This window comes from Acidovorax sp. GW821-FHT10A04, from assembly GCF_059415825.1.
In genome coordinates this window covers 1-112,226 of record NZ_JBWKNZ010000009.1, presented here as the reverse complement: position 1 = coordinate 112,226, position 112,226 = coordinate 1, and the positions used below count along the sequence as shown (strand labels likewise).

Annotated in this window: 102 protein-coding genes, 1 tRNA gene and 1 riboswitch (1 of these 104 running past the window's edge); of the genes, 44 read left to right on the top strand and 59 right to left on the bottom strand. The window is 69.5% G+C overall.

Annotation, left to right across the window (positions count from 1 at the left end; translation table 11 throughout):
• The 4 genes from AC07PF_RS19525 to AC07PF_RS19510 form a co-directional block, all read right to left on the bottom strand.
• A protein-coding gene (locus tag AC07PF_RS19525; RefSeq protein WP_494612934.1) for a sensor domain-containing diguanylate cyclase crosses the window boundary here: on the bottom strand, window positions 1-493 show its 5' portion. It extends 2,411 nt beyond the left edge of the window; only the first 493 of its 2,904 coding nucleotides appear in the window; it begins with the start codon at window positions 491-493; its stop codon lies off the left edge, out of view.
• 141 nt (window positions 494-634) lie between these two features.
• Complete coding sequence (lolD, locus tag AC07PF_RS19520) at window positions 635-1,363, bottom strand: lipoprotein-releasing ABC transporter ATP-binding protein LolD (protein WP_494612933.1); 729 nt, start codon at window positions 1,361-1,363, stop codon at window positions 635-637.
• Complete coding sequence (locus AC07PF_RS19515; protein ID WP_007852819.1) at window positions 1,356-2,609, bottom strand: lipoprotein-releasing ABC transporter permease subunit; 1,254 nt, start codon at window positions 2,607-2,609, stop codon at window positions 1,356-1,358. Before AC07PF_RS19515 ends, lolD begins: the two co-directional genes overlap by 8 nt.
• Before the next feature lie 18 nt (window positions 2,610-2,627).
• Window positions 2,628-3,878, bottom strand: coding sequence for a lipoprotein-releasing ABC transporter permease subunit (locus AC07PF_RS19510; RefSeq protein WP_007852817.1), 1,251 nt, complete (start codon window positions 3,876-3,878; stop codon window positions 2,628-2,630).
• A 76-nt stretch (window positions 3,879-3,954) separates the two neighbouring features.
• Here AC07PF_RS19510 and AC07PF_RS19505 point away from each other — a divergent pair, with 76 nt between their 5' ends.
• Both AC07PF_RS19505 and recJ read left to right on the top strand, forming a co-directional pair.
• The gene (locus AC07PF_RS19505) at window positions 3,955-4,905 is read left to right on the top strand and encodes a phosphoglycerate mutase (RefSeq protein ID WP_494612932.1); all 951 of its coding nucleotides are present in this window, start codon (window positions 3,955-3,957) and stop codon (window positions 4,903-4,905) included.
• Window positions 4,902-6,617, top strand: coding sequence for a single-stranded-DNA-specific exonuclease RecJ (gene recJ, locus AC07PF_RS19500; RefSeq protein ID WP_494612931.1), 1,716 nt, complete (start codon window positions 4,902-4,904; stop codon window positions 6,615-6,617). Before AC07PF_RS19505 ends, recJ begins: the two co-directional genes overlap by 4 nt.
• Before the next feature lie 29 nt (window positions 6,618-6,646).
• Here recJ and AC07PF_RS19495 read toward each other — a convergent pair whose 3' ends face one another.
• From AC07PF_RS19495 to AC07PF_RS19475, 5 genes are all read right to left on the bottom strand, one after another.
• Window positions 6,647-7,147, bottom strand: coding sequence for a chemotaxis protein CheW (locus AC07PF_RS19495; RefSeq protein WP_494612930.1), 501 nt, complete (start codon window positions 7,145-7,147; stop codon window positions 6,647-6,649).
• The gene (locus tag AC07PF_RS19490; protein WP_494612929.1) at window positions 7,147-8,874 is read right to left on the bottom strand and encodes a methyl-accepting chemotaxis protein; all 1,728 of its coding nucleotides are present in this window, start codon (window positions 8,872-8,874) and stop codon (window positions 7,147-7,149) included. Before AC07PF_RS19490 ends, AC07PF_RS19495 begins: the two co-directional genes overlap by 1 nt.
• Before the next feature lie 182 nt (window positions 8,875-9,056).
• A riboswitch (cyclic di-GMP riboswitch) is annotated at window positions 9,057-9,150 on the bottom strand.
• 71 nt (window positions 9,151-9,221) lie between these two features.
• Window positions 9,222-9,446 carry a tautomerase family protein gene (locus AC07PF_RS19485; RefSeq protein WP_007856801.1) on the bottom strand — a complete coding sequence of 75 codons (225 nt, stop codon included), beginning with the start codon at window positions 9,444-9,446 and terminating at the stop codon, window positions 9,222-9,224.
• Window positions 9,447-9,542: 96 nt separating this feature from the next.
• The gene (locus tag AC07PF_RS19480; RefSeq protein WP_494612928.1) at window positions 9,543-11,312 is read right to left on the bottom strand and encodes a methyl-accepting chemotaxis protein; all 1,770 of its coding nucleotides are present in this window, start codon (window positions 11,310-11,312) and stop codon (window positions 9,543-9,545) included.
• Between the two features lie 255 nt (window positions 11,313-11,567).
• Window positions 11,568-13,352, bottom strand: coding sequence for a methyl-accepting chemotaxis protein (locus AC07PF_RS19475; RefSeq protein ID WP_494612927.1), 1,785 nt, complete (start codon window positions 13,350-13,352; stop codon window positions 11,568-11,570).
• Between the two features lie 202 nt (window positions 13,353-13,554).
• Here AC07PF_RS19475 and AC07PF_RS19470 point away from each other — a divergent pair, with 202 nt between their 5' ends.
• Both AC07PF_RS19470 and AC07PF_RS19465 read left to right on the top strand, forming a co-directional pair.
• The gene (locus tag AC07PF_RS19470) at window positions 13,555-14,424 is read left to right on the top strand and encodes a 3',5'-nucleoside bisphosphate phosphatase (protein ID WP_007856653.1); all 870 of its coding nucleotides are present in this window, start codon (window positions 13,555-13,557) and stop codon (window positions 14,422-14,424) included.
• Between the two features lie 8 nt (window positions 14,425-14,432).
• Window positions 14,433-15,068: an L-threonylcarbamoyladenylate synthase gene (locus tag AC07PF_RS19465; protein ID WP_007856654.1), complete on the top strand. Its 636-nt coding sequence runs from the start codon at window positions 14,433-14,435 to the stop codon at window positions 15,066-15,068.
• Window positions 15,069-15,234: 166 nt separating this feature from the next.
• Here the strand turns inward: AC07PF_RS19465 and AC07PF_RS19460 are convergent, their stop codons facing one another.
• The gene (locus AC07PF_RS19460; protein WP_494612926.1) at window positions 15,235-16,434 is read right to left on the bottom strand and encodes a methyl-accepting chemotaxis protein; all 1,200 of its coding nucleotides are present in this window, start codon (window positions 16,432-16,434) and stop codon (window positions 15,235-15,237) included.
• A 188-nt stretch (window positions 16,435-16,622) separates the two neighbouring features.
• On the opposite strand from AC07PF_RS19460, the gene AC07PF_RS19455 reads away from it, so the two are divergent.
• Complete coding sequence (locus AC07PF_RS19455) at window positions 16,623-17,291, top strand: site-2 protease family protein (protein ID WP_494612925.1); 669 nt, start codon at window positions 16,623-16,625, stop codon at window positions 17,289-17,291.
• A gap of 45 nt (window positions 17,292-17,336) precedes the next feature.
• Window positions 17,337-18,641 carry a tryptophan--tRNA ligase gene (locus tag AC07PF_RS19450; RefSeq protein WP_494612924.1) on the top strand — a complete coding sequence of 435 codons (1,305 nt, stop codon included), beginning with the start codon at window positions 17,337-17,339 and terminating at the stop codon, window positions 18,639-18,641.
• Window positions 18,642-18,698: 57 nt separating this feature from the next.
• Here AC07PF_RS19450 and AC07PF_RS19445 read toward each other — a convergent pair whose 3' ends face one another.
• Entirely contained in the window at window positions 18,699-22,100 is a 3,402-nt protein-coding gene (locus AC07PF_RS19445; protein ID WP_494612923.1) for a FecR domain-containing protein, read from the bottom strand.
• Window positions 22,101-22,120: 20 nt separating this feature from the next.
• Complete coding sequence (locus AC07PF_RS19440) at window positions 22,121-24,097, bottom strand: CHASE2 domain-containing protein (protein WP_494612922.1); 1,977 nt, start codon at window positions 24,095-24,097, stop codon at window positions 22,121-22,123.
• A 137-nt stretch (window positions 24,098-24,234) separates the two neighbouring features.
• On the opposite strand from AC07PF_RS19440, the gene AC07PF_RS19435 reads away from it, so the two are divergent.
• The 5 genes from AC07PF_RS19435 to AC07PF_RS19415 all read left to right on the top strand — a co-directional run bounded on the left by AC07PF_RS19435 (window position 24,235) and on the right by AC07PF_RS19415 (window position 30,545).
• Window positions 24,235-24,492: a hypothetical protein gene (locus AC07PF_RS19435; RefSeq protein ID WP_007856660.1), complete on the top strand. Its 258-nt coding sequence runs from the start codon at window positions 24,235-24,237 to the stop codon at window positions 24,490-24,492.
• A gap of 5 nt (window positions 24,493-24,497) precedes the next feature.
• Window positions 24,498-25,580, top strand: coding sequence for a formylglycine-generating enzyme family protein (locus AC07PF_RS19430; RefSeq protein ID WP_494612921.1), 1,083 nt, complete (start codon window positions 24,498-24,500; stop codon window positions 25,578-25,580).
• Window positions 25,581-25,677: 97 nt separating this feature from the next.
• Window positions 25,678-26,376, top strand: coding sequence for a response regulator transcription factor (locus AC07PF_RS19425; protein WP_007856662.1), 699 nt, complete (start codon window positions 25,678-25,680; stop codon window positions 26,374-26,376).
• Between the two features lie 84 nt (window positions 26,377-26,460).
• Complete coding sequence (locus tag AC07PF_RS19420) at window positions 26,461-28,179, top strand: FecR family protein (protein WP_494612920.1); 1,719 nt, start codon at window positions 26,461-26,463, stop codon at window positions 28,177-28,179.
• 14 nt (window positions 28,180-28,193) lie between these two features.
• Complete coding sequence (locus AC07PF_RS19415; RefSeq protein WP_494612919.1) at window positions 28,194-30,545, top strand: CHASE2 domain-containing protein; 2,352 nt, start codon at window positions 28,194-28,196, stop codon at window positions 30,543-30,545.
• A 20-nt stretch (window positions 30,546-30,565) separates the two neighbouring features.
• Here AC07PF_RS19415 and AC07PF_RS19410 read toward each other — a convergent pair whose 3' ends face one another.
• Complete coding sequence (locus AC07PF_RS19410) at window positions 30,566-30,877, bottom strand: hypothetical protein (RefSeq protein ID WP_007851564.1); 312 nt, start codon at window positions 30,875-30,877, stop codon at window positions 30,566-30,568.
• Window positions 30,878-31,092: 215 nt separating this feature from the next.
• Between AC07PF_RS19410 and AC07PF_RS19405 the strand changes: the two genes are divergently transcribed.
• On the top strand, window positions 31,093-31,713 hold the full coding sequence (locus AC07PF_RS19405) for a LysE/ArgO family amino acid transporter (protein ID WP_494612918.1): 621 nt from the start codon (window positions 31,093-31,095) through the stop codon (window positions 31,711-31,713).
• Here AC07PF_RS19405 and AC07PF_RS19400 read toward each other — a convergent pair.
• The 5 genes from AC07PF_RS19400 to AC07PF_RS19380 form a co-directional block, all read right to left on the bottom strand.
• Window positions 31,695-32,405 carry an ABC transporter ATP-binding protein gene (locus tag AC07PF_RS19400; protein ID WP_494612917.1) on the bottom strand — a complete coding sequence of 237 codons (711 nt, stop codon included), beginning with the start codon at window positions 32,403-32,405 and terminating at the stop codon, window positions 31,695-31,697. The two genes, AC07PF_RS19405 and AC07PF_RS19400, sit on opposite strands and share 19 nt — an antisense overlap.
• Window positions 32,406-32,415: 10 nt before the next feature.
• Window positions 32,416-34,227, bottom strand: coding sequence for a branched-chain amino acid ABC transporter ATP-binding protein/permease (locus AC07PF_RS19395; protein WP_494612916.1), 1,812 nt, complete (start codon window positions 34,225-34,227; stop codon window positions 32,416-32,418).
• Window positions 34,228-34,234: 7 nt separating this feature from the next.
• A complete protein-coding gene (locus AC07PF_RS19390) occupies window positions 34,235-35,152 on the bottom strand; it encodes a branched-chain amino acid ABC transporter permease (RefSeq protein WP_145695567.1) in 918 nt (305 codons plus the stop codon).
• A 37-nt stretch (window positions 35,153-35,189) separates the two neighbouring features.
• Entirely contained in the window at window positions 35,190-36,413 is a 1,224-nt protein-coding gene (locus AC07PF_RS19385) for an ABC transporter substrate-binding protein (RefSeq protein ID WP_494612915.1), read from the bottom strand.
• Window positions 36,414-36,486: 73 nt separating this feature from the next.
• Entirely contained in the window at window positions 36,487-37,887 is a 1,401-nt protein-coding gene (locus AC07PF_RS19380; protein ID WP_494612914.1) for a hydroxymethylglutaryl-CoA reductase, degradative, read from the bottom strand.
• Window positions 37,888-37,925: 38 nt separating this feature from the next.
• Here AC07PF_RS19380 and AC07PF_RS19375 point away from each other — a divergent pair, with 38 nt between their 5' ends.
• Both AC07PF_RS19375 and AC07PF_RS19370 read left to right on the top strand, forming a co-directional pair.
• Window positions 37,926-39,344: an aminotransferase-like domain-containing protein gene (locus AC07PF_RS19375; RefSeq protein ID WP_494612913.1), complete on the top strand. Its 1,419-nt coding sequence runs from the start codon at window positions 37,926-37,928 to the stop codon at window positions 39,342-39,344.
• A 35-nt stretch (window positions 39,345-39,379) separates the two neighbouring features.
• Window positions 39,380-40,342, top strand: coding sequence for a cation diffusion facilitator family transporter (locus tag AC07PF_RS19370; protein WP_494612912.1), 963 nt, complete (start codon window positions 39,380-39,382; stop codon window positions 40,340-40,342).
• Between the two features lie 12 nt (window positions 40,343-40,354).
• On the opposite strand, the gene AC07PF_RS19365 is transcribed toward AC07PF_RS19370, so the two are convergent.
• Both AC07PF_RS19365 and AC07PF_RS19360 read right to left on the bottom strand, forming a co-directional pair.
• Window positions 40,355-40,990, bottom strand: coding sequence for an SPRY domain-containing protein (locus AC07PF_RS19365; protein ID WP_494612911.1), 636 nt, complete (start codon window positions 40,988-40,990; stop codon window positions 40,355-40,357).
• 229 nt (window positions 40,991-41,219) lie between these two features.
• Window positions 41,220-41,309 (bottom strand) — tRNA-Ser (locus AC07PF_RS19360).
• A gap of 257 nt (window positions 41,310-41,566) precedes the next feature.
• On the opposite strand from AC07PF_RS19360, the gene AC07PF_RS19355 reads away from it, so the two are divergent.
• Complete coding sequence (locus tag AC07PF_RS19355) at window positions 41,567-42,970, top strand: RtcB family protein (RefSeq protein ID WP_494612910.1); 1,404 nt, start codon at window positions 41,567-41,569, stop codon at window positions 42,968-42,970.
• Window positions 42,971-43,003: 33 nt separating this feature from the next.
• Here AC07PF_RS19355 and AC07PF_RS19350 read toward each other — a convergent pair whose 3' ends face one another.
• The 3 genes from AC07PF_RS19350 to AC07PF_RS19340 form a co-directional block, all read right to left on the bottom strand.
• Window positions 43,004-43,516, bottom strand: coding sequence for a DUF1993 domain-containing protein (locus AC07PF_RS19350; RefSeq protein WP_494612909.1), 513 nt, complete (start codon window positions 43,514-43,516; stop codon window positions 43,004-43,006).
• 173 nt (window positions 43,517-43,689) lie between these two features.
• Entirely contained in the window at window positions 43,690-45,012 is a 1,323-nt protein-coding gene (serS, locus tag AC07PF_RS19345) for a serine--tRNA ligase (protein WP_007849029.1), read from the bottom strand.
• Between the two features lie 33 nt (window positions 45,013-45,045).
• Window positions 45,046-45,987 carry a threonine/serine dehydratase gene (locus AC07PF_RS19340; RefSeq protein WP_494612908.1) on the bottom strand — a complete coding sequence of 314 codons (942 nt, stop codon included), beginning with the start codon at window positions 45,985-45,987 and terminating at the stop codon, window positions 45,046-45,048.
• Between the two features lie 179 nt (window positions 45,988-46,166).
• On the opposite strand from AC07PF_RS19340, the gene AC07PF_RS19335 reads away from it, so the two are divergent.
• On the top strand, window positions 46,167-46,862 hold the full coding sequence (locus tag AC07PF_RS19335; RefSeq protein ID WP_108016318.1) for a CBS domain-containing protein: 696 nt from the start codon (window positions 46,167-46,169) through the stop codon (window positions 46,860-46,862).
• A 27-nt stretch (window positions 46,863-46,889) separates the two neighbouring features.
• Here the strand turns inward: AC07PF_RS19335 and ispH are convergent, their stop codons facing one another.
• Together ispH and AC07PF_RS19325 are read right to left on the bottom strand one after the other, a co-directional pair.
• The gene (gene ispH / locus AC07PF_RS19330) at window positions 46,890-47,885 is read right to left on the bottom strand and encodes a 4-hydroxy-3-methylbut-2-enyl diphosphate reductase (RefSeq protein WP_494612907.1); all 996 of its coding nucleotides are present in this window, start codon (window positions 47,883-47,885) and stop codon (window positions 46,890-46,892) included.
• On the bottom strand, window positions 47,885-48,349 hold the full coding sequence (locus AC07PF_RS19325) for an FKBP-type peptidyl-prolyl cis-trans isomerase (RefSeq protein ID WP_494612906.1): 465 nt from the start codon (window positions 48,347-48,349) through the stop codon (window positions 47,885-47,887). The genes ispH and AC07PF_RS19325 overlap by 1 nt, the downstream gene beginning before the upstream one ends.
• Window positions 48,350-48,436: 87 nt before the next feature.
• Here AC07PF_RS19325 and radC point away from each other — a divergent pair, with 87 nt between their 5' ends.
• From radC to AC07PF_RS19310, 3 genes are all read left to right on the top strand, one after another.
• On the top strand, window positions 48,437-49,150 hold the full coding sequence (gene radC / locus AC07PF_RS19320) for a RadC family protein (RefSeq protein WP_007861327.1): 714 nt from the start codon (window positions 48,437-48,439) through the stop codon (window positions 49,148-49,150).
• 200 nt (window positions 49,151-49,350) lie between these two features.
• The gene (locus tag AC07PF_RS19315) at window positions 49,351-50,106 is read left to right on the top strand and encodes a Smr/MutS family protein (RefSeq protein WP_494613007.1); all 756 of its coding nucleotides are present in this window, start codon (window positions 49,351-49,353) and stop codon (window positions 50,104-50,106) included.
• A 118-nt stretch (window positions 50,107-50,224) separates the two neighbouring features.
• Window positions 50,225-51,217, top strand: coding sequence for a Bug family tripartite tricarboxylate transporter substrate binding protein (locus AC07PF_RS19310; RefSeq protein ID WP_494612905.1), 993 nt, complete (start codon window positions 50,225-50,227; stop codon window positions 51,215-51,217).
• 12 nt (window positions 51,218-51,229) lie between these two features.
• Here the strand turns inward: AC07PF_RS19310 and AC07PF_RS19305 are convergent, their stop codons facing one another.
• The 3 genes from AC07PF_RS19305 to AC07PF_RS19295 form a co-directional block, all read right to left on the bottom strand.
• Complete coding sequence (locus tag AC07PF_RS19305) at window positions 51,230-51,700, bottom strand: RidA family protein (RefSeq protein WP_494612904.1); 471 nt, start codon at window positions 51,698-51,700, stop codon at window positions 51,230-51,232.
• A gap of 26 nt (window positions 51,701-51,726) precedes the next feature.
• Complete coding sequence (locus AC07PF_RS19300) at window positions 51,727-52,308, bottom strand: hypothetical protein (RefSeq protein WP_145695579.1); 582 nt, start codon at window positions 52,306-52,308, stop codon at window positions 51,727-51,729.
• Window positions 52,309-52,395: 87 nt separating this feature from the next.
• Entirely contained in the window at window positions 52,396-52,827 is a 432-nt protein-coding gene (locus AC07PF_RS19295; RefSeq protein WP_494612903.1) for a group II truncated hemoglobin, read from the bottom strand.
• Window positions 52,828-52,945: 118 nt separating this feature from the next.
• Here AC07PF_RS19295 and AC07PF_RS19290 point away from each other — a divergent pair, with 118 nt between their 5' ends.
• The 4 genes from AC07PF_RS19290 (at window position 52,946) to AC07PF_RS19275 (ending at window position 56,114) form a co-directional block, all read left to right on the top strand.
• Window positions 52,946-53,773, top strand: coding sequence for an ABC transporter substrate-binding protein (locus tag AC07PF_RS19290; protein ID WP_494612902.1), 828 nt, complete (start codon window positions 52,946-52,948; stop codon window positions 53,771-53,773).
• 155 nt (window positions 53,774-53,928) lie between these two features.
• Window positions 53,929-54,627: an amino acid ABC transporter permease gene (locus AC07PF_RS19285; protein WP_494612901.1), complete on the top strand. Its 699-nt coding sequence runs from the start codon at window positions 53,929-53,931 to the stop codon at window positions 54,625-54,627.
• A gap of 9 nt (window positions 54,628-54,636) precedes the next feature.
• Complete coding sequence (locus tag AC07PF_RS19280; protein WP_494612900.1) at window positions 54,637-55,374, top strand: amino acid ABC transporter permease; 738 nt, start codon at window positions 54,637-54,639, stop codon at window positions 55,372-55,374.
• On the top strand, window positions 55,371-56,114 hold the full coding sequence (locus AC07PF_RS19275) for an amino acid ABC transporter ATP-binding protein (RefSeq protein ID WP_494612899.1): 744 nt from the start codon (window positions 55,371-55,373) through the stop codon (window positions 56,112-56,114). Before AC07PF_RS19280 ends, AC07PF_RS19275 begins: the two co-directional genes overlap by 4 nt.
• Window positions 56,115-56,129: 15 nt before the next feature.
• Here the strand turns inward: AC07PF_RS19275 and AC07PF_RS19270 are convergent, their stop codons facing one another.
• From AC07PF_RS19270 to apbC, 19 genes are all read right to left on the bottom strand, one after another.
• Window positions 56,130-58,649: an ABC transporter permease gene (locus tag AC07PF_RS19270; RefSeq protein WP_494612898.1), complete on the bottom strand. Its 2,520-nt coding sequence runs from the start codon at window positions 58,647-58,649 to the stop codon at window positions 56,130-56,132.
• 85 nt (window positions 58,650-58,734) lie between these two features.
• Window positions 58,735-60,315, bottom strand: coding sequence for a C13 family peptidase (locus AC07PF_RS19265; protein ID WP_494612897.1), 1,581 nt, complete (start codon window positions 60,313-60,315; stop codon window positions 58,735-58,737).
• A 36-nt stretch (window positions 60,316-60,351) separates the two neighbouring features.
• Complete coding sequence (locus AC07PF_RS19260; protein ID WP_494612896.1) at window positions 60,352-61,236, bottom strand: formate dehydrogenase accessory sulfurtransferase FdhD; 885 nt, start codon at window positions 61,234-61,236, stop codon at window positions 60,352-60,354.
• Between the two features lie 64 nt (window positions 61,237-61,300).
• Window positions 61,301-61,684 carry a hypothetical protein gene (locus AC07PF_RS19255; RefSeq protein ID WP_052024556.1) on the bottom strand — a complete coding sequence of 128 codons (384 nt, stop codon included), beginning with the start codon at window positions 61,682-61,684 and terminating at the stop codon, window positions 61,301-61,303.
• A gap of 14 nt (window positions 61,685-61,698) precedes the next feature.
• Window positions 61,699-62,898: a formate dehydrogenase subunit gamma gene (locus AC07PF_RS19250; protein ID WP_494612895.1), complete on the bottom strand. Its 1,200-nt coding sequence runs from the start codon at window positions 62,896-62,898 to the stop codon at window positions 61,699-61,701.
• A 13-nt stretch (window positions 62,899-62,911) separates the two neighbouring features.
• The gene (locus AC07PF_RS19245) at window positions 62,912-63,148 is read right to left on the bottom strand and encodes a hypothetical protein (protein WP_145695588.1); all 237 of its coding nucleotides are present in this window, start codon (window positions 63,146-63,148) and stop codon (window positions 62,912-62,914) included.
• On the bottom strand, window positions 63,145-63,765 hold the full coding sequence (gene fdh3B / locus AC07PF_RS19240; RefSeq protein ID WP_007861300.1) for a formate dehydrogenase FDH3 subunit beta: 621 nt from the start codon (window positions 63,763-63,765) through the stop codon (window positions 63,145-63,147). Before fdh3B ends, AC07PF_RS19245 begins: the two co-directional genes overlap by 4 nt.
• A gap of 34 nt (window positions 63,766-63,799) precedes the next feature.
• Window positions 63,800-66,769 (bottom strand): formate dehydrogenase subunit alpha, encoded by a 2,970-nt coding sequence (locus AC07PF_RS19235; protein WP_494612894.1) that lies wholly within the window; start codon window positions 66,767-66,769, stop codon window positions 63,800-63,802.
• 14 nt (window positions 66,770-66,783) lie between these two features.
• A complete protein-coding gene (locus AC07PF_RS19230) occupies window positions 66,784-66,996 on the bottom strand; it encodes a formate dehydrogenase (RefSeq protein WP_145695590.1) in 213 nt (70 codons plus the stop codon).
• Window positions 66,997-67,297: 301 nt separating this feature from the next.
• Complete coding sequence (locus AC07PF_RS19225; protein ID WP_494613006.1) at window positions 67,298-67,903, bottom strand: TorD/DmsD family molecular chaperone; 606 nt, start codon at window positions 67,901-67,903, stop codon at window positions 67,298-67,300.
• 20 nt (window positions 67,904-67,923) lie between these two features.
• Window positions 67,924-69,993, bottom strand: a complete 2,070-nt coding sequence (locus tag AC07PF_RS19220; protein ID WP_494613005.1) for a 4Fe-4S binding protein — start codon at window positions 69,991-69,993, stop codon at window positions 67,924-67,926.
• Window positions 69,953-70,624, bottom strand: a complete 672-nt coding sequence (locus AC07PF_RS19215) for a DUF3306 domain-containing protein (RefSeq protein WP_494612893.1) — start codon at window positions 70,622-70,624, stop codon at window positions 69,953-69,955. The genes AC07PF_RS19220 and AC07PF_RS19215 overlap by 41 nt, the downstream gene beginning before the upstream one ends.
• Window positions 70,617-71,171, bottom strand: a complete 555-nt coding sequence (locus AC07PF_RS19210) for a DUF3305 domain-containing protein (protein WP_007861281.1) — start codon at window positions 71,169-71,171, stop codon at window positions 70,617-70,619. The genes AC07PF_RS19215 and AC07PF_RS19210 overlap by 8 nt, the downstream gene beginning before the upstream one ends.
• Window positions 71,172-71,231: 60 nt before the next feature.
• On the bottom strand, window positions 71,232-72,131 hold the full coding sequence (gene fdhD, locus AC07PF_RS19205) for a formate dehydrogenase accessory sulfurtransferase FdhD (protein ID WP_494612892.1): 900 nt from the start codon (window positions 72,129-72,131) through the stop codon (window positions 71,232-71,234).
• Window positions 72,128-72,427 carry a hypothetical protein gene (locus AC07PF_RS19200; protein WP_145695595.1) on the bottom strand — a complete coding sequence of 100 codons (300 nt, stop codon included), beginning with the start codon at window positions 72,425-72,427 and terminating at the stop codon, window positions 72,128-72,130. The genes fdhD and AC07PF_RS19200 overlap by 4 nt, the downstream gene beginning before the upstream one ends.
• Complete coding sequence (locus AC07PF_RS19195) at window positions 72,424-74,760, bottom strand: FdhF/YdeP family oxidoreductase (RefSeq protein ID WP_494612891.1); 2,337 nt, start codon at window positions 74,758-74,760, stop codon at window positions 72,424-72,426. Before AC07PF_RS19195 ends, AC07PF_RS19200 begins: the two co-directional genes overlap by 4 nt.
• A 136-nt stretch (window positions 74,761-74,896) precedes the next feature.
• Entirely contained in the window at window positions 74,897-76,573 is a 1,677-nt protein-coding gene (locus AC07PF_RS19190; protein ID WP_494612890.1) for an OFA family MFS transporter, read from the bottom strand.
• 277 nt (window positions 76,574-76,850) lie between these two features.
• Window positions 76,851-77,795 carry a LysR substrate-binding domain-containing protein gene (locus tag AC07PF_RS19185; protein WP_494612889.1) on the bottom strand — a complete coding sequence of 315 codons (945 nt, stop codon included), beginning with the start codon at window positions 77,793-77,795 and terminating at the stop codon, window positions 76,851-76,853.
• Between the two features lie 52 nt (window positions 77,796-77,847).
• On the bottom strand, window positions 77,848-78,939 hold the full coding sequence (apbC, locus tag AC07PF_RS19180) for an iron-sulfur cluster carrier protein ApbC (RefSeq protein ID WP_494612888.1): 1,092 nt from the start codon (window positions 78,937-78,939) through the stop codon (window positions 77,848-77,850).
• Window positions 78,940-79,049: 110 nt separating this feature from the next.
• On the opposite strand from apbC, the gene AC07PF_RS19175 reads away from it, so the two are divergent.
• On the top strand, window positions 79,050-79,625 hold the full coding sequence (locus tag AC07PF_RS19175; RefSeq protein WP_494604274.1) for a restriction endonuclease: 576 nt from the start codon (window positions 79,050-79,052) through the stop codon (window positions 79,623-79,625).
• 92 nt (window positions 79,626-79,717) lie between these two features.
• Window positions 79,718-80,968, top strand: a complete 1,251-nt coding sequence (locus tag AC07PF_RS19170; RefSeq protein WP_494612887.1) for a patatin-like phospholipase family protein — start codon at window positions 79,718-79,720, stop codon at window positions 80,966-80,968.
• A 37-nt stretch (window positions 80,969-81,005) separates the two neighbouring features.
• Here the strand turns inward: AC07PF_RS19170 and AC07PF_RS19165 are convergent, their stop codons facing one another.
• Entirely contained in the window at window positions 81,006-82,154 is a 1,149-nt protein-coding gene (locus AC07PF_RS19165; RefSeq protein WP_494612886.1) for an SMP-30/gluconolactonase/LRE family protein, read from the bottom strand.
• 111 nt (window positions 82,155-82,265) lie between these two features.
• On the opposite strand from AC07PF_RS19165, the gene metG reads away from it, so the two are divergent.
• Entirely contained in the window at window positions 82,266-84,371 is a 2,106-nt protein-coding gene (gene metG / locus AC07PF_RS19160; protein ID WP_494612885.1) for a methionine--tRNA ligase, read from the top strand.
• Window positions 84,372-84,374: 3 nt separating this feature from the next.
• On the opposite strand, the gene AC07PF_RS19155 is transcribed toward metG, so the two are convergent.
• From AC07PF_RS19155 to AC07PF_RS19145, 3 genes are read right to left on the bottom strand one after another with little or no spacing between them, the layout of a single operon-like run.
• Complete coding sequence (locus AC07PF_RS19155; protein WP_494612884.1) at window positions 84,375-85,016, bottom strand: DUF2306 domain-containing protein; 642 nt, start codon at window positions 85,014-85,016, stop codon at window positions 84,375-84,377.
• Between the two features lie 60 nt (window positions 85,017-85,076).
• Window positions 85,077-86,495: a sensor histidine kinase gene (locus AC07PF_RS19150; RefSeq protein WP_494612883.1), complete on the bottom strand. Its 1,419-nt coding sequence runs from the start codon at window positions 86,493-86,495 to the stop codon at window positions 85,077-85,079.
• A complete protein-coding gene (locus AC07PF_RS19145; RefSeq protein WP_494612882.1) occupies window positions 86,492-87,151 on the bottom strand; it encodes a response regulator in 660 nt (219 codons plus the stop codon). The genes AC07PF_RS19150 and AC07PF_RS19145 overlap by 4 nt, the downstream gene beginning before the upstream one ends.
• A 210-nt stretch (window positions 87,152-87,361) precedes the next feature.
• Between AC07PF_RS19145 and AC07PF_RS19140 the strand changes: the two genes are divergently transcribed.
• On the top strand, window positions 87,362-88,135 hold the full coding sequence (locus AC07PF_RS19140; protein WP_494612881.1) for a MipA/OmpV family protein: 774 nt from the start codon (window positions 87,362-87,364) through the stop codon (window positions 88,133-88,135).
• A 49-nt stretch (window positions 88,136-88,184) separates the two neighbouring features.
• Here AC07PF_RS19140 and AC07PF_RS19135 read toward each other — a convergent pair whose 3' ends face one another.
• On the bottom strand, window positions 88,185-88,826 hold the full coding sequence (locus AC07PF_RS19135) for a YitT family protein (protein WP_494612880.1): 642 nt from the start codon (window positions 88,824-88,826) through the stop codon (window positions 88,185-88,187).
• A 197-nt stretch (window positions 88,827-89,023) separates the two neighbouring features.
• Between AC07PF_RS19135 and AC07PF_RS19130 the strand changes: the two genes are divergently transcribed.
• A complete protein-coding gene (locus AC07PF_RS19130; RefSeq protein WP_494612879.1) occupies window positions 89,024-90,682 on the top strand; it encodes a SulP family inorganic anion transporter in 1,659 nt (552 codons plus the stop codon).
• Window positions 90,683-90,689: 7 nt separating this feature from the next.
• On the opposite strand, the gene AC07PF_RS19125 is transcribed toward AC07PF_RS19130, so the two are convergent.
• Complete coding sequence (locus AC07PF_RS19125; RefSeq protein ID WP_007861248.1) at window positions 90,690-91,202, bottom strand: hypothetical protein; 513 nt, start codon at window positions 91,200-91,202, stop codon at window positions 90,690-90,692.
• A 42-nt stretch (window positions 91,203-91,244) separates the two neighbouring features.
• Between AC07PF_RS19125 and AC07PF_RS19120 the strand changes: the two genes are divergently transcribed.
• From AC07PF_RS19120 to bioF, 9 genes are all read left to right on the top strand, one after another.
• Complete coding sequence (locus AC07PF_RS19120; RefSeq protein WP_007861239.1) at window positions 91,245-91,451, top strand: DUF3460 family protein; 207 nt, start codon at window positions 91,245-91,247, stop codon at window positions 91,449-91,451.
• A 75-nt stretch (window positions 91,452-91,526) separates the two neighbouring features.
• Complete coding sequence (locus AC07PF_RS19115) at window positions 91,527-92,372, top strand: segregation and condensation protein A (RefSeq protein WP_494612878.1); 846 nt, start codon at window positions 91,527-91,529, stop codon at window positions 92,370-92,372.
• A gap of 64 nt (window positions 92,373-92,436) precedes the next feature.
• A complete protein-coding gene (gene nadB / locus AC07PF_RS19110; RefSeq protein WP_494612877.1) occupies window positions 92,437-94,026 on the top strand; it encodes an L-aspartate oxidase in 1,590 nt (529 codons plus the stop codon).
• A gap of 12 nt (window positions 94,027-94,038) precedes the next feature.
• A complete protein-coding gene (queE, locus tag AC07PF_RS19105) occupies window positions 94,039-94,677 on the top strand; it encodes a 7-carboxy-7-deazaguanine synthase (RefSeq protein WP_145695609.1) in 639 nt (212 codons plus the stop codon).
• Window positions 94,678-94,701: 24 nt separating this feature from the next.
• A complete protein-coding gene (locus tag AC07PF_RS19100) occupies window positions 94,702-95,076 on the top strand; it encodes a 6-carboxytetrahydropterin synthase (RefSeq protein WP_007856389.1) in 375 nt (124 codons plus the stop codon).
• Window positions 95,077-95,146: 70 nt separating this feature from the next.
• Complete coding sequence (gene panD / locus AC07PF_RS19095; RefSeq protein ID WP_494604251.1) at window positions 95,147-95,527, top strand: aspartate 1-decarboxylase; 381 nt, start codon at window positions 95,147-95,149, stop codon at window positions 95,525-95,527.
• Window positions 95,528-95,532: 5 nt separating this feature from the next.
• A complete protein-coding gene (gene bioA / locus AC07PF_RS19090) occupies window positions 95,533-96,876 on the top strand; it encodes an adenosylmethionine--8-amino-7-oxononanoate transaminase (protein ID WP_494613004.1) in 1,344 nt (447 codons plus the stop codon).
• Window positions 96,876-97,550, top strand: a complete 675-nt coding sequence (gene bioD / locus AC07PF_RS19085) for a dethiobiotin synthase (protein WP_494612876.1) — start codon at window positions 96,876-96,878, stop codon at window positions 97,548-97,550. The genes bioA and bioD overlap by 1 nt, the downstream gene beginning before the upstream one ends.
• Complete coding sequence (gene bioF / locus AC07PF_RS19080) at window positions 97,547-98,767, top strand: 8-amino-7-oxononanoate synthase (protein WP_494612875.1); 1,221 nt, start codon at window positions 97,547-97,549, stop codon at window positions 98,765-98,767. Before bioD ends, bioF begins: the two co-directional genes overlap by 4 nt.
• 182 nt (window positions 98,768-98,949) lie before the next feature.
• On the opposite strand, the gene AC07PF_RS19075 is transcribed toward bioF, so the two are convergent.
• A complete protein-coding gene (locus AC07PF_RS19075; protein WP_494612874.1) occupies window positions 98,950-99,708 on the bottom strand; it encodes a carbonic anhydrase in 759 nt (252 codons plus the stop codon).
• A gap of 302 nt (window positions 99,709-100,010) precedes the next feature.
• On the opposite strand from AC07PF_RS19075, the gene AC07PF_RS19070 reads away from it, so the two are divergent.
• The 5 genes from AC07PF_RS19070 to AC07PF_RS19050 all read left to right on the top strand — a co-directional run bounded on the left by AC07PF_RS19070 (window position 100,011) and on the right by AC07PF_RS19050 (window position 104,282).
• Window positions 100,011-100,613 (top strand): response regulator transcription factor, encoded by a 603-nt coding sequence (locus AC07PF_RS19070; RefSeq protein WP_494612873.1) that lies wholly within the window; start codon window positions 100,011-100,013, stop codon window positions 100,611-100,613.
• Complete coding sequence (locus AC07PF_RS19065; protein WP_494612872.1) at window positions 100,614-102,401, top strand: ATP-binding response regulator; 1,788 nt, start codon at window positions 100,614-100,616, stop codon at window positions 102,399-102,401.
• 115 nt (window positions 102,402-102,516) lie between these two features.
• Entirely contained in the window at window positions 102,517-102,912 is a 396-nt protein-coding gene (locus AC07PF_RS19060) for an MAPEG family protein (protein ID WP_494612871.1), read from the top strand.
• The gene (locus tag AC07PF_RS19055; protein WP_494612870.1) at window positions 102,900-103,832 is read left to right on the top strand and encodes an alpha/beta fold hydrolase; all 933 of its coding nucleotides are present in this window, start codon (window positions 102,900-102,902) and stop codon (window positions 103,830-103,832) included. Before AC07PF_RS19060 ends, AC07PF_RS19055 begins: the two co-directional genes overlap by 13 nt.
• A gap of 90 nt (window positions 103,833-103,922) precedes the next feature.
• Window positions 103,923-104,282 carry a 5-carboxymethyl-2-hydroxymuconate Delta-isomerase gene (locus AC07PF_RS19050; RefSeq protein ID WP_494604238.1) on the top strand — a complete coding sequence of 120 codons (360 nt, stop codon included), beginning with the start codon at window positions 103,923-103,925 and terminating at the stop codon, window positions 104,280-104,282.
• Window positions 104,283-104,492: 210 nt separating this feature from the next.
• On the opposite strand, the gene AC07PF_RS19045 is transcribed toward AC07PF_RS19050, so the two are convergent.
• From AC07PF_RS19045 to nadC, 4 genes are all read right to left on the bottom strand, one after another.
• Window positions 104,493-105,557, bottom strand: coding sequence for a porin (locus AC07PF_RS19045; RefSeq protein WP_494612869.1), 1,065 nt, complete (start codon window positions 105,555-105,557; stop codon window positions 104,493-104,495).
• 261 nt (window positions 105,558-105,818) lie between these two features.
• On the bottom strand, window positions 105,819-107,597 hold the full coding sequence (locus AC07PF_RS19040) for a chorismate-binding protein (RefSeq protein WP_494612868.1): 1,779 nt from the start codon (window positions 107,595-107,597) through the stop codon (window positions 105,819-105,821).
• Window positions 107,598-107,668: 71 nt separating this feature from the next.
• On the bottom strand, window positions 107,669-108,808 hold the full coding sequence (gene nadA, locus AC07PF_RS19035) for a quinolinate synthase NadA (protein ID WP_494612867.1): 1,140 nt from the start codon (window positions 108,806-108,808) through the stop codon (window positions 107,669-107,671).
• Window positions 108,805-109,677: a carboxylating nicotinate-nucleotide diphosphorylase gene (nadC, locus tag AC07PF_RS19030; RefSeq protein ID WP_007856406.1), complete on the bottom strand. Its 873-nt coding sequence runs from the start codon at window positions 109,675-109,677 to the stop codon at window positions 108,805-108,807. The genes nadA and nadC overlap by 4 nt, the downstream gene beginning before the upstream one ends.
• A 98-nt stretch (window positions 109,678-109,775) precedes the next feature.
• On the opposite strand from nadC, the gene panB reads away from it, so the two are divergent.
• Complete coding sequence (gene panB, locus AC07PF_RS19025; protein ID WP_007856408.1) at window positions 109,776-110,657, top strand: 3-methyl-2-oxobutanoate hydroxymethyltransferase; 882 nt, start codon at window positions 109,776-109,778, stop codon at window positions 110,655-110,657.
• A gap of 72 nt (window positions 110,658-110,729) precedes the next feature.
• Window positions 110,730-111,572 (top strand): pantoate--beta-alanine ligase, encoded by an 843-nt coding sequence (gene panC, locus AC07PF_RS19020; RefSeq protein ID WP_494612866.1) that lies wholly within the window; start codon window positions 110,730-110,732, stop codon window positions 111,570-111,572.
• A gap of 138 nt (window positions 111,573-111,710) precedes the next feature.
• On the opposite strand, the gene AC07PF_RS19015 is transcribed toward panC, so the two are convergent.
• Window positions 111,711-112,226 (bottom strand): transposase (locus AC07PF_RS19015; RefSeq protein ID WP_494612865.1); only part of this gene is annotated, 516 nt, incomplete at its 5' end.

The window sequence follows — 112,226 nt, the reverse complement described above, 5'->3', positions numbered from 1 at the left end:
GGCGCATGTCCAGCGCCTGCGACACCATGGCCGAGAGCGATCGCAGCGTGGCCCGCTGCTGCGGCGTGAGCTCGCGCGCCTGACGGTCGATGACGCACAGCGTGCCCACGCGGTCGCCGCCATCGCCGGCCACCAGGGGCGCGCCGGCATAGAAGCGGATGTCGGGCGCCTCGGTGACCAGGGGATTGCGCGCGAAGCGGGCGTCCTGCGTGGCGTCGTGCACCTCCATGAGCTCATCCGACAGGATGGCATGGGCGCAGAAGGCCACGTCGCGCGGCGTCTCGTTGACACCGGGCAGGCCGACGCTCGCCTTGAACCACTGGCGCTCGGCATCGACCAGGCTGATGAGCGCGATCGGCACGCCGCAGACATCGGCCGCCATGCGGGCGATGGAGTCGAACAAAGGCTCGACAGGGGAGTCCAGCACCATGAGGGCGCGCAAAGCCTCCAGCCTGCGCACTTCATCGGAGGGTATGGATGCCGGAACCGTCATCGGGCGAATCTCCTGAAGCCAACTGCGAGCATCTTAAGACGGGATCGCGCCAAAGCGAACCCTTCCATGGCACCGCAGCGCGATGCGATGGTAACCAGCAGTTCCCGCACCCCGCCGGCCACCACCGGGCGGGCACTTGCCTCAGCCGAGCTTGCCCAGCACCAGGTGCACCACCCGGTCGCAGCGCGCGGCCAGCGATTCGTCGTGCGTGACCATCACGAAGGCCGTGCCCTGCTCGCGCGCCAGCTGCAGCATGAGCGCGAAGACGCCGTCGGCGGTGTTGCGGTCCAGGTTGCCCGTGGGCTCGTCGGCCAGCACGCAGGCCGGGCGCGTGACCAGGGCGCGGGCAATGGCCACGCGCTGGCGCTCGCCGCCCGACAGCTCGGCGGGGCGGTGGTGCAGGCGCTCCTTGAGGCCCACCGAGGTGAGCACGCGCGCAGCCTCCTCATGGCACTGCTCCTGGGGCATTCGGCGAATGCGCAGCGGCATGGCCACGTTGTCCAGCGCGGTGAACTCGGGCAGCAGGTGGTGAAACTGGTAGATGAAGCCCAGGTGCTGGTTGCGCAACTGGCCCTGCTGCTCGGGCGACAGCGACGACAGCTGATGGCCCTTGAGGCGCACGCTGCCGGCCGTGGGCGCATCCAGGCCACCCAGCAGGTGCAGCAGGGTGCTCTTGCCCGAGCCCGAGGCACCGACGATGGCCAGGGTCTCGCCCGCATGCACCTGCAGGTCCACGCCGTGCAGCACGGTCACGTCGAGCCGGCCTTCGGTGAAGCGCTTGGTCAGGCCCTGGGCCTGCAGCACCACCTCGCCCCGCGCGGGCGGTGCGGCGGGCAGGGATGTGGCGGATGGAGCGATGTTCTTATTCATAGCGAAGCGCCTCGGCGGGGTTCACACGGCTGGCGCGCCAGCTGGGGTACAGGGTGGCCACGAAGGCCAGCACCAGGGAAATCAGGGCGATGGGGACGATGTCCGAGCTCTGCGGATCGCTCGGCATCTTGCTGATGAGGTAGATATCCTTGGGCAGAAAGCTCGCGTTGAGCGCGTGCTCGATGGCCGGCACGATCACATCGATGTGGAAGGCGATGACCAGGCCCAGGGCCAGGCCGGCCAGCGTGCCGATCACGCCCACCATGGCGCCCTGCACCACGAAGACGCCCATGATGCTCTTCGGGCTGGCGCCCAGGGTGCGCAGGATGGCGATGTCGGCGCGCTTGTCGGTCACCGTCATCACCAGGGTGGAGACGAGGTTGAAGGCCGCCACCGCCACGATCAGGGTGAGGATGATGAACATCATGCGTTTTTCGAGCTGCACGGCGGCGAACCAGGTGCGGTTCTGCTGCGTCCAGTCGCGCACCACCAGGCCGCCGCTCACGCTGCCGGCCAGCTCGGCCGCCACGGCGCGCGCCTGGTGCACGTCCTTGAGCTTGAGGCGGATGCCCGTGGGGGATTCGAGGCGGAAGATGCGCTGGGCGTCCTCATGGTGCAGCAGCACCAGGGCCGCGTCGTATTCGTAATGGCCCGAGTCGAAGGTGCCGGCCACTGTCATCTGCTTGAGGCGCGGCACCACCCCGGCCGGGGTGACCTGGCCTGCGGGCGCGATCAGCGTCACGGTATCGCCCGCACGCACGCCCATGGCCCGGGCCAGTTCGCCACCCAGCACCACGCGGAACTCGCCGGGCACCAGGAGCTTGAGCGTCTTCTCGTTGCCCGCGGCCAGGTCCGTCACCGAGCTTTCGAGCGCCGGGTCGATGCCGCGCACCAGCGCGCCGCGCATGTCCTGGCCGCGCGAGAGCAGCGCCTGGGCGGCGACGAAGGGCGCGGCGCCCGTCACGTTCGGGTTGCGCCTGACCTCGGCCAGGGTGGTGGCCACGTCCGGCAGCGGCGCGCCCTGGGGCGCCAGGATCTCGATGTGCGAGACCACGCTGAGCATGCGGTCGCGCACCTCGCGCTGGAAGCCGTTCATCACCGAGAGCACGATGATCAGCGCCGCCACACCGAGGGCGATGCCCAGCATGGACACGCCCGAGATGAACGAGATGAAGCCATCGCGACGCGTGGCACGCCCTGCGCGGGTATAGCGCCAGCCCAGGGCCAGTTCGTAGGGGATTTGCATAGCTAGGTCAGGCCGCCGTCATTCATAGCGCAGCGCTTCTGCGGGGTTCACGCGGCTGGCGCGCCAGCTCGGGTACAGGGTGGCCACGAAGGCCAGCGCCAGCGAGATGAGGGCGATGGGCACGATGTCGGCGCCCTGCGGCTCGCTGGGCATGCGGTCGATGAGGTAGATGTCCTTGGGCAGGAAGGTGGCGCCCAGCGCCTTCTCGATGGCCGGCACGATGACGTCGATGTTGTAGGCGATGGACAGGCCCAGGGCCAGGCCGGCCAGCGTGCCGATCACCCCCACCATGGCGCCCTGCACCACGAAGACGCCCATGATGCTTTTCGGGCTGGCGCCCAGCGTGCGCAGGATGGCGATGTCGGCGCGCTTGTCGTTGACCGTCATCACCAGCGTGGAGACGAGGTTGAAGGCCGCCACGGCGACGATCAGCGCCAGGATGATGAACATCATGCGCTTTTGCAGGCGCACGGCCTCAAACCAGGTGCGGTTCTGCTGCGTCCAGTCGCGCAGCAGCAGGTCGCCGCTCACGCTGCGCGCCAGCTGGTAGGCGACGGCATTGGCCTGCTCCAGGTCCTGCAGCTTGAGGCCGATGCCCGTGGGCCCGCGCAGGCCGAAGGTGGCCATGGCGTCGGCCTGGTGCATCCAGACCAGGGTGGAGTCGTACTGGAAATGCCCCGAATCCACCGTGCCGGCCACGGTGAGCGGCTGGTAGCGCGGGCCGCTCTGGCTGCCGCCCTGGCCGGCAGGCACCACCAGGGTCGCGGCGTCGCCCGCCTTCACCCCGAGCGATTTGGCCAGCTCACTGCCCAGCACCACGCGGAACTGCCCGGGCACCAGGGTGGCCAGCACCTCGGCGTTCGATGCCGCCAGCGAGGTCACCGAGCCTTCCAGGGCCGGATCGATGCCGCGCACCAGGGCCCCCTTCATGTCGTCGCCATGGGCGATCAGGGCCTGGGCGGCCACATAGGGGGCGGCGCCGGTGACGGCCGGGTTCTGGCGCACCTCGGCGATGGTGCGGGCTGCATCCGGCATGGCCGCGCCCTGGGGGGCGAAGACCTCGATGTGGGCCACCACGCCCAGCATGCGCTCGCGCACTTCCTTCTGGAAGCCGTTCATGACGCTGAGCACCACGATCAACGCCGCCACGCCCAGGGCGATGCCGAGCATGGACGCACCGGAGATGAAGGAAATGAAGCCGTTGCGCCGCGTGGCCCGGCCCGAGCGGGTGTAGCGCAGGCCCAGGGCCAGTTCGTAGGGAAGTTGCATGATGAAAAAAGGGGCTGGGCCCGGAAGGAGGACCGGACTCGGCGCAGGCGATTGTGGCATCCCGGACAATAGAGGGATGTCGGACACCCCCCATTTGCTCATCCCCTACGCTGCCAGCGCCTCCGAGGGGTGCCGGCAAACGCTGGCCAGCCTGCCTTTGCCGCACCTCGATCGCCTGCTGGCGCGGCTCGCAGCCGATCCCGCTGGCTCCAGCAGCGCCGAGGAAACCAGCTTCTCTGCACCCCATGAGCGCGCCCTGGCCCAGGCCCTGGGCCTGCCCCCGGACGACGGGCGCACGCCCTGGGCCGCCTGGTACCGCCAGCAGCAGGGCCAGCCCGCGGACGGCCAGGCCTGGGCCTTCGTGGCCCCCTGCCAGTGGCAGGTGACCACCGACCACGTGACCCTGCGCGACCCCGAGGCCCTGGGCCTCGATGAAGCGTCCTCGCGCGCCCTGCTGGCCATCGTCTCGCCCTGGTTCGCCGAGGACGGCATCCACCTGCACTACGACCAGCCCACGCGCTGGCTCGCCCAAGGCCCCTTGTTCGCCGACCTGGCCACGGCCTCGCTCGACCGCGTGCTGCTGCGCGACGTGCGTGCATGGATGCCCGATGCCGCCCGGGCCCGCACCCTGCACCGCCTGCACAGCGAGATGCAGATGCTGCTCTATACCCATGCCTTCAACGACGCGCGGGCCGAGCGCGGCCTGCCCACGGTCAACTCCTTCTGGGTGCATGGCGCAGGCGCCCTGCCCGCCACGGCCACCGGGCCGGCGCCCTCGATGCCGCTGGCCTTGCGCGACGCTGCGCTGCGCGAGGACTGGCGTGCCTGGGCTGCCGCCTGGACGGCGCTGGACGCTGGCCCCGTGGCCGAACTGCTGCGCCAGGCCGAGCAGGGCCGCGCCGTGCGCCTCACGCTGTGCGGCGAGCGTGCCGCCCTGGCCTTCCACAGTGCCCCGCGCGGCCTGGTGCAGCGCATCCAGGCCTATTTCCAGCCCACCCGTTTTGCCCAGGTGGCACCCCAATTATGAAAATCACGGCCAGAGACATCCCCCCGCGCGCCGCCTGGGCACTGGAGCAGGCCGGCGTGCACCCGCTGCTCGCGCGCCTGTATGCCGCGCGCGGCGTGCGTGACAAGGAAGAACTCGACGACGGACTGGCCCGCCTGCTGCCGCCCGCCGGGCTCATGGGTATCCAGCAGGCCGCCAAGCTGCTGGCGGACGCGATGGCCCGGGACCTGCGCCTGTGCGTGGTGGCCGACTACGACTGCGATGGTGCCACCGCCTGCGCCGTGGCCGTGCGCGGCCTGCGCCTGCTGGGCGCAAAGCATGTGGACTACCTGGTGCCCGACCGCGTGACCGATGGCTACGGACTGACCCCGCCGATCGCGCGCCGCGTGAAGGAGCGCGGCGCCGACATGCTGATCACCGTGGACAACGGCATCGCCAGCGTCGAGGGCGTGGCCGAGGCCAAGGCCCTGGGCCTCCTGGTGTTGGTCACCGACCACCACCTGCCCGGACCCGAGCTGCCCGCGGCCGACGCCATGGTCAACCCCAACCAGCCCGGCTGCAGCTTCGAGAGCAAGTCCCTGGCCGGCGTGGGCGTGATGTTCTACGTGCTCATGGAACTGCGCTCGGAGCTGCGCAAGCGGGGCGTGTTCGACACCGCCAGCCAGCCCAAGCTCGATCCGCTGCTCACGCTCGTCGCACTGGGTACCGTGGCCGACGTGGTGCGCCTGGACGCCAACAACCGCCGCCTGGTGGCCCAGGGCCTGCGACGCATCCGCGCGGGGGCCATGCCGGCCGGCGTGGCGGCGCTGTTCACGGCGGCCGGCCGCAAGGCGCCCGTGGCCACCACCTTCGACTTCGGCTTTGCGCTAGGCCCGCGCATCAACGCCGCCGGCCGCCTGGCCGACATGACGCTGGGCATCGAATGCCTGCTCACCGACGACGCGGGCCGCGCGAACCACCTGGCCGGCCAACTGGACACCATCAACCGCGAGCGCCGCGAGATCGAGGGCGGCATGCGCGAGCAGGCCATGCTGATGGCCGAGAACCTGTTCGACGAGAGCGAAGACCCGCCGCCCGCGATCAGCGTCTTCGACCCCGACTTCCACGAAGGCGTGGTGGGCATCGTCGCCTCGCGCATCAAGGACAAGCTGCACCGCCCGACCTTCGTCTTCGCTGCCAGCAGCGCGCCGGGCAAGGAGCATGAACTCAAGGGCTCGGGCCGCTCCATCCCCGGCTTTCACCTGCGCGACGCGCTCGACCTGGTGGCCAAGCGCCACCCGGGCGTGCTGCTCAAGTTCGGCGGCCATGCCATGGCGGCCGGCTGTACCGTGGCCGAGGAGGCTTTCGACACCTTCGAGCAGGCCCTGGCCCAGGTGGCGCAGGAATGGCTCGACGCCTCGACGCTCACGCGCCGCATCGAGACCGATGGCCCGCTGGCCCCCGAGTACTGCCGCGCCGACGTCGTGGACACGCTGCACCAGGAGGTCTGGGGCCAGGGCTTTGCGCCGCCGACCTTCAGCGAAGAGGTGCAGGTGGTGAGCCAGCGGCTGGTGGGCGAGGCCAAGAACCACCTGTCCATCAAGCTCATGCACCAGGGCAACCCGGTCGACGCGATCTGGTTCGGCCACACCGAGCAGCTGCCTGCCCGCGTCCTGCTGGCCTTTCGCCTCGATGTCAACGAGTGGCGCGGCGAGCGCAAGGTGCAGTTCCTGGTGGAGGGCGCGGAGCTCTGACGGCCCCGCGCCCGCCAGCGGCGCAGCGCTCAGGCAGCGGATACCAGCCCTTCGCCGGCCGGCACCGGCGGCGTATCGCCGAGCAGGGCATCGATGTCGAGCAGGATCAGCATGCGCTCGCCAACCTGTGCCAGACCATTGATGCAGCCCGCATCCAGCGCGCCCGACAGCCCCGGGGCCGCGTGCACCATGCCGGGCTCCAGCGTGACCACGTCGCTCACGGCATCCACCACCACGCCCACGACGCGGGTTCCCAGGTCGATCACGATCACCACGGTGGAGGGCGTGAACGCGCTGTCCGCGCAGTGCAGGCGCACGCGCAGATCGAGGATGGGAACCACCACGCCGCGCAGGTTCACCACGCCCAGCAGGAAGCCTGCGGCGCTGGGCATGCGCGTGGGCAGCTCGTAGGAGCGGATCTCCTGCACCTTCATGATGTCGATGCCGTAGTTTTCTTCGCCGAGGCGAAAGCTCAGGTACTGGCCTGCAGCGGCCAGCGGCACGCCGGCGGTCGGGTTCAATGCGTTCATCAGAAGCTCGCCCACTGGTCATCGTCCTGGGTGCTGGCGGCCTTTTCCGCGAGCCGCGGCGCAACGCCCTTTCGGGTCGGCAGTGCCGCCTTGGCCGGCACCGCCTTCGGGGGCTGCGGCGCAGTTGCGGGGGACTTGCGCGCCGGGGCTGCGGCAGGCGTGCTGGCGTAGCCCACGGCCGCCGCGCCAACGTTGAACACCGACACCACTTCGGCCAGGTGCTGGGCCTGGTCGCGCAGCGCCGCCGCTGCCGCGGCCGATTCCTCCACCAGCGCGGCGTTCTGCTGCGTCATCTGGTCCAGGTTGGTCACCGCCTGATTCACCTGCCCGATGCCATCGCGCTGCTCGCTGGCCGAGGCGGCGATCTCCGCGATCAGGTCGGTCATGCGGCGCACGCCGCCCACGATCTCGCCCATGGCCTGGCCCGCCTGGCTCACCTGGGCCGAGCCCTTTTCCACGGTTTCCACCGAGGCGCCGATCAGGGTCTTGATCTCCTTGGCCGCCTGGGCGCTGCGCTGGGCGAGGTTGCGCACCTCGCCGGCCACCACCGCAAAGCCACGGCCCTGCTCGCCCGCCCGGGCCGCCTCGACCGCCGCGTTCAGCGCCAAAATGTTGGTCTGGAAGGCGATGCCGTCGATCACGCCGATGATGTCCGCGATCCTCCTGGACGAATCGCTGATCTGCTGCATGCTGACCACCACCTGGGCCACCACCTCGCCGCCATGGGTGGCCGCCTGGGCCGCACCCACGGCCAGCTGGTTGGCCTGCTGCGCCGTTTCCGAGGACTGGGACACCGTGGCGGTCAGCTGTTCCATGCTGGCGGCCGTCTCCTCCAGGTTGCTGGCCGTCTGCTCGGTGCGGCTGCTCAGGTCGTGGTTGCCGTTGGCGATCTCGCTGGAGGCGGTGGACACCGAATCCACGCCGCGGCGCACCTCCGTCACCACGCCATGCAGCTTGTCCACCATCAGTGACAGGGCCTGCAGCAGCTGGCCGAACTCGTCCTTGCGCGTGGAGTGGACCTGCTGGGTCAGGTCCCCGCCTGCAATCGCGCCGGCCACGGTCACTGCGCGGTCCAGCGGGCGCGTGATCGAGCGCACCAGCAGGGAGGCCAACACGATGCCGATCACGAACACCACGGCGGCGCTGGACAGGCCGAGCAGCGTGGCGTTGCGCTGCGCATGCCGGGCCTCGATCTTGGCCGCGTCGCGCTGTGCCTCCTGCACCTTGACGAAGCCCTTGAGCGCATCGACGTAGGCCACCGAGGTCGGCAGGAATTCCTTGAGCGCAAACTCCTTGCGCGCCCCCGGCTCGGCCGATGCCTTGACAGCGGGGAGCTTCTTGAGGGTGTCGAGCAGGGTGCCGCGGGCTTCGCCCACCTTGGCCAGTGCGGCCTTGTCGGACTCCGACACCGCCGTGGCACGCACGCCCGTCTGGACCTCGCTGATGAGGGCCGAGCCCGCATCCTGGCGGCTGGCGAAGAATTTCTCGATCACCTCGTCGGAGCTCGCCATGCTGGCCAGCGAACGCTCGGTATTGGTCTCGGTCAGGCCCTGCCAGCGCACCGCCGCGGTGATGTTGGATTCGTAGCGCTGCACGTCGGCCAGCGCCGCTTCCATGGCCAGGCTGGAGCGGTACTGGGTGAAGACAAACACCCCCAGCATCAGCACCAACAGGCCCAGGATCGTGCCCCACATCTTCGTGGCCACCCGAATATCGTTCAACTTCATTGCTTTTCCCCGAGATTCATCGTGTGGACTGGAACAGGGGCGCCCAACCCCGTCCATCCCGGGAGGGGCGCCACAAAGGCAGTCGACACACGGGGAGCAGACGCGGGCGCGCGATCAGCGGCGCGCCCTGAAGGGGCGCCCTGCCTGGCGGCAAGTCACCCGAGGACGCAAGTCATCCGGAAATCAGCGGCCCCGCTGCCATACCCCCTCGCGCACGAGGTCTCAGACCGGAAGCTTTGCGACCCCGACTTTCGTACGGGTGTGCCTTTGTGCGGCCGATCCTACCTGTAAGTAAATATGTCAGGAAGTTGGTCGGGTATAGGCGAAGGGGCTACCTCCCCTCCTCCTCAGGCCTGGGTCGGCCCCTTGCTGCGCTGGCGCACCACGGTCACCTGCTCGCCGCCCACGCCCCAGTTGTCGGGATCGACCTCGTCGATGATGACGGTCACGGTCTCGGGCTTCTTGTCGAGCACCTCCACCATGAGCCGGGTGACGCCGGCGATCAGCGCGGCCTTCTGGGCCGAGGTGGTGGGGATGTCGCGGTTGGCAAGGCGGATGTTGACCAGGGGCATGGCAGACCTTTCTTCGATGGCAATGGGGCCGATCTTGCATGAAGAAAGGGCAGCCTGGGCTGCCCTTTCGTGGGTATTGGCGCTCCGGGCGCAGGGTCAGAAGCTCTCCCAGTCGTCGTCCCCACCCTTGGCGGTTGCATGCGGGGCCGCTGCGGCGGGAGCGGGTTTGGGGGCCGCGGCTGCCGGCTTGGACGCCGTGAGCCGTGCCGTCGCTGGCGCTGCCGGTTTGCCGGCCACGGCGGTACGGGTCGGCGCGGCCACGGGCTTGCGGGCCCCCGGTGCAGGCCGTGGCGGCGCAGCCACCGGCGCCCGTGCCGGCATGGCCCCCACGTTGAACATCGACACCACCTCGGCCAGCTTCTGTGCCTGGTCGCGCATGGATGCCGCTGCCGCCGTCGATTCCTCCACCAGCGCCGCGTTCTGCTGCGTCATCTGATCGAGGTGCGTCACCGCCTGGTTGACCTGGGCAATGCCGTCGCGCTGCTCGGTCGACGAGGCCGTGATCTCCCCGATCAGGTCGCTCACCCGGCGCACGCTGGAGACGATCTCTTCCATGCTCTGGCCTGCCTGCGCCACCTGGGCCGAGCCCGATTCGACGTTCTCCACGCTGGCACCGATCAGGGTCTTGATCTCCTTGGCCGCCTCGGCGCTGCGCTGTGCCAGGCTGCGCACTTCGCTGGCCACCACGGCGAAGCCCCGGCCCTGTTCGCCGGCACGCGCCGCTTCCACCGCAGCGTTCAGCGCCAGGATGTTGGTCTGGAAGGCGATGCCGTCGATGGTGCCGATGATGTCGGCGATCTTGCGCGAGCTGTCGGTGATCTGCTGCATGCTGCTGACCACCTGGCCCACGACTTCGCCGCCGCGGGCCGCGGCCTGGGCGGCGGTACCGGCCAGTTGATTCGCCTGGCGCGCCGTGTCCGCCGATTGCGATACCGTGGCCGTCAGCTGTTCCATGCTGGCCGCGGTTTCTTCGAGGTTGGAGGCCGTCTGCTCGGTGCGTGCCGACAGGTCGTGGTTGCCGTTGGCGATTTCCACCGAGGCCGAGGACACCGAGTCCACGCCGTGGCGCACTTCGGTCACCACGCCGCGCAGGCGCGCCGACATGGCCGAGAGCGAGCGCAGCATGTGGCCGAACTCGTCCTTGCGCGTGGCGTGCAGCTCGCGCGTGAGGTCGCCCGCGGCGATGGCGTCGATGGTCTTGACCGCCTGGTCGAGCGGGTCGCTGATGGAATGCACCAGGCGCCAGGCCAGGAAGATGCCAACCCCCAGCAGCACCATGGACAGGATGATCCCCGAAATGGCGTTCTGGATGCGGCGGCCCGTGGCGTCGGCGCGGATCGCATCGCGGCGCTTTTCCAGTACCGCCACAAAATCGTCCTGGGCCTTGAGGTAGACCGTGACCAGGGGTGCAAACTCCCTGTCCGCAAACTGCTGGGTGGCCACGGCATCGCCCGCGCCCTTGAGCTCCCAGGTCTTGGCGGTGGCGGCCAGCACCGCCTTGCGCGCGTCCAGCACCTTGTCGAGCGCCGCCTTTTCCTCAGGTGCGGTGGCCGAGGCGACGATCTTCTCCTGCACCTTGTTGATGGCGCCGATGATCTCCTTGACCTTGGCGCCGTACTGCTCGGCCAGCACGGCATCGGTGGTCACGGCGCCGCCCATCACCATGTTGACGGCCGTCTCGGTGGCGCCGCGCCAGCGCACGGCGGAGGAGATGCGCCCCTCGATCTCGATGATGTCGTCCATCGCCGACGACATGGCGTTGTTGCCGCGGTTCTGGGCGAAGCTCGAGAGCAGCAGCATCGCGATCATCAGCCCCAGGAATGCACCCCAGAGCTTGCGCGAGACGCGGATATTGTCGAATTGCATGGATCTCTTTCCCTTGTGGATCTGGCCCGGATGCCCGATGGACTGCGGCACCTGGCCGCAGAAACATTCAATTACATCCAACAGCCCATAGCCTACGACAGCCGGGCGCCGGCAAATGCCTCAGCCCACCGGGAAAAACCCCAATTTGGAGGAAGCACTCCAGAGACATTCAGGCGGGCGTGGTGCCGCCACCAGCCCAATGGCAGTCAAGGCAATGCACCCCAGGCCGCTGCGCCTGGAACCCTGGGGGCGACCTCAGAAGCTTTCCCAATCGTCGTCTCCGCCCTTGGCCGTGGCCCGTGGAGCCGGTGCGGGGGCTGGCCCGGCTGCAGCAGGCTTGTGGGCCGCTGCCGGCTTGGGCGCCGACGCAGTGAGCCGTGCGGTGGCAGGTGCTGCGGGTTTGCCGGCAACGCCCTTGCGGGATGGCGCGGCCACCGGCCGGCTGGCAGCCGGTGCAGGCCGTGGCGGTGCTGCCACCGGCGCCCGTGCCGGCATGGCTCCTACGTTGAACATGGACACCACCTCGGCCAGCTTCTGCGCCTGGTCGCGCATGGATGCGGCTGCCGCCGTGGACTCTTCCACCAGCGCCGCGTTCTGCTGCGTCATCTGATCGAGGTGCGTCACCGCTTGGTTCACCTGGGCAATGCCGTCGCGCTGCTCGGTCGACGAGGCCGTGATCTCCCCGATCAGGTCGCTCACCCGGCGCACGCTGGAGACGATCTCTTCCATGCTCTGCCCTGCCTGCGCCACCTGGGCCGAGCCCGATTCGACGTTCTCCACGCTGGCACCGATCAGGGTCTTGATCTCCTTGGCCGCCTCGGCGCTGCGCTGTGCCAGGCTGCGCACTTCACTGGCCACCACGGCGAAGCCCCGGCCCTGTTCGCCGGCACGCGCCGCTTCCACGGCGGCGTTGAGCGCCAGGATGTTGGTCTGGAAGGCGATGCCGTCGATGGTGCCGATGATGTCGGCGATCTTGCGCGAGCTGTCGGTGATCTGCTGCATGCTGCTGACCACCTGGCCCACGACTTCGCCGCCGCGTGCCGCGGCCTGGGCCGCCGTGCCCGCCAGTTGGTTGGCCTGGCGCGCCGTGTCGGCCGATTGCGATACCGTGGCCGTCAGCTGTTCCATGCTGGCCGCGGTTTCTTCCAGGTTGGAGGCCGTCTGCTCGGTGCGTGCCGACAGGTCGTGGTTGCCGTTGGCGATCTCCACCGAGGCCGAGGACACCGAGTCCACGCCCACGCGCACCTCGCTCACCACGGTGCGCAAGCGGGTGGACATGCCGGACAGGGCGCGCGTCAGCACGCCGAGTTCGTCCTTGCGGTCGTCATGGATGTTCTGCGTGAGGTCGCCGGCGGAGATGGCTTCGGCCAGCGACACGGCGCGATCGAGCGGGCGGGTGATGGAGCGCACCAGCAGGGCTGCCATCAACATGCCCAGCACCACCACGGCAATGGCGGCGACCGCGCCGATCACCACCAGGCTGGCGCGCGAGTCGCGGGCTGCCTGCACCGCCGCGTCGCGCTGGCGCTCCTGCACTGCCACGAACTTGTCGATGGCCTCCAGGTAGGCCACCGCCTTCGGGCGGTAGACCTTGGCCAGGTAGTCCTGCTTGGCCGCCGCGTCGCCCGCGTCGGTCAGCTCCTTGAGCTTGTCGGTCTGCCCCCGGATGTCGGCACGGGTGGCGGCGACATGGGCCAGGGCGGCCTTGTCATCGGCCGACACCGAGCTCTTGCCGATCTTTTCCTGCACCGGTGTGATGCGCGCCGTGAGGGCCGCCACGCGCGTATCGAAGTCGGCCTTGAGCGCTGCGTCCGTGGTCACGAAGCTGGCCATGGACATGGTGACGGCCACCTCGGCCAGCCCGCGCCAGCTCACTGCCGTGGTGATGGCGGACTCGTACTTCTCGACCGACCGCTCGGTCTCTGCCGTCACCTGCCGCCCATACCACTGGGTGCAGATGGCGGTCACCAGCATCAGTGCCAGCAGGCCCAGGATCACGCTCCACATCTTGTGGGCCACGCGCAGGTTGTCGAATTTCATGGTCGATCCTTGCAACAGGTTCTTGTGCTGTGCAAGGGCATCACCTGCCCCTGCTTTGTGGGTTTTTGCCTCAGGAAACCGTCTTCAAACCACCAGCCGCCGTCACGGCCACAGGACGGACGACAGCAGAGCCCGCGCTCTTGTAACCAGTGTTGCTGGAATCGGCACCCCGCGTTATCGGTACAAGCCCTAAAATGGGTCGGTGACCACCTTGCTCAACGCCGACCTGCACTGCCATTCCGTGGTATCCGACGGGACCATGACCCCCGAGGACCTGGCCGCGCGCGCCAAGGCCAACGGGGTCGAGCTGTGGGCGCTCACCGACCACGACGAAATCGGCGGCCAGCACCGGGCCGCCGCAGCCGCGCGCGCACAGGGCATGGCCTACCTCACGGGCGTGGAGATCTCGGTGACCTTTGCCGACACCACCGTGCACATCGTCGGCCTGGGGTTCGATCCGGACGACGCCCGCCTGGCCGAGGGCCTCGTCGCCACGCGCGGCGGTCGCGGTGACCGGGCCCGGGACATGGCGCAGCAGCTGGCCCAGGTGGGCATCGAGGGGGCCTACGAAGGCGCCCTGAAGTTCGTGGGCAACCCGGCACTGATCTCGCGCACGCACTTTGCGCGCTTTCTCGTCGAATCGGGTGTCTGCAGGGACACCTCCGAGGTGTTCCGCCGCTTTCTCACCGAAGGCAAGCCCGGCTACGTGCCGCACCGCTGGGCCCGGCTGGGCGATGCCGTGCGCTGGATCACCGAGGCCGGCGGCATGGCCGTGATCGCCCACCCGGCCCGTTACAAGTTCAGCGCCAACGAGGAGTTTGCGCTGTTCTCCGAATTCAAGGCCCACGGCGGGCGTGGCGTCGAGGTGGTGACCGGCAGCCACAGCCCGCCCGAGTACCTGACCTATGCCGCCATGGCCCAGGAGTTCGGCCTGGCCGCCTCGCGTGGCAGCGACTTCCACAGCCCCGACGAATCGCACACCGACCTGGGCACCCTGCCCCCGCTGCCCGGCACGCTGACCCCCGTGTGGGAACTGCTGGCCGATCGCATCCGCCCGGCAGCCGCCGCCTGACCTTCACCATGGCCCAGTACTTCGAAGTCCACCCCGACAACCCCCAACCCCGGCTGCTCAAGCAGGCCGCCACACTGCTGCAAAAAGGCGGCATCGTGGCCGTGCCCACCGATTCGAGCTATGCGCTGGTCTGCCACCTCGATGACAAGGATGCCGTGGACCGGCTGCGCCGCATCCGCCAGGTGGACGAAAAGCACCACCTGACCCTGCTGTGCCGCGACCTCTCGGAGCTGGCCAACTACGCGCGCGTGGACAACCGCCAGTACCGCCTGCTCAAGCTGGGCACGCCCGGGCCCTACACCTTCATCCTCGAAGCCACCAAGGAAGTGCCGCGCCGCGTGAGCCACCCCTCACGCAAGACCATCGGCCTGCGCGTGCCCGACCGCAAGGGCCTGCAGCTGCTGCTGGAACTGCATGGCGCGCCACTGCTGGCCACCACGCTGATCCCCGCCGGCGAAACCGAGCCACTGAACGACCCGGAGGAAATCCGCGAGCGCTATGAAAAGCTGGTGGATGCCATCGTGGATGCTGGTGCCTGCCCCCGGGAGCCCACCACGGTGGTCGACCTGACGCCCATGGGCACCGGCGGCGACCCCGAGGTGGTGCGCGAAGGCCGCGGCAGCCTGCAAGCGCTGGGGCTGTAGGGCCGTTTCAACCGCTAATCATTGCCACTGTTCGCGGCGCATGAACTGACGCGGCCAAGACCAGTGCCCCCGTGCAAGGGCCGCCCCGCCGCACCGGGGGCGTCCCCCTCCCGACTCGCGCAGCGGGTCGAGAGAGGGGTGAAGGCGCGAAGCGACTCAGGGGGTGTTAGTCCAATTTGAAGGCGCCCACGGCGCGCTGCAGCTCCTGCGCACGCGAGGACAGGGCCGAGGCGGCGCTGGCCGCCTGCTGCACCAGGGCCGCGTTCTGCTGCGTGGCGCTGTCCATCTGGGCCACGGCGCCGTTCACCTGCTCGATGCCCGAGCTCTGCGCATGCAACGCACCGGAGATCTCGCCCAGCAGCGCAGTGACCTGGCCGACGGCGCCCACGATTTCTTCCATGGTCTTGCCGGCGCGGCCCACGTGGCCGGCACCGCTCTCGACCTGGTCGACCGACTGGCTGATCAGGGTCTTGATCTCGCGCGCCGCCACGGCGCTGCGCTGCGCGAGGTTGCGCACCTCGCTGGCCACCACGGCAAAGCCGCGGCCCTGTTCGCCCGCACGGGCCGCTTCCACGGCGGCATTGAGCGCCAGGATGTTGGTCTGGAAGGCAATGCCTTCGATGACCTGGATGATGTCGACGATCTTGCGCGAGCTGCCGCTGATGGCCTGCATGGTCTGCACCACGTCGCCCACCACGGCACCGCCGCGCTCGGCGATCTGCGAGGCGTTGACGGCCAGGCTGCTGGCCGAGCGCGCGCGCTCGGCGTTCTGGCGCACGGTGGAGGTCAGTTCGGCCATGCTGCCGGCCGTGTCGGCAAGGGAGCTCACCTGGTCTTCCGTGCGGCGCGCCAGGTCGGAGTTGCCCGAATCGATGTCCGCCGCGGCCTCGGTGATCGAGTCCGTGGACTGCTTGATGCCCGAGACCAGTTCGGTCAGCGTGTCCTCCATGGTGCCCAGGGCCGTGAGCAGGCGGCCGAAGTCGCCTTCGAGCTCGGACGAGAACTCCTGGCTCAGGTCGCCTGCCGCCACCGTCTCGGCGATCAGGATGGCCTGGTTCAGCGGGTGCACGATGCCGCTGCGCAGCAGCACGAAGGACACCAGCGAGACCACGAACACGCAGGCCCCCAGCAGCAGCACCCACAGGCGCGCGCTCTCCAGGTGGCCCTGGCCGGCCCGGATGGCCTGCTCCAGGGGCGCGCGCTGCTCGGCAGTGAGCCCCGTGGCCGATCCGACCGCGGCGCGGTAGGCATCGTCGGCCTGGCCGATGCCCGAGCTGGCCACCACCATCAGTACCGCCACCAGCAAGGCAATGGCACCAAACGCCAGAATGAGGCGCGTTCCAATCTTCAAACGATCCAGGCCCATGGGATTCATCTCCGATATCAGTGTTGTATGTATTTATAGCGACCGTTGCATTCAACAATGTAGCGCGCGCACAACCTTGCCCGAGTCTGCCACGCCTGTATCCATTTGAAACAACGGAACCATCGTAACAATCCCGGAAAGTGACTGTGCCAAAGGGTTGTTGTCGTGTGTCTGAGACAATTGGCAGGGTGGACATCTCCAATCTCATCCAAACCGTTCTGATCTATGCCTTGCCGGTGCTCTTCGCGATCACCGTGCACGAAGCTGCCCATGGCTATGCCGCTCGCCACTTCGGCGACAACACGGCGTTCATGATGGGCCGGATCACCCTCAATCCGCTCAAGCACATCGACCCCATCGGCACCATCCTGATGCCGCTGGTGCTGTACTTCGCCACCTCCGGGGCCTTCTTGTTCGGCTATGCCAAGCCGGTGCCGGTCAATTTCGGTAACCTGCGCAACCCCAAGCAGCACATGATCTGGGTCGCGCTCGCGGGGCCGGCCTCGAATTTCTTCCAGGCCATCTTCTGGGCCGTCCTGCTGGTGGTGCTGCTCGGCATGGGCGTGACCGAGCGCTTCTTCATCGAGATGGCGCGCGCCGGCATCCTGGTCAACCTGGTGATGTGGGCCTTCAACCTCTTCCCGCTGCCGCCGCTGGACGGGGGCCGCATCCTTGTCGGCCTGCTGCCCTGGAAGGCGGCGCACATGGTCTCGCGCATCGAGCCCTTCGGCTTCTTCATCGTGATGGGCCTGGTGGTGGCCGGCGTGGTGGGCACCATCTGGCTGCGCCCGCTGATGTCGCTGGGCTATGGCGCCATCAACCTGCTGCTCACGCCGCTGATGGCCTTGCTGCGCTGACCGACTTCGCTTTTTCTCTCCCCCTTTTCGCAGAATCCGTTTCCCATGAGCACCACGCGCTTTCTCACCGGCATCACGACCACGGGCACGCCCCACCTGGGCAACTTCGTGGGCTCCATCCGCCCGTCGGTGGCGGCCAGCCTCACGCCCGGCGTGCAGAGTTTCTACTTCCTGGCCGACTACCACGCGCTCATCAAGTGCGAAGACCCGGTGCGCATCCAGCGCTCCACGCTGGAGATCGCGGCCAGCTGGCTGGCCGCGGGCCTGAACCCCGAAAAGGTCACCTTCTACCGCCAGTCCGACATCCCCGAGATTCCTGAACTCACCTGGCTCCTGACCTGCGTGACCGGCAAGGGCGTGCTCAACCGCGCCCACGCCTACAAGGCCAGCGTGGACAAGAACATGGCGGCCGAGCGCGATGCCGATGACGGCGTGACCGCGGGCCTGTTCATGTACCCCGTGCTCATGGGCGCCGACATCCTGATGTTCAAGGCCCACAAGGTGCCCGTGGGCCGCGACCAGATCCAGCACATCGAGATGGCGCGCGACATGGCCGCGAGCTTCAACCACCTGTACGGCGAGCACTTCGTGCTGCCCGAGGCCGCCATCGACGACCACGTGGCCACCCTGCCCGGCCTCGACGGCCGCAAGATGAGCAAGAGCTACGACAACACCATCCCGCTGTTCAGCTCGCGCGAGCAGCTCAAGAAGCTCATCGGCGGCATCCTGACCGACTCGCGCGCGCCCGGCGAGCCCAAGGAGGTGGAGGGCTCGGCCCTGTTCCAGATCTACCAGGCCTTCGCCACCGAGGCCGAGACCGCCGCCCTGCGCCAGCAATATGCCGACGGCATTGCCTGGGGCGATGCCAAGCAGGTGCTGCTGGAGCGCGTGGACCAGGTGATCGCCCCCATGCGCGCCCAGTACGAAGAGCTGATCAACAACCCGGCCCGCATCGAGACCACGCTGCTGGCCGGTGCCGAGCGCGCGCGCGCGCTGGCCACGCCCTTCATCCGCGAGCTGCGCTCGGCCGTGGGCCTGCGCAGCCTGGTGCAGGCCGGCGCTGCCACCAAGGCGGCCAAGGCCGCCAAGGTGGCCCTGCCCTCGTTCAAGCAGTACCGCGAGGCCGATGGCAAGTTCTACTTCAAGTTCGTCGCGGCCGATGGCCGCCTGCTGCTGCAGAGCACGGGCTTCGATGCGCCCAAGGACGCCGGGCAGGCGATCGCCCAGCTGCAAAAGGACGGCAATGCGCTGCAGGCCCTGGCACCTCGCCTGGCGCCGGTGGATGGCGTTGCGCAGGCCGACGTGCAGGCGGCGCTGCAGGCGCTGGCCGAGGCTGCGGCGGCAGCCTGAGACGCCCCTGCCCCTGCGCGGCGGGACGCCAGGCTTGGCAAACTGCAGGCGCGCAACTCAATCCCGGTAGCGCAGCAGCGCCCACAAGGTGGGCCGCTCGCCGCTGCGCAAGCCCGTCTCCAGTGAGCCCACCAGCGTGAAGCGGCGATCTTGCGACTCCCAGCCGTGGGCCAAGGCCATGCTCCAGCCCGGCGCGCGCTGCAGGAAGTTGGCCTCATCGCGGTAGCGCATCCCGCGCCAGGTGAGCCGCAGCAGCGAAAAGCCGCGCCCCTCGTGCCGCCAGGTGGTCTGCCCCAGCGCCACATGGCGCGCGAAACCTGGCAGCAGGTTTCCGGAGAACCCCTCCCCCGTATTGCGCGAATCGGTATGGATGTAGCTGCCCAGAACGCTCCAGCGCGGCCCCAGCAGGTGGTTGACGGACACGCTGGACTGGACCAGATGCCCCTGTCCGAACACCGGCGTCTCCTCGTAGGTGTTCAATGAAGTCTGTGCGCTGAGCACGACGGGCGCGACCGTATTGATGTTGTCGAACAAGGCCGCCGTGTTCATGGCGAACAGCCGCCCGTCGCGGGCCACCAGGTTGTGGATGCGCTGGCCTGAAAGGCTGGTGCCCAGGAAGGTGGACGACCCCAGTTCCCAGTCCAATTGCAGCGCGTGCTTGCGTGCCAGGCTGCCTGGCAGCAGGTACTGGTTGTCCACGGCGATGGCACCGGTGGACACCGGCGCGAGCGTGTGCGTACCGGGGGCACGCATGCTCTCCTGCCAGGCCCAGTGCAGGGCCCGCCCGGGGCCCAGCCGCACGCTGGCACCCACACGCGGCAGCAACTTGCGGCGGCGCGCGGCACCGTCGAATTGCGGATCCAGCAGGTCCTGGCCCGCCGTGTCGGTGAAGCGGTCGCTCTGGGCGGTGGAGAGCCTGGGCCAATAGGCTTCCGCCATCACGCTCCACGGTCCGCTGCGCCACTCCCCTGCCATCCAGGGCATGTCATAGCGTTCGGTGTTGGCCCGAGGGCTGACCACCTGCGCATCTGCAATCGCGCTGTCCGTATCACGGGTCACGCGCTCCCAGCCGGCACTGAAGCGGTGTGGCCCCTGCAGCAGGGTATGGCGCAGGAACAGGCCCTTCTCTTCGCTTGCATAGTGGTAGTCCTGCGGTCCGAAGCGCGCATCGTCCAGCACCAGGCCGGAGGTCTGGCGCCCCCCGTGCACCTGGATCCAGGTCTGGCTGTCGGCGGACCAGCGCCACGATCCCCCGGCGTCCGTGCGGCGTGCGCGGGTCTCGGCGCCGCCCGTGAAGGTGATGCCGTTGCCAAAATCGCGCCCGTCCGGGAAACGGTAGCGCAGGGTGCTGTCCGTATGCTGCAGGAAAAGGGAGAGGCTTTCACTGGGTTTGGCACCGACGGCGATGGCCAGATCCGGGGACGACAGGCGATAGCGCGATGCAGCGGGCCCTTCGCGCGGCCACATCTGGATGTCCTGCCCCCGCACCAGCCAGGCCACAGGGATGGGCGCCGTCGCAAAGCCACGGTGGCCTGCATCGATCGTGGCGTTGTGCCGCAGCGGGTTGCGTTCGGCGCTCGCCCCCGCGCTCCATTCACTGCCGGTGGACAGCAGCAGCGGTGCACGCTTCTCGCTGGCACCGAACACCGTAGGGTCGGTCAGGTAGCCCTGGAACAGTTCGGAGCGGCGATTGAAGTCGCTTTCGTAGCGGTCGGACAGGAAGAAGTGGCTGCCGGCCCACAGAGGGTAGTACGAGGCTGCGGCATAGGCCCGTGCCCAGTGCTCCATGCCGAAGTCACCCAGTGCCTTGCCCAGACTGGCCGACCCCCGGCTGTCCGACGCCAGCGGATTGAGCGACTTGAGGAAAGGCAGCCGCACAAGCGCCTCTCGCGCTGCGGCGATCGCCTGCACGGGCTGCCCGCTGTCGTTGCGAAGGGTGGATTCGATCTGCCAGGGCAAGGGATCGTTCGGGTCGGCGACGCGGGCGCGCGCCAGCGAGTCGAGCGCCGCCGCTTGCTCGCCCAGCTGGTACTCGGCCACGGCCAGCCAGACCTGGGCGCGCGCATAGCGCGGCTCGATCACCAGGGCCTTGAGCAACTGGCTGCGCGCCGCCCCGGGGTCGCCCTGCTGCAGCGCCAGCAGGCCTGCACCGGCCAGGCTCACATAGTCATCGCCGGCCTGGGCCAGCGCGGCGTCAAAGCCCGTACGCGCATCGCCCAGGCGCAGGGCCTCTGCCGCCAGGGTGGCCTGCTCGCCCTGGTAGGCGGGCTGCGCGGGCGCCAGCGCCACGGCACGCGCCAGGGCCTCGCGCGCACCGCGCAGGTCACCCCGCTCGCGCAGGGCGCGCCCCAGGCCCCACTGGGCTGCGGCCTGGTCGGTAGCAGGCTCCCGCCGTGCCTCGGCACCGGCCACCGCTCGCCGGTACAGGGCAATGGCTTCCTCGCCCCGGCCTTCCAGGCGCTGCCAGTCGGCGTCGGCCAGCAGCAGCGCAGTGGCCTCGGGTGCCTGCGTGCGTGCGGTACCGAGCCAGGCACGCGCCTCAGGGCTCTGGTCCAGCGCCAGCAGCAGCTCGGCCCGGCGCGCGGCGGTGCGCGGGTCCTGCGTGCGCTGCCAGGCGGCGGCCAGGCGCTGCTGGGCCGCGTCCATGCGGTCGTCAAAGACGTCGAGGTCGGCCAGCAGCAATTCCACCACGGCCCCGCCCTGCCCGCTGGCAGACAGCGCCAGCAACCGCTCGCGTGCGCGCGGCCACTGGCCCGTGCGCAGGTCGTCACGGATCGCGGCCAGCGGCGGTGCCACGGCGTCACCCTGCAGTTCCACCCAGCGCGTGGCGTCCACCGGGTTGGCCATGACCCACTGCACGCGCTCGCGCGGGCGCACCAGCAGGCGCTTGACCGGTGCCTTGCCAGGCTCCACATAGCCCTGCTCGGCAGGCCCCAGTTCCACCCGGCCGAAGGCATTGGAAAGATCCACCTGGCCCGACAGCACGGTGAGCGTGGTGCGGCCACTGCCATCGACCTCCACATCCCAGTCCGTGCCACGCACCACGGCCAGGGCCGCCGGGGTCTGCAGCTGCAGCGAGGCCGGGGTCTTCTTGGTGCGCGCCCACAGGCGCCCGGCAGCCAGCTCCAGCAGGGTGCGCTCGGGCTGCGATGCGCACAGGCGCAACTGGGCATTGGCCGACATGCGGATCTGCGTGCGGTCGGCCAGCAGCAGCGCGGCCGACGACAGCTCCAGGGTGCGCACGCCCGCACCCGCACCCAGTTGCTGGGCCAGCACGGCGGGCGACCAGGGCCCCTCGCCGGGCGGCCGGGTCTGGCCCTGGCCGGCCAGGGCCACGATCTGCGCGGCCACGGTATCGGGGGCCACGGACACCCCGGCGCACTGCGCCCAGGCACTGGGCAGGCACAGGGTGGCAGCCAGGGCAATGGGGGTCTTGATCCACAGGTGTGTCGATGGCATGGCGGGGCCTTTCCGGGTACTCATTTGTCCAGCGCATGCGCAAAGACAGCGCCCGCTGCCACCGGCGCCCGGGCGTTGGCCAGTGTCTGCACCTGCGCCTGCAGCCGGTCGGCCTGGGCCGCCCACAGCGGTGCCAGGTGCACAGCCCGGGCCCGCCACTCGGCGCAGCACGCCAGGGCCTCGTCCCAGCGGCCCGCATGCACATGGGCCTGCAAAACCAGGCTGGTGGCCACCAGCGGCGCATCGTCGCAGGGGGTGTAGACATCGATGCCGCTGCTGCGCCCGGCCAGCACCACGGCGTCGAGCCAGAGCAGGGGTGGCGGCTGCGCCCCCTCCCGCGGCAAGGCGCTGCGGGTGGCCTCGGACAGCAGGATCCCGGTGCCGAAGGCCTTGTTCGCGCCTTCCAGCCGGGCCGCGGTGTTCACCGCATCGCCCACGGCGGTATAGGTGAAGCGGCCTTCGGAGCCCAGGTGGCCCACCGCCGCCTCGCCGGTGTGCAGGCCGATGCGCAGCTGCAGCTCGGCAAAGGGGGTGCCCGCCCACTGGCTGCGCAGGGCCTGCATTTCCCGCTGCATCTCCTGCGCGCAGGCCAGGGCGCGTGCCGCGTGCTGCGGCTCGGCCACGGGGGCGTTCCAGAAGGCCATGACGGCATCGCCGATGAACTTGTCGAGCGTGCCACCGTGGCGGTGCACGGCATAGGTCATGCGCGTGAAGTAGGCGTTGAGTGCACGGGCCACGCCCTCGGGTGGCAGGCGCTCGCTGGCCGAGGTGAAGCCCGCCAGGTCCGAGAACAGCAGCGTGAGCTCGCGCCGCTCGCCGCTGATGGCCGGCGCGGTGCCGCTGGCGATCAGCGCGCTGACCACGGCCGGCGGCACATAGCGGCCGAAGTCCAGGCGCAGGCGCTCGCGCTGGCGCCGCTCGCGCCAGTAGCTGTCGGTCGCACCCACATTGAAGTGCAGCGCCAGTGCCACCAGCGTGGGCAGCGTAGGCCACCATGTCCCCTGCAGATAGGCCCACAGCCCGCCGATCAACGCTAGCAGCGCCAGCGCCACGCTCAGCCACACGGCCAGCCAGCCACGCCAGCGGCGCGTGAGCGCGGCCACCACGGCAATGGCCGCCGCGGCCTGCAGCAGCGGGCCCGCCGGGTGCGCGGGCACGATCCAGTCGCCCGTGAGGCCATTGATGAGGGCCGTGGCATGCAGCATCACGCCCGACTGCGTGCCCTGGCCCAGGGTGCGCAACGGCGTGGTGAACTGGTCCACGCCGCCCACCGGCGTGTTCTGGCCCAGCAACAGCAATCGCCCCTGCAGCGCGCCAGGCGCCAGCTGCCGCGCCGGGTCCAGCGCCTGGGTGTAGTGCACATAGGGCAGCGCCACCTCGGGCGCGTAGTAGCGCAGCAGCGCACCGGGCGGGGGCGGCACCACGCTGCGGCCCGCGGCCTGCGCCAGCACGCGCCACATCGCATCGGCGTGCAGCGGCGCGCTGCGCTGCACGCCATCGTCGTCGGGCTGCATGCCCACGTCGCCGTGCAGCGCCTGGCCGAAGATCGAGCGCAATGCCTGCTGGTACTGCGCCACCTGGCCGCTGTGCACGGCCACCCGGGCGCTGGCCAGCACCACGGGCATGCGCCCCTGCAAGGCACGCCCGAGGGCGGCGTCGTCCTCGGGGGACTGGGCGGTGGACAGCAGCAGGTCGATACCGAGCCCCGCCGCGCCGGTCGCGGAAAGCGCCTCGACCAGTTGCGCATGCAGGCGCCGCGGCAGCGGCGGCGCTGCCTGAAGGGCCGCGAGGCTGGGCTCGTCGATGCCGATGACCACCACGCCCGCATCGGGCCGCACGGGTGCGGTCAGGCTGCTGAAGAGATCGTATTCCAGGCGCTGCAAGGGCTGCCACACCGGCAGGACCTGCAGCAAGGCCAGCAGCACCAGCGGCACCAGCAGGCGCAGCGCCCACTGGCGCCCCGCGTCCCTTGCCACTGCCGACCGGATCCAGGCCATACGTTCTTCCGTCAGTTGTAACGTACTGTATCGCAGGGGGGAGGCAGCGCAAGGGTTTCAGACCCCGGGGTTACAAATGGGGCGCGGCTTTTTGCCCCACCGTCCCTTAGACTGCCCTCCAACACGGGGAGAATCCCATGAAAGCACTGATCGCCTCGGCCACCCTGCTCGCCTTGCTGGCGGGCTGCGAATCGGCCACCACCCGCCCACCGTCGGGCCCCATGGCCTCGGGCCGGGACCGCACCTTCAGCGTGCCGGTCTATGGCAACGACGCCTCACCGGCTTACAACGCCGCCACCCGGGAATGCCAGAAGCTGGCGCTGTTCCCCAAGCTGCTGCGCAACGAGGGCTCGCGCCTGGTCTTCGAGTGCGTGAGCGACAACCCCAACCGCTGAGCCCGATGGCCCGGCGCCGAACAGCCGCCGTCGTCGCAGTGCTCGTGCTGGCCGCAGCCCTGCCCGCGCAGGCCCAGGTGCGCCGCGACCGGCAGCACCCGGTGTGGACCAACAGCCTGGGCATGCCGTTCGTGAAGGTGCCCGCCGGCAGCTTCGTGATGGGCGGGCCCGAGGCGCCCGACGTGCTGGCGCGGGCCTACCCGCAGCTGGAGCCCAAGCGCTTTGCCGAGCTGGTCGATGAAGGCCCGGCCCACCGGGTGGTCATCCGCCAGGCCTTCTACCTGGGGCAGCACGAGGTGACGGTCGGCCAGTTCCGGCGCTTCCTGCAGGCCTCGGGCTACCAGCCCGAGTCGGAGGCCGACGGCACCGGCGGCTATGGCTACAACCCCCGCTACGACCCGGCCACGACCCGTCGCGGCGATGCCTTCGAGGGGCGCGACCCGCGCTACTCCTGGCGCAACCCGGGGTTTGCGCAGGGTGACGACCACCCCGTGGTCAACGTCACCTGGAACGACGCCCAGGCCCTGGCCCAGTGGCTGAGCCGCACCGAAGACCAGCGCTACCGCCTGCCCACCGAGGCCGAGTGGGAGTACGCCTGCCGCGCCGGCACGCGCACCCGCTACCCGCACGGCGACGACCCCGAGGGCCTGCTCCAGAACGCCAATACCTTCGACCAGGAGGCCGCGCCCCACTGGGAGCGCTGGCGCCAGCATGCCCTGCGCGGCAGCGATGGCCATGCCTTCACCGCCCCCGTGGGCAGCTATGCGCCCAACGCCTTCGGCCTGCAGGACATGCTGGGCAATGCCTGGGAGTGGGTGGCCGACTGGCATGGCGACAGCTACTACGCCGAGTCGCCCGCCGTGGACCCCGGGGGCCCGGCCGAGGGCAGCGTGCGCGTGCGCCGCGGGGGCTCCTGGCACACCTGGTCGTTCTATGCACGCTGCGGCTACCGCAACTGGAACAGCCCGCAAACCCGCTACACCCTGGTGGGCATGCGACTGCTGCGTGAAATCGCACCCGCCGCGGCCGCCCGGCCTGGCGCGCGCCCTGCCGCCCCGCGCCGCCTGGCATCGCCCGTGGTACGGTGAACAACTGTCAAACTTGGTGATCCCCAAGATGGGGCATGGAATGGACTGCCGCACATCGCGAATAATGCGGGGTGAATCTTGAACGGAACGGAGAACCATGCGCATAGCGGCGTTAGACGACGATGCGCTTCAGCTGGATCTGATCAAACAGGCCACCGAAGCGATGGGCCATGTGTGCCACACCCACCTGACCGGTGCCGCGCTGATGCGCGAGATGCGCCGCGAGACCTTCGACCTGCTGATCGTGGACTGGCACCTGCCCGACACCACCGGCCCCGAGGTGGTGCGCTGGGTGCGCGAGAACGTGGGCAAGCAGTTGCCCATCCTGTTCGTGACCAACCGGCAGGAAGAGCGCGACATCGTCGAAGGCCTGGGCAGCGGGGCCGACGACTTCATGGTCAAGCCCGTGCGCATCGGCGAGCTCAATGCCCGCGTGGGAGCGCTGCTGCGCCGCGCCTACCCGCAGAGCACCAGCGGCGCGCTGGATTTCGGGCGCTACAAGTTCTACCCCGAGTCGCGCTCGCTGGAGGTCAATGGCCAGGTGGCCGAACTCAAGAACCGCGAATACGACCTGGCGCTGTTCCTGTTCCAGAACATGGGGCGCCTGCTTTCGCGCGACCACCTCAAGGAGGTGATCTGGGGCCAGGGCTCGGACGTGCTCTCGCGCTCGCTCGACACCCATGTCTCGCGCCTGCGCACGCAGCTGGACCTGCGCCCGGTCAACGGCTACTTCATCACCGCGGTGTATGGTGTGGGCTACCGCTTCGAAGCCGTGGAGCCTGATCGCAAGCCGTGATGCGCCCCCCGGGCTTCCACAGCGAAGCCCGCCCCTCGAGAATGATGAAGACCGCCGCAGCCTGCGGCCCGTAGGAGAGTTGACGTGGTCATCCACCGCCTTGCATTGCCCCTGTCCGCCGCCGCCATGTTCGTGGCGGGCCTCGGCTGCGCGCATGCGCAAGCTACCCCCACTGCCCCTTCCGACACGCAGACCGACGAAATCCCGCACACGGTGCGGGCCGGCGACACCCTCGAAGGTCTGGCCAACGCCTACCTGGACAATCCGCGCCAATGGCCGCTGCTGCAGCAGCGCAACAAGGTGGCCGACCCCAGGCGCCTGCAGCCGGGCTCCACCGTGTGGATCCCCGTGCGCCTGCAGCCGCAGGCCTCGGCCCAGGTGGAGTTCGTGCAGGGCAACGCCACGGCACAGCCCCAGCGGGGCGATGCCCAGCCGGTGGCGCAAGGCACCCGCCTGGACGAAGGCACGCGCCTGCAGGTGGGGCCGGACAGTTTCGTCGCCGTGCGCCTGGCCGACGGCACGCTGGTGCGCGTGCAGCCCCAATCCGACCTGCAGCTGCGCCAGCTGCGCCGCCGCGGGCGCGCGGGCAGCATCCAGTCGGTGATGGAGATGCGCGCCGGCAGCGTGGAGTCGAGCGTCACCCCCAGCACCGATGCGCTGCGCCGTTTCGAGATCCGCACACCGCGCGCCGTGACCAGCGTGCGCGGCACCGAATTCGGCGTGGCGCTGGCGGCCTCGGGCCAGGCGACTGCCTCGGTACTTGAAGGCACGGTGGCCGTACAGTCCCGCGCCGAGAATGCCCCGCAGCCGGTTGCCGACGCCACCCTGCTGGCCCGCGGACAAGGCCTGTCGGTGGCGCCCGACGGCACCCTGGGTGCCCCGCGCCCGCTGCTGGCCCCGCCCGACCTGTCCACCGTGCCGGCGCAGCTGCATGACCTGGGCCTGCTGGCCATCAACCTGCCGGCCACGCCCGGCGCCAGCGGCTACGTGGCCCAGGTGGCCCGCGATGCGGCCCTGACGCAGGTACTGCGCAGCGGCCGCTTTGCCAACGGCCAGCTGCGCTGGGCCGCGCTCGACGATGGCAGCTACCACCTGGCCGTGCGCGCCGTGGACGAGGCCGGCATTGCCGGCCTGCCCGCCACGCGCCCCATCACCATCAAGACCCGGCCGGTGCCGCCGCTGTACCAGCAGCCTGCCCCCGGTGCCGTGCTGCCGCGCACCACCGGCAGCCTGCGCTGCACCGAAGTGCCAGGGGCCCGCTGGTACCGCATCCAGGTGGCAGCCAGCGCGGATTTCACCACCCCGCTGCTGGACGAGGGACGCCTGAACCCCTGCCAGCTGACGCTGGCCACGCTGCCCCTGGGCAACTACTTCTGGCGCGCGGCCACGGTCGCGGAGCTCGCGGGCGGTGCGCTGGACCAGGGGCCGTTCGCACCCGCGCAGCCCTTCACCGTGGCGCAGCAGCCCGCCGCGCTGGACCTGTCGTCCATGCAGGCGACAGATGGCGACACCATCGTGCGCCTGCACTGGCCGGCCCAGGCCGGCCAGCGTTTCCGCGTGCAGCTGGCGCCGGACCTGGAGTTCAGCAAGGTCCTGCAGGACACCCAGTTCGACGAACCGCGCTGGACCTCCGCGGCCGACCTGCCTGCGGGCACCTACTTCGTGCGCATCCAGGTGCTCGACCCTTCGGGCCTGCAAAGCGAGTTCTCGCCGCCGCGCAGCATCCGCGTGGGCACGGGGCTGAACACCAGCTCCGGGCTGCCCCTGTCCACCATGGGCGGTGAGCCCGTGCGCCGTCCCTGAGCCCCTTGCGGTCGATGCCCACGCAGCACTCCCGCACGCGCAACCAGCAGCGGCGGGTCGAATGGGCCGCCATCGCGCTCACGCTGCTGGCCCTGGTGGCCTGGCTGAGTTCACCGAGCGCACTACCGCGCACCAACCACCTGGTGCAGGACACCGGCTTGCGCCTGGTGTCGCGCCCGCCGCAGCCCGGCATCGCCGTGATCGCGGTGGACGACCGCAGCATCGGCGTGATCGGCCGCTGGCCCTGGCGGCGCGCCCTGCATGCCCAGCTGATCCAGAACGTGTCGCGCCAGGCACCGCTGGTGATCGGCATGGACGTGCTGTTCAACGAAGAAGACCTCGACTACCCCGAGGACGATCTGCTGCTGACCGATGCCGTCGCCAGGAGTGGCCGGGTGGTGCTGCCGGTGATGCAGCGCCAGGGCCCGTACGAACCGGGCGATGGTGCCGACCGGCCGATGCCCGCGCTGGAGCAGGCCGCCGCCCGGCTCGGGCATGTGCACGTGGCCACGGACGAGGACGGCGTGGTGCGCAGCCTGTATGCGCGCGAGGGACCGGCCAGCGCGCCCTGGCAGCACTTCAGCATCGCCATGCGCTGCGTGGCCACGCCATCCCTCGGTGGCTGCCCGCCGGCGCGCTGGAGCGCCCCCCCTGCCGACGGCGCCCGCTGGGAACGTGCGGGCCGCCGCCTGATCCCCTACGCGGGCGGGCCGGGGCACTTCACCACCTACTCCTACATCGACGTGCTGCGCGGTGAGGTGCCAGCCGATGCCTTCCGCGGCAAGTACGTGCTCGTGGGCTCGATCGCCGCCGGGCTGGGCGACATGTTCGCCACCCCGGTGGGCCAGGAGTCGCGCCTGATGCCGGGCGTGGAAGTCATCGCCCAGGTGCTCGACGCCGACCTCGCGGGGGTGCACATCCACAGCGCACCGCCGGCGCTGAACATGGCCTTCAACCTGCTGCCGGTGGTGCTGGCGCTGCTGGCGCTGCTGCTGCTCGGCCCCTTCGCCGCCCTGCTCACCAGCATTGCACTGGGCGCCCTGACCCTGGCCCTGGCCGTGCTGCTGCCCGTCTGGAGCGGCCTGCAATTCGCGCCCGCTGCGGCCCTGATCGGGCTGGTGCTGGCCTACCCGCTGTGGAGCTGGCGGCGCCTGAGTGCCGCGGCCCAGTTCCTCCGGCTGCAGATGGAGAACCTGCAGCGCCAGGGCCTGGTGATCCCGCTGCGCGGCCCGGCGGCCAGCACCGGCGACTTCCTGGAGCGGCGTATCAACGCGGTGGAATATGCCTCGCGCCAGCTGCGCGACATGCACCACTTCGTGAGCGAGAGCCTGCAGCAGCTGCCCTCGCCCACCATGGTCTGCGACACCGAGGGCCGCATCCTGCTGGCCAACACGGCCGCGCGGCGGCACCTGCTGGGCGTGGCCGAGGTCGAGGGCGACCCGATGGTCTGGCCCTTGCAGGGCCGCCAGATCGCCGATGTGCTCGGCGACCTGATCGACATCGCCACCGAGCAGCCGCTGGTGACCCCGGAGCGGCTGGCCAGCCGCAACCTGCCCGCGCGCCGCGAGGGGCGCGATGCCAAGGGCCGCAGCGTGCTGGTGCAAAGCCGCCAGTTCACCGACCTGGCGCAATCGGGCTGGCTCGTGACCCTGGTGGACCTGACCGAGATCCGCAGCGCGCTGCAACAACGTGACGAGGCCATGCACTTCATCTCGCATGACATCCGCGCGCCCAATGCCTCCATCCTCACGCTGCTGGAGATGCACCAAGCCTATCCGGGCCGCATGTCGGACGCTGAACTCATGCAGCTCATCGCGCGCTATGCCAAGACTTCGCTGGGCATGGCCGAGAACTTCATCCAGCTGGCCAGTGCCGAATCGCAGGCGATGCGGCGCGAACCCCTGGACCTGGTGGACGTGCTGCACCAGACCGTGGACGAGGTCTGGGTGCTGGCGCGCGACGCAGATGTGCAGGTGCTGGTGGCCGGGGCGCCGGAGACCGCCCCGTTCATGGGCGACCGCTCGCTGCTGTGCCGCGCGCTGGCCAATGTGGTGAACAACGCCGTCAAGTACAGCCCACGGGGCAGCACCGTGCACTGCACCCTGGCAGAGCGGCCCGGCAAGTGGGTGCTGGCGGTGCGCGACGAAGGCCCCGGCATTGCACCCGCACTGCAGGACAAGCTGTTCGCCCCCTTCCAGCGCCTGCATGACCGCAGCCACCCCGGCATTGCCGGCGTGGGGCTGGGGCTGGCCCTGGTACGCACCGTGGTGCAGCGCCATGGTGGCAGCATCGAGGTCGAGAGCGACGAAGGCAAGGGCGCGGAATTCAGGCTGGTGCTGCCGCAGGGCGAGGCACCAGCGCAGTAGCCACCGCCACCGATGGCTCCTCAGGCGGTGGCTTCGGCTTCCAGGTGCACCGGGTCGGCCAGGGCATCGCCCTCACCGGCCAGCAGGCCGATGCAGTCGAGCGCCGTGGGTGGATCGCAAGGCTTGGCATACACGCGCAGCGCAATGTCCTGCGCGGCGGGCGAGAAGAACAGCCACAGCTTGTCCGCCTGCTTGTCGTAGCACGAGAACAGCGCGCGCTTGGAACCTGCCGGCGAGACCAGGAACTGCGACATGAACATCTGCTGGATGCGCTGGGTGGGCTCAAAGGCCTGGGCATCGTTGCCCAGCGATAGCTTGTACCAACTTTTCATGGAAGCCTTCCTTTCGACCGCGAGGTCTGTTGTGTCTGGCTCCATGGTATTTTTGGACACGGGATTCCTGGCCTCCCGCAGCGCCCGAAGACCTGTAGGACGGGCGCCACTGCGGCCGCAGGAGCCGCTGACGGCCAACGACCTGCGGGAGGATCCCCTATGATGGCGGCACACCATCTGTACCGGTCCAGCTTGAGAGGTTGTCGGCATGTTCCATGTTCGACCTCTCTTCCCTCCTGCAGGGCTTTATTCTGGGCCTCGGTGTCTTTCTGTGCCCCGGGCCCAAGGACATCCTCATCCTGCGCGAGGCCCTGGCGGGCCGGCCCGCAGCAGTGCTGATCGGCGTGGGCGTGGGCAGCGATGCCGCCCTGATCGCCCTGGGCATCCTGGGCCTTTCGGCCGCACTGAACCAGGCCCCGGGCTGGCAGGCTGCGGCCCTGTGGCTGGGCATCGGCCTGCTGCTGGTGCATGGAGCCAAGGCCCTGCGCAGTGCCTTGCACCCCGTCCATGAACCACGCCCGGGCCCCGCGCCGGATCGGTCCGCAGGCTTGCGACCTGTGCTGCTGACCTCCTTGCTGAACCCGGCCGCCTGGATGGACACGGTCCTCGTCATCGGCACCGTGGGTGCCTCGCTGGCCCCCGGTGCCCGGCCGGGTTTTGCCGCCGGGGCCGTGGCTGCCTCGCTGTTGTGGTTTGTCGCCCTGGTGGCGGGAGCCGGGCATGCGCGGCGCCACATGGCATCTGCGCGCACCGGGCGCCTGCTCGATGCAGGCGTGGCCCTGGCCGTGCTGGGCATGGCGGCCTACCTGGCCTGGGCTCAGTGCTTGCCCAGGTAGGCCTCGCGCACGGCGGGGTCTTCCAGCAGGGCCCGGGCCGGGCCCGACGAGGCAATTTCGCCGGTCTTGAGCACATAGGCCCGGTCGGCCACCTTGAGCGCCTGGTTGGCCATCTGCTCCACCAGCAGGATGGTCATGCCGCGCTGCTTGAGCGCGCGGATCACACCGAAGATCTCCTTGACGATCAGCGGCGCCAGGCCCAGCGAGGGCTCGTCGAGCAGCAGCAGGCGCGGGCGCGCCATCAGTGCCCGGCCGATGGCCAGCATCTGCTGCTCGCCACCGCTCAGGGTACCGGCCATCTGGTGCTGGCGCTCGCGCAGGCGCGGGAAGGTGGTGAACTGCGCTTCCAGGTCCGAGCCGATGGACGCATCGCCGGCAGGCCGCAGGTAGGCGCCCAGCAGCAGGTTGTCGCGCACGCTCTGGTCCGGGAACACCTGGCGCCCCTCGGGCGACTGGGCAATGCCCAGGGCCACGCGCCGGTGCGCCGGCGTGCGTGCGAGGTCCTGGCCGTCGAACACGATGTGCCCGCCGGCACACGGCTCCAGGCCCGAGATGGCCTTCATCAGCGTGCTCTTGCCCGCGCCGTTGCCACCGATGAGGGTCACCACCTCCCCGGCCGCGACCGTGAGGCTCACACCCTTCAGGGCCTGGATGGCGCCGTAGTTCACTGCGAGTTGTTCGATTTGGAGCATGGACGACGCCTCAGGCAGGGACAGGGGATGGTGTGGCGACGGCGATGCTCTCCTCCTCGTCATCCACGCCCAGGTAGGCGGCGATGACCCTGGGGTCCACCTGCATGGCCGCCGGCGTGCCCTCGGCGATCTTGGCGCCGTAGTCGAGCACCACCACGTGGTCGGACACGGCCATCACCAGGTCCATGTGGTGCTCGATCAGCAGCACGGTGATGCCCTTGGCGCCGATGCGCCGGATCAGCTCCGTCAGCGCCTGTGTCTCCTGCGGGTTCAGGCCGGCAGCCGGCTCGTCGAGCAGCAGCAGGCGCGGCTGCGTGGCCAGCGCACGGGCCAGCTCCAGCCGGCGCTGCAGGCCGTAGGGCAGGCTGCCGGCCTCGTCGTGGGCACGGTCGAGCATGCCCACGAACTGCAGCAGCCGCACCGCCTCCTCGCGCGCCTGGCGCTCCTCGTGCCGCGCTGCGGGCAGGCCCAGCAGGCTGGCCCCGAAGCCCACGCGCAGGTGCGGGTGCAGGCCCACCAGCACGTTGTCCAGCACACTCATGTGGGTGAACAGCTTGAGGTTCTGGAACGTACGCCCTATGCCCAGCCGGCAGATCTGGCTGGTGCGCACGCGGGCAATGCCCTGGCCTGCGAATTCGATGCTCCCCCGGTCCGGCGCCACGATGCCCGACAGGATGTTGAGCAGCGTGGTCTTGCCGGCACCGTTGGGGCCGATCAGCGCATGCACATGGCCCGCGCGCAGCGACAGGCTGACCTCGTTGGTCGGCACCACGCCGCCATAGGCCTTGTACAGCCCGCTGGCGTTGAGCATCACGCCCCCAGCCTCGACCCCCGCGGCCTGGCGCGGCTGCCACTCGCCCTGCACCACCGGCAATGGCGGCGCCTGCTGCAGCCGCGGCCACAGGCGCCGCCCCAGCCGCTGCAGCGAGCCGGCCAGGCCCTGGGGCATGGCATAGAGCGCAAACAGCAGCAGCGCCCCGTAGGTGAAATGCTGCAACCCGGGCCAGCGCGCGAGGAAGGCGTCGAGCAGCGTGAGGGCGATGGCGCCCACCGCCGGACCCATGACTGAGGGGCCGCCGAACAGCACGATGAGCAGCAAAAAGATCGACAGGTTGAAGCTGATGAAGTCGGAGTTGATGTACTGGTTCTGCTGCGCCACCAGGGCCCCTGCCACGCCGCAGGTGACGGCGCTGATGACGAAGGCCAGCACCTTGGTGCGGTAGACGTCGATGCCCACGCTCTCGGCCGCCACCTCCGCCGCCTGCACGGCCTGGAAGGCGCGGCCGTACTTGCCCCCGAGCAGGGTACGCAGCAGGAGGTGGGTGGCCAGCGCAAAGGCCAGCACCAGCCAGGCCCAGCCGCGCATGTCCAGCATGCGCCCGCCGATGGACGGCGGCACGATGCCGTAGATGCCCTGCTGGCCGCCAAAGGGCACCTGCCATTCGGTCACGATCTTCTCGACCACGATGCCGAAGCCGATGGTCACCATGGCCAGCGACGGGCCCTTGACGCGCAGCGAGGGCAACGCGATCAGCACGCCGAAGAGCCCCGCCACCACGGCCGCGGCCAGCAGCGCCAGCCAGGGGTTCCAGCCCGCCTGGGCCGTGAGCAGCGCCGCCGTGTAGGCCCCGGCAGCGAACAGGCCGGCATGGCCGAGCGACTTCTGCCCGCTCCAGCCGACCAGCACGTTCAGGCCGGCGGCAGCCAGGTAGTACATGCCGGCCGTGAAGATGATCTTGAGATGGAAGTCGTTGCTGATCGCCAGCGGGACCAGCACGGCCGCCGTAGCGGCGGCGATGAACGCAAGGGTATGGGTGCGCATGGTGCGGTCACACCTTCTCGAAGGGCTTCTGGCCGAACAGCCCCTCGGGCTTGACCACCAGCACCAGGATGATGAGCGCGAAGACCGTGATCTCGCGCAGCTCGGCCCGCCACAGGCCCACCAGGGCTTCGATGCAGCCCAGCATGAACCCGCCGGCAATGCAGCCGCGCGGGTTGGTGAGCCCGCCCACGATGGCCGACGAGAACGCCTTGAGCGCGATGGCCAGGCCCATGAAGACCGAGGCCGTGGTGATGGGCGCGATCAGCAGGCCGGCCAGTCCTGCCAGGCTCGACGAGATCACGAAGGCCAGCACCACGATGGCGCCGACGTTGATGCCCATGAGGGCCGCGGCCTGCTTGTTCACCGCCACCGCACGCACGGCCTTGCCGACCTTGGTGCGGCGCAGCACATGGTCCAGCACCAGCATGACCACGGCCGTGACGCACAGCACCAGGATCTCCTGCGCGCGGATGCCGGCCCCGGCGATGCGGATCACTTCGTCGCCCAGCGGCGAAGGCATGGCCATGGAGCCAGGGCCCCAGATGGCCAGCGCCGTGTTCTGCACGATGATGCCGAAGCCGATGGTGCTCATGACCCAGGCCATGCCGGTGGCACCGACGAAGGGCCGCACCGCCGTGAAGTACAGCACCACGCCCAGCAGCGCCAGCACCGCCAGCGACACCACGAGCGCCAGGCCATAGCGCGCGAACGTCACGTCGGCTGCGGCCAGCACGCCGGTGTGGCCCTTGCCCGAGAGCAGCAGCAAGGTGGCCACCGCGATGAAGGAGCCCGCGACCAGGAACTCGCCCTGGCCGAAGTTGAGCGTCTTGGTCGTCGTGTGGGTGATGCTGAAACCCAGGGCGACGAGCGCATAGATTCCACCGAGGGCCAGGCCGCTCAGCAAGGCTTGCAGGACATTGGTCATGGGCTGTGGGGCTCCGCTCTGGCGCGCTGGGCGCGCATCACTTCTTGTAGTCGGCCGGCGTCAGCGCCTTGGTGATGGCGTCTTCATAGGCCGACACCTTGCCATCGCGCCAGCGCGCCAGGTGGAAGTCGGCGACCGAGAGCGCCTCGTGGTCGCCCTTGGCGAACGGCTTCTGGTAGAGCTTGACCACGCCCTGGGTGTCGGGCACGCCGTTCTCCAGCGTGGCGGCGAGCTTGTCGCCATCGGTGCTGCCGGCCTTCTTCACGGCAGCGGCCAGCAGCATCACCGAGTCGTAGGACTGCGCGGCCGCCACGAAGGTGGGCAGTTGCGGGTAGCGCTCGCGCACGCGGGCCGCCAGTGCCACGGCGCGCGGGTTGCTGTCCTCGGCCGTGGAGGTGGCGAAGATGATGTGCTCGGCCAGCTTCTTGCCCGCCGTGTTGAGCAGCGGCGTGCTCATGTTGCCCCAGGTGCCCAGCGTGGTCGGCATGTAGTTGATCTTCTCCATGCTGCGCAGCAGCTGGGCGTTGGCATCGGCCAGGCCGTAGACGATGAGCGTGTCGGCCCCGGCATCGCGGATCTTGGCCAGCTGCGAGGTCATGTCCGTGTCCTTGGGGCCGAATTTTTCCACCGCCACGGCCTTGTTGCCGTGCAGGGCCAGCACCTCGGTCAGGTCCTTCACGCCCTGCTGGCCGAAGCCTGTGGAGTCGGCGATGAAGGCGATCTTCTGGTTCTTGGTGGCCTTGACGGCGTAGGCGATGAGCAGCGCCACCTGCTCGCGGTCCACCATGGAGACGCGGTAGATGTAGTTCTGCGCCTCGTTGGCGTAGCGCTTGGTGATGTCGGTGGCAGTGGCCACGGGCACGATCACGGGCACCTTCTTTTGCTGGGGAATGTGCAGCCAGGCCAGCGCATTGCCCGAGTTGGTGGGCCCGACCACGGCGGCCACCTTCTCGCTGTCGATCAGCTCGGTCATGTTCTGGATGGACTTCGGGGGCTGGCCCGTGTCGTCGCGCACGATGCCCACGACCTTCCTGCCCAGCAGGCCGCCGGCCTTGTTGATGTCCTCGATGGCCAGGTCGAAGCCATGGCGCGCGGCCACGCCCAGCTCGGCCGCGCCGGTGCCCGACTGGTCGGCATTGAAGCCGAAACGGATGTCCTGCGCCTGGGCCGTGGACAGGCCCAGGGCCAGCGCCGCAGCCGCGATCAGCGGCCGGACCAGGGAGGGAATGCGGTGGTTCAGCGTCGTCGTCTTCGTCGTCATGTCTTGTCTCCTGTCGCTGTCATGGGAAAAGGCGGCCCTGTTGCGGGCCTGCCGGGCTTGCCCGAGGGCTCTGTCAGCTTCTGATCTCTGCCAGCAGCGCCAGCGCGCGGTCCACGCGCACGTCGTGCTCCTGCGCCATCTGTTTGGCAACGCGGTCGATCTCGTCCCCCGAGGCGCCGGCCACCAGTGCGATGTTGCGGGCATGCAGCGCCATGTGGCCGCGCTGGATGCCTTCGGTGGAGAGTGCGCGCAGCGCGCCCAGGTTCTGCGCCAGGCCCACGGCCACGGCCACCTCGCCCAGCTCCTGCGCCGACTGCACGCCGAGGATACGCAAGGCCAGGCGCGCCAGCGGGTGGGTCTTGGTGGCGCCACCCACCAGGCCCACGGGCATGGGCATCTCGATGCTGCCGACCAGGGCGCCGCTGGCGTCCTTCTCCCAGCGCGTGAGCGAGGTGTAGCGCCCACCGCGGCAGGCGTAGGCATGGGCGCCGGCCTCCACCGCGCGCCAGTCGTTGCCGGTGGCGACGATGACGGGGTCGATGCCGTTCATGATGCCCTTGTTGTGCGTGGCCGCGCGGTAGGGATCGATCACGGCGAAGCTGCAGGCGTCGACGATGCCGTCGATGATGCGCTCGCCACTGTGCTCTGCCGTGGCCATCACCTCGGGCGTGAGCCGCACGCGCGCCCGGGCCAGGCGCAGGTCGGCCAGGTTGGACAAAATGCGCAGGCGCACCGTGCCGCCGGTGATCTGCTCCACCAGCGGCGAGACGGCCTCGGCCATGGTGTTGACGGTGTTGGCGCCCATGGCGTCGCGCACGTCCACGATGAGGTGCATGACGACCATGGCGCCACGCGGCGCGTCGTCAAACACATGCACCTCGATGTCGCGGCAGCCGCCGCCCAGGCCGATCAGCACCTTGTCGCGGCTGTTGGCCACGGCCAGGATCGCCTCGCGCTGCAGCAGCAGGGCCTGGCGCGCGCCGTAGGGGTCCCTGATGCCGATCACCTGCACCTGGGCACGCATCAGCGGCCCGGTGCTCGATGCCTGGAAGCCCCCGCACTCGCGCGCCAGCTTGGCCATGTACGAGGCCGCGGCCACCACCGAGGGTTCCTCGACCACCATGGGCACGAGCACCTCGCGGCCATTGACCTGGAAGTTGCCGGCCACGGCCAGAGGCAGCTCGAAGGTGCCGATGACGTTCTCGATCATGCCGTTGGCCCGCTCCACGCCCAGCGCGCCAGGCCGGGCCAGCAGCACGGCCTCGTCGGCGGTGAGCCCCGCAGCCTCCACCACGTGGTCGAAACGCTGGGCAGGGCTGAGTGCACGGAACTGGGGAAGGCGGGAGTCGGCGACCATTTGGGGTTGTCCTCGGGATGTAAGTCGTTGGGCGATGGGGCGGACTCTAGGCCATCTGTACCAGTGTCGATGGGTACAGTTTTCAGGGACAGTTGTGCCATCTGTCCGGGTACACATGGGCTGTGTCATAGTGGCCCAACCGCTTTGGAACCCCCATGAAAGCCGCGCCCAAGACCGCCTCGCTGACCCTCACCCTGGCCGACTCCATCGACCGCCAGATCCGCGACGGCGCCTACCAGGTGGGGGACAAGCTGCCCTCGCTGCGCGAGCTGGCGCAACTGCACGGCTATGCCAAGAACACCATCGTCGCGGCCTTCGAGATGCTGGTGGCGCGCGGGCTGATCGAGCCGCGCCGGGGCTCGGGCTACTTCGTGCGCGCGCAGCCCCAGGCCTCCGCCCAGGAGGAAGAGGCCGGCTCACTCGGCCGCGCCATGGACATCGTCTGGCTGATGCGCGAGCAGCTCAAGTCCGAGCCCGGCGAACTGGCCGTGGGCGACGGCTTTCCGCCCGTGGAATGGCTGGCCGACGTGCGCCTGGACAAGTTCCACCACAAGGTGGTGCGCACCGGCCTCGGGGCCCTGTTCCGCTACGGCAACCGCTTCGGCTACGAGCCGCTGCGCCACCACCTGGTGCGCAAGCTCGCGGACCTGGGCATCGGTACCGAACCGCGGCAGATCGTGCTCACGCACGGGGCCAACGAGGCCATGGACATCGTGGTGCGCTATTTCGTGCCGCCGGGCGCGCCGGTGCTGGTGGACGACCCGGGCTACTACCCGCTGTTCGGCAAGCTCAAGCTGGCGGGCGCGCACATCGTAGGCGTACCGCGCCTGGCCGACGGTCCCGACCTCGACGCGCTGGAGCAACTGCTCATCGTGCACAAGCCGCGGCTGTTCTTCACCCAGTCGGTGGCGCACAACCCCACGGGCTCGGACCTCACGGCGGCCAAGGCCTACCGCGTGCTGCAGCTGGCGCAGAAGTACGACCTGATGATCGTGGAGAACGACCCGCTGGCCGACTTCAAGCCCACCAGCGCGCCGCGCCTGTCCTCGCTGGACCAGCTCGAACGCACGATCTACATCGGCAGCTTTTCCAAGTCCTTCTCGGCCGCGCTGCGCGTGGGGTACATCGCCTGCGGGGCCGACCTGGCCAGCGACATCGCCGACCTCAAGGCCCTGATCCACGTGAGCAGCTCGGAGTACAGCGAGCGCACCGTGGACGTGATCCTGAGCGAAGGCCACTACCAGCGCCACATCCAGCGCCTGCGCAACCGCCTGGCCGCGGCCACGCAGAGCGCCACGCAGCTCTTCGACGCCGTGGGTGCCGAGGTGTTCACACGCAACCCGCAGTCGCTGTACCAGTGGGTGGCCTTGCCGGGCGTGCAGGACTCGCTGGCCTTCGCCCAGCAGATGCTGCCGCGCAAGATCGTCATGGCGCCGGGGCGCATCTTCTCGGTGGACTTTGCAGCCACCTCGCGCTGGTCGCGCTTCAACGTGGGCGCGGTGACCGACCCGCGCTTTGCGAAGGCCTTGCGCAAGGCGCTGGTGCAGGCGGCGGACGCCGCCGGGCGGGACTGAGGGACAGCCGCCCCGCCTGGTTCAGAATGGCCGCCATGCACGAACCACACGCCCACGCACCCGGCGAGCCCCACGGGCACGGGGACCACGACCACGGCCATTCACAGGGCGGCGAGCACAGCCATGCACCGTCGGTCACCGCCTCCAACGAGCAGCGCATCCGCCTGGTCTTCCTGATGACGGCCGGCTATGCCGCGGTGCAGGCCATCGGCGGGGCGCTGTCGGGCTCGCTGGCGCTGATCGCCGATGCCGGGCACATGGTCTCCGACGCGGCGGCTTTGCTGCTGGCGCTGGTTGCCTACCGCGTGGCACGGCGCCCTCCGGACCTGAAGCGCACCTATGGCTTTCACCGCGTGCGCGTGCTCGCGGCGCTGGCCAACGGGGCCTCGCTGCTGCTGCTCGTGGCCTGGATCGCCTGGGAAGCCGTGCAGCGCCTTCGCACGCCCTCGGAAGTGCAGGCCGGACCCATGCTCATCGTGGCGACCATCGGCCTGGCGGTGAACCTGGTGGGCGCCTGGATCCTCATGCGTGGCGAGCGCAACGACGGCAACCTGCGCGGCGCCCTGCTGCATGTGGTCGGGGATCTGCTCGGCTCGGTGGGAGCCATCGCGGCGGCCATCGGCATCATGGCCACGGGCTGGACGGTGCTCGACCCGCTGCTCTCGGTGCTGGTGGCCGTGCTGGTCGTGCGCTCGGCCTGGGGGCTGGTGTCGGATGCGCTGGTGGTGCTGCTGCAGTCCGCGCCCCGGGGGCTGGACCTGGCAGCCGCCGAGACGGGCATACGCGCCCTGCCCGGGGTGGCCGAGGTGGGCCATTTCCATGCCTGGACCTTGACGGACGACAGCACCGTGGCCACGGTGCACGTAACGCCGGCCGCGGGCACCGACCCGCTGGCCCTGCCAGCGCAGGTGGCCGGCTACCTGCGCCGCGCGTACGGCATCGGCCATGCCACGGTGCAGGTGGATGCGCCGGGCCACATCGAGGCCCCGGCGCACTGAACGGGCTATCTATCAGCGGTAGGTGAAGTCCGCGACGATCGAGACGGCTGCCGCCACCGGGGTGGTGAGGGTCAGCGTACCCGTCATGCGGCCGGTGTTGCCGCTGAAGGTGCAGGTCGACATGGTCCAGGTGGCCTGCGCAGCGCCTGCGTTCTGCAACACCGTCTGCTGCAGTGCCGGATCGCTGCAGAACGCGGCCTGGTTGGCGGGCTTGGGCATGTTGTTGATGGTGATCAGTGGCACGGGCGTGCCCTGCGCCGTCACGCGGATGTCCAGGGTGGCGTTGCTGGGGGTGCCGGCATCGATGACCACATCACCGAAGCTCACCAGCGTGAAGCCGGGGCCGGTCAGGCTGACGGCAGGGTAGAGGGTGCCACCAAAGTTCAGCTGCGGAATGCGCAGCACATTGCCCGCCGAGGTGAAGCTGATGTCCGCACCCACGCTGGAATCGTTGAGGCGCAGCTGGCCGGGCGAGACCAGCTGGATCACCACGTCGCGGAACTTGAGGTTGCCGTCGATCTGCAGGATGGGGAAGCGCAGGCGACCCGTGGCGGCATCGAACACGGCAGGGTCGGCCGCGTGGGCCGGGAACATCATGACCGCACCAGCGACGAAAGCGAAGGCAGCGGCGGTTTTACGAAGCATCATGAACACATCCTTTTGACGTCAGGAATTGGCAAAGCAGGGCGAATGAATCTCCCTGCAAATTCTCACACGAAGAGAACGCAAGAGATAGCGACAAACGGGTGAGCTGCAGAAAGCGAACATGCCTCGCGATCCCCACGGCCCATGGGGCGCACCAGGCAAGTCCTGCCGCGGATGCGATGGGCAAAAGAAAAAGCCCCGTGCCATTTGCGATGGCACGGGGCTTTGTCAGTGGCGGAGAGGGTGGGATTCGAACCCACGGTAGTGTTGCCACTACGCCTGATTTCGAGTCAGGTACATTCGACCACTCTGCCACCTCTCCTATGTGTCGAAGCCTGCGATTATAGCAGGCTTTTTTGGCGCATTGCAATTGTATTGCCCGCCACTCCCGCTTGCCCAGCACGGAGCGGCACGGATATACTGCGCGCCTTTCCTTACTTGACCCTGCTGCTGCAAGAAGGACGCTTCCCGGCCCTCACAGGCCCCGGGTGTCTTTCATCGTCCGGGATCAGGCTGCTTCACACGACCGAAGCGCCCCGGACACAGCGAGTGCCAACCGGCCTCGCGGAATTTGCAGCTATGGGTACCTACCAACGACTTCAGCGCGCCTTTGCGCGCACCGGCATCGCCCTGGACTATCGCGACGGCATCTACCATGTGCGCGATGGCCAGGCCGAGGCCCATATTCTTTTGCCCGAAAGCCTCCCCTTGGAGGACAAGGCAGTTCGCCAGCTCCTGGCCTTTGCAGCCGTACAGCGGCCGGATGGGCACGCCGCCGTCTGCCGGGCCTGTGCCACACCGGACTTTCACCCGGGCACGGTGGCGCCCGTCGGCAGCATCGTGGCCACGCCCGCAGACTTCGTGATCCCGGCCGCCATCGGCACGGACATCAACTGCAGCGTTCGCCTGCTGACCACTGGCGCCCGCCTGGACCAGTTGGCCCCGCACAAGGATCGGCTGGTCAATCTGCTCACGGCAAGTCTGCTGAACAACGGGCGCGACGTACCTGTGACCACCCGAGCGTTCCGCGCGCTCTTCGATGAAGGGCCGCAGGCCTTTATCGACCGGTTGGGTAGCGACGGGATTTGGGCCCATACCGACACGGCCCGCTTGCATGCCGAGCTCGATCAATGCATTGGCCTGGCGAGCTTTGGTGGCAGTGCACGCTACGCGCCCGATGCCTACTTGCAGGAACGGCATGCCGTGTTCCGCGACCCCTGCCTGGGCACCGTGGGCTCGGGCAACCATTTCGTCGAGTTGCAGGTGGTCGAGAAGATCCTGGACCGGCATGCCGCCTACCATGCCGGACTGCGCGCTGGTGACGTGGTGGTGATGATCCACAGTGGCTCACGCGACATCGGCTTCTACGTGGGCCAGGCCTGGATGGACCGCGCCAAGGCTGAATGGCCGCACGGGCAGAAGCACCCCGCCAGCGGCTTGTATGGTCTGTCAGGGCCTCTGGCTGAGGAATACCTGCAAGCCATGGGCGTTGCCGCCCGGTACGCCTGGGCCAACCGCGTCGTGCTGGCCGAGCTGGTCCGCAAGGACCTGGCACAGCTCATCGGCGCGTCCGATTCGCGCCTGGTGGTGGATGTGCCGCACAACGTGGTCCTGCAAGAGAAAGGGATGAACATCCATCGCAAGGGAGCCACGCCAGCAAACGAAGGCGACTTCGCGCTGATTCCGGGGTCCATGGGGGATGCCTCCTACCTGGTGACAGGCCTGGGGTCGGCCGAATGGCTCTGGTCCTGCAGCCATGGCGCAGGTCGAAGCATGCGGCGCCAGGCCATGCGGGCGATGCACCCCAATCCGGCCAACGCTGGCGAGCAGGCCTGGCAGTGCGTGACGCTGCGCGAAGAGCGCCGCATCGAGGAGGCACCGCAGGCCTACAAACCCATCGGGCCGGTGATCGACGCCCAGGAGTCGGCAGGGCTGGTGCGACCGGCTGTGCGGCTTCGGCCCTGGGTCACGTTCAAGGCATGACGCCGGTCCCCGGAAGGTGCCCGCGGCCTTGGCTCAGGCCTTGCCCATGTAGTCCTTCTTGCCCAACTCCACGCCGTTGTGGCGTGCCAGCGCATAGGCGGTCGTCACATGGAAGAAGAACTGCGGCAGGCCGTAGTGCAGCAGGTAGGCCTGGCCCTCGAACTGCCTCTCGCGCGGCGTGCCGGGCTGCAGGGTGATCTGGCGGGTGGCGGCCTCGGCGAAGTTCTCGGCGGGCAGGCCTTTGATGAAGGCCAGCACCGTGTCGATGCGCTCGTTGAGTTCGGCAAAGCCGGGGCGCTCGCCGTCGGGGAAGGACGGCACCTCGACACCGGCCAGGCGCGCGCTCACGCCCTTGGCGAAGTCGCAGGCGATCAGCACCTGGCGCGCCATGGGGAACATGTCGGGGTACAGGCGGGCCTGCAGCAGCGCGTCGGGTTCGATCTTGCGCGCGGTGGCATGGGCTTCGGTCTTGGCGAGCACGTCCTTCAGGGCGCCCAGCATCTGGCGGAACACGGGGATGCTGGAGGTGTGCATGGGGTAGGTCATGAAGATCGGTCCTGGTAGGTAGGTAGGTGTTGTAGCGATGCAGCGGCAGCCGCCCGCATCGGAAGCGGATTGCACCACAACGCGCCAGAAGCTGCTTGCGGCGCCACCGCAGTCCCTTGCGGGCATGAAAAACGGGCCCGAAGGCCCGTGGTGCGCTGGATCCGCAGATGAAATCAGGCTTTCGGCGCCAGCACGGCCAGGCCGCCCAGGTAGGGGCGCAGCACCTCGGGCACGGTCACGCTGCCGTCGGCCTGCTGGTAGTTCTCGAGCACGGCCACCAGGGTACGGCCCACGGCCAGGCCCGAGCCGTTGAGGGTGTGCAGCAGCTCGTTCTTGCCCTGGGCGTTCTTGAAACGGGCTTGCAGGCGGCGCGACTGGAAGGCCTCGCAGTTGCTCACCGAGCTGATCTCGCGGTAGGTGTTCTGCGCGGGCAGCCAGACTTCGAGGTCGTAGGTCTTGGCTGCGCCGAAACCCATGTCGCCGGTGCACAGGCTCATCACGCGGTAGGGCAGGCCAAGCTTTTGCAGCACGGCTTCGGCGTGGCCGGTCATCTCCTCGAGCGCCTCGTAGCTCTTCTCGGGGTGCACGATCTGCACCATCTCGACCTTGTCGAACTGGTGCTGGCGGATCATGCCGCGCGTGTCGCGGCCGTAGCTGCCGGCCTCGGAACGAAAGCACGGCGTGTGCGCCGTGAGCTTGATCGGCAGCTCGGCCTCGGCCACGATCACGTCGCGCACGAAGTTGGTCAGCGGCACCTCGCTGGTGGGGATGAGGTAGAGCGCCGCGTTGTCGGGCACGGGCTCGCCGTCCTGGCCGCCCTTCTTGGCGGCGAACAGGTCGCCCTCGAACTTGGGCAGCTGGCCCGTGCCCTTGAGCGAGTCGGCGTTGACGGCGTAGGGCACGTAGCACTCGGTGTAGCCGTGCTCCTGCGTCTGCACATCCAGCATGAACTGCGACAGCGCGCGGTGCAGGCGGGCGATCTGGCCCTTCATCACCGTGAAGCGCGAGCCCGAGAGCTTGACGCCCATGTCGAAATCCAGGCCCAGGGGCGTGCCCACGTCCACATGGTCCTTGACCTCGAAGGCATAGGTGCCGGGCGTGCCCCAGCGGCGCACCTCGACGTTGCCCGACTCGTCCGAGCCCACGGGCACGCTCTCGTGCGGCAGGTTGGGCACCGCCACGAGGATGGCCTGCAGCTCGGCCTGGATCTGTTCCAGGCGGGCGGCCGATTGTTCCAGCTCCGCCTTCATGGCGGTGACCTGGGCCTTGGCGGCCTCGGCCGCGTCCTTGTCGCCGCGGCTGATCAGCATGCCGACCTGCTTGGAGAGCTGGTTGCGCTGCGATTGCAGCTCTTCGGTGCGCGATTGCAGGGTCTTGCGCTCGGCTTCCAGGCCCTGGAAGGCAGCCACGTCCAGGAAGGCCTGGGGTTTCTTGCGGGTTTCCAGGCGCGCGATGGCGGTGTCGAGGTCTTTGCGGAGAAGAAGAATGTCTAGCATGGGGGGATTTTAGAGGGGCGGCGCAAAGCCGCTTCAGGCAAGGCTTGCCGGATCGAAATTGGCGCCGCAAAGGATCATTGCCACGGTCTCCTGCGGCTGGGGCTTGTAGGCGCCGGTCTGCAGGGCCGCCAGGCCCAGCGCAGCGGCCGGCTCGACGGCCAGCTTGAGCTCCTTCCACAGCCACTGCTGGGCCGAGCGGATGGCCTCGTCGGGCAAGAGCAGCGATGCGTGCACATGGCGCTGGCTCACCTCCCAGCCGATGGCGCCGATGCGGCGCGCGCCCAGCGAATCGGCGGCGATGCCGCCGACCTCCACGTCCACCGGTGCGCCGGCGGCACGGGCGGCGTGCAGGGTGGGCGCCCGCTCGGGCTCCAGCGCCACCACATGGGCGCGGCTTTCCGCCCAGGCGGCCACGCCGCCGATCAGGCCGCCTCCGCCCACGCTGACGAGCACGGTGTCGGGCAGGCGGCCGCCCTGCTCCTCGATCTCAGCCGCCAGGGTGCCGGCGCCAGCCACCACCTCGGGCTGGTCATAGGCATGGGCCTGCAGGGCGCCGGTGGTCTTCTGGCGCGCCACGCAGGCCTCGAAGGCCTCGGAATACGCCGCGCCGGTGACGACCACGTCGGCCCCCAGGGCGCGCAGCCGCGCGCGCTTGGCCTCGGGCGAGACCTCGGGCACAAAGACCTCGCAGCGCACACCCAGGGCGCGGGCCGCGGCCGCCACGGCGATGCCGGCATTGCCGCCCGACGCGATGATGACGCCGCTCTCGGGCACGGGGTTGGCCAGCAGGCGGTACAGCATGCCGCGCGCCTTGAAGCTGCCGCCCACCTGCAGGTGCTCGAGCTTGAGCCAGACCTCGGCGCAGTCCACGCCCAGGGACCGGCCGCTCAGGCGCAGCAGCGGCGTGGTGCGCAGGAAGTCGGGGCGGGACGCCAGCTGGGTGCGGGCGGCGGAGATGGCAGCGCGGTCGATCATGGAAATGGGGGGCCCCAAAGGCCCGGTTCAGGACAACCGGTGAGTGTAGATGCCCGCGGCCGCGCACATTTGGCACACACGGATACACCCTGGCCAGTGCCCCGCCCTTTTTGCTGCCGATAACATGGGCAGGGGGCAGCCAATATTTTTGCAGGCCTGCCCCTGAGGAGGTTGGCGGCATGTTCTTTGTGTTCGGCCCTTCGGGGCAGATGTACCGTGGCGGGGCGGAAAACCTCTCCAGCGTGGCACCGGTGCGGCGCGTGCAGCGCCCCCAGGCCCTGCGCACCCGCTCGCTGGACGAGCAGGCCCTGCCCGAGCTGCCCGTTCAGCCGGCAGCCCACCCCGTGGCGCCACCCGTGAACCTGCGCCTGCAAGACGCCGTGAGCGCCTATGCCCAGACGGAACAAGGCCCCCAGCAGGCGCGCAAGCCGCTGACGCTGGTGAGCGACGTGATGACCCAGGAGGCCCTGACCGTGCCACCCGAGGCCATGGTCAACGATGCCTGGCAGACGCTGGCCGAGCACCATGTGGCGCAGGCGCCGGTGGTGGACGCCCAGGGCCGCGTGGTGGGTCTGCTGCTGCGCGCCGACATGGCGCCGCTGGACCTGCTGCCCGAACCCGGTGCGGTGAAGCAGGCCATTGACCTGGCGCGCCGGCCCGTGGCCGAGGTGATGGTGAGCCCCGTGCCCGCCGTGGCGGCCGATACGGAACTGCGCCGCGTGGCCGCCGTGCTGCTGGACACCGGCTTGCCCGGCCTGCCGGTGACGGACGACACGGGCCGGCTCACTGGCTTCATCTCGCGCACCGACATCCTGCGCGCAGTGGCAGCCGACCCACCGCTGGACCTGTGGAGCGGCCCGGCCGTGGCACTGTAGACGTTGTGAGCGCCTACTTTCCCGATGTCAATGACCGGCCGGCCCGGTTTCGGGCTGGCGCTCCTTGATCTCGAAGCCGGTGGCGGCGTCAATCTTGAGGCCCTTGGGCAGCGGGAACTTGATGGTTTCCTCGATGCCGTTCATGCTGCGCACCGACACGGCGCCGAGCGCCTTGATGCGGTCGATGACCTGCCGGACCAGGATCTCGGGCGCCGAGGCACCCGCCGTGAGGCCCACGCGCGCCACACCGGTGAACCACTCGGCCTGCAGCTCCTCGGCACTGTCGACCATGTAGGCCGTGGTGCCGAGCTTGGCCGCCAGCTCGCGCAGGCGGTTGCTGTTGGAGCTGGTGGGGCTACCGACCACGATCACCAGGTCCACCTGGGGGCTCAGCACCTTGACGGCGTCCTGCCGGTTCTGGGTGGCGTAGCAGATGTCCTGGTGCTTGGGCTCGCGCACCTGGGGGAAGCGCGCACGCACGGCGGCCGAGATCTCGGCCGCATCGTCCACGCTCAGCGTGGTCTGGGTGACCACGGCGAGCTTGGCGGTCTGCCCGGGTTGCACATGGGCCACGTCCGCCACGTCCTCCACCAGGTGGATGCCGTGGTCGAGCTGGCCCATGGTTCCTTCCACCTCGGGATGGCCCTTGTGGCCGATCATGATGAACTCGTAGCCTTCCTTGGCCAACTTGGCCACCTCGACGTGCACCTTGCTCACCAGCGGGCAGGTGGCGTCAAAGATGGAAAAGCCGCGCGCCACGGCCTCTTCCTGCACGGCCTTGCTCACGCCATGGGCGCTGAAGACCAGGGTGGCGCCCGGAGGCACGTCGGCCAGGTCTTCGATGAAGATTGCGCCCTTGTCCTTGAGGTCGTTGACCACGTAGGTGTTGTGCACGATCTCATGGCGCACATAGATCGGGCGTCCGAACTTCTGCAGCGCGCGCTCGACGATCTCGATGGCGCGGTCCACGCCAGCGCAGAAGCCGCGTGGCTCGGCCAGCAGGATTTCCTGGGGGGTCTGCATCAGAGGATTCCGATCACATGCACTTCGAAGGTCACGGGCTGACCGGCCAGCGGGTGGTTGAAGTCGAAGCGCACGGCGCCATCCTCGCGCACCTGCATCACCGCACCGGCATAGCTGCCCATGCCGTCGGGGGTGGGGAACTGCACCACGTCGCCGGGGCTGTATTTTTCGTCGGCACTGCCCAGGTCGCTGAGCAGCTTTTTCGCCACCCACTGCTGCATGTCGGAGTTGCGCTCGCCGAAGGCCTCGCCCGCGGCCAGCTCGAAGGTGGCGCGCGTACCCTCCACCAGGCCCAGCAAATGCTGCTCCATGGCGGGCGACAGCTCGCCCGTGCCCAGCGACAGCGTGGCCGGTTTGTCGGCAAAGGTGTTGATCACATCCCCCGCCGGACCTGCCAGGCGATAGTGCAGCGTGAGAAAGGAGCCCGGCTGTACGGTGGGAAGGGCGGTGGCGGTAGAGGTCATGAAAGTCCCGATAAACTGGCCTCTATTGTAGAAAAACGGGCAATCCCCCATGGCTGGGTGTCCGAGACCCCTTATTTCCTGCACGCCATGGCCATCAAAGACCTCCCACCCGACGCCCAGCCGCGCGAAAAACTGCTCGCGCGTGGCCCTGCTGCGCTGGCCGACGCGGAGCTGCTGGCCATCCTGCTGCGCACCGGCATCGTGGGCAAGGGCGTGCTGCAGATGGCGCAGGAACTGCTCGACCCACCGGTGCTGGACGCCGCCAGCGGCAAGGTCACGGGCGGTTTTGGCGGCATCGCCGGCCTGCTCCACGCCAGCGCGGACGATCTTTCGCGCATCAAGGGCCTGGGCCCGGCCAAGCGCGCCGAGCTGGTGGCCGTGCTGGAGCTGGCGCGCCGCGCCCTGGCCCAGCAATTGCGCGAGCGCGAGGTGTTCGACTCGCCCGACACCGTCAAGCACTACCTGCAGCTGCACCTGGCGGCCAAGGGGCACGAGGTGTTCGCCGTGCTGTTCCTGGACAACCAGAACCGCCTGTTGGCGCTCGAAGAACTGTTCCGCGGCACGCTGACCCAGGCCAGCGTCTACCCGCGCGAGGTGGTGCTGCGCGCCCTGCACCACCAGGCCGCGGCCGTGGTGCTGGCCCACAACCACCCCAGCGGCAGCGTGCAGCCGAGCCGCGCCGACGAGGCCCTGACCCAGACCTTGAAGACCACGCTGGCGTTGATCGACGTGCGCGTGCTCGACCATGTCATCGTGGCCCCGGGGCAGGCCCTGTCGATGGCCGAGAAGGGGCTGTTGTGAGCCCTGCACCGCCGGCGCGCCCGCCCTCGCACCCCTTGCCACCCGCAGCGCCCACCGCGCTGCAGACGGCACTGGCCCGCGCCGCCGACAGCGCCGGCAAGGAGGCCCTGCCCCCCGCCCTGGCAGCCGCCCTGCCCGCCCCGCTGCCACCGGTGCCCGAACCCACGCGCGCCGCCCGGCGTGCATCGGCGGCGGCCCGCCTGGCCGCTGCCCGGCCTGCGCGCGTGCCCCGGCCGCCGGCCACCGCCCCGGCCCCTGCGGCAAAGCTCCCGCGGCGCACCGCACCCGCGCCCCGGCGCGCCGGCCAGCGCATCGCCGACCTGCAGGAGCTGGCCACGGTGGCGCGCCAGTTGCGCGAGCAGCACGAACGCGAGCAGGCCGAAGAGAAAGCCCAACGCGAAGCGGCCGCCCGGGCGGACTCAGAGCGCCAGCTGTTCAGCCGCAGCGTGGGGCCCATCACGCCCCTGCGCGTGCGCAACCTGGCGCGCCTGCAGCGCCGCCTGCCCCAGCCGCTGCCGCTGCAGCACTGGCTGGACGAGGAGCGCGTGCTGCTCGAATCCATCAGCGACGACTTCGACGTGAGCACCCTGCTGGACACCGACGACGCGCTGAGCTACCGGCGCCCCGGCATCGGCGTGCAGGTCACGCAGCGGCTGCGCTCGGGTTACTGGAGCATCCAGGGCCAGCTCGACCTGCACGGGCTGCGCGTGGACGAGGCGCGCGAGGCCTTGGGCCAGTTCATCCGCCAGTCCCACCGCAACGGGCTGCGCTGCGTGCGCGTGGTGCACGGCAAGGGCCTGGGATCGCCCGGCAAGAGCCCCGTGCTCAAGGGCCGGGTGCAGCGCTGGCTGGTGCAGAAGAACGAGGTGCTGGCCTTCGTGCAGGCCCGGCCTGTCGATGGCGGCGCAGGCGCATTGCTGGTGTTGCTGCAGCCGGTGGGGCCACGCAGCCCGTAAGACGCCCGGAGCGGGCGCTTAGATCATTTGCAGCTATGCAAGTGACAAAAGGATCGTTCCTGTTTGCAAGGCGCCGCTCCAGAATCGCGGCCTTCCTCGACTCCCTTGCGAACCGGCCATGCACGCTGCTGCCTCTCTCAAATCCATCGCCGTGGCCTGGGCCACCGCATGCCTGGCCCTCACGGCCGCGGCGCAGCAGCCACCGGCCGCCAATGCGTTTCCCGCCAAGACCGTTCGCCTGACCGTGCACAACTCGCCCGGCAGCGCACCCGACGTGCTGGCACGCTACCTGTCGCAGCGCCTGGCCGAGCAGTGGAAGCAGCCCGTGGTGGTGGACAACCGTGGCGCGGCCGGCGGCATCGTCGCCGCCGATGCGCTGGCCAAGTCGCCCGCCGATGGCTACAGCCTGCTCGTGGGCGGTGACGGCCCCATCACCATCCTGCCCAACCTGCAGCACAACCTGCCCTACAACGCCCAGCGCGACCTGGTGCCCGTGGTCTCGCTCGGGCATGTGGACTTCGTGCTCGTGGCCAACGCCAAGACCGGGTTCCGCGCCCTGGGCGATTTCGTGCGGGCTGCCAAGGCCGAGCCGGGCCGCTACAGCTACGCCTCGGCCGGCAATGGCAGCGCACTGCAGTTCAGCATGGAGCTGCTCAAGCAGCAGGCCGGCTTTTTCGCCACCCACATCCCCTACCGCGGCGGCCCCCTGGGCCTGCAGGACGTGGTGGCCGGCCAGGTGGAAGTGATGTTCGTGGCCCTGGGCCCTGCCCTGCCGCACATCCGCAGCGGCCGCGTGGTGGCGCTGGCCACCACGGGCGAGAAGCGCAACACCCTGCTGCCCGAGGTGCCCACGGTCGGCGAGACCTACGCCGGCTACCGCTCGGGCACCTGGTTCGGCCTGTTCGCGCCGGCGAACACGCCCCAGGCCGTGCTCGACACCATCGCCGCCGATGCCGCACGCATCGTGCAGACGCCGGCCGCACGGGCCGAGCTGGCGGCACAGGGCATCGACGCCACGGGCACGCCGCAGCAGCAGTTCCAGCGCCAGGTGGCGGCCGAGTACGGGCGCTACGCCCAGATCGTCAAGACGGCCGGCATCAAGGCAGAGTGAAACACCGCTGCGTCAGCCGGTGGTCGCGGTGAGGTCCACCTCGACCGTCGCGTTCTTGGGCAACTGCAGCACCCCCACCGAGGTGCGGGTGTGCGCGCCCACCGGGCCGAGCACGCGGTAGAGCACTTCCGAGGCGCCATCGGCGACCTCGCTTTGCTGCGTGAAACCAGGGGCCGACTGCACGTAGACGGTGATGCGCAGCACGGCGCTGACGGCGTCGAGTGTGCCCAGTGCGCGCTGCAGCAGCGCCAGGGCGCGCATGGCGCAGACCTTGGCGGCACGCTGCGCGTCCTGCAGCGAGGCATCGGCGCCGGCCGCGCCGGTGACCACCACGGTATCGCCCACGCGCGGGATCTGGCCGCTCAGGTAAAGGTGGCGGCCATCGCGCACCAGCGGCACGTAGTTGCCGCCGATCTTGATCTCGCCGTCGAAGGAGTAGCCCAGTGCCTGAGCCTCCTGTGCAAAACGTTCATCGCAGGACATGGACAGCCGTTCTCCCGTCAAAAGATTCATTCGGGCGCCACGGCGCCCTCGAAGCCCAGCGACATGGGCTGCTTGAGATCACCCGTGTTGCTCATGCCCACGGGCGCCAGGCGCAGGTTGCGCGCGGTGAAGTACAGGTAGCCATTCACCTTGGACACCGCCACGGTGCCAGCCTTGTCGCCGCTCTGCCAGCCCAGCAGCTTGCCGCCCGAGGCGTCGACCAGCGAGACCCGCACCTTCTTCTGGGCCGGGTCCGGCTTGGCCGCCACCTCGTAGGCCCCTGGTGCGGGGCGGTCGGTGCCAAAGTCCACCTCGACCAGTTGCGTCTGGGAGTTCGTGGCAAACACGAAGGCCTTGGGGGTCGAGAGGTAATTGAGACCGGTCTTGAAGGCATAGCGGCTCTTGGCCGCATTGGCCACCTCGGCCCGCACCTCGCCGAAGTTGTGCCAGCCGTTGGGCCCGGCGTAGAGCTTGCTCTTGGGGTTGGTGAAACGGTCGTCCGATGCGGGCGGCACATTGCTCCAGGTGTCGCCAGCGGCGGGGGCCGGCTGGGCATGCGACAGGGCACAGGCCAGCAGGCTGGCGGCAAGCACAAGGGAAGGCTTCATGGCGCGGGTTCCTCGGGTGGAATGGACAGCCGCAGTATGCCTGCGGCCGCAGCCCGGGGGTTCAGGCCCGTGCGCCCCCGCGGCCGCTCACATCAGTTTCTTGGTCACCAGGGGCTGGTTGACCATCCAGTCCGCCGTGCCCGTGAAGCTTTCGCGCAGGCGCGTGCGCAGCGCCTCGGGCACGCCCGTCTCGCCCATGGCCTGGTTCATGCAGGCCACCCACTGGCGGCTCTCCTCTGGGCCAATGGCAAACGGCATGTGGCGCGCCCGCAGGCGCGGGTGGCCGAACTGGTCGGTGTAGTAGGACGGCCCGCCGAGCCAGCCGCACAGGAACCAGAACAGCTTCTGCCGCGCGCTGGCGAGGTCGCTGCCATGGGCAGCACGCAGCGCGGCGTAACCTGATTCCAGGTCCATCAGGTCGTAGAAGCGCTCGACCAGGGCGCGCACGCGCTCTTCGCCGCCGATCCAGTCGAAGGGCGTGGTGGCGGGGGTGGTGTTTTCGGGGGTGTCTTCGTCCATGGGGTCACAGTCTGCGCCAAGCACGTTTGGCGAGTTTGATTATAAGAAATGCGATGTTCATATCTCTCGGTTGGAAGCGTAGCCTTTGGGCTTCAACAAGTCTGGAGAGAGAGAAATCATGCGCATCCGTTTCATTGCATCCCTGGTCGCCGCCGCATTCGCCGTGTCGGGCATCGCCCACGCCGACCAGTTGGCCGACATCAAGAAGAAGGGCGAGCTGGTCGTCGGCGTGCTGGGCACCGACGAGCCCAACAGCTTCATCGACCCCAAGACGCGCGAGCTGATCGGCTACGACGTGGACCTGGGCAAGGCCATCGCCAAGAAGATCGGCGTCAAGCCCGTGTTCAAGCAACTGGCCGTGGCCGCGCGCATCCCCGAACTGCAGCAGGGCCATGTGGACATCCTGGCCGCTTCGCTCACCCACAACAAGGAGCGCGAGGCGCAGATCGACTTCTCGCTGACCACCTTCGTCACGGGCCAGAAGGTGCTGGTCAAGAAGGCCAGCGGCATCAAGGACGTGGCCGACCTGGCCGGCAAACGCGTGGTCACCGTCAAGGGCGGCACGCAGGAACCCAATGTGCGCAAGGCCGTGCCCACCGTGGAGGTCGTGACCTTCGAGACCACGCAGCAGGCCTTCCTGGCGCTGCAGCAGGGCAAGGGCGTGGGCTACGTGAACGACGAGTCCTCGCTGATCGACGACTTCGGCAAGCTCGGCGAACGCAACAAGGACTACGCCATCCTGCCCACCAACCTGAGCGTGGAGCCGCTGGCCCTGGGCATCAAGAAGGGCGAGACCGCCGTGAAATCCATTGTGGACGACACGCTGCGCGAACTCGAGAAGTCGGGCGATGCAGAGAAGATCTTCTTCAAGTGGTACGGCCCCAAGACCAAGATCAAGTTCACCACCCGCCCCTTCAAGTTCGAGTCGGACAAGATCGACGGTTGATGGATGGAGAACCCACGGCGGCGTGATCGCCGGGGCTGGGACGGGGATGGCGCGCGGGCCATTGGTGCACGCGCTACGCCGCTTCCCCGTGCCTCCCGGCTGGCATGCCGCCGCGCACGCCTGCCGCGTGCCGCTTTTCTGAACGACTGGCATGCATGCCCCTGTTTGACTATTCCCTGCTGCTGAGCGGCAAGTACCACCTGATGATGGTGGGGGGTCTGCTGCTGTCGCTGCAGTTGCTGGCCGCCGCGCTGCTCGCGGCCCTGCCCATCGCGCTGGTGGTGGCGCTGCTGCGCCTGGCACCGGCGGCCCCTTTGCGCTGGGCCGGTTTCGCCTTCGTCGAAGGCATTCGCAACGTGCCGTTGCTGGCGCACATGCTGTTCTGGTACTTCGGCGCGCCCGAGCTGCTGCCAGAGGCGGTCAAGCAATGGCTCTACGACAGCGGCCATGCCGAGGCCGCGGCCGCCATCGTGGCGCTGGCGCTCTACACCGCGGCCTTCATGGCCGAGGACATCCGCAGCGGCATCCGCTCGATTCCCACGGTGCAGATGGAGGCGGGCCGCGCCCTGGGCTTCGGCTTCCTGGCCACCATGCGCCGCGTGGTGCTGCCGCAGGCACTGCGCGTGACCGTGCCGCCGCTGATCTCGCAGGCACTCAACCTCTGGAAGAACACCTCGATCGCCACCGTGATCGGCGTGGCCGAGCTGATGTACCAGGCCGCCAAGGTGGAGAGTGCCACCTTCCGCAGCATCGAGGCCTTTGCCTTCGCGAGCGCGGCCTACCTCACGGTGTCGCTGCTCATCACGGGGCTGGCCAGCTGGTACCACCACCGCTACCCAGTACGCACCATCTGACTCCCAAGCATGCTGGAACTCATCGACACCTACTGGCTGTACTTCCTGGTCGGCCAATACCCCAATGGTCCCCTCGGCGGCCTGGCGCTCACGCTGCTGCTGGCGGCCGGCGCCCTGCTGCTGGCGCTGCCGCTGGGCGTGCTCTTCGGCCTGGCGCGCGTGAGCCCCTGGCGCGCCCTGCGCTGGCCCGTCACGGGCATCGTCTTCGTGGTGCGCGGCACGCCGCTGCTGATGGTGATCTTCTGGGCCTATTTCTTCCTGCCCAGCGTGACGGGGGTGAAGACCGGCCAGTTCACCACCATGCTGCTGGCCCTGGTCATCTTCAACGCGGCCTACCTGGCCGAGATCGTGCGCGCCGGCATCCTGGGCGTGCCGCGCGGGCAAATGGAGTGCGCGCGCGCCCTGGGCCTGTCCTACCCGCGCGCCATGCGCCTGGTGGTGCTGCCGCAGGCGCTGCGCAGCATGCTGCCTTCGCTGGTCAACCAGTTCGTCTCGACCATCAAGGAGACCTCGCTGGGCTACATCATCGGCCTGACCGAGGTGTCCTTCATCGCCACCCAGATCAACAGCCAGGTCTTCATCCGGCCCGCCGAGGTCTTCGGCATCCTGGGCTTCACCTATTTCGTGCTGTGCTTCGGCCTGTCGCGCCTGGCCTACGCGCTCGAGCGTCGGCTGGCGCGGCGCGGCGCAGCGTCTGCCCCCTCCGCCTCTTCCACCACCACCACCACCCAGCCCCTCGCAACATGATCGAATTGCACGACGTCAACAAGTGGTACGGCAGCTACCACGCCCTGGTGGACGTGACCGAAACCATCGAGCAGGGCGAGGTGGTGGTGGTCTGCGGGCCCTCGGGCTCGGGCAAGTCCACGCTGATCCGCACGCTCAACCGGCTCGAACCCATCCAGGGCGGGCGCATCCTGATCGACGGGCACCACATCTACGGGCCGGGCGTGAACGTGAACACGCTGCGCTCGCGCATCGGCTTCGTGTTCCAGCAGTTCAACCTGTTCCCGCACCTGTCGGTGCTGGACAACTGCACGCTGGCCCCGATCCAGCTGCGCGGCCTGTCGCGCCCGCAGGCCGAGCAGCGCGCCCTGGCCCTGCTCGAGCGCGTGGGCCTGGCGCACAAGGCCCATGCCTGGCCCAGCGAGCTCTCGGGCGGCCAGCAGCAGCGCGTGGCGATTGCCCGCGCCCTGGCCATGGAGCCGCCGCTGATGCTGTTCGACGAGCCCACGAGCGCCCTGGACCCCGAGATGGTGGGGGAGGTGCTGGTGGTCATGCGCGACCTGGCCCGCGACGGCATGACCATGGTCTGCGTGACGCACGAGATGGGCTTCGCCCGCGAGGTGGCCGACCGCGTGCTCTTCATGGACGAGGGCCGCGTGCTCGAACGCGCCACGCCCGGCGAGTTCTTCAACCGCCCGCAGCACCCGCGCGCGCAGCAGTTTCTCTCGGACATCCGCACGCCCTTCTCGAAGGCGGCATAAGCCGCCTTCGCGGCCTTACTCCGAGGCGCGGCGCAGCGTTTCCACCACGGGTCGGCGCAGCACGTCGCGCAGCCCCCACCAGCCTGCGGCCAGCGCCAGCACGGCCCCAGCCACCGCACCGGCCAGCGGCACCCAGGGCGATGCCGTCCAGGTGAAGTCGAACACGAAGCGCGCCAAGGCCCAGCCCACGACCACGGCCACCGTGCTGGCCAGGAAGCCCGCGAGCAGGCCCACGCCCATGAGCTCGGCGCGCTGCACCTGGCGCAACAGGCTGGCGCGGGCGCCCACGGCGCGCATGATGGCGAACTCGCGCGCGCGCTCCTCGCGCGTGGCGGTGACGGCCGCGAACAGCACCACCAGGCCGGCAGCCAGGGTGAAGGCGAACAGGAACTCCACCGCGCGGATCACCTGGTCGAGCACGCGCTGCACCTGGGTGATGGTGGCACCCATGTCCACGTTGGTGATGTTGGGGAACTGGCGCACCAGCGCATTGTCGAAGCCCGCCTTGTCGGGCGCACGGTAGGCCGCCAGGTAGGTCACGGCCACGCCTTCGAGGTGGTCCACCGGGTACATCACGAAGAAGTTGGCGCGCATGGAGCCCCAGTCCACCTTGCGCAGGCTGGTGATTCGCGCCTCGTTCTGCACGCCGCCGATGTCGAACTGCAGCGTGTCGCCCATCTTCAGGCCCAGGGTTTCGGCAATGCCTTCTTCCACGCTGATGGTGCCCTGCTCGTTCTCGGTCCATTTGCCGGCCACGACCTGGTTGTGGGGCGGCTGCTGCACGGCGGTGGACAGGTTGAACTCGCGGTCCACCAGGCGCTTGGCGCGGTCGTCGGCATAGTCGGCCGGGCCCACGGCCTTGCCGTTCACGGCCAGCAGGCGGCCGCGGATCATGGGGTACCAGTCGTAGCGCTTGACGCCACCATCCTTGAGGCTCTGCTGGAAGGCGTCGGCCTGCTCGGGCATGACGTTGATGACAAAGCGGTTGGGCGCATCGGGCGGCGTGGCCTGGCGCCAGCTGCTGATGAGGTCGGTGCGCAGCAGCACCAGCAGCACCAGCGCCAGCAGGCCCACGGCCAGGCTGCTGACCTGCACCACGGCATAGGCCGGGCGCGCGGAGATCTGGCGCGTGGCCAACACCAGCCAGCGCGGTGCGGTGGCCTCGTTGACGCTGCGGCGCAAAAGTTTGACGGCCACCCAGCTCAGGCCCGCGAACAGCGCCACGGCACCGGCAAAGCCGCCCACGGCGATCAGGCCCAGCTTGATGTCGCTGCTCACGGCCAGCAGCAGGGCCGCAAAGCCGGCCACGCCCACGCCCAGCACGGCCATGGAAGCCGGCTTGAGCCCGCCCACGTCGCGCCGGATCACGCGCAGCGGCGGCACCTGGGCCAGCTGCAGCACGGGCGGCAGGCCGAAGGCGAACAGCAGGGTGAGCCCCATGCCCAGGCCGAAGGCCACGGGCCACAGGCTGGCGGCGGGCAGGGTCGATTCCACCAGGCCCGCCAGCAGCAGCACGAAGACGTAGTGCACCAGGTAGCCCACGGCCACGCCCAGGGCGCTGGCGAACAGCCCGATCAGTGCGAACTCGGTGGTGTAGGCGCCGGCGATGGTGCGCTGGCTCTGCCCCAGCACGCGCAGCATGGCCGAGGCGTCGAGGTGGTCGGTGGCGAAGCCGCGCGCGGCCAGCGCCACGGCCACGGCCGAGAGCAGCGCGGCCAGCAGGGCCACCAGGCTCAAGAACTTCTGCGCCCGGTCCAGCGTCTGGCGCATCTCGGGGCGGCCGCTTTCGAGCGACTCGACGCGCACGCCATGCTGCTCGGGCTTCTTGGCCTCGTCCGCGGCCCATTGGCTGAAGGTCTTGACCGCGGCGGCCGGCCCGGCCACGGCAAAGCGGTAGGTCAGCCGGCTGGCGGGCTGCACCAGGCCGGTGGCGGGCACGTCGGCCGCGTTGAGCATGACGCGCGGCGCAAAGCTCATGAAGCCGGCACCCCGGTCGGGCTCGATGACGATGATGCGGGCGATGCGCAACTGCGAATCGCCGAGCAGCAGCATGTCGCCCATGGCCAGGCCCAGCGATTCGAGCAGCGGTGCATCGACCCAGACCTCGCCGCGCGCCGGGATGTCGCGCGTGGTCTGCTCGGCCGCGCCCGGGCCCACGGCCACGGTGAGAGTGCCGCGCAGCGGGTAGCCGGGCTGCACGCTTTTCAAGGCCACCAGCTTGCTGGCGCCGCCCTTGTCGTCGCTGGCCCGCCCCATGGTGGGGAAGCCCATGGTCGTCACGCTCTGCAGGCCCAGGGCCTTGGCGCGCTCGGCGAACACAGCGGGCGTGGGGTTGTCGCTGGCCACTACGGCGTCGCCACCCAGCAGTTGCAGGGCATCGCGCTGCAGGCCGCCCTGCAGGCGGTCGGCAAAGAAGCCCACGGAGGTGAGCGCGGCGACGGCCAGGGTCACGGCCACGACCAGCAGGCGCAGCTCGCCCGCGCGCAGGTCGCGCAGCAGGGTGCGCCAGCCCAGGCGGATAAAAGAGAGGTTCATGGGCGTGACATTAGCGCAAAAGGGCGCCAAACCACGGCAATGAAACATTTCCAGCCGGCGCGCAGGCCCTTTCGGGCCGGCGGGCTCAGCGTGGCGCGGTGGTGAGGCGCTCTTCCAGCCCCTTGAGCACCGGCCCGATCTCGGCCCCCACACGGATCTGCGGGTTCGAGAAGCCATCGGTCTTGCCGGCCTCGACCTCGCGCTGCTGGATCAGCGGCACGGCCTTCTTGAATGCCTCCTCGAAGGAATGCGTGCTGCGCAGCTGTTCGTCGAACACCGCCCGGCCGAAGAAGGTCAGCTCCGACAGCGCGCCGCAGCCATACGAGGTGTGGGTGGCGTCGGCCGCCGTCATGATCAGCGTCGAGGGCGTGGCCAGGGTGTCGATCCAGCCGCCCGAGTAGCAGGCCGAGATGGCAATCACGCGGTGGCGGATGCCCGCCGTGTCCAGCGCCTCGCGCAGCATCTCGGGGCTGATGGGCGGCACCTCCAGCGGCCAGTGCGAGGCCGCGAGCTGGTGGTTCCTGGCGCCGTGCGAGGTCATGTAGACCACGAGCACGTCGTTCTCCTTGTCCATGCGCGCGGCCAGGGCGTTCACCGCACGATCGAGGTTCTCGGGTGTGGCCCAGACATGGGTGTCGGCAGTTTCGGCATGGTTGAGCAGGTGCAGCACCCGGCCCTGCGCGTCGAAGCGCTCCTGCAGCACCTGGCTGACCATGGTGCTCTCGCGGCGGAACACGTTCTCACGCGCATACGGGGCGAACACCAGGGCATAGACGTCGGTCACGCCGGGGCGCTCAGCCACCAGGGCATCGGCCTGCTGCTGCATCAGGTCCTGCTGGGCCTCGAACACGGCCTGCGAGAGGTGCAGGCGCGCCGGCTGGGGCGCCGCATTTTCAGCGTTGTCTGCCGGGCCGGCCACCCACGACTGGGAGGACACGTAGTACAGGCTGCCCCCGGTCACGGCCAGCAGCACCAGCACGAAGACGGCGGTGTGGCCGCGGGACCGCGTGAAGCGCGCCATCAGCACGGTGTGGACCAGCACATCCCAGAGTATCGTCGCGCCGTAGATGACCCAGAAGGCCCAGTAGCCGTAGCCCGTGGACCAGCGGGCGGGGTAATGCGCCCCCAGGGCCATGAGCCCATAGGCCACGACCGAGGCGGGCAGCACGGCCACGGTGGAGAGCACCAGCCAGGCCGGCACGCCCCCCGAGGGCTGCCCCCCGGCGTCGCCAGTCGGCGGGCGCGACAGGGCCCACCAGGCGGCAGCGAGCAACGCAGGCAAGGACCACCAGAGCGTGAGCCAGCCCCCGAAGTAAAAGGCCGCGGGGCCAGGAATGTGCAGGCGCTCCAGGCCCAGGAGCAGGGCACTGCACAGCAGGACGAGAAGGATCGCCTGCCCGGGCGCAGGCACAGCAGCCCCCGTGCGGGGCCGCTTCAGCACGGATGCGCGCAGCCCCTCGCGCAGCCAGCGCGCCCCGGCCAGCCGCTCGGGCACGGCCGCCGCAGCAGGCATTGCGGTGGCCGGTGGGGGCTGGGCCCCGTCCGTCGCCGCCGGTACGGATTCGACAGGAATGCGATGGGTGTCCGGCACCTCGTCGAGGTCGTAGGGGCCAAACTGGCTGGGCAGCGTGTCCGGCCATGTGTGGGTGGATTTCTGGTCGCGCATCACCCAATCATGCCATCGCCGTGCGGCGGCCCGGTGTCAGCTGGAAGAGGAGGCTGCAGCTGCCTGCGCCAGCTCGGGCTGCAGCACCAGACGGTGGCTGCCGCTGTAGCAGACGAAGCGCCGGTTGGTGGCGCGGCCGATGGCGCACAGGCCCAGTTGCTCGGCCACGGCGTGCCCCATCTGCGTCATGCCGCTGCGCGAGACCACGATGGGCACGCCCATCTGGGCAGACTTGATGACCATCTCGCTGGTCAGCCGGCCCGTGGTGTAGAACACCTTGTCGGCGCCCGCCATCGGTGCCGCGTCGCCTGCGGCCATCCACATCCACCCTGCGATGGTGTCGATGGCATTGTGGCGGCCCACGTCCTCGACGAAGACCAGCAGCTCCTCGCCCTGGAACAGCGCGCAGCCGTGCACCGAGCCGGCCGACTTGTAGGTGCTCTCCTTGAGGCGGATGGCGTTGACGATGCCGTAGAGCTGGCCCTGCGTGAGCCGAGCCTCGGGCAGCACGATACGGTCCACCTCGTCCATCAGGCCGCCGAACACGCTGCCCTGGCCGCAGCCGGTGGTGACCACCTTGCTGGCTGTGCGCTCCTCGATGCGCGCGATGCCGTGGCGCGTGCGCACGGCAGCGGCGTTGACCTCCCAGTCCACGGTGATCGATTCGATGTCCTGCACCGACTCCACCAAGCGCTGGTTGCGCAGGTAGCCCAGCACCAGCAGCTCGGGGTGCGCGCCCAGGGTCATCAGCGTGACGAGCTCACGGTTGTCGACATACACGGTCAGCGGCCGCTCGGCGGGGATGGACAGCTCTTCGCGCTCGCCGTGTTCGTTGACCACCTCGACGCGGTGGGTCAGCGGCGCCCGTGCCTGGGTCAGGCGCGGCAGGCGAAGGTCGGTGGCAGGCAGGGGCGTGCTCATGGGCACAGCGTACCCCATCCCCGCAGGGTGCAGCGGGGGCATGCCCGCCGATGCCGTGCGGTGCTCAGGACTTGGGGGCCGAAGCGGCCGCCGCGGGTGTCTGGGTACTGGGCGGGCTGCTGGCCGTGCCCGGTGGCGAGTGCGCCCCCGCCGCCTCGATGGGCTTGGCTTCGGGCGGTGTGTAGGCGAACGGGCCGGGGTCCGCACAGGCCGCGCCCGTAGCGGCAGGCTTGGCGGCGGGATTGGTCTTGCGGTAGTGGGCCGCGACCTTGTCCTGCGACTGGCACAGCTTGTAGTTGTCGACCTTGCCGGCCCAGGCGGCCTTGGCGGCGGCTTCGGCCGCCTTGGCTGCCGCCTCGGGCGGTGGCGGCGGCAATTTGGCCAGCGCGGCACTGCAGGCGCAGGCGGCGGAAAGGGCCAGCAGCAAAGTGCGGGGGAGGTGGTTCATCGTCATGGGGGACCTCATGCCTGAACGGGCTTGGCAGCAGTGGCCTCGCCCGCGGGCTCGGCACTGCTGCTGCGTTGCGAGGGGATCTTGCCGGCCTGGATGTCTTCGTACCAGAGCTGGTGGTGCTCCTTCGCCCAGGTCTCGTCCACGTAGCCGGTCTTCATGGCCTTGTAGGCGCCCTGCATGCCGATGGTGCCCAGGTAGATGTGGCCCATGAACATCACCATCATCACCACCGTGGCCACGGCGTGGACCATGTGCGCGATCTGCATGGTGCCGCGCTCGTAGATGAGCCCGGGCACGAGCTTGTCCAGCACCAGGCCCGAGGCCACGACGATGGCACCCAGGAACAGCACCCCGCCCCAGAAGATCAGCTTCTCGCCGGCATTGAAGCGGTGCGAGGGCACCTCCTGGCCCGAGAGCATGCCGCCGCCCTTGAGCAGCCAGGTGAGGTCGCCGCGGCGCGGGAAATTGTCCTTGACGAAGGTGAGGAACACGATGAGCAGCGACACCGCGAACAGCGGCCCGGCGAAGTTGTGCACGTTCTTGAGCACGTAGGCTAGCCAGCCGAACAGCGTGCCGCCCAGGATGGGCAGCAGGAAGAACTTGCCGAAGGCCATCACCAGGCCCGAGATGGCCAGCGCCACGAAGGCGATGGCATTGGCCCAGTGGGCGGAGCGCTCGAACGGCGTGAAGCGCTCGATCTTGCGGCCCGTCTCGGCGCCGTGCAGGTGCATGGTGCCCTTGCGCCAGTAGAACAGCGCGATGGCGCCCGCCACGATGAGCAGCAGCGAGCCGCCGTAGGGGATGATCCACTGGTTGCGCACCTGGCGCCAGGCCTCGCCCGCATTGGTCACGCGCGAGCCGGGGTACTGCACGAAGGGCTGTATCAGGTTGCCGGCCTCGGGCGCCTGGCTCTTGGGCAGGCTGCTGTAGCCCGTGACGCCCTCGCCCACCTGGCGCCACATCGGCGCGTTGTTGCCCGGCTGCACCTTGGCGCGCTCGCCGTTGCTCTGCCTGGCATAGCCCGGCTCCTCGCTGGCATCGGGTTTGACCTGGAAGATGTTCTGGCTCTGGATACCGCCTGGTGCCGGCGCAGCAGCAGCGGCGGTGGCCGGCGTGGCCACCGAGGCCGCATCGGCCGGCGCCTGGGCGGCCGCCGTGCCCCAGGCCAGTCCGGCACACAGGGCAATGCTGCACAGGATGGTTTTCATGTCAGGCCTCGCTCTAGCGGGTGCTACGGGTGTATTCGTTCTGGCCGTACTGCTGGCGCGCCTTGAGCTGCTGCTCCCAGCCGGCCTTGTCGCCGGCCTTCCAGCCGGGCTGCGTGAAGTTGCTGCCCGTGCCTGCATAGGGCGGCGCATCGACGCGCACGCCGCCGCCGGTCTGTGGCTTCTCCGTGCAGGCCGCCAGCGCCAGCAGCCCGCAGGCGGCACAGAGGATCAGCGCGCTGCGCCCGGTCATGACTTGGCTCCCGGCGTGGGTTGGCCGGCCTGCTTGGAGCCGTAGGCCGTGCCCCAGCCCCAGACCTCGGCACCCTTGCCACGCTGCACCACGCGGTTGCGGAAGATGTCCGCCACCACGTCGCCATCGCCGGCCAGGAGGGCCTTGGTGGAACACATCTCGGCGCAGGCCGGCAGCTTGCCCTCGGCCAGGCGGTTGCGGCCGTACTTGTCGAACTCGGCCTGGCTGCCATGGGTCTCGGGGCCGCCGGCGCAGAAGGTGCACTTGTCCATCTTGCCGCGCACGCCGAAGGTGCCCTGCGAGGGGAACTGGGGTGCGCCGAACGGGCAGGCATAGCTGCAATAGCCGCAGCCGATGCACACGTCCTTGTCGTGCAGCACCACGCCCTCGTCGGTGCGGTAAAAGCAGTTCACCGGGCACACGGCCATGCAGGGCGCATCGCTGCAGTGCATGCAGGCCACCGAGATGGATTTTTCGCCCGGCACGCCGTCGTTGAGGGTGACCACACGGCGGCGGTTCACGCCCCAGGGCACTTCGTGCTCGTTCTTGCAGGCGGTGACGCAGCCGTTGCATTCGATGCAGCGTTCTGCATCGCAGATGAATTTCATTCGTGCCATGGGGTGTCTCCTGGTCGCTGCTTGTGCTGCGTGCTCACGCGCGTTCCACGTTGCAAACCGTGGTCTTGGTTTCCTGCATCATGGTCACGCTGTCGTAGCCATAGGTGGTGGCGGTGTTCACGGCCTCGCCGCGCACGACCGGGGCCGCGCCCTTGGGGTAGTGGGCCAACATGTCTGCGCCCTGCCAGTGGCCCGAGAAGTGGAACGGCATCCACACCGTGTCGGGTGCCACGCGTTCGGTCACCATCGCCTGCACGTTGATACGGGCGCCTGTGGGCGAACTAAGCCACACCCGCTCGCCGTTGCGCACGCCGCGCTCGCCGGCGGTCTTGGGGTTGATTTCCACGAACGACTCCTGCTGCAGCTCGGCCAGCCAGGGGTTGGAGCGGGTTTCCTCGCCGCCGCCCTCGTACTCGACCAGCCGGCCCGAGGTCAGGATCAGCGGGAACTTCTCGTGCACCTTGTCGGCGATGTTCTTGTCCTGCACGCTTTTGTAGAGCGTGGGCAGGCGCCAGAAGGCCTTCTTGTCGTCGTGCGTAGGGTACTTCGCCATCAGGTCGGGCCGGGTGCCGTACAGCGGCTCGCGGTGCTGCGGGATGGCATCGGGGAAGTTCCACACCACGGCGCGCGCCTTGGCATTGCCGAAAGGGTGGCAGCCATGGTTCTTCATGGTCACGCGGATGATGGCGCCCGTGGGGTCGGTCTTCCAGTTCTTGCCCTCGGCGGCCTTCTTCTCGGCGTCGGTCAGTTCATCCCACCAGCCGAGCTTCTTGAGCAGCACCTGGTCGAACTCGGGGTAGCCGGTGGTGATGTCGGAGCCCAGCGAGTACGAGCCGTCTTCGGCCAGCAGGTTCTGGCCGTCCTTTTCCACGCCGAAGTTGGCGCGGAAGCACCCGCCGCCATCCATGACATGCTTGGAATTGTCATAGAGGTTGGACGAGCCGGGGTGCTTGAGCTCGGGCGTGCCATAGCAGGGCCAGGGCAGGCCGAAGTAGTCGCCCGTGAAGTCGTAGCCGGTCTCCTTGTCCTTGCCGCCCTTGGCCTTGAGGGTCTTCACGTCGAACAGGTGCATGTTCTTCATGTGCGCCTTCAGGCGCTCGGGGCTCTGCCCGGTGTAGCCGATGGTCCAGACGCTGCGGTTGATCTCGCGCAGGATGTCCTCGATCACGGGCTCGTCCATGCCCTGCACCTTCTGCAGCTTGTAGTTCTTGACCAGTTCCTTGTCGAAGCCCAGCTTCTGCGCGAACTGGTACATGATCATGTGGTCGGAGCGGCTCTCCCACAGCGGCTCGATCACCTTCTCGCGCCACTGCAGCGAGCGGTTGGAGGCGGTGCACGAACCGCTGGTTTCGAATTGCGTGGCTGCGGGCAGCAAATAAACCGCGCGGTTCGGATTCAGGTCCTCGGCCCGGCCGGGCATGGCGGCCATGGCCGCGGTGGCCGAGGGGTAGGGATCGACCACGACGAGCAGGTCGAGCTTGTCCATGGCGCGCTTCATCTCCAGGCCCCGGGTCTGGGAATTGGGCGCATGGCCCCAGAAGAACACGCCGCGCAGGTTGGCGTCCTGGTCGATCAGCTCGTTCTTTTCGAGCACGCCATCGATCCAGCGCGAGACCGTGAGGCCCGACTTGGTCATCATCGCCGGGCTCGCATAGCGGGCCTTGATCCACTCGAAGTCCACGCCCCAGACGGCGGCGAAGTGCTTCCAGGCGCCTTCGGCAATGCCGTAGTAGCCGGGCAGCGAGTCGGGGTTGGGGCCCACGTCAGTGGCGCCCTGCACGTTGTCGTGTCCGCGGAAGATGTTGGTGCCGCCGCCGGACTTTCCCACGTTGCCCAGCGCCAGCTGCAGGATGCACGAAGCGCGCACGATGGCGTTGCCGATGGTGTGCTGCGTCTGGCCCATGCACCAGACCACGGTGCCGGGGCGGTGGGCGTTGAGCAGGCTGGCCACCTTGAAGACCTGCTCCTCCTTGACGCCGCAGGCCTCCTCGACCTTGTCGGGCGTCCACTTGACCAGGATCTCCTCGCGCACCTTGTCCATGCCGTAGACACGGTCGTTGATGTACTGCTTGTCTTCCCAGCCGTTCTTGAAGATGTGGTACAGCAGGCCGAACAGGAAGGGGATGTCGGTGCCCGAGCGGATGCGCACGTACTCGTCGGCCTTGGCCGCCGTGCGCGTGAAGCGCGGGTCCACCACGATCATCTTGCAGCCGGTCTCCTTGGCATGCAGCATGTGCAGCATGCTCACCGGGTGGGCCTCGGCCGCGTTGGAGCCGATGTACATGGCGACCTTGCTGTTCTGCATGTCGTTGTACGAATTCGTCATGGCCCCGTAGCCCCAGGTGTTGGCCACACCGGCCACCGTGGTGGAGTGGCAGATGCGCGCCTGGTGGTCGCAGTTGTTGGTGCCCCAGAAGCTCACGAACTTGCGCAGCAGGTAGGCCTGCTCGTTGTTGTGCTTGGACGAACCCACGAAGTACACGCTGTCGGGCCCGCTGGCCTTGCGCAGATCCTGCATGCGGGCCGTGATTTCATTGAGCGCCGTGTCCCAGCTGATGCGCTCGTACTTGCCGTTGACCAGCTTCATCGGGTAGCGCAGGCGGTACTCGCCATGGCCGTGCTCGCGCAGCGCAGCGCCCTTGGCGCAGTGCGCGCCCAGGTTGATGGGCGAGTCGAACACCGGCTCCTGGCGCACCCAGACGCCGTTCTCGACCACGGCATCCACCGCGCAGCCGACCGAGCAGTGGGTGCAGATGGTGCGGCGCACCTCGATCTTGCTGTCGCCCAGGCCGACCTTGGCGCCCTCGGCGGCGTTGGACTTCTTGACCAGCGCGAGCTGCGAGGCGGCGATGCCCACGCCGACGCCCAGGCCCGAGCGGCGCAGGAAGGCGCGCCGGTCCATGGTGGGCAGGGCCTTGGCCAGGCCGCGCTGCAGGCTGTGGACAAAAGGGGAGGAGGCCGCAGCGCCCTCCCGGGCGTGGGAAGACTTCTTGGTGAGCAACATGGTGCGCCCCGCGGTCAGAGTTGGGTGGTCTTGTAGTACTGCTGGACGTGCGCCGAGAGGCGGTAGCCGCCACCGCGCTCGGGCGGGGCCGGTACCGGCTCGGCCACGGCAGTGGCATCGGGCGCTGCGATGTGCGGCAAGGCCGCGACGGCTGCGGCGGCAGCCCCTGCGGTGGCTGCACCTGCAAAGAAGCGGCGGCGGGAAGGTTGGGGCTGGCTGTCCTGCATCGTTGTCTCCAGGAGGGCTTGCGGCTATGCAATGTCGTTCATACAGTCTATGCGAGTGTTCGGCCCGCTGCAATCGGGTATGGCCACCCCATAGGTTTGCACTCGGGTTTAGGGCGACGTTCTCGCACTGCAACATTTCCGGTTGTCATCGAATTACGCGCCACCCATGAGACTGGCGCAACCGAGACCAGCGCCCCCGCGCAAGGGCCGCCCCGCCGCGCTGGGGGCGTCCCCCTCCCGACTCGCGCAGCGAGTCGAGAGAGGGGTGAAGGCGCGAAGCGACTCAGGGGGTGCTTCATTTCTATTCCAGCATGTCGAAACCCTGGGCCTCGACGGCCGCAAAGGCCCGTGTGAAGCGGGCCAGCGCGCCATAGAAGGGGGCGGCGGGGTGGGCCTCCAGCACGTCGCACAGGGCCGGCAGCCAGGGCTGCAGGTGGGCGGCAAAAAAGTCCCGTTGGTTCGCAAGGTTGCACACCGCCATGTCGTCGCCGGCGATCAGGTAGCGCATGGCTTCGCACAGGTAGGCGATATGGTCCTCGGTCTCGGGCATGGCCTCGCTGCGGGCCAGGCCCAGCGCGCCGAGGTCGCTGCGCAGGCGCGCGAGCGGTTTTTCGTTGAGAAAGCCGCTCAGGTAGTGCGATCCGTACAGGAAGACCTCGGGCTTGCCCACGCCGCCGAACAGGCGCTCGAACTCGGCGGCGGTGGCCGCATCGCCCTGCGCCCGGGCAGCCCCCACCAGCTGCTGCCAGGGGTCTTCGAGCAAGCCGCCCTGCGCAGGCGCTTCGGTCACGGCCACGCGCAGCAGGGCCAGCAGCTCCGGGGGCGGCGCGCTGTAGTACAGCTGCGCCAGCAGGCCATAGAGTTCGGCGCGCGCGGTTTCCTCGTCGAGGGCAGCGCTGGACGCCATGGTCAGGGGGGCGGTGGCGCTCACAGGTCCGTCACTTTCGCTTCGCTTTGGGAAGAATACAGGTCGATCACGCGGCAGTCGCTGCACATCTTGAGGCGCTCCAGCGCCTCGCCCTGGAACATGGCATGGCCCGCGAGCCGCTCCAGCATGGCCTCGATGGCCTTGAGCGTGCCGAAGGGTTTGCTGCAGCGCACACAGGCCCAGGGCTGGGTCTCGGCGAGCACGCGCAGCTGCGTGCGCTCGGGCGTGAGCAACAGGCGCGGCTGCAGGGCGATGGCGTCCTCGGGGCAGGTGGTGGCGCACAGGCCGCACTGCACGCAGTTCTTTTCGAGAAAGCGCAGCTGCGGCAGCTGCGGGTTGTCCTGAAGCGCCCCCGCGGGGCAGGCGCTCACGCAGCTCAGGCACAGCGTACAGCGGTCCTTGGCGACCGTGATGGCCCCGAGCGGCGCGCCGGCTGCCGGCAGCGCGATGGCCTCGGGCAGGCCGTCTTTCAGCAGCGGCGCATGGGCGGTGAAGTGGTCCAGCGCCATCTCCAGCGTGGCGCGCTTTTCCTGGGCCACACCATGGCGCGCGGCCACGGGCGGCAGCAGCTGGCGCGTATGGCGCAGGGACTGCAGGCCTGCATCGAGCGCTGCCGCGTCGTCCGCGCGCAGCAGCCGCAGGTGGCTGCCGGTGTAGCCCAGCCCGTGCAGGATGGCCTGGGCCACGTCCATCTGCTCCTGCAGGCCGGCGAGGTACTGGGGTGCCTCCTCGTGCGTGGCCAGCACCACCACCTGCGAGGCACCATAGGCCAGCGCGCTGAGCCACAGGTCCACGCCGGTGCTGGCCGTGTGCCACAGCGGCACCGGGATCACCTGGGCCGGCACGCCCTGGGCGCGCCGCAGCTGGGCGGCGCGGCCCAGCGCATCGACCAGGACCTGGCCGCGCTCCTGGCTGTGCAGCAGCAACACGGCATCCTTGCCGCCCGCGGCCGCGTAGGTGGACAACAGGGCCTTGAAGCGCGCGCCCTGCTCCGTGGCACCCGGGTAGGCAAACGACAGCGCCCCGGTAGGGCACACCGTGCTGCAGGCGCCGCAGCCCACGCACAGGTGGGGGTTGACCTTGATCTGCTGGCGGCCCTTGTCGCTGGAAATGGCCTCGGCAGAACAGACCTCGATGCAGGCATTGCAGCCCACGGTCTCGTTGCGGCTGTGGGCGCAGAGCTTTTGCTTGTAGGCAAAGAAACGGGGCTTGTCGAACTCGCCCACCAGCTCGCGCAGCTTGAGCAGCACGGCCATGTCGCGCCCATCGCTGCGGAAATAGCCTTGCGGCGGCGCATGCTGGGTGAAGGCCGGCTCGGCCGTGGCCGGGCGCAGGTCCAGCACCAGGTCGAAGCGCTCCTGCTGCACGCTGGCCTCGCGGCCGAAGTCGATGGCGCCGGCCACCTGGCAGGCGCGCACGCAGGCGCGGTTGGCATCACAGGCCGACAGGTCCACCTGGTAGTCCAGGCCGATGGCATTCTCGGGGCAGGCCACGATGCAGGCATTGCAGCGTGTGCACAGGTCCAGATCGATGGGGTTGTCGGCAGACCACTGCACGTCGAAGGCCCCGAGCCAGCCCGAGAGGCCCGTGAGGCGCCCCGCGAGCACGGGAAAGCGCCGCGCCTGGGCGCCGCCGGCCCGGCCCGGGCCCTGCGCGAACAGGGTCACGTCGAGCACGTCGGCCACCAGCGCCGCGGCCTGCTCGGCCGCGTCGAGCGGGCCGATGACCAGCAGGCGGCCCATGCTCTTGTAGGTGACGGTGGCCACCGGCGGCGGCTCGGGCAGGCGCGCGGCGGCCAGCAGCGCAGCGATCTTGGGGCCCGCCTCGCGGGCATCGCGGCTCCAGCCCCCGGTCTCGCGGATGTTCACGAAGCGGATCGGCGAGACCGCGCCTTCGGTCTGCGCGCCGAGTGCGCCGAACAGGCGCTGCTCCTGGGTGCAGGCCACCACCACCTCCTGGCCGGTGCGGATGGCGCCCTGGAAGGCGCCGGCCTCGCGCCGGCACAGCGTGGAGTGGAGCGTCAGATCCTCATGCAGGGCCGCGCCCAACGCCTTCGCGTCGAGGGGCATCGTCTGGTTGCAGTCGCAGATCAGCGTGGTCATGTTCGGTATGGCTGGCTACCCTGGCCGCTGCGTCCCCTTGCGGGGGCGTGGCGGCCAGTACTGGCGAGCTAGGAATGGCGGTGCATACCTCGGACTGTGCCACGTCTGGCGGCACAGCCGACTCCGCATCATCCCGAGGCTGAGCATCCTGCTGGGCCATTGCCGGCGCGGGCGTGCCGGCGGCCTCCTTTTCATGGTCGAAGAAGCCCATGAAATGGGCGCTGGCCATCTGGCGCAGCATGCCTTCGGGCAGCGGGTCGGGCTTGGAATAGTCATCGATGTAGATGTCCAGGCCGTCCATGGCATTGAAGTGGGGGTCGGCAAACAGCTTCTTCATGGCCGTGTTGCGCACATCGGGCGCCACGCCACGGCCCATGAAAGGCTTGAAGTCGGATTCGGGCGTCAGGGCCTGGGCATCGGCCAGGGTGGGCGGTTCGGGCTCCACGGCGGCGGGCACAGGCGGCTGCTCTGCGGCAGGGGTGGCCACCGGCGATGCCAGCACCTCGGGCGCGGGCGGGAGTTCCGGCTCCTGCACGGGCCGGCCCGCTGCCACCTCCTGCTTGCGGCGCGACCAGCGCGAGAGAAAGCCGTCAGCCATGGTGCTGGCCGCCCCGGCCACCGCGCTGCTTGTCGGTGGAGACCGATGCCGGATTGCCGAAGCGGTCGGTGAGCGACTGGAAGCTGTCGGGCCGCCGGCGGCGCTTGGGCTCGGGCGCATAGTGCTCGTCGACAAAGGCCTGCAGCAAGGCCAGAACCTCTGGCGGCGCGGGCACCTGCTCCACCGTTTCCTGCGCATCGAGCCAGCGGCCGGCATCGTGGTAGCTCAGGCTCACGGCCACGGGGCGCGCCAGCGGCTCGGCAACGCTGCCCTCCTCGTCCATGCGCCAGAGCACGAACCAGCAGGGCGCGGGTGCCGACAGGTTCAGGTGGTAGCCCTCGCCATCGTCCTTGAACAGCTCGACCGCAAAGCCCGGGAACAGCCACAGGGCCTGGTCCGCGTCCTCGCGCAGCAGGCGCGGCACGTCGCCGAAGGCGGCTTCGCCGGGCACCACGCCGTCGAGCACCCAGCGCCAGGGCTGCCAGCGGTTGTCCAGGCGCTCGCGGCGCATGGTGACGGCGACTTCGAGGGTGGGGCGCTGGGACATGGCCCGACTGTACTGCGCAAGCCTGTACTGCTTGCGGCGGCGAGGGTTTTCCCCTGTCGCTCAGGTCCGCGCCTGCGCACCCGGCGCATACAGCACCGCGCGCGGCGCGCGGCACAGGCCCCACAGGCGCAGCCCGGCCAGTTCGGCCACCTGCACGCCGGTGGCGGTGGGGGCCGAGATGGTGGCCAGCGCCGAGATACCCACGCGGGCGCACTTGCGCACCAGCTCGTGGCTGCCCCGGCTGCTGAGCACGACGAAGCCGGGCTCGGCCAGGCGCCCGCTGCGCGACAGCCAGCCGATGAGCTTGTCCAGCGCGTTGTGCCGGCCCACGTCTTCGCAGACCTGGGCCAGGCGCCCGTCCAGCGTGGCCCATCCGGCGGCATGCAGCGAGCCCGACTGCGCGTTGTGCGGCTGCAGCGCCTTGAGGTCGGCAAAGGCGCGCAGCACGGTAGGCAGGTCCACGCCCCCGATCCAGTCGCGCGCCGGCAGGCGCTCGGGCGCCAGGTCGAGCGCGGCAAAGCTCTCCACGCCGCACACGCCGCAGCCCGTGCGGCCGGCCATGCTGCGGCGCCGGTCCTTGAGGCGCTCGAAGCTGCGCGCCGATATCTCCAGGTGCACCTCGACCCCCGGCACGCCGGGCGGCAGGTGTGCCGCACGGGCATCCGCCAGCTGCAGCGTGCTGCCGCGGCAGTCCTGCGCCTGGTCGAGGATGCCTTCGCTGAGCGCAAAGCCGAGCGCAAAATCTTCGAGCTGCTCGGGCGTGGCCATCATCACCGCGTGCGAGACGCCGTTGAACACCAGCGCCACCGGAATCTCCGCCGCCAGGGTATCGGAGCGCAAGGCCCCGTCCTGCGGCACGCCTGCCTCGCCGAACACCCGCACGGGCCGCTGGGCCAACGCCGACAGTTCCAGCGCCGCATCGGCCTCGCCGTCGGGCAGGGAGAACGGCTGCGCGCTCACGGGGCTTCCCCCGCGGCCGGCAACTCCCGCGCCACGGCGCGGCCGGCGTCGGTCAGGTGGGCCACCCAGCGCTCGCCCACCTGGTCCACGCGCACCCAGCCGGGGCCGCGCTGGCCGCCCACCGCGGCATCGCTCATCAGCGTGAGCTCGCGCAGGAGCACGCTCACGCCCTGGCCCAGGTGCTTACCCAGGCGCGGCAGCGACACGCCGGGCGCCGCCGCCCCGTCCTGGCCGCGGGACTCTTCGGCCAGCGCACGCAGGATGGCGCAGGCCAGGGTTTCCTCCTGGGCGGTCATGGCGCCTCGGCCTGCGCCGGCGCGGCGGCGCCCGCCAGGGCCGCCGCGCCCGGCCCATGCGGCAGCAGCAGCACCGGGATGGACTTGGAGGTGGGCGTGCCCGCCGTATCGGCCACGGCCGACAGCGGCACCAGCGGGTTCGTCTCGGGGTAGTAGGCCGCGAGGTTGCCGCGCGGGATGTCGTAGGCCACGAGCTTGAAGCGGTCCGCGCGGCGCTCCTGGCCGTCGCTCCACACGGTCTGGATGTCGACCCAGTCGCCGTCCTGCATGCCCAGGGCGCGGATGTCCTTGTCGTTGATGAACACCACGCGGCGCTGGCCGTAGACGCCGCGGTAGCGGTCGTCCATGCCGTAGATGGTGGTGTTGTACTGGTCGTGCGAGCGCGTGGTCAGCAGCGTGAACACCACCGCATCCTTGTAGCGTTCACGCGCGATGTGCGAGGGCGTGTCGCGGGGCACGGCGTGGGCATGGAAGCTGGCCTTGCCCGAGGCCGTGGCCCACACGCGCTCGCTGGCCGTGTTGCGCAGCCGGAACCCGCCGGGCACGGCCACGCGCTGGTTGAAGTCCTTGAAGTCGGGGAACACTTTCTCGATCTGGTCGCGGATGCGCGCATAGTCTTCCACCAGCCACATCCAGGGAATATTGCTGCGCCCGGCCAGCGTGGCCGCGGCGAGCCGCGCGACGATGGCCGGCTCGGACAGCAGGTGTTCGGAGGCCGGCGGGTTGATGCCCACCGAGATGTGCACCATGCTCATCGAATCCTCCACCGTCACGCCCTGCGGTCCGCCGGCCTGCACGTCGATCTCGGTGCGGCCCAGACAGGGCAGGATCAGCGCCTCCTTGCCATGCACGATGTGGCTGCGGTTGAGCTTGGTGGTCACATGCACCGTGAGGTCGCAGCGCTGCAGCGCCTTCCAGGTCTCGTAGGTGTCGGGGGTGGCGGCGGCGAAATTGCCGCCCAGGGCGAAGAACACCTTGCCCTTGCCGTCCAGCATGTGGCGGATGGCCTCCACGGTGTCCACGCCGTTCTCGCGCGGCGGCTCGAAGCCGAACACGTCGCGCAGCCGGTCGAGCAGCGCCGCCGGGGGCTTCTCCCAGATGCCCATGGTGCGGTCGCCCTGCACGTTGCTGTGGCCGCGCACCGGGCAGGGGCCTGCGCCCTCGCGGCCGATGTTGCCGCGCATCATGAGCAGGCTGACGATGCCCTGTATCGTGGCCACCGCGTACTTGTGCTGGGTGATGCCCATGCCCCAGCAGGCGATCACGTTCCTGGCGCCGATGTAGATGTCGGCCGCGGAGCGCATCTGTTCCTCGGTCAGGCCCGACTCCTGCTCCAGCAGCTCCCAGGACTCGGCGCGCAGGTCCGCCGCCAGGGCGTCGAAGCCGGTGGTGTGCTCGGCGATGAAGGCGTGGTCGAGCACGCCGCCGCGGGCGTCCTCCTGCTCCAGCACATGCTTCATCATGCCCTTGACGGCCGGCAGGTCGCCGCCCACGCGCAGCTGGAAGTAGTGCGTGCTGATGGGCGTGGAGCCGAAGGTGGCCATCTCCAGCTTGTCCTGCGGGTCGGCAAAGCGCTCCAGCCCGCGCTCGCGCAGGGGGTTGAAGCTCACGATGCGCGCGCCGCGCTTGTGCGCCTCGCGCAGCTCGCCAAGCATGCGCGGGTGGTTGGTGCCCGGGTTCTGGCCGAAGATGAAGATCGCGTCGGCGCACTCGAAGTCGTGCAGGGTCACCGTGCCCTTGCCCACGCCGATCTGCGGGCGCATGCCACTGCCGCTGGGCTCGTGGCACATGTTCGAGCAGTCGGGAAAGTTGTTCGTGCCGTACTGGCGCACGAACAGCTGGTACAGGAAGGCGGCCTCGTTGCTGGCCCGGCCCGAGGTGTAGAAGATGGCCTGGTTCGGATCGGGCAGCGCGTTCAGGTGGCGCGCGATCAGCGCGAAGGCATCGTCCCAGGAGATCGGGCGGTACTGGTCGCTGGGCGCATGGTAGGCCATGGGCTGCGTGAGCCGGCCCTGGTCTTCGAGCCAGAAATCGCTCTGCCCGGCCAGCTCGGCCACGGTGTACTGGGCGAACAGGCTGGGGCCGGCACGCCGGGCCGTGGCCTCGGCGGCCACGGCCTTGACGCCGTTCTCGCAGAACTCGAAGGTGGAGGCATGGTTGCGGTCGGGCCAGGCACAGCCCGGGCAGTCGAAGCCATCGGGCTGGTTGGCCGAGAGCAGCGTCTTGGCGCCCTTCAGGGGAATGTCCTGGCGCAGCAGCGCATTCTTGACGCTGTTGAGCGCGCCCCAGCCGCCGGCCGGGCCTTTGTAGAACTCGATTTTTTCTTGCTTCATCATGGTCTCCTGGACGGGCGCCCCTGCTTGGACTGTGCCATGCGCCGGGCGTTCCCGGCCCCCTGCCCTGCAGGGGGCATGGTCATGGCGGCCACAGGCGCTTCTTGCCGCCCCCGGCCCCGTGCCATCCGCTTCCTTACTGGAAAAACTTGGCGGCGCTCACCAGGGTCTTGTAGATGCCCCAGATGAGCGGCAGGCCCACGGCCAGCCAGGCGAAGGCCACCACCGCAGGGCTGGTCGTGCCGCCGCTGCCGGGGCCGCCGCCGACTTCGGCCGCCACGCTCTTTTCGTGGGCCAGCTTCTTCTCGTGGGCCAGTTCCGCGTCGCTCATGAACCATTTGTCGGCCAGCGGGCGCACCATGAGGTTGGCAATGAGGCCAATGACCAGCATGCCCACCAGGATGTACATGGTCTGGTTGTACACCTGTTCGCGCGGCAGGCCCAGGCCCAGTTGGTATTCGCGCATGTAGTTCACGACTACCGGGCCCAGGATGCCGGCCGTGGCCCAGGCCGTCAGCAGGCGGCCGTGGATGGCGCCCACGAACTGCGTGCCGAACAGGTCGGCCAGGTAGGCCGGCACCGTGGCGAAGCCGCCGCCGTACATCGACAGGATCACGCAGAAGGCGCCCACGAACAACAGCTTGCTGCCGGCACCGGCCGAGCTCGGGATGCTGGCGTACATCAGGCCGCCGAGCACGAAGAAGATCACATAGGTCATCTTGCGGCCGAACTTGTCGGACAGGCTGGCCCAGAAGAAGCGGCCGCCGATGTTGAACAGCGACAGCAGCGCCGTGAAGCCGCCGGCCACGGCCGCGATGGCGGCCAGCTGGGCCTTGTCGAGCTCACCGAACTTCTGCGACACGCCGATCAGGCCGCCGCCGAAGACTTCCTGCAGCATGGGCGAGGCCATGCCGATCACGCCGATGCCGGCGCTCACGTTCATGCACAGCACGACCCAGATGAGCCAGAACTGCGGGATGCCCCAGACGCGCTTCACGTGCACGTGGCGCTGGGTGATCATGGCGTTGGCCGAGGGGGGTGGCGGCGTCCAGCCGGCGGGCTTCCAGCCCGTGGGCGGCACGCGGTAGCCCAGTGCACCGGCCATCATGAACACGAAGTACACCAGCGCCATGACCACGAAGGTCTGCATCACGCCCACGTCGGTGGGGCTGGAGAAGTTCTTCATCAGGTCCACCGCCAGGGGCGAGCCGATCATCGCGCCACCGCCAAAGCCCATGATGGCCATGCCGGTGGCCATGCCGCGCCGGTCGGGGAACCACTTGATCAGCGTGGACACGGGGGAGATGTAACCGAGCCCCAGCCCGATGCCCCCGATCACGCCCGAGCCCAGGATCATGAGCCAGAACTGGTGCAGGTGGATGCCCAGCGCCGACAGCAGCATGCCGCCGCACCAGCACACGGCCGAGACCACGCCGGCCTTGCGCGGGCCGGCACGCTCCAGCCAGCCGCCCCAGATGGCGGCCGAGCAGCCCAGGAAGACGAAGAACAGGGTGTACATCCAGCCCAGCGTGGCCACGCGCCAGTCGCAGCCGCTGGCGAACAGCTCGGCGAAGAAGCTCATCTCCTTGGCGCAGGCCGCGCCCGTGCCCGCCGTGCTCAGTGCCTTGGACAGGGGCAGCCAGAACACCGAGAAGCCATAGGCCATGCCGATACACAGGTGGATCGCCAGGGCAGCCGGCGGCACCAGCCACCGGTTGAAGCCAGGCCCCGCAATGATGCGCTCCTTGTCCAGAAAACCAGGAGCCGCGAAGGACTCAGGCATGGTCGCGGTGCCTGCCGATGATGCATTCATATGTTCTCTCTCCTGTGATGTTGCGCAAGCGCTTTTCTTATTGACGCAGGTCAATGCGCCGAGCGGAGTGTCTGAACAGGATCCCTGGTGCGTCAAATTGAATCGGCACATGGTGCGATTCAGCAGTTGAATGAACGCGAATGGAAATCGCTCGCATATGCAGCGCATTGCATATGTCGCGCAATCAGCCCGCACGGCCCAACTCACAGCCCCGCGCAAGGATTGCCTCGCCGGGCTGGGCCGTCCGTCTTGGGGGATGCGCCCCCGGGGGATTTGGCTAAGACTTCAACTCGCCGCAGTGCTCTGCCACGTGCTCGCGCCAGGCGGGCAGGTCCAGCAGTTCGAGCGCGGCCTCGAGCGCCCGGGACACGCGCGGGCCGCGCTGGGTCATGAAGCCGATGGGCGTGCGCACATCGGGTGCCACCAGGGGCAGGGCCTCCAGGCAGCGCTCGCTGCGCGCGGCGGCCACCATGGCGCCCGGCAGCACGCTGCAGACCTCGCCCGACAGCACGGACAGCACCAGGGTCAGCACCGAGTTGGTCTCGATGGCCGGCGGCACCGGCGCGCCCGCCTCGCGCAGGGCCTCATCGATGATGAAGCGGTTGTGCATGTCGGGGGTGAGCAGGCACAGCGGCAGCTGGCCGGCGTCCTTCCAGCGCATGGGGGGGCCGATGCGCAGGCGGTCCGGGTCGGGCGTGTGTGCGCGGCGCAGCAGGTAGTAGTGCTCGTTGCACTGCGGCCAGGAGCGCAGGTTCACGCGCTTGGCCTGCATGCGCTCGCTGTAGCCCACGGCCAGGTCCAGCGACAAATCTTCGAGCCGCTGCTCGAGCTCCTGCGAGCTCATGGACAGCACCACGGGCAGGATGCCCGGGTGCCGCGCCTGCAGCAGGGCGGCAAAGCGCGAGAGGATGGGCACCGCGGTGGGGGTGGACGCCATGCGCAGGCGCCCCTGCGGCGCGATCTCGGTGCTGCGCAGCTCCTGGCGCAGGACCTCGTTGTCGCGCAGCATGCGCTGCGCCGTGGCCAGCACGGCCTCGCCCTCGTGGGTCAGGCCCACGTAGGAGCGTGCCCGCTGCACGATGACGACGCCGAACTCTTCCTCCAGCGCCCGCAGCGCGTTCGACAGCGCTGGCTGGGTGATGTGGCAGGCCTGCGCCGCCCGGCCGAAATGGCGGTGCTCGTCCAGGGAGACGAGGTAGCGCATGGCGGCCAGCAGGTTCATCGCCCCGCCGCCCCTTCACCGCCCGGTTGCCGGGCCTTGCGCGGGCGCACGCTCACGTGTCCTTGCTGACCGAGATGGTCGGGAACTTGGACGAGAAGTCCTTGGCCTGCTGGGCGATCTTCACGGCCACGGTGCGCGCCACCTTCTTGTAGATCTGCGCCACGTCACCATCGGGGTCGGCCACCACGGTGGGTTTGCCGCTGTCGGCCTGCAGGCGGATCTGCATGTCCAGCGGCAGCGCGCCCAGGTAGTCCATGCCGTAGTCGGCCGCCATCTTCTTGCCGCCATCGGCGCCGAAGATGTGCTCCACGTGGCCGCAGTTGCTGCACACGTGCACGGCCATGTTCTCGACGATGCCCAGGATGGGCACGCCCACCTTCTCGAACATCTTGATGCCCTTCTTGGCATCCAGCAGGGCGATGTCCTGCGGCGTGGTGACGATCACCGCGCCGGTCATGGGCACGCGCTGGGACAGCGTGAGCTGGATGTCGCCGGTGCCGGGCGGCATGTCGATGATCAGGTAATCGAGGTCCTTCCAGTTGGTCTGGCGCAGCAGCTGCTCCAGCGCCTGCGTGGCCATGGGGCCGCGCCAGATCATGGCCTCGTCCTGGTCGACCAGGAAGCCGATGGACATGACCTGCACGCCGTAGTTCTCCAGCGGCTCCATGGTCTTGCCGTCCTCGCTCTCGGGGCGGCGGCTGATGCCCAGCATCATCGGCTGGCTCGGGCCGTAGATGTCAGCGTCGAGCACGCCGACGCTGGCGCCCTCGGACGCCAGTGCCAGGGCCAGGTTGGCAGCCGTGGTGCTCTTGCCCACCCCGCCCTTGCCCGAGGCCACGGCAATGATGTTCTTCACCTGGGGCAGCAGCTGCACGCCGCGCTGCACCGCATGGGCCAGCACCTTGGTGGTGATGTTGACCGAAACGTTGTCCACCCCGGCCACGCCCTTGGCCGCGGCCACCAGGCTGCGGCGCAGCTCGGGGACCAGGCTCTTGGCCGGGTAGCCGAGTTCCACGTCGAAGGCCACGTCGCCGCCGCTGATCTGCACATTGCGCAGCGCACGCGTGCTGACATAGTCCTTGCCCGTGTGCGGGTCTTGTACGCTGGAAAGTGCGGCCAGAAGGCCCTGTTCGGTGACTGCCATGCAATTAACTCCTGTGGGGGAGGTAGTCTATCGAAGAGGAACTTCCCCGATCCAAGTGCGGGACAATGCGCGTCTTCCCCTCTTCTGTCACCGACTCCCGAAAGCCCCCCGTGAAATTCAAGATGGCCGAGAAATCCCTGTTTGCTGTGCTGCTGCGCTCGCCCTGGTGGGTCAGCTTCCTGGTGGTGGGGGTGATCGCACTGGGCGCCGGCGCCCTGCTGCCGCGCGAGTACGCCTATGTCGGCGCCGTGGGCACGCTGCCGATCTTCGTCGTGGGCTGCATTGCGGCCTGGCGCCAGCTGCGGGCGCCGAGCCCCGCCAAGGTCGAGGAAATGCTGGGCGCCGTGAACAGCATGCCCTGGCGCCAGTTTGCCGATGCGCTGGAGGCCGCCTGGGTGCGCGATGGCTGCACGGTGGAAAAGCCCAAGGCAGGCCCCGTGGACCTGCGCGTGGCCAAGGGCGGCCAGGCCACCCTGGTCAGTGCCAAACGCTGGAAGGCCGCCACCCATGGCATCGAGCCGGTGCGCGAGCTGCATGCCGCCATGCAGGCCGAGGGGGCCTTAAGCGGCATCTACGTGATGACCCAGGGCCAGCTCTCCGACAACGCCCGCCTCTTCGCGCGCGACAACGGCATCACCGTGCTGCAGGGCCCGGGCGTCGCCTCCCTCCTTCTCGCCAAGGCCTGACCCGCCCCCCGCCATGCGGGTTTCCCCATGTGGCGGGCTGCCCGCAACGCAGCACACTTGGCACTGCCGATAAAGCCCCCACGCACGCGCCGATGCACCCACCCGACAGCCCTGCCCCACCAGCCCCTCCCACCACGGGCCTTCTGCTGACGGGCGGCGGCGCCCGGGCGGCCTACCAGGTGGGCGTGCTCGAAGCCATTGCCGACCTGCGCCTGGCCTGTGGCGCGGGCGATGAGCCCAACCCCTTTCCCATCATCACCGGCACCTCGGCCGGCGCCATCAATGCGGCGGCGCTGGCCTGCGGGGCCGACCATTTCGACCGCGCTGTGCGCCGCATCGCGCGCGTCTGGCGCGACTTCCATGCGCACCAGGTGTACCGGGCGGACTCGCTGAGCGTGCTGCGCAGCGGTGCACGCTGGCTGTCGCTGCTGTCGCTGGGCTGGGCCCTGGCGCGCTGGCGGCGCATGCGCCCGCGCTCGCTGCTGGACAATGCGCCGCTCGAAAAACTGCTGGTCAAGATGGTGCCGCTGGTGCGCCTGCCGCGCCTGCTGAAAAAAGGCCACCTCAAGGCCCTGGCCGTCACGGCGTCGAGCTACAGCTCGGGGGAGCACGTGACCTTCTTCGAGAGCGACGCCCCGCTGCAGCCCTGGGTGCGCTCGCAGCGCAAGGCGGCCCGCGACCGCATCACGCACGAGCACCTGCTGGCCTCCTCGGCGATTCCCTTCGTGTTCCCGGCCAAGGCCATCAGCATGGGGGACCACATGGAGTTCTTCGGCGACGGCTCCATGCGCCAGTCGGCACCGATCGCGCCGGCCATCCACCTGGGGGCCGAGCGCATCCTGGTGGTGGGCGCCGGCCGCATGCACGAACCCAAGGGCGATGCCTCGGCCAACCCCACGCCGACCTACCCCTCGTTGGCGCAGATCGCCGGGCACGCGCTGTCCAACATCTTCCTCGACGCGCTCTCGGTGGACGTGGAGCGCGTGCAGCGCGTGAACCAGACGCTCTCGCTGATCCCGCCCGAGGTGCGCGCCAAGAGCGCGCTGCGCCCCATCGAGCTCTTGGTGATCGCCCCCTCGCAGCGCCTGGACGCCGTGGCCGCGCGCCACGTGGGCAACCTGCCCACCCCCGTGCGCGCCATGCTCGGCGCCCTGGGCGTCACCTCCAACATGGCCGACGTGCGCGGCGCGGCCCTGGCCAGCTACCTGCTGTTCGAGTCGGGCTACACGCGCGAACTCATGGCCCTGGGCCGCGAGGACACGCTGGCCATGCGCGCCGAGGTGTGCAAGTTCTTCGGCTGGACCGACACCGGCGCCGAGGTGACGACACTCATGCACAGCTGATGCCCGCGGGGCGGCAGGCGCCTCCCCCGCCGATCCGCTACGGCGCCTTGAGCACGTCCCTGGGCAGCCAGCCCAGGCCATGCGCGTGCAGGCTCTGCACATACAGCCGGTCCGCCGTTTCGGTGATGGCCGTGGTCTCGGGGTAGGCGCCCGCCGGGTCCTGCAGGTCGGCCACGACCTGGCCTTCGTCGGTGAAGGCGATCACATGGCCATAGGGCTTGGGAATGGGCCACAGCGCGCGCGGCAGGCGCAGGGTCAGGCTGCGCAGCCAGGGCTTGCCGGCCATGTTGTCGATGGCGGCGCCGCGCGGCTTGGCAAAGCCCAGCCAGATCCGCCCGTCCCGCCCGCGCATGAGGTTGTCGGGGTAGCCGGGCAGGTTGTCGAGCAGCACCCGGGCCTGCGGGCCCGGCTGGGCACTGCCGATGTCCAGCCCGTTGGCATCCACGGCGATCTTCCACACCCGGTACTTGCCGGTTTCGTTGACGAACAGGCTTTTTTCGTCCTGGCTCAGCGCCACGCCGTTGGCAAAGCTGATGCCCCGGGCCACCACGCGCGTGGCGCGCGTGGCGCGCGTGGCGGGGTCGTATTCGAGCACGCGGCCGGTGCTGGCCTGCTCCAGGATGTCGAGCACGCTGGCCTCGAAGGTGCCGCCCCAGTCCCTGGGCGCAAAGCGGGTCGAGGCATCGCTCAGGTACATCTTGCCGCTTTGGGCCACCACCACGCCGTCGGCATAGCGGATGGGGTCGCCGGGGGCCACCTGGTCGGTGAGCAGGCTGACTTTGCCATCGGGGGCGATGGACAGAAGGCCCTTGACCGCATCGGCCGCGACCAGATTGCCCGCGGCGTCGAAATCGAAGCCCAGCACGCGCCCCCCGGTGTTGGCGAAGATCTGCTGGTCCGTTCCATCCGGGTTCATGCGCAGGATGTTGCCGCTGAGCACCGTGGTGTAGAGCCTGCCGTCCTTGCCCAGCGCAATGTGCTCGGGGCCGATCTCGCCTTTCAGGTCGATCATGCGCAGCCCGGCCAGGCGCTGGTTGGGCGCATGCACGCCCTGGTAGCCGGGCGCGGCAGGCGCGCTCCAGGCCACCGGCGCGATCGGCACCGGCCACCAGGCCAGGTAGGCCGCCCCCGCCAGCACGGCAATTGCCACCCCTGCTCCCCACCTGCCCCAGCGCACTTTGGCCATGCTGTCCCCCTGTTGTTCTGGATGGCGCGCATTGTGGCATCTGCCCCTGCCGGGGCAAAGGATGGCTCCGAGCGCCTAAAATCGCGGGTTCCGCCTGAGAAAGTACGACCCATGACGTCATCCGCACGCAAGCTCTTCGTCACCACCGCCCTGCCCTATGCCAATGGCAACTTCCATATCGGCCACATCATGGAGTACATCCAGGCCGACATCTGGGTGCGGTTCCAGCGCATGCAGGGCAACGCGGTCAACTTCGTCGGTGCCGACGATACGCACGGCGCGCCGATCATGATCGCGGCCGAGAAGGCCGGCAAGACACCCCAGCAGTTCGTGGCCGACATCGCCGCCGGCCGCAAGCAGTACCTGGACGGCTTTCACATCAGCTTCGACAACTGGCACAGCACCGATGGCCCGGAAAACCACGACCTGGCGCGCCAGATCTACCGCGACCTGCGCGACCGGGCCGACGGCTCGCTGATCGAGACCCGCACCATCGAGCAGTTCTTCGACCCCGAGAAGAACATGTTCCTGCCCGATCGCTTCATCAAGGGCGAGTGCCCCAAGTGCCACGCCAAGGACCAGTACGGCGACAACTGCGAGGTCTGCGGCTCGGTCTACGCGCCCACCGACCTGATCAACCCGTTCTCGGCCCTGTCGGGCGTCAAGCCCGAGCTCAAGAGTTCGGAGCACTTCTTCTTCAAGCTCTCGGACCCGCGCTGCGTGGAGTTCCTCGAAAACTGGACCCAGGACGGCAAGCTGCAGCCCGAGGTGGCCAACAAGATCAAGGAGTGGTTCACCGTCCGCACCAACCCGGACGGCACCACCAGCGAAGGCCTGGGCGACTGGGACATCTCGCGCGATGCGCCCTACTTCGGCATCGAGATCCCCGACGCACCGGGCAAGTACTTCTATGTCTGGCTCGACGCACCCGTGGGCTACCTGGCATCGCTCAAGAACTGGTTCGACAAGGGCGGCCCCAAGGACAAGCACGGAGACACCCGCAGCTTCGACGAATACATGGCGGCGCCCGACACCGAGCAGTACCACTTCATCGGCAAGGACATCGTGACCTTCCACACGCTGTTCTGGCCCGCGATGCTGCACTTTTCCGGCCGCAAGACGCCCGACAACGTGTTCGTGCACGGCTTCCTCACCGTCAACAACGGCGAGAAGATGAGCAAGAGCCGCGGCACCGGGCTGGACCCGCTCAAGTACCTGGGCCTGGGCATGAACCCCGAGTGGCTGCGCTACTACCTGGCGGCCAAGCTGTCCAACCGCAACGAGGACATCGACTTCAACGCCGATGACTTCATGGCCCGCGTGAACAGCGACCTGATCGGCAAGTTCGTCAACATCGCCAGCCGCGCGGCGGGCTTTTTGACCAAGCGCTTCGACGGCAAGCTCACCACGCAGTTCGGCGTCGACGGCGCGGCCCTGCTGGCCGAGGTGCGCAGCGCAGGCGACGGCCTGGCACAGCTGTACGAGGCGCGCGAGTTCGGCAAGGCCACGCGCGAGATCATGCTGCTGGCCGACAAGGTGAATGCCTATGTGGACCAGAACAAGCCCTGGGACCTGGCCAAGGACGCCGCCAACAACGAGGCCCTGCACCAGGTGTGCTCGGTGCTGATCAACACCTTTGCGGTGCTCACACGCTATCTGGCGCCCGTGCTGCCGGGCCTGGCCCGCGCGGTGGAAGGCTTTGTCGGCAGCGACATGCAGCGCTGGGCCGTGGCCGGCGACGTGCAGGCCATCGCCCCCTACCAGCACCTGATGCAGCGCGTGGCGCCCGAGCAGCTCGATGCGCTGTTCGAAGCCCCGGCCCAGCCGGAGGCCGCAGCCCCCGAAATGGCGGCCCCCGGCGGCGAAGAGCTGGCGCCGACCATCGGCATCGACGACTTCACCAAGATCGACCTGCGCATCGCACTGATCGTGAACTGCGAGCCCGTCGAAGGCTCGACCAAGCTGCTGCGCCTGACGCTGGACGTGGGCGAGGGCCGCACGCGCAATGTCTTCAGCGGCATCGCCAGTGCCTACCAGCCGGCCGAGCTGATCGGCAAGCACACGGTGATGGTGGCCAACCTGGCACCGCGCAAGATGAAGTTCGGTGTCTCCGAAGGCATGGTACTGGCCGCCAGCCATGGCGACGAGAAAGCCCACCCCGGCATCTACGTGCTCAACCCCTGGCCGGGCGCCACGCCGGGCATGCGCGTGCGCTGAGCCTTACTGGAATCGCAGCGCCTGGGGGCGCTGCTTTGGATCCCTGCGCCGCAGATACCACTCTGCGGCCAGGGCATTGGGCACCCAGCACAGCCAGGCGATGAAGGGGTAGGTCAGCGCTTCGTCGATGTCGGCGGCCATGCTGGCGCCCAGGTAGATACGCAGCGTGATGGCAGCCGTCGTGAGCGCAAAGCTGCGCACCATCCAGCGCCGGTGCTCGGCAAAGCGCCGCTGCAAGGCGAACGCCAGGCCCATGCCGGTCGTCACCACCCACGCCAGGCCCAGCACGAAGAAGCCGGCGGCGGCCACCGCGCCCGTCATGGCGTTCACGGCCAGCGGCAGCGACGACAGCCAGGCCACGGCAATCGACAGCACATAGGCACGCCCCACCCAGCGGTGCAGGGCCGGAAAGCGCGCGCGCCAGGCCGGCACGAACTGCAGCGGCCCGAGCACCATCGCCAGCGAGGCGCTGACCGCATGCACGACGAAAGGCCGGGGCGACAGTGCGAGGCTGGGCAGGTCCGACGGCAGGGGCATGCCGGGCAGCGCATAGCGCAGCGAAAAGAGGCCGATGGCCAGCGCCGAAAGCGCCAGCAGGGCCCAGGACCAGGCCAGGGCGGGGGAGGAAAAGAGGCGTGTCTGCATCGCGAGAACCTTGAAGGGATGGGAGTCCATCCACTCTAGAAAGCGCGACTCAGGCCCGCATTAGCCCTCACTTACGGCGGAATGAGCAAGGTGCACCCTGGCCACCAGGCCCCCCACCCCGTCGTCCCGCGCCCGCAGCTCCACCCGCAGCCCATGGCGCAGCGCCGCGGCCCGGGTGATGGCCAGGCCCAGGCCGCTGCCGTCGGCGGCAGCACCGGGCACGCGAAAGAAGCGGTCGAACACCCGCTCCAGCAGCTCGGGCGGTATGCCGGGCCCGGTGTCGACGATGTCCACCACCGGGCCACCCGCCAGCGGGTGCAGCCGCACCTCGACGCTACCGCCCTCGGGCGTGTAGCGCAGCGCGTTGTCCAGCAGGTTGTCGAACACGCTGCGCAGGTCGCTGGCCACGGCATCGACACGCACGGCGCAGGCACCGCTGAAGCCCACCTCGATGCGCCGCTGGTCCGCCAGCGGCATGAGCTGGCCCACGCTTTCGCGCAGCAGGGCCGTGATGTCCACCGGCTCGGCCGCCAGCCCCATGGACGCCGGCGCCTCCTGGCGCGAGAGCCGCAGCAGTTGGCCGATCAGGTGCCGGGCGCGGCGCATGCCGGCATCGAGCTGGGCGAACTGCTGCCGCGCCTCGCCCGCGGGCAGTAGCGGCTGCAGGTTCTCCATCTGCAGCGCCATGGCGGCCATGGGGGTGCGCAGCTCGTGCGCGGCGTCCTGCACGAAGCGGCGCTGGGCGGCAAAGGCCTCGTCCAGCCGCTCCAGCAGGGCATTGAACGAGCCGACCAGCGGCACGATCTCCTCGGGCACGCGGCCCATGGGAATGGCGCCCAGGCTGCGGTCGTTGCGCTGCGCCACCTCGTCGGCCACGGTGCGCAGCGAGCGCGACGCACGCCCCACAACCCGCCACAGCGTGAACAGCAGCGCGGGCACCAGCAGGGCCAGGGGCACGATGGCGTACAGGGTGCGCACGGCCACCTCTTCCTGCAGGAACTGCTCGCTTTGCAGCACCTGCACGCGGTGCAGGTGCTGCCCGGCCGCGGGGGTGGAATAGACACGCCACCCCGGTGCCCAGGCATCGCTGGTGCGCAGGCGCTGGTGGCCGGGCGCGGCCTGCAGGGGCACGCCGATGTCGGGGCCGGAGGTGGCGAGCAGGCGCCCGTCGGCCGACCAGACCTGCACCACGAAGGCACCCCATTCGACGATGTTGGTGCGGCTGAGCAGGGGCAGCGGCTCGACCGCAGCCTCTGCCGGGCCTGCCCGCACCGGCCCGCCGGACAGGTGCGAGCGCGCCAGTATCTCCATCTGGTACTGCATGAAGGTGTGGATCAGCGCGCTGTAGCTGGCCCAAAAGGCCCCGCCGGCCACCACGGCGCCCGCCAGGATCCAGGGCGCCAGCCACAGCACGATCTGCCCGCGCAGCGAGCGGGGTCGGTACCAGCGGGGAGCCTCCTCGGGCACCGCGCCTTTCATGGCGCCGCCACCCGCCAGCCCAGGCCGCGCACGTTGCGGATGGCGTCGGGCCCAAGCTTGCGGCGCATGCCGTGGATCAGCACGTCCACGGCATTGCTGCTGACCTCCTCACCCCAGCCGTAGATGCGGTTCTCGAGCTGCTCACGCGAAAGGATGGCCCCGGGCCGCTCGAGCAGCGCATGCAAGAGCGCGAACTCGCGCGCCGTGAGCGCTCCGCGCACGCCATCCTGCAGCACCTCGCGCGTGGCCAGGTCCAGTTGCACGGCACCGTTGCCCAGCAGCGACTGGGCGGCCCCGCTGCGCCGGCGCACCACGGCGCGCATGCGCGCCAGCAGCTCGGTCATCTCGAAGGGCTTGAGCAGGTAGTCGTCGGCCCCGGTATCAAGCCCGAGCACGCGGTCCTCGACCCCATCGCGCGCCGTGAGCACCACCACCGGCGTGAGGTCGCCGCGCGAGCGCGCGCGGCGCAGCACCTCGGTGCCGTCCAGCCCGGGCAAGCCCAGGTCCAGCAGCACGCAGCTGTAGTCGCCATCGGCCAGGGCGCTGTGGGCCAGTTCGCCATTGCGCACCCAGTCCACCGACCAGCCCGCGCTCTTGAGGGCGTGCGTGAGGCCGCGCCCTATCATGTCGTCGTCTTCCACCAGCAATGCGCGCAACGGGGTCTCCTCGGGAAATGGGGCAGCGCAAGCCTAGCGCGGGATTCTTAGCCGGCCGTGAGCAGCGCCATGCAGGGTGGCTAACGGCAGGCTAAGAAAGCCTTCCTACAGTCCACCGGCCTGCCGCGGCAAAGCTACCACCGCGGCGGCCCCCTGTCCACGCAGGTCCGCCCTGCCCCGCATCCCTTTCTTCTTGTGGAAATTGAGACCATGACGCTTCGCCTCCCGCATTCATCGATCCGCCTCCTGGCGGCACTGGCCGCCACGCTGCCCTTGCTGGCGCCAGCCAGCGCCCAGGCGCAGGAGGCAGGCGCCTCCAGCTGGGGCCTGGGCCTGGCCGTCAGCGCCGACCGCAAGCCCTACCGCGATTTCGACGACAAGCTGCAGCCCCTGCCCCTGCTGACCTACGAGAACCGCTGGATCCACATCGCGGGCCCCGGGGTGGATTTCAAGCTGCCCTCGCTGGGCCCGGTGGGCCTGCGGCTGCGCTCGCGCTTCGGTTTCGAGGGCTACGAGGCCGAGGACTCACCCTGGCTGGCCGGCATGCACGAGCGCAAGGGCAGCCTGTGGCTGGGCGCCGCCGCGACCTGGGACACCGGGCCGGTGCAGCTCTCGGCCGAACTGCTGGCCGATGCCTCGGGACACAGCAAGGGGCGCCAGTTCACGCTCAAGGCCGAGCGCCGCTTCCAGCTCGGCGCCTGGGATGTGACGCCGCGCCTGGCGCTGCAGCAGCAGGACCGCAAGACCGTGGACTACTACTACGGCGTGCAGGCCAGCGAGGCCCGCCTGGGGCGCCCGGCCTACGAGGGCAGCTCGGCCGTGAACCTGCAGGCCGGCGTGCGCGTGGGCTACACGCTGGCGCCGCGGCAATGGGTGTTTGTGGACGTGGGCGTCACGCGCCTGGGCAGCGCCATCAAGGACAGCCCGCTGGTCGACCGGTCCAGCCAGCCGGCCGTGACGGCGGGCTACCTGTACCGGTTCTGAGCGGCCTAAGAACCTGTGCGCGATCTCGCAGGGGATCGCGAACAGTGTCTTAGTGCCCGATGTAGCGGCCTGGCCGGTGGCTGATCCACAAAAAGCCGCTCATCACCAGCACCGCGAGCACCGAGTACGCAACCCGCTCCGGCGGCACGATGAACAGCGCCATCAGCACCACGGCGCCGTCGATGCCCATCTGCACCTTGCCGGCGCGGATGCCGTAGCGGTCCTGCATGTACAGCGAGAGCACCGTGGCGCCACCCAGGCTGGAGCGGTGGCGCGCCAGGAACAGGCAGCCCGTGCCCAGCAGCAGCCCCCCGAGCAGCGAGGCGAACAGCGGGTTGAGGTAGTCCACGTGCATGACGTGCGGGAACAGCTCGGTCAGGCCCGACAGCAGCGCCACCGAGACAAAGGTCTTGAGCGTGAACTCGCGCCCCATGCGCGTCCAGGCGAACCAGTAGAACGGCAGGTTCACGAGGAAGAACAGCTTGCCGAACGACACCCCGGTGATGTAGTGCACCAGGAAGGCGATGCCTGCCGTGCCGCCCACCAGCAGGCCGGCCTGGTTGAACAGCATGAGCGCCATGGCCACGAACAGCGTGCCCGCGAAGATGGCCTGGGCGTCCTCGTACGTGCCGTGGCGCAGCGACTCGGGCGTGTCGGGGTCGAGGAGGGGTGAAGGGGAAGGATCGGGCATGGGTCGGTCCATCAGCATACAGCGGTCATCGGACAGTGGAGATGGCACGAGAACAAGCAAGCACTGCGCCAGAACCGCACCATGCCAGAGGCCGGCACAGGAAATGCTTGCATTCCCGGCACCTTCCATCCCTCTGCGGCACCGTGGTCCGGTATTGCGCCTGCGGTGCCGGGGAATACACTGGTGCCCTCCTTGCCATGCAGCTGTCCTTCGCCTTCCACCCGCGGCTGATCGATGCCCTGAGCGGCTACAACCGCAGCCGTTGCCTGGCCGATGTCGGCGCGGGCATCACCGTGGGCATCGTGGCCCTGCCCCTGGCGATGGCCTTTGCGATCGCCAGCGGCCTGCCGCCGGGCGCGGGGCTGTGGACGGCCATCATCGCCGGCTTCCTGATCTCGGCGCTGGGCGGCACCAACGTGCAGATCGGCGGGCCCGCGGGGGCCTTCATCGTCATCGTCTACGGCATCGTCGAGCGCTATGGCGTGGCCAACCTGCTGATTTCCACCGCCTGCGCGGGCGTGCTGTTGGTGCTGCTGGGCCTGTTCCGGCTGGGCACGCTGGTGCGCTTCGTGCCCGTGAGCATCGTCATCGGCTTCACCAACGGCATCGCCGTGCTGATCGCGCTCTCGCAGCTCAAGGACTGGCTGGGCCTGTCCATCGCGCGCATGCCGGGCGACTTCTTCTCGCAGGTGGCCACGCTGGCGCGCCACATCGACAGCTTCAACCCCTATGCCTTCGGCCTGGGCGCCGTGTGCGTGGTGGGCCTGTTCGTGTGGCCACGGCTGTTCATGAAGGGCTCGCCCGTGGTGCGGCTCATGGATGGCTACAGCGTGCACAGCTTTGCGCGCGTGCCCGCGCCCGTGGTGGCCCTGGTCACGCTGAGCCTGCTGGCCTGGGCGCTCGAATTCCCGGTGGAGACCATCGGCTCGCGCTTTGGCGGCATTCCGCAGGGCCTGCCGGCCTTCGAGCTGCCCGACTTCTCGTGGGAGACGGTGCGCCTCCTGGTCACGCCCACGCTCACCATTGCCCTGCTGGGCGCCATCGAATCACTGCTGTGCGCGCGCGTGGCCGACCAGCTGGCCACCGACAGCCACCACCGCAAGCACGACCCCAACCAGGAACTCATGGCCCAGGGTCTGGCCAACCTGGTCGTGCCCTTCTTCGGCGGCATGCCGGCCACGGGCACCATCGCGCGCACGGTGACCAACATCCGCTCGGGCGCTACCTCACCCATCGCCGGCATCGTGCATGCCGCCACGCTGGCGCTGATCGTGCTGGCCGCGGCCCCGCTGGCACTGCACATCCCGCTGGCAGTGCTGGCGGGCATCTTGCTGTTCGTGGCCTGGAACATGGGCGAGTGGCACGAGTTCGTGCGCCTGCGCCAGTTCAGCAACCACTACCGGCTGCTGATGCTGGGCACCTTCTTCCTCACTGTCGTGTTCGACCTCACGGTGGCGGTCGAGGTGGGCCTGTTCATGGCCTGCGCCCTGTTCGTGCGGCGCATGAGCGGGCTGTTCAAGGCCGAACTGCAACCGCCTGCCGCCGCGACCACGCCGGGGCGGGCGCCCCGGACCTGGCGGCTGCACGGCGCCCTGTTCTTCGGCGCGGCTGCCAAGATCGACCCCATCGTGCAGGCGGTGGAGGCTGGCCCCGCGGGCGTGGACCTGGTGCTGGACGCGAGCGAGCTGGTGGCGCTCGACACCACCGGCCTGGATGCCCTCGGCCAGGTGCTCAAGGCGGTGGAGCAGCGCGGCGGAACCCTGCACATCGTGCACCTGCACGAACAGCCGCGCTCGCTGATGGAGCGCTCGGGCTTCGCCGACCGGCTGGCCGCACAGCCCGGCGCACAGCAATAGCAGCTACTTACTTTCCGCCCTTCAGCTCCGGTGCATCCAGATCAGGCCCGGTCTCGGTGCGCAGCACCTTCGCGCCCGGCCCCTGGACCACGGTGAACACCTGCGACTCGTTGCGCGCGTTGGCAAAGCGCCACTGCACATGGATCTCGTCCTTGAGCGGGTACGGCGACACCTTGGCGGCCTTGCCCAGCAGGCGGCGCACGGCGTCCATGCCCATGCCGGGCTGCACCCGGGCGAAGTTCTCGGGCGTGAGCACCTGGCGCACGGCGATCAGCTTGCCGTCGGCCCCGATGGCGATCATGTAGTTGACCTGGCCGGCCGGCTGGCGGTTGTATTCGAAGGTGCGGCTGCCGTCGGCCTCGTTCCAGGTGTTTTCGGGCACGCCGAAGCGGTCGCGCACGTCCGCCTCGGTGGACACGCCGGGCTGCAGCTCGCTGATGCGCTGGGGGTCGCAGCCGGCGGCGGCGAGCAGCGCCAGGGTGGTGATGGCAGCTGCCAGGGCACGAAAAAATGGGGGCATGGGGTCATCCCGGTAAAATCAGGGAAAAGAGGTTACCAGTCCATGTCCATTTTCCGCCGCCCCGATTACCAATCCGACACCACGCAGTTCATCAACCAGCTCAAGGCGAGCCGGCCCGAGCTCGACGCCCAGCAGGTGGCAGGCCGCGCCCTGCTGTGGGACAAGCAGGTGGACCGCAAGATCTGGGGCGAGTACCGCGAAGGCCAGGTCGAGCAAAAGCCCTACGTCTACCAGACCAACGCCGACTGAGCGGGTTATCGGCATGAAAACGGCCTCAAACGCTTTTTCACAAAGCGTTTGAAGCTATTTATTTCATAGCAATTGATGAGCAGCAGCGCGAGCGAAGCCGATGCCGCGGTCCAGGCCCAGGGCATGCCCGACGTGGTGGACCAGGTTGCCCTGGCGCGCCTGTACGGCGAGCCGCTGTTCGCCCTGCCCAACGACCTGTACATCCCGCCGGACGCGCTCGAGGTCTTCCTCGAAGCCTTCGAAGGGCCGCTGGACCTGCTGCTGTACCTGATCCGCAAGCAGAACTTCAACATCCTGGACATCCCCATGGTGGGGGTGACCAAGCAGTACCTGGCGTATGTGGACGAGATCCGCAGCCGCAACCTGGAGCTGGCCGCCGAGTACCTGCTGATGGCGGCGATGCTGATCGAGATCAAGTCGCGCATGCTGCTGCCGCCCAAGAAGCAGGCCGAGGGCGAAGAGCCTGTGGACCCCCGGGCCGAGCTGGTGCGCCGCCTGCTTGAGTACGAGCAGATGAAGATGGCCGGCATGCGCCTGTCGCAGCTGCCGCAGTACGGGCGCGACTTCCTCAAGGCCCAGGTCTACATCGAGCAGAGCCTGCAGCCGCGCTTTCCCGACGTGCACGTGGTGGAGCTGCAGGAGGCCTGGCGCGACATCATGAAGCGTGCCAAGCTGGTGCAGCACCACAAGATCACGCGCGAGGAACTCTCGGTGCGCGAGTACATGAGCATGGTGCTCAAGACGCTGCAGGGCCGCCGCTTCGTGGAGTTCGAAGAGCTTTTCGAGCCAGAGCGCGGCAGCACCGTGCTGGTGGTGACCTTCATCGCCTTGCTGGAGCTCGCCAAGGAAACCCTGATCGAGATCACCCAGGCCGAGGCCTTCGCGCCCATCTACGTGCGCCTGGCGTACACCCCCGCCTGACGACGACCACCGCCTGATTTCGGCCATGGCGGGCGGCCATGGCCTCCATTCACCCCTGCAAGCCATGGCATCTCACGACTTCGACGTTCTCATCGTAGGCAGCGGCCTCGCCGGTCTCTCCGCGGCCCTGCACCTGGCGCCCACGCACCGCGTGGCCGTGATCACCAAGCGCCAGTTGCACGACGGTGCCAGCGGCTGGGCCCAGGGCGGCATCGCCGCCGTGCTGGCCGACGGGGACAGCTTCGGCGCCCACGTGGACGACACCCTGGTGGCCGGCGCCGGCCTGTGCGACCTGGCCGCCACGCGCTTCGTGGTGGAGAACGCGCCCGAGGCCATTGCCTGGCTGCAGCAGCTGGGCGTGCCGTTTTCGCTGGAGGACGGCGCCCTGCACCTCACGCGCGAAGGCGGCCACAGTGCGCGGCGCATCGTGCACGCCACCGATGCCACGGGCGCGGCCGTGCAGCGCACCCTGATCGACGTGGTACGCGCCACGCCGGGCATCACCCTGTTCGAGCAGCACACGCTGGTGGACCTGATCAGCGCGCGCAAGCTCGGCGCCAAGGGATCCGACCGGTGCCTCGGCCTGTATGCCCTCGACGAAGCCACCGACGAGGTCATCACCTTCCGCGCGCCGCAGACCATTCTGGCCACGGGCGGCGCCGGCAAGGTCTACCTGTACACCACCAACCCCGACACCGCCACGGGCGACGGCATCGCGGCCGCCTGGCGCGCAGGCTGCCGCGTGGCGAACCTGGAGTTCATCCAGTTCCACCCGACCTGCCTGTACCACCCGCACGCCAAGTCGTTCCTGATCACCGAGGCCGTGCGCGGCGAGGGCGGCCTGCTCAAGCTGCCCGCAGCGGCCGGCGGCACGCGCTTCATGCCCCAGCACGACGAGCGCGCCGAACTGGCGCCGCGCGACGTGGTGGCCCGCGCCATCGACTACGAGATGAAGCGCCATGGCCTCGATTGCGTGCACCTCGATATCTCGCACCAGAGCCCGGCCTTCCTGCAGGAGCACTTTCCCAACATCCTGGCGCGCTGCGCCGAGCTCGGGATCGACATCACCAAGGAACCGATCCCCGTGGTGCCAGCCGCGCACTACACCTGCGGCGGCGTGCTCACCGACCTGGCGGGCCGCACCGACCTGCCCGGCCTGTTCGCCATCGGCGAGACGGCCTGCACCGGCCTGCACGGCGCCAACCGCCTGGCCAGCAACTCGCTGGTCGAATGCATGGTGTTCGCACGCGCGGCCGCACAGGCCATCGCCGCGGCCCCCGCGGTGGAACTGCCCGCACTGCCGCAATGGGACGACAGCCGCGTGACCGACGCCGACGAGTGCGTGGTCATCTCGCACAACTGGGACGAGCTGCGCCGCTTCATGTGGGACTACGTGGGCATCGTGCGCACCAACAAACGCCTGGACCGCGCGGCCCACCGCATCGCGCTGCTGCAGGGCGAGATCCACGAGTTCTACTCGCACTTCCACGTCACGCGCGACCTGCTGGAGCTGCGCAACCTGGTGCAGGTGGCCGAGCTCATCGTGCGCAGCGCACAGATGCGCCGCGAGAGCCGGGGCCTGCACTTCAGCCGCGACTACCCCGAGCTGGCCGCCCCCGCCGCGCCTACAATCCTGGTGCCACCGGTGGCCTGAGGGCCTGAACCCATGACCTACAGCGTCAAGGAAATCTTCTACACCCTGCAGGGCGAGGGCGGGCAGGCAGGCATGCCCGCCGTGTTCTGCCGCTTTGCGGGCTGCAACCTGTGGAGTGGCCGCGAGGCCGACCGCGCCAGCGCCATCTGCCGTTTCTGCGACACCGACTTCGTGGGCACCGACGGCACCCTGGGCGGCAAGTTCGCCGATGCCGATGCCCTGGCCGAGCGCATTGCCGCCCAGTGGCCAGCGCACGATGCGGCGCATCGCCTGGTGGTGCTCACCGGTGGCGAGCCCCTGCTGCAGGTGGATGCGGCGCTGATCGAGGCCCTGCACGCGCGGCGCTTTCGCATTGCCGTGGAGACCAACGGCAGCGTGGCCGCGCCGCCGGGCATCGACTGGCTGTGCGTGAGCCCCAAGGCCGGCGCACCCTGGGTGCAGCAGCAGGGCCAGGAACTCAAGCTCGTCTGGCCCCAGGCCGGCATGGACCTGGCGGCCATTGCCGCCACCGGGCAGTTCGCCCAGCGCTTCCTGCAGCCCATGGACGGGCCCGACCAGGCCGCCCACATCGCCCTGTGCATCGCCACCTGCATGGAGCAGCCCGCCTGGCGGCTGAGCCTGCAGACCCACAAGATCAGCGGCATCCGCTAGTCCCCTGCTCCTCTTCTTCCTGCCATGCAGTTCACGATTTCCCAGCGCTTCTTCTTCGACGCGGCCCACACCCTGCGCCGCGAGATCGAGGCCGAAGGCAGCCGCCGCATCCACGGCCACACCTACCACGCCGAGGTCTCGCTCAGCGGCCCGCGCGACCCCGCCACCGGCATGGTGCTGGACCTGGGCCTGCTGCGCCGGGGGCTGGACGTGGTGCGCGAGCAGCTCGACCACCACATGCTCGACGAGGTGCCCGGCCTGGGCATTCCCACGCTCGAAAACCTGTGCCTGTTCATCGCCCAGGCCCTGCCTGCCGAGCTGCGCCCGCGCGTGAGCCGCGTGCGCGTGTGGCGCGAGGCGCTGGGCGACAGCTGCGCGCTCGACTTCACACCGCCCTGAGCTCCCGCTCACGCCTGCCTGGCAGGCGCCTGCCAACACCTCCCTGACTTCAACCCGAGGAAGAAGCCCGATGTTCCGCACCCTGCTCAAATCCAAGATCCACCGCGTGGCCGTGACCCAGTGCGAGCTGCACTACGAGGGCTCGTGCGCCATCGACGAAGACCTGCTCGATGCAGCCAACATCGCCGAGAACGAGCAGATCCACATCTGGAACATCAACAACGGCGAGCGCTTCGTCACCTATGCCATCAAGGGCCAGCGCGGCAGCGGCATGATTTCAGTCAACGGCTCGGCCGCACGCCGCGCCAGCCAGGGCGACCTGGTCATCATTGCCGCCTTTGCCCAGGTGCACGAGGAGCAGGTGGCCGGCCACGTGCCGCAACTGGTGTTCGTGGACGGGCACAACCGCCAGACCGCGCTGCGCCACGCCGTTCCCACACAGGCGCTGTGAGCACGATGGCAGCCGCTGCACCGACCACCACTGGCGGGGGCCTGGTCGCCCGCAGCCTGGCCCATGTCTGGCACCCCTGCACGCAGATGAAGCGGCACGAGGCCCAGCCGCCCGTGGCCATCGCCCGCGCGCAAGGCCCCTGGCTCTACGGCACCGATGGCCGGCGCTACCTCGACGGCATCAGCTCCTGGTGGGTCAACCTCTTCGGCCACAGCCACCCGCACATCAAGGCCGCCCTCGCCGACCAGATGGAGCGGCTGGACCATGTGATGCTGGCCGGCTTCACGCACGCCCCGGTGGTCGAACTGTCGGAGCGCCTGGGCGCACTCACGGGCCTGGGCCATGCGTTCTATGGCAGCGACGGCGCGGCCGCCACCGAGATCGCGCTGAAGATGAGCGCCCACTACTGGCGCAACACGGGCCGCCCGGGCAAGAGCCGCTTCGTGGGACTGGCCGGTGGCTACCACGGCGAGACCGTGGGGGCGCTGGCGGTGACCGACATCGCGCTGTTCCGCGAGGCCTATGCCCCGCTGGTGCGCCTGGCCGCCACCGTGCCCAGCCCCGATGCGCGCGCCGCAGCACCGGGCGAGACACCCGCGGACGTGGCCCGGCGCAGCGCCGCCGCGCTCGAGGCCTGGCTGGCCGAGCACCATGCCGACACCGCCGCGCTCATCGTGGAGCCCCTGGTGCAGTGCGCGGCCGGCATGGCCCTGCACGACCCCGAATACCTGCGCCTGGCGCGCGCGCTGTGCGACCGCTACGAGGTGCACCTGGTGGTGGACGAGATCGCCACCGGCTTCGGCCGCACGGGCAGCATGTTCGCGCACCAGCAGGCCGGCATCCGGCCCGACTTCATCTGTCTGTCCAAGGGCCTCACGGGCGGCACCTTGCCGCTGTCGGCGGTGCTGACCACGGACACGGTGTACCAGGCCTTCTATGCCGACGAGGTGGCGCGCGGCTTTCTGCACTCGCACTCGTACACCGGCAACCCGTTGGCCTGCCGCGCGGCCCTGGCCACGCTGGAGCTGTTCGACCAGCTGGATGCGCTGAACGCCAACCGGGCCCTGGCGCAGCGCATCGACACCGCCTGCGCGCCCCTGGCCCGCCACCCGCGCGTGCGCCATGCGCGCCGCCTGGGCATGGTCTGGGCCTGGGACATCGAAACCACCCTGCCCGACTTTTCGCGCCGCTACCACCAGCACGCCATGGCCGGCGGCCTGGTGCTGCGCCCCATCGGCAACACGCTGTATGCCATGCCGCCCTATGTGCTCGATGGCGAGGCCATCGACTGCCTGGCCAGCGGTGCGCTCGGCGCGCTCGATGCCACCCTGAACGAGGAGACCTGCTGATGGCGATCGCATGTTTTGTGACCGGTACCGATACCGGCGTGGGCAAGACGCTGGTGTCCGCGGGCCTGCTGCACGCGCTGGCACGGCACCACCGCCGCGTGGTCGGCATGAAGCCGGTGGCCGCGGGCGTCGTGCCCTGGGACGGCGACTGGGCCAGCGAAGACGCCATCGCGCTGCGCGCGGCCTCCACCGTGGCCGTGCCGGCGGCGCTGGACAACCCGGTGCTGCTGCCCGACCCGCTGTCGCCGCACATCGCGGCGGCACGCGCGGGCGTGCAGATCGACATCGCGGCCATCGTGCGCAGCTACCAGGCCCTGGCGGCCGAGGCCGATGCGGTGGTGGTCGAGGGTGCCGGGGGCTTTCACGTGCCGCTGTCGGACACCGCGACCGGCGCCGACCTGGCCCAGGCCCTGGCCCTGCCCGTGGTGCTGGTGGTGGGCCTGCGCCTGGGCTGCCTGAACCATGCGCTGCTGACGGCCGAGGCCGTGCGCGCGCGCGGCCTCACGCTGGCCGGCTGGGTGGCCAACCGCGTGGACCCCGCGATGCTGGCCGCGGACGAGAACATCGCCTACCTGCGCGCGCGGCTGCAGGCGCCCTTGCTGGCCGAGGTGCCGCACCAGGCCGTACCCGAGGCGCGCAGCCTTGTCTTCGAACTGCCCGGGGACTGGCAATGAACGCGCCGGCAGCCTCCTGGCTCGACGAGATTCCGGCGCGGCTGGCGGACATCGAGCGCGCCCACCTGCTGCGCCGCCGCCGCGTGGTACAGCCCGCGGGCGGCGCCCGGCTGCTGGTGGACGGGCAGCCCATGCTGGCCTTTTGCAGCAACGACTACCTGGGCCTGGCCGGTCACCCGGCGCTGGCCGAGGCCGCGCGCGAGGCCACGCACCGCTTTGGCGTGGGCTCGGGCGGCTCGCCCCTGGTCAGCGGGCACAGCGCCGCCAACGCGGCGCTGGAGCAGGAGCTGGCCGCCTTCGTGCAGTTGCCGCGCGCCCTGTACTTCTACGCCGGCTATGCCACCAACACCGGCATCATCCCGGCGCTGGTGGGCGACGGCGATGCGCTGTTCTCCGACGCGCTCAACCACGCCTGCCTGATCGACGGTGCACGCCTGTCGCGCGCCACCATCCACCGCTACCCGCATGCCGACCTGGCGGCGCTGGAGGCGGCCCTGGCGGCCAGCCCCGCGCGGCGCAAGCTGGTGGTCAGCGACGCGGTGTTCAGCATGGACGGCGACCTCATCGACATCCCGGCGCTGCTGGCGCTGTGCGAGCGCTTCGATGCCCTGCTGCTGCTCGACGACGCCCATGGCTTCGGCGTGCTAGGGCCACAGGGGCGCGGCAGCCTGGCGCAGGCCGGCCTCACCGGGGCCGCCGCATCGCGGCGGGTGCTCTACATGGCGACGCTGGGCAAGGCCGCCGGCGTGGCCGGGGCCTTCGTCGCAGGCGATGCCGCGCTGATCGAATGGCTGCTGCAGAAGACGCGCACCTACATCTTCGCCACGGCCGCCCCGCCGCTGCTGGCCAGCGCCCTGAGCAAGAGCCTGGGGCTGATCGCGGCGGCCGATGACCGGCGCCAGCAGCTCAGCGCGCGCATCGCGCAGCTGCGCAGCGGGCTGGCCACCCTGCCGGCTGCGCTGGGCTGGCACCTGCTGCCCTCGGATACCGCCGTGCAGGCGCTGGTGATCGGCAGCAACGAGGCCGCGCTGGCGGTGATGGAAAGCCTGCGCGCAGACGGCCTGTGGGTGCCCGCGATCCGCCCGCCGACGGTGCCGGCCGGCACGGCGCGGCTGCGCATTGCGCTGTCGTCCGCGCACACCGCAGAAGACGTCGATCTGCTGCTGCAGGCGCTGCACCGGCACGCGGCAGAGTGCACTACGACAGCGCAGACCTGAGGTCTCACGCCCCGGGCGCTGCGCGTGAAACTGGCCCAGCCGAAGCCAGTGCTCCCGTGCAAGGGCCGCCAAGCTGCGGATGCGGCGCTTCGCTTGCGTGCACCGGGAGCGTCCCCCTCCCAGATTGCGAAGCAATATGAGAGAGGGGTGAAGGCGCGAAGCGACTCAGGGGGTGTTTCTTCCTACGTGCTTTCCTTGACCACGCGCCCGTGCAGAGGCTGCAAGGGGCGCGCATTGGCGCTGTAGACCTTGCGGAAGGCCTTGATCTGCTGCGCGCTGAGCTTGACGGGCTCCTTGAGCACCATCCACTGCACGCCTTCCGAGCACGGCGGCGTGGTCAGCGAACCCTCGAAGCTGTAGTAACCGTGCTTTTCCGGCAGCAGGGCCGCGGGATGCAGCGCCAGGCCATCGACCGTGACCTGCTCGCCCACGCGCGGCAGGTGCGCGAAGATGGGTTCCCAGGCCTGGTTCTTCTTGTTGCCCGGCTGGATCAGCACGGCCACCACGCCCAGGCCGCCGTCCTCGCCCTTGTGCACGAAGTGGGCGACCATCGCTGCGCGCTTGCCACCCACGGCCTCCTCGCTGGGCGTATGGAAGTGGAACTGCAGCAGCTCCAGGGTTTTGCCGCCCACCACCAGCTTGCTGCCGGCCGGCACGTTGACCTGCACCGTGTGGCCGTTGTTGACCAGCGTGGGGGCCCCGGATGCGTACTGGAAGTCGAGCGCCGGCAAGGCCTCCTTGACCGTCTTGCGGATGTCGACAGGGCTCTGGGCCGTGCCGCGGGCACAGGCCTCGAAGCCCTGTTCGAGCGCGCCCCAATGGGCTGCGCCATGCTTGCCCTTGTACTCCCAGTGCGCGTGCGGGCCCTGGGCATTCGCCAGGGTGGCACACAGCGCAAGGCAGGCAAAGGTCACGCGTCGAATCAATTTCTGGTGTGTCATGGTTATATTGAAGACGAGGGTGGTAGACACCGCTGCCGCCCGGGGCACGCGCACGCGCACCTTCGGCGTTGTCCAATCGAAAACGGGCGGGCAGGCGGAAGGAGGGTGGTGAAACAACAACGCAAAGAGGCGTGCGCAGCCAGCCTGGAGACCGCACCAGGCTGCCGCGATTCTGTACAGCAACGCCTGGTTGGAGAACCCCGAAGGGGAGAGCCCCTTGCCCCATGTCAACCATAAAGGGCGGCACCAGCGCACGGCCACCCCATGCCGCATCCGCCTTGGCTTGTCACACAATCCGCTCCATGCCCCAACTCCTGCTGGTGGACGACCACCCCCTGTTCTGCGTCGGCTTTGCCCACGCGCTGGCCCATGCCTGGCCGGGCGCCCAGGTGGACACCGCCGCCACGCTGGACGCGGGCCTGCAGGCCGCCGCCAGCCGGCCGGGGCTGGACATCGTGCTGCTCGACCAGCGCCTGGGAGCCCGCAGCGGGCTGCAGGGGCTGGCGCTTTTTGCCCGGCAGTTCCCGCTGGTGGCCCGGGTGCTGATCTCGGGCGACGAGGACCCGGCCCTGCAGGCGGCCGCGCGGGACGCGGGTGCCAGCGGCTTCCTCGGCAAGTCGCAGCCCGTGCACGCCATGGCCGCCGCACTGGCCACCGTCGCAGCCGGGGGGCTGGTGTTCGGCCCGCTGCCCGCGGCAGCCGCGGATGGGTCGGCAGGCCCCACGGCGCGGCAGATGGAAGTGCTGCTGCTGGTGGCCCAGGGCCAGCCCAACAAGCGCATCGCGCAGGTGCTGGGCATTGCCGAGCGCACCGTCAAGCTGCATGTCACGGCGCTGCTCGGCGCACTGCAGGCACGCAATCGCACGCACCTGGTGGCGCTGGCGCGCGAGAAAGGGCTGCTCTAGATGGCCGCAGTGGCGCCCGGCGCGCCGCCCGACGCCCAGGCGCTGGACACGCTGTACCGGGGCGCGCCCCTGTCCGCGCTGGTGGGCGTGGTGGAGGCCTTTTTCCTGAGCGTGCTGTTCTGGCGCGAGGTGCCGGCCACCGCCATTGCGCTCTGGCTGGCGGCGTTTGTGGCCGTGCGCGGCCTGCGCATCGCCCTGGGCATGGCCTACCGCCGCAGCCCCGCGGCACCCGGCGCGCGCCCCGCCTTCTGGGCACGCTGGGTGGTGGTGAGCGCACTGGCGCAAGCCCTGGCCTGGGGCATCGGCAGCTGGGTGCTGCTGGCGCCCGCCAACCTGGTGGCCGAGGTGGCCCTGCACATCGGCCTGGCCGCCGTCGTGCTGGGCAGCGTGGCCCACCTGGCCCACCACCTGCCCGCGCTGGCGGCCTATGCGGCGGGCGTGTTCGGCCCGCTGGCGGCGCGCGACCTGTTCGTGGCGCAGCCGCTGCACACCCTGCTGGCGCTGGGTGCCGTGCTGATGGGGCTGTATGTCTGGCATGCCGGCCGGGCCCAGGCCCGCACCATCGCGCAGGCGGCCGCCCAGCAGCACGAGCGCCAGGAGCTGATTGCCGCATTGCAGCGCGAGAACGAGGCCACGCGGCTGGCGCGCCAGGAGGCCGAGGCAGCCCATGCCTCCAAGGCGCAGTTCCTCGCCGCCGTGGGCCATGACCTGCGCCAGCCGCTCAACGCCATGCAGCTGCTGGCCTACACGCTGCAGCAGCCCGCACCACGCGAACGGGTCGAATACCTGACCGCCACCCTGATGGAATGCGCGGCGAGCATGAGCGCGCTGGTGGAAGGTCTTCTGGAGCTGTCGCGGCTGGACGCCCGCTCCATCACGCCCCGCCCGGCGCGCTTTGCGCTGCAGTCGCTGTTCGACGAGCTGGCGGGCACCTTCGCGGTGCAGGCCCAGGCCAAGGGCCTGGTGTTCAGCGTGCAGCCCGGCAGCGTGCACGTGCAGGGCGACCGCGCCCTGCTGGCACGGGTGCTGTCCAACCTGGTCTCCAACGCCATCCGCTACACGCCGGCAGGCTTCGTGCGGCTGCAGGCCAGCATGCACGGCGCCCTGGTGGAGGTGAGCGTGGAGGACTCGGGCGTGGGCATCGATGCCGCCGAGCTGCCCCACATCTTCGACGAGCACTACCAGGTCGGCCACCCGGGGCGCGAGCGCGACCAGGGGCTGGGCCTGGGGCTGGCGACGGCCAGGCGCCTGTGCGCCCTGCTCGGCCTGGAACTGGGCGTGCAGTCGCAGCCCGGCCAGGGCAGCCGCTTCGCCCTGCGCCTGCCGCTGGCGCCCGAAGCGCCGGCCGTGCCCGCAAGCCTGCCGATGGCTACGGCAGCCCCTCAGGATGCCAGGCCGCGGCCGCCGCCCGCGCCGGCCGCGCAGCGGGTGCTGGTGCTGGAGGACGACGCGGGCTCGCGCAGGGCCCTCACCGAGGTGTTGCAGGGCTGGGGCTGCGAGGTCACGGCGGCGGCCAGCCTACAGGAGGCGCTGCAGCAGCCGTGGCCTGCGCATGCGCAGCCCGACGCCCTGGTGGTGGACTGGCACCTGCCGCAGGGCATAGACGGGTTCGACGCCATCGCGGCCCTGCGCAGCGCCATCGGCCATGCCGTGCCGGCCCTGCTGGTCACTGCCGAGGCCACCCCCGACCTGCAGGCCCGCGCCGCAGCCGCCGGCCTGCCGCTGCTGCCCAAGCCGATCGCACCCATGAAGCTGCGCGCCTTCCTGCAAAGCCACGCGGCCGCGTGAGCCCGGTGGTGCGGCCAGGACCACCACCCCACCTGCCCTTTGGTGCTATTGGCAGCAGGACACGGGCTTTCTAAGCTTGGGCGAATCCTTGTCACGGTTCGCACCCTTGCACCCAATGCCTCCATCCCTCACGATCGCATCGGCCACCCTGGCGGCACTGGCCCTGCTGCTCACCGCCCTGTCCCTGCAGGTCTCGCGCCTGCGCATGCACCACCGCCAGACCTGGGGCGATGGCGGGCACAAGGACCTGGCCGTGGCGGTGCGCACGCACGGCAACACGCTGGAGCAGTCGCTGCTGTTCGGCCTGCTGCTGCTGGCGCTCGTACAGGCCGGCGGCACCGGGCCCACCACCCTGGCCGCGGTCTGCAGCGTGTTCGTGCTGGCGCGCCTGCTCTATTGCACGGCGGCCTTCGGTCGCCGCCTGCCCTGGCGACAGGCAGCCCATGCGCTGACCCTGCTGTGCCAGCTGGCGGCCACCCTGCTCCTGGTGCGCGCGGCATGGACCAACTGACCCCCGCCCTGCGGCACTGGCACGGCCAGGGCCGGTTCATCACCGTGCGCGGCCAGCGCCTCTTCGTTGCCGAGGCGGGCCGGGGCAGCAGCTTGCTGCTGGTCCATGGCTACCCCACGAGTTCCTACGACTGGCATGGCGTGTGGAACGCGCTGGCGGCGCGCTACCACGTGATCGCCCCCGACCTGCTGGGCATGGGCTTTTCGGACAAGCCGCCAGAGCACGCCTACCGCCTGCAGGACCATGCCGATCTGCTCGACGCCCTGCTCGCGCAACAGGGCGTGGAAAGCTGCCACATCATCGCCCACGACCTGGGGGTGAGCGTCGCGCAGGAGATGCTGGCGCGCCGTCTGGAGCAGCCGCAGGCGGGCTGCCGCATCGAATCGCTGGTATTGCTCAATGGCGGCGTGTGCCCCGAGGCGTACGCACCGCGCCCGATACAGCACCTGCTCTCGTCCCCGCTGGGCCGGTGGGTGGGACCGCGCATTCCGCGGCGTGCATTCGAGCGCACGGTGGCGGGCCTGTTCGGGCCGCGCACGCAGCCCGCGGCCGCGCTGCTCAATGACTTCTGGGCCCTGCTCAACCATGGCCAGGGGCGGCGCATTTCGCACCAGCTGGGGCGTTTCTACATCGAGCGCATGGCCCTGCGCGATCGCCTGGTGGCGCCGCTGGTGGCCCGGGCCGTGCCCGTGCGCCTGATCAACGGCAGCGCCGACCCCAACTCGGGCGCCCACATGGCCCGGCGCTACCGCGAGGTGGTGCCGCATGCGGACGTGGTGGCGCTCGACGGCATCGGCCACTGGCCGCAGATCGAGGCCCCCATGGCCATGCTGCGCGCGCTGCATGGCTTCCTGCAGTCCATCGAGGCACCGGTGGGGCTTGCACCGGACGACGCCGACGCCCTCCCGATAAGCCGATAAACTGGCGGGCCCTGCGCCGCGCACACCTGCGGCGTCTTCGCTCACCGCACCGGCCACCGGCCGGGTGCACCGATTTTTCGTGGAACCACCATGCCCCATCTCATCGTCGAGTACTCCGGCAACCTGCCGCACTACCCCGAGGCCGAAGCGCTGACCGCGCTCAATGCCGCGCTGTGCGCCCACCCCCAGGTGCTGGACGAGCTGGACCTCAAGACCCGCTTCGTGGTGGCCGACAGTTTCGAGATCGGCACCGCACCGGCGCAGCGCGCCTTCGTGCATGCGCAGCTGCGCGTGCTCTCGGGCCGCACGCCCGAGGCCAAGAAGGAGCTGTCGGACCTGATCGCCGGCGTGCTGCGCCAGCTCACGCCCAAGCCCCAGGGCGTGCTGGTGCAGCTGAGCGTGGAGATCGTGGACATGGACCGCGGCTCGTACGCCAAGGAAAAGCTGTAGGAACCTGTTCAGGTTCATGGCACCTGCCCTGCCGGGCAGCCCCCAACGACAAAGCCGCCCAGGGCATGGCCCTGGGCGGCTTTGTCGTTCCTGTCGCGGAGGAAAAGTCCGTGCTGCGCCCCCCTCGCATCCCCACCAGGTGGAAGGCGCACAGCACGGACCTGGAACCGGGCCACCCGCTGCAACAGGTGGTCCGGCCCCTAGCCTCCGTCAGAACGTGTGGCGCACGCCGAACTCGTAGCCGGTCACGTCGTTGCCGGCACCGATGGTCGGGCTGCCCAGCGACGAGGACGACACGGCCAGGCCGCGCGTGGCAGCGCGGTCGTTGCTGATGCGCGCCACGGTGGCGTACAGCTGCGTGCGCTTGGACAGGTTGTGGCCGTAGCCGATGGCGAACTTCTGCGAGTCGGCGTTGTTCACGTCCTTGCGCTTGAAGTTGACGTACGAGGCACGCAGCTCGCCTACGCCCAGCGGCACCGTGGCGCCCAAGGTGTACATGTCCACGCGGCGGCCGTTGCCACGCTCGGTGGCGAACAGGGCCATGGGCTTGACCACGCCGAAGCTGTAGGACACGCCGACGTTGCTGGACTTGTAGTCGACCGCGCTGGCAGTGGCGGCACCGCCGCGCGTCTCGCCGAAGGCCAGGGCCACGTTCAGCGGGCCGTTGGCATAGCCGGCGCGCACGGCCAGGGAGTTGCCCATGCGGTCGTTGACCTGGTTGGACAGCTGCTCGCCCAGGGCGTACTGCAGCTGGCCGTAGAAGCCGCCCAGTTCGGGCAGCAGGTAGTTCAGGCCGTTGCTGGTGCGCTTGGGGGCGCTGCCTTCGGGCGTGCCGGCGGCCGAGGTGGCGCTGCCGACCATGTTGGCGCCGTTGTTGCCGCCCACGCCGGAATCGCCGAAGGGATCGAAAGTCTCGATGTTCAGGTAGGCGGGCGACTTGTCGCGGCCCAGGCGGACTTCACCGAAGCCACCCGAGATGCTCACGGTGGAGCGGCGGTCGAAGCGAAAGCCCGCGGCCGTGCCGTTGTCCGTGGCCAGGCCACCTTCGAGCCAGAAGCCGGCCTTGAGGCCGCCCCCGAGGTCTTCCACGCCGCGAAAGCCCAGGCGGCTGCTGGACTGGCCGCCGCTGGACAGGCCGGTGACGCTGTTGGTGTCGCTGGACATGCGCACCAGCGATGCATCGACCACGCCAAACAGGGTGACGCTGGACTGCGCCTGGGCACCGGCGGCAGCAGCAAGGGTCAGGGCCGCGAGGGCAATGAGTTTGAGTTTCATGGAGTTCACTTCTTCGATATGGGCAGATCACCGGGGCATGGCATGCGGCACGGCACGCATCCCACCGGTCGGCGCCCCGTGGTGGGGAGCTGCGTCCATTAGAAAAAGCCCGTGTGACAGTACTGGGGTAAACCCTTGCACACCCAGCGGAAAATAAGCATGCATAGCAACGCTTGCGCCGCCTGGTGTATACGCACGGAAAGGCGCCCGAGCGCGGGGGTGGGGTGCACGGCGCGCGCCGGCGCGTGCCCGCCCCGCGGTTTAGCTCAGCAGTTGCGCATCGAGCCAGCCGCGCAGGCTGTTGATGAAGGCCCAGCCGTTCACGCGCGGCAGGTCTTGGAGCCGCACCACGGCCTCGGCCACGCGCCCCTCGCGCAGGGCCACGGCACGTCCCACGCCGGGCAGCAGGCCGCAGGCCAGCGGCGGCGTGACCCAGCGGCCGTCCAGGCGCAGGGCGATATTGCCGAAGGTGCCTTCGGTGATCTCGCCCGCCCGGTTCCACAGCACCGTGTCGAGCACGCCGGGTGTGGTGGGTGCAAACGCCGCGTAGTGCGCGCGGCGCGTGGTCTTGTGGCGCACGAACTCGCTGTCGGCCTCGTCGAAGGCGCGGTCGGCCAGGCGCAGGTGCACGGGGGTGGGCGTGGGCTGCAGCGCAAAGGCTTCGGCGCGTGGCGCGCCCCGGCTGTCCAGCAGCAGGCGCACGCGCCAGGCGCCGCTGGCGTGCTGCACCGCCAGCGCCTGCAGGCAGGCCTGTACGCGGGCCAGGTCCCAGGGGTAGCCGAAGTGCGCGGCAGCGACCGCCATGCGGGCCAGGTGGTCGTCCCGGTGGCGCAGTTGCCCATCGACCAGCGCCAGCGTTTCGAGCAGCTCGAACGCGGCACTGGCACGCTCCACGAAGGCGCGCTTGTGGCGCCACTCGTGCCACTCGGCCTCGGCCTCGGCGCCCGAGGTGATGCCGCTGCCGATGCCGCAGGTGGCGGCCACCGCATCGGGCCCCTGGGCCAGCACCACGGTGCGGATGGGCACGTTGAAGGTCGCGGCCACACCGCCCTGGCCCGGTGGCCCGTGCGGGCGCACCACGCCCACGGCGCCGCAGTACACGCCTCGCGGCGCGGGCTCCAGATCGCGGATCAGCTGCATGGCGCGCACCTTGGGCGCGCCCGTGACCGATCCGCAGGGGAACAGGGCCGCGAACACGTCTGTCAGCGTGGTGCCGGCGCGCGTGCGCGCCTGCACGTCGGAAGTCATCTGCCACACCGTGGGCAAGGCCTGGGTGTGGAACAAGCGCGGCACGCGCACGCTGTGCGGCTGCGCGATGCGCGAGATATCGTTGCGCAGCAGGTCCACCACCATCACGTTCTCGGCCCGCTCCTTGGGCGCCGTGCGCAGGTGCTCGGCCTGCGCGGCATCGGCCTCGGGCGTGGCGCCGCGCGGTGCCGTGCCCTTCATCGGGCGGGCGAGGATGTCACCGCCCGCGGCATCGCTGGTCCAGTCGAAGAACAGTTCGGGCGAGACCGACAGCACCTGGGTGCCGCCCGCATCGATGTGCGCGCAGTAGCCCTCGGGCTGGGTGCGGTGCAGCGCCTCGAACAGCGCCTGCGCGCTGCCCCGCGCATGGCCCTGCAGCGGCGCGGTGTAGTTGACCTGGTAGACCTCGCCATCGGCGATGGCCCCCTGGATGCGCGCCAGGCTGGCATCGAACTCGCCGCGCGGCAGGCTGGCCGCCCAGGCAATTTCGGCAGGCCCCTGTTCTGGCGCCTCGTGCGGCCAGGGCAGGGCCGCATCGTGCACGGCAAACCAGGCCAGCGGCCCGTCGGCGCCATGGGTGGCGAGCGCGGCATCGAAGGCCGGCGCCGCTTCGTAGCGCACATAGCCGATGCACCAGGCACCGCCCTGCGCCGCCGCATGCACGGCATCGAGCACGCCACGCACCTCGTGCAGCGCATGCGCCACCAGCACCGCGCGCGGCGGGCCGAACACATGCCGCAGGCGCTGCGCGCCGGGTTCCTGGGGGCGGGTGAAATCGATGCGGGACGGCATGCGGAGGGGAAGGGTCGACTTAGGGCGTGTCATCAGTCATTTCGCGGGGGTGAAATGACTGATGACACGCCCTATGCCGCGCCGATGTGCGGCACCAGCCCCTCGACGGGCTGGCCGCCCTTGAGCGCCGCCGTGAAGGCCAGCATGCGGTCGATGGGTTGGCGCGCGCGCGGAATCAACGCCGGATCCACATGCACCGCGTTGGCACCGGTTTCCAGCACCCGCGCCACGTCGGCCAGGCCGTTCATCGCCATCCAGGGGCAGTGCGCGCAGCTCTTGCAGGTGGCGCTGTTGCCGGCGGTGGGGGCTTCGTAGAAGGTCTTGCCGGGGTTGAGCGTGCGCAGCTTGTGCATCATGCCGTTGTCGGTGGCGACGATGAACTCGCGCGCATCCATCTCGCGCGCGGCTTTGAGGATGGCCGAGGTCGAGCCGACCGCATCGGCCAGGGCCACCACGTCGGCCGGGCTTTCGGGGTGTACCAGCACCTTGGCGCCGGGATGTTCCTTTTTGAGCGCTTCGAGCTCGAAGGCCTTGAACTCGTCGTGCACGATGCAGGCGCCGTTCCAGAACAGCATGTCGGCCCCGGTCTCGCGCTGGATGTAGGCCCCCAGGTGGCGGTCGGGCGCCCACAGGATCTTGTGGCCCGCCGCCTTGAGCGCGCCGACGATCTCGAGCGCGCAGCTCGACGTGACCAGCCAGTCGGCGCGCGCCTTCACGGCCGCGCTGGTGTTGGCATACACCACCACGGTGCGGTCGGGGTGGGCATCGCAGAAGGCGCTGAATTCGTCCACCGGGCAGCCCAGGTCGAGCGAGCAGGTGGCATCGAGGTCGGGCATGAGCACGGTCTTCTCGGGCGAGAGGATCTTGGCCGTCTCGCCCATGAAGCGCACGCCCGAGACCACCAGGGTCTGCGCCGCATGGTCGCGGCCGAAGCGCGCCATCTCCAGCGAATCGCTGACCAGGCCGCCAGTCTCCTCGGCCAGGTCCTGCAGGTCCGGGTGCACGTAGTAGTGCGAGACCATCACGGCGTTCTTCTCCTTGAGCAGGCGGCGGATGCGCTCCTTGAGCGCGGCGCGCTCAACCTGCGAGGGCTCGGGCGGTACGCGGGCCCAGGCGTGCTTGGTCGAGCAGACAGCGCCACCGTCTTCCAGCACCGTGATCGGCTGGTCGTATTCGACGTCGATGCGGTTCAGCGTGGCCGTGGTGCTCATGACAACTCCTGCAGCCGCATCGAGAAGTCGGTGGCCTTGACGTCCTTGGTCAGCGTGCCGATGGAGATGCGGTCCACGCCGGTCTCGGCCAGTTCGCGCAGGCCATCGAGCGTGACGCCGCCCGATATTTCCAGGACGGCGCGGCCCGCGTTGGTGCGCACGGCCTCGCGCAGCAGGGGCAGGGGCATGTTGTCGAGCAGCACCATGGTGGCGCCTGCGTCGAGCGCCTCAGCCAGTTGCTCCAGCGTCTCGACCTCGATCTCGATGAAGGCGGCCCGCGCGCCCACCTGCTGCTGCGCGGCGCGCAGCACGGCGGTGACGCCACCGGCCGCGGCAATGTGGTTTTCCTTGATCAGCACCGCATCGTGCAGGCCGATGCGGTGGTTGGTGCCGCCGCCCACGCGCACCGCGTACTTCTGCGCCAGGCGCAGGCCGGGCAGGGTCTTGCGCGTGTCCACGATGCGCGCACGCGTGCCGGCCACCACGTCGGCGTAGGTGGCCGTCTTGGTGGCCACGGCCGACAGCAACTGCAGAAAGTTGAGCGCCGTGCGCTCGGCGCTGAGCAGCGCGCGCGCGCTGCCCTCGATCTCCAGCACCACCTGGTCGGCGTTGCAGCGCTGGCCCTCGGCCACATGCCAGGTGAGCTGCACGCCGGGGTCCAGGGCCGTGAGGGCCGCCTCCACCCAGGGCGTACCGCAGATCACGGCGGCCTCGCGCGCCAGGATGCGCGCACGGGCGCGGCGCGCAGGGTCGATCAGGCCGGCGGTCAGGTCACCGCTGCCCACGTCTTCTGCCAGGGCACGGGCCACGTCTGCACGGGCCAGGGCTGCCACTTCGGCACTTTTTTCATCGTTGCTGGGATGGGTCATGGGCCGCGAGCATAGCGGCTTCTGGAACCGGGGTTTGGGACACCGCTGTCCCGGCGGCATACACCCTACACTCGCGCAATTTTGTCCAGGGGAGCCCCATGACCGATGCAACGCCTTCCTCCGCCACGCCCTACGGCACGCTGCCACCGGCGTCGCCGCTGCCCCAGCGCCGCCCCCTGAGCCTGCCGCGCCTGGCGCAGATGCGGGCGGCAGGCGAGAAGATGTGCATGCTGACGGCCTACGATGCGACCTTCGCGGCGGTCGCCGATGCCGCGGGCGTGGAATGCATCCTCGTCGGCGATTCGCTGGGCATGGTCTGCCAGGGCCTGCCCAGCACCGTGGGCGTGACACTGGACACCATGGCCTACCACACCGCCAGCGTGGCGCGCGGCCTGCACCGCGTGCAGGGAACGGCCTGGCTGGTGGCCGATCTGCCCTACGGCACGTATGCCGAAAGCCGCGAGCAGGCGCTGCGCAGCGCCTGCGTGCTGATGCAGGCGGGCGCGCACATGGTCAAGCTCGAAGGCGGCGGCTGGACCGCGCCCACGGTGGAGTTCCTGGTGCAGCGCGGCGTGCCGGTCTGCGCCCACCTGGGCCTGACGCCGCAGACGGTGCACGCCCTGGGCGGCTACCGCGTGCAGGGCCGCGGCGACGATGCCGCGCGCACGCTGCGCAAGCAGGCCCACGAGCTGCAGGACGCCGGCGCCGCCATGCTGGTGCTGGAGATGGTGCCCGCGGTGCTGGCCGCCGACCTCACCGGGGAGCTGGCGCACTGCCACACCATCGGCATCGGAGCGGGCAACGGCACGGCCGGCCAGGTGCTGGTGTTGCACGACATGCTGGGCATGAACCTGGGCAAGAACCCGAAGTTCGTCCACAACTTCATGCAGGACGCCGGCAGCGTGCGCGGCGCCATCGAGGCCTATGTGCAGGCCGTCAAGCAGGGGCGCTTTCCCGACAACGCCCTGCATGCCTGGTAGCGGGCGGCCCCTCCCCTCCCTCCGTTTTTGGTTTTCTTCTCGCTTCCCTCTCCTTTTACTCCTGCTTTTTCCATGCTGATCGCCCACACCCTCGACGACCTGCGCCAGGTCCTGGCGCCCTACCGCCGCCCGGCCTTCGTGCCCACCATGGGCAACCTGCACGACGGCCACATCGCCCTGGTCGAGCAGGCGCTGCCGCTGGGTGACGTGACCGTGGCGAGCATCTTCGTGAACCGCCTGCAGTTCCTGCCGCACGAGGATTTCGACAGCTACCCGCGCACCTGGGAGGCCGACTGCAACCGCCTGCAGGCCGCCGGCTGCAAGGTGCTGTTCGCCCCGCGCGAGGCCGACCTGTACCCCGAGCCCCAGACCGTCAAGGTGCACCCCGACCCGGCCCTGGCCGACATGCTGGAGGGCCATTTCCGCCCTGGGTTCTTCACGGGCGTGGCCACGGTGGTGATGAAGCTGTTCGCCTGCGTGCTGGGCCAGAGCGGCGGCACGGCGGTGTTCGGCAAGAAGGACTACCAGCAGTTGATGGTGATTCGCCAGATGGTGCGCCAGTTCGCGCTGCCCATCACCGTGGTGGCCGGCGAGACGACCCGCGCTCCCGACGGCCTGGCCCTGAGTTCGCGCAACGGCTACCTGGGACTGCAGGAGCGGCAGGAGGCGGTGGCCTTGTCGCAGGCCTTGCGCCAGCTGGCTGTGCGCTGGGGGCAGCAGCCATCGAGCGGATTGGAGCTGGAGCAGCAGGCGATGGATGGCTTGCGGGCGCGGGGGTGGCAGCCGGACTACCTGACGGTGCGGCGGCGGGTGGATTTGCAGGCACCCACGGCTGGGGATGCTGTGGGGGCATTGGTGGTGTTGGGGGCGGCGCGGTTGGGGGGGACGCGGTTGATTGATAACTGGGAGTTTTGAGGTCGGATTCCTGGTTCCCCAGTCACCCTTCACTTGTTCTTGATTGAGCCGCATGCCTGGTTGAAGGGCGGAGGCCGGGATGTGCGCCCGGCGGCGCACCTACCTTCTTTTGCTTCGCCAAGAGGGTGTAGAAGAAACCTATTTGAGCCGCCCCAAGAGCATGCGAGCCTGCGCCAGCCAGACCCACGCTGCAGCGTAGAACGGCTTGCGCTCGTGGTGCATCACCAGCCTGCGATTGCGCTCGAGCCACGCATGGGTGCGCTCCACCACCCAGCGCTTCTTGGGCATGGCTGCTGGCTGTTCCTGGCTCCACAGAGACTGCTGTGCATCGTCCCAGCGATGGCGTCCTGTATTGCGCACGATCTGAACCTTCAACTGGTGCGTTTGCTCGATCAGTTGAGCGCATTGCCCAGCGTAGGCACTGTCTGCCCACACGGTCTTGACCGAGCCGTCCGTGCGTTTGCATGCCTGGGCTATCGCCTGGGTCGCTGCTGCCCGATCTGGCACAGCGGCGCTGGTGATCACCACAGCAAGCAACAGGCCCAGCGTGTCCACTACCAGATGGCGCTTGCGCCCCTGCACCTTCTTGCCTGCATCGAAGCCCAGCTCCCCGCCCTGTGGGCTGCCCCGATTGGACTGCGAGTCGATGACGGC

Bases quoted from the DNA above. Each gene is read 5' to 3' on its own strand.
- AC07PF_RS19430 (WP_494612921.1), top strand. From the start codon at position 24,498: ATGGCCCGGCGCCGAACAGCCGCCGTCGTCGCAGTGCTCGTGCTGGCC.
- ispH (WP_494612907.1), bottom strand. From the start codon at position 47,885: ATGCAGACCCCCCAGGAAATCCTGCTGGCCGAGCCACGCGGCTTCTGC.
- queE (WP_145695609.1), top strand. From the start codon at position 94,039: ATGACCTACAGCGTCAAGGAAATCTTCTACACCCTGCAGGGCGAGGGC.
- AC07PF_RS19425 (WP_007856662.1), top strand. From the start codon at position 25,678: ATGCGCATAGCGGCGTTAGACGACGATGCGCTTCAGCTGGATCTGATC.
- AC07PF_RS19285 (WP_494612901.1), top strand. From the start codon at position 53,929: ATGCCCCTGTTTGACTATTCCCTGCTGCTGAGCGGCAAGTACCACCTG.
- radC (WP_007861327.1), top strand. From the start codon at position 48,437: ATGGCCATCAAAGACCTCCCACCCGACGCCCAGCCGCGCGAAAAACTG.
- AC07PF_RS19040 (WP_494612868.1), bottom strand. From the start codon at position 107,597: ATGCCGTCCCGCATCGATTTCACCCGCCCCCAGGAACCCGGCGCGCAG.
- AC07PF_RS19280 (WP_494612900.1), top strand. From the start codon at position 54,637: ATGCTGGAACTCATCGACACCTACTGGCTGTACTTCCTGGTCGGCCAA.
- AC07PF_RS19485 (WP_007856801.1), bottom strand. From the start codon at position 9,446: ATGCCCCTGGTCAACATCCGCCTTGCCAACCGCGACATCCCCACCACC.
- AC07PF_RS19295 (WP_494612903.1), bottom strand. From the start codon at position 52,827: ATGGACGAAGACACCCCCGAAAACACCACCCCCGCCACCACGCCCTTC.
- AC07PF_RS19245 (WP_145695588.1), bottom strand. From the start codon at position 63,148: ATGACCGGGCGCAGCGCGCTGATCCTCTGTGCCGCCTGCGGGCTGCTG.
- AC07PF_RS19510 (WP_007852817.1), bottom strand. From the start codon at position 3,878: ATGCAACTTCCCTACGAACTGGCCCTGGGCCTGCGCTACACCCGCTCG.
- AC07PF_RS19495 (WP_494612930.1), bottom strand. From the start codon at position 7,147: ATGAACGCATTGAACCCGACCGCCGGCGTGCCGCTGGCCGCTGCAGGC.
- apbC (WP_494612888.1), bottom strand. From the start codon at position 78,939: ATGGCAGTCACCGAACAGGGCCTTCTGGCCGCACTTTCCAGCGTACAA.
- AC07PF_RS19215 (WP_494612893.1), bottom strand. From the start codon at position 70,624: ATGGCTGACGGCTTTCTCTCGCGCTGGTCGCGCCGCAAGCAGGAGGTG.
- AC07PF_RS19465 (WP_007856654.1), top strand. From the start codon at position 14,433: ATGGCCCAGTACTTCGAAGTCCACCCCGACAACCCCCAACCCCGGCTG.
- AC07PF_RS19185 (WP_494612889.1), bottom strand. From the start codon at position 77,795: ATGAACCTGCTGGCCGCCATGCGCTACCTCGTCTCCCTGGACGAGCAC.
- AC07PF_RS19255 (WP_052024556.1), bottom strand. From the start codon at position 61,684: ATGAACCACCTCCCCCGCACTTTGCTGCTGGCCCTTTCCGCCGCCTGC.
- bioF (WP_494612875.1), top strand. From the start codon at position 97,547: ATGAACGCGCCGGCAGCCTCCTGGCTCGACGAGATTCCGGCGCGGCTG.
- AC07PF_RS19490 (WP_494612929.1), bottom strand. From the start codon at position 8,874: ATGAAGTTGAACGATATTCGGGTGGCCACGAAGATGTGGGGCACGATC.
- AC07PF_RS19155 (WP_494612884.1), bottom strand. From the start codon at position 85,016: ATGCAGACACGCCTCTTTTCCTCCCCCGCCCTGGCCTGGTCCTGGGCC.
- metG (WP_494612885.1), top strand. From the start codon at position 82,266: ATGACGTCATCCGCACGCAAGCTCTTCGTCACCACCGCCCTGCCCTAT.
- panC (WP_494612866.1), top strand. From the start codon at position 110,730: ATGCTGATCGCCCACACCCTCGACGACCTGCGCCAGGTCCTGGCGCCC.
- AC07PF_RS19340 (WP_494612908.1), bottom strand. From the start codon at position 45,987: ATGATCGACCGCGCTGCCATCTCCGCCGCCCGCACCCAGCTGGCGTCC.
- AC07PF_RS19140 (WP_494612881.1), top strand. From the start codon at position 87,362: ATGACGCTTCGCCTCCCGCATTCATCGATCCGCCTCCTGGCGGCACTG.
- panD (WP_494604251.1), top strand. From the start codon at position 95,147: ATGTTCCGCACCCTGCTCAAATCCAAGATCCACCGCGTGGCCGTGACC.
- lolD (WP_494612933.1), bottom strand. From the start codon at position 1,363: ATGAATAAGAACATCGCTCCATCCGCCACATCCCTGCCCGCCGCACCG.
- AC07PF_RS19445 (WP_494612923.1), bottom strand. From the start codon at position 22,100: ATGCCATCGACACACCTGTGGATCAAGACCCCCATTGCCCTGGCTGCC.
- AC07PF_RS19220 (WP_494613005.1), bottom strand. From the start codon at position 69,993: ATGCCCCTCGACGCGAAGGCGTTGGGCGCGGCCCTGCATGAGGATCTG.
- AC07PF_RS19065 (WP_494612872.1), top strand. From the start codon at position 100,614: ATGGCCGCAGTGGCGCCCGGCGCGCCGCCCGACGCCCAGGCGCTGGAC.
- AC07PF_RS19235 (WP_494612894.1), bottom strand. From the start codon at position 66,769: ATGTTGCTCACCAAGAAGTCTTCCCACGCCCGGGAGGGCGCTGCGGCC.
- AC07PF_RS19055 (WP_494612870.1), top strand. From the start codon at position 102,900: ATGGACCAACTGACCCCCGCCCTGCGGCACTGGCACGGCCAGGGCCGG.
- AC07PF_RS19125 (WP_007861248.1), bottom strand. From the start codon at position 91,202: ATGCCCCCATTTTTTCGTGCCCTGGCAGCTGCCATCACCACCCTGGCG.
- AC07PF_RS19460 (WP_494612926.1), bottom strand. From the start codon at position 16,434: ATGGGCCTGGATCGTTTGAAGATTGGAACGCGCCTCATTCTGGCGTTT.
- fdh3B (WP_007861300.1), bottom strand. From the start codon at position 63,765: ATGGCACGAATGAAATTCATCTGCGATGCAGAACGCTGCATCGAATGC.
- AC07PF_RS19270 (WP_494612898.1), bottom strand. From the start codon at position 58,649: ATGAACCTCTCTTTTATCCGCCTGGGCTGGCGCACCCTGCTGCGCGAC.
- AC07PF_RS19385 (WP_494612915.1), bottom strand. From the start codon at position 36,413: ATGACGACGAAGACGACGACGCTGAACCACCGCATTCCCTCCCTGGTC.
- AC07PF_RS19450 (WP_494612924.1), top strand. From the start codon at position 17,337: ATGAGCACCACGCGCTTTCTCACCGGCATCACGACCACGGGCACGCCC.
- AC07PF_RS19275 (WP_494612899.1), top strand. From the start codon at position 55,371: ATGATCGAATTGCACGACGTCAACAAGTGGTACGGCAGCTACCACGCC.
- AC07PF_RS19475 (WP_494612927.1), bottom strand. From the start codon at position 13,352: ATGAAATTCGACAACCTGCGCGTGGCCCACAAGATGTGGAGCGTGATC.
- bioA (WP_494613004.1), top strand. From the start codon at position 95,533: ATGGCAGCCGCTGCACCGACCACCACTGGCGGGGGCCTGGTCGCCCGC.
- AC07PF_RS19365 (WP_494612911.1), bottom strand. From the start codon at position 40,990: ATGATGCTTCGTAAAACCGCCGCTGCCTTCGCTTTCGTCGCTGGTGCG.
- AC07PF_RS19150 (WP_494612883.1), bottom strand. From the start codon at position 86,495: ATGAAAGGCGCGGTGCCCGAGGAGGCTCCCCGCTGGTACCGACCCCGC.
- AC07PF_RS19335 (WP_108016318.1), top strand. From the start codon at position 46,167: ATGTTCTTTGTGTTCGGCCCTTCGGGGCAGATGTACCGTGGCGGGGCG.
- AC07PF_RS19290 (WP_494612902.1), top strand. From the start codon at position 52,946: ATGCGCATCCGTTTCATTGCATCCCTGGTCGCCGCCGCATTCGCCGTG.
- AC07PF_RS19435 (WP_007856660.1), top strand. From the start codon at position 24,235: ATGAAAGCACTGATCGCCTCGGCCACCCTGCTCGCCTTGCTGGCGGGC.
- AC07PF_RS19515 (WP_007852819.1), bottom strand. From the start codon at position 2,609: ATGCAAATCCCCTACGAACTGGCCCTGGGCTGGCGCTATACCCGCGCA.
- AC07PF_RS19505 (WP_494612932.1), top strand. From the start codon at position 3,955: ATGTCGGACACCCCCCATTTGCTCATCCCCTACGCTGCCAGCGCCTCC.
- AC07PF_RS19195 (WP_494612891.1), bottom strand. From the start codon at position 74,760: ATGAAGCAAGAAAAAATCGAGTTCTACAAAGGCCCGGCCGGCGGCTGG.
- AC07PF_RS19075 (WP_494612874.1), bottom strand. From the start codon at position 99,708: ATGACACACCAGAAATTGATTCGACGCGTGACCTTTGCCTGCCTTGCG.
- panB (WP_007856408.1), top strand. From the start codon at position 109,776: ATGACCGATGCAACGCCTTCCTCCGCCACGCCCTACGGCACGCTGCCA.
- AC07PF_RS19070 (WP_494612873.1), top strand. From the start codon at position 100,011: ATGCCCCAACTCCTGCTGGTGGACGACCACCCCCTGTTCTGCGTCGGC.
- AC07PF_RS19120 (WP_007861239.1), top strand. From the start codon at position 91,245: ATGTCCATTTTCCGCCGCCCCGATTACCAATCCGACACCACGCAGTTC.
- recJ (WP_494612931.1), top strand. From the start codon at position 4,902: ATGAAAATCACGGCCAGAGACATCCCCCCGCGCGCCGCCTGGGCACTG.
- nadB (WP_494612877.1), top strand. From the start codon at position 92,437: ATGGCATCTCACGACTTCGACGTTCTCATCGTAGGCAGCGGCCTCGCC.
- AC07PF_RS19265 (WP_494612897.1), bottom strand. From the start codon at position 60,315: ATGCGCGACCAGAAATCCACCCACACATGGCCGGACACGCTGCCCAGC.
- AC07PF_RS19210 (WP_007861281.1), bottom strand. From the start codon at position 71,171: ATGTCCCAGCGCCCCACCCTCGAAGTCGCCGTCACCATGCGCCGCGAG.
- AC07PF_RS19480 (WP_494612928.1), bottom strand. From the start codon at position 11,312: ATGCAATTCGACAATATCCGCGTCTCGCGCAAGCTCTGGGGTGCATTC.
- AC07PF_RS19230 (WP_145695590.1), bottom strand. From the start codon at position 66,996: ATGCAGGACAGCCAGCCCCAACCTTCCCGCCGCCGCTTCTTTGCAGGT.
- AC07PF_RS19440 (WP_494612922.1), bottom strand. From the start codon at position 24,097: ATGGCCTGGATCCGGTCGGCAGTGGCAAGGGACGCGGGGCGCCAGTGG.
- AC07PF_RS19310 (WP_494612905.1), top strand. From the start codon at position 50,225: ATGCACGCTGCTGCCTCTCTCAAATCCATCGCCGTGGCCTGGGCCACC.
- AC07PF_RS19060 (WP_494612871.1), top strand. From the start codon at position 102,517: ATGCCTCCATCCCTCACGATCGCATCGGCCACCCTGGCGGCACTGGCC.
- serS (WP_007849029.1), bottom strand. From the start codon at position 45,012: ATGCTAGACATTCTTCTTCTCCGCAAAGACCTCGACACCGCCATCGCG.
- AC07PF_RS19415 (WP_494612919.1), top strand. From the start codon at position 28,194: ATGCCCACGCAGCACTCCCGCACGCGCAACCAGCAGCGGCGGGTCGAA.
- AC07PF_RS19370 (WP_494612912.1), top strand. From the start codon at position 39,380: ATGCACGAACCACACGCCCACGCACCCGGCGAGCCCCACGGGCACGGG.
- AC07PF_RS19130 (WP_494612879.1), top strand. From the start codon at position 89,024: ATGCAGCTGTCCTTCGCCTTCCACCCGCGGCTGATCGATGCCCTGAGC.
- nadC (WP_007856406.1), bottom strand. From the start codon at position 109,677: ATGACCCATCCCAGCAACGATGAAAAAAGTGCCGAAGTGGCAGCCCTG.
- AC07PF_RS19135 (WP_494612880.1), bottom strand. From the start codon at position 88,826: ATGCCCGATCCTTCCCCTTCACCCCTCCTCGACCCCGACACGCCCGAG.
- bioD (WP_494612876.1), top strand. From the start codon at position 96,876: ATGGCGATCGCATGTTTTGTGACCGGTACCGATACCGGCGTGGGCAAG.
- AC07PF_RS19250 (WP_494612895.1), bottom strand. From the start codon at position 62,898: ATGAAAACCATCCTGTGCAGCATTGCCCTGTGTGCCGGACTGGCCTGG.
- AC07PF_RS19305 (WP_494612904.1), bottom strand. From the start codon at position 51,700: ATGTCCTGCGATGAACGTTTTGCACAGGAGGCTCAGGCACTGGGCTAC.
- AC07PF_RS19375 (WP_494612913.1), top strand. From the start codon at position 37,926: ATGAAAGCCGCGCCCAAGACCGCCTCGCTGACCCTCACCCTGGCCGAC.
- AC07PF_RS19045 (WP_494612869.1), bottom strand. From the start codon at position 105,557: ATGAAACTCAAACTCATTGCCCTCGCGGCCCTGACCCTTGCTGCTGCC.
- AC07PF_RS19165 (WP_494612886.1), bottom strand. From the start codon at position 82,154: ATGGCCAAAGTGCGCTGGGGCAGGTGGGGAGCAGGGGTGGCAATTGCC.
- AC07PF_RS19260 (WP_494612896.1), bottom strand. From the start codon at position 61,236: ATGAGCACGCCCCTGCCTGCCACCGACCTTCGCCTGCCGCGCCTGACC.
- AC07PF_RS19200 (WP_145695595.1), bottom strand. From the start codon at position 72,427: ATGACCGCCCAGGAGGAAACCCTGGCCTGCGCCATCCTGCGTGCGCTG.
- nadA (WP_494612867.1), bottom strand. From the start codon at position 108,808: ATGAGCACCACGGCCACGCTGAACCGCATCGACGTCGAATACGACCAG.
- AC07PF_RS19170 (WP_494612887.1), top strand. From the start codon at position 79,718: ATGCACCCACCCGACAGCCCTGCCCCACCAGCCCCTCCCACCACGGGC.
- AC07PF_RS19350 (WP_494612909.1), bottom strand. From the start codon at position 43,516: ATGACCTACCCCATGCACACCTCCAGCATCCCCGTGTTCCGCCAGATG.
- AC07PF_RS19050 (WP_494604238.1), top strand. From the start codon at position 103,923: ATGCCCCATCTCATCGTCGAGTACTCCGGCAACCTGCCGCACTACCCC.
- AC07PF_RS19100 (WP_007856389.1), top strand. From the start codon at position 94,702: ATGCAGTTCACGATTTCCCAGCGCTTCTTCTTCGACGCGGCCCACACC.
- AC07PF_RS19390 (WP_145695567.1), bottom strand. From the start codon at position 35,152: ATGACCAATGTCCTGCAAGCCTTGCTGAGCGGCCTGGCCCTCGGTGGA.
- AC07PF_RS19400 (WP_494612917.1), bottom strand. From the start codon at position 32,405: ATGCTCCAAATCGAACAACTCGCAGTGAACTACGGCGCCATCCAGGCC.
- AC07PF_RS19405 (WP_494612918.1), top strand. From the start codon at position 31,093: ATGTTCGACCTCTCTTCCCTCCTGCAGGGCTTTATTCTGGGCCTCGGT.
- AC07PF_RS19380 (WP_494612914.1), bottom strand. From the start codon at position 37,887: ATGTGTACCCGGACAGATGGCACAACTGTCCCTGAAAACTGTACCCAT.
- AC07PF_RS19225 (WP_494613006.1), bottom strand. From the start codon at position 67,903: ATGGCGTCCAGCGCTGCCCTCGACGAGGAAACCGCGCGCGCCGAACTC.
- AC07PF_RS19300 (WP_145695579.1), bottom strand. From the start codon at position 52,308: ATGAAGCCTTCCCTTGTGCTTGCCGCCAGCCTGCTGGCCTGTGCCCTG.
- AC07PF_RS19410 (WP_007851564.1), bottom strand. From the start codon at position 30,877: ATGAAAAGTTGGTACAAGCTATCGCTGGGCAACGATGCCCAGGCCTTT.
- AC07PF_RS19355 (WP_494612910.1), top strand. From the start codon at position 41,567: ATGGGTACCTACCAACGACTTCAGCGCGCCTTTGCGCGCACCGGCATC.
- AC07PF_RS19115 (WP_494612878.1), top strand. From the start codon at position 91,527: ATGAGCAGCAGCGCGAGCGAAGCCGATGCCGCGGTCCAGGCCCAGGGC.
- AC07PF_RS19325 (WP_494612906.1), bottom strand. From the start codon at position 48,349: ATGACCTCTACCGCCACCGCCCTTCCCACCGTACAGCCGGGCTCCTTT.
- AC07PF_RS19395 (WP_494612916.1), bottom strand. From the start codon at position 34,227: ATGCGCACCCATACCCTTGCGTTCATCGCCGCCGCTACGGCGGCCGTG.
- AC07PF_RS19190 (WP_494612890.1), bottom strand. From the start codon at position 76,573: ATGAATGCATCATCGGCAGGCACCGCGACCATGCCTGAGTCCTTCGCG.